This is a genomic window from Arthrobacter sp. NPDC058130 (assembly GCF_042884475.1).
Classification (GTDB): Bacteria; Actinomycetota; Actinomycetes; order Actinomycetales; family Micrococcaceae; genus Arthrobacter.
This window is the reverse complement of record NZ_JBHVTV010000003.1, coordinates 14,342-127,736: the sequence shown is the minus strand read 5'-3', so window position 1 is coordinate 127,736 and position 113,395 is coordinate 14,342. Positions and strand designations below refer to the sequence as shown.

Annotated in this window: 102 protein-coding genes and 1 tRNA gene (1 of these 103 only partly in view); 38 read left to right on the top strand and 65 right to left on the bottom strand. The window is 67.4% G+C overall.

What is annotated here, in order from left to right:
• Together ACFVTM_RS08245 and glnA are read right to left on the bottom strand one after the other, a co-directional pair.
• A protein-coding gene (locus ACFVTM_RS08245; protein WP_390202932.1) for a bifunctional [glutamine synthetase] adenylyltransferase/[glutamine synthetase]-adenylyl-L-tyrosine phosphorylase crosses the window boundary here: on the bottom strand, positions 1-2,838 show its 5' portion. The gene continues 174 nt to the left of window position 1, outside the view; only the first 2,838 of its 3,012 coding nucleotides appear in the window; its start codon is at positions 2,836-2,838; its stop codon lies beyond the left edge, outside the window.
• A gap of 9 nt (positions 2,839-2,847) precedes the next feature.
• The gene (gene glnA / locus ACFVTM_RS08240; RefSeq protein WP_390202931.1) at positions 2,848-4,188 is read right to left on the bottom strand and encodes a type I glutamate--ammonia ligase; all 1,341 of its coding nucleotides are present in this window, start codon (positions 4,186-4,188) and stop codon (positions 2,848-2,850) included.
• Positions 4,189-4,449: 261 nt separating this feature from the next.
• Here glnA and panB point away from each other — a divergent pair, with 261 nt between their 5' ends.
• The 3 genes from panB to ACFVTM_RS08225 all read left to right on the top strand — a co-directional run bounded on the left by panB (position 4,450) and on the right by ACFVTM_RS08225 (position 6,918).
• Positions 4,450-5,412 carry a 3-methyl-2-oxobutanoate hydroxymethyltransferase gene (gene panB, locus ACFVTM_RS08235; protein WP_390202930.1) on the top strand — a complete coding sequence of 321 codons (963 nt, stop codon included), beginning with the start codon at positions 4,450-4,452 and terminating at the stop codon, positions 5,410-5,412.
• A 250-nt stretch (positions 5,413-5,662) separates the two neighbouring features.
• Positions 5,663-6,052, top strand: a complete 390-nt coding sequence (locus ACFVTM_RS08230) for an SHOCT domain-containing protein (protein WP_390202929.1) — start codon at positions 5,663-5,665, stop codon at positions 6,050-6,052.
• Between the two features lie 104 nt (positions 6,053-6,156).
• Positions 6,157-6,918, top strand: coding sequence for an MBL fold metallo-hydrolase (locus ACFVTM_RS08225; protein ID WP_390202928.1), 762 nt, complete (start codon positions 6,157-6,159; stop codon positions 6,916-6,918).
• A gap of 66 nt (positions 6,919-6,984) precedes the next feature.
• On the opposite strand, the gene ACFVTM_RS08220 is transcribed toward ACFVTM_RS08225, so the two are convergent.
• Together ACFVTM_RS08220 and ACFVTM_RS08215 are read right to left on the bottom strand one after the other, a co-directional pair.
• Complete coding sequence (locus ACFVTM_RS08220; protein ID WP_390202927.1) at positions 6,985-9,093, bottom strand: alkaline phosphatase family protein; 2,109 nt, start codon at positions 9,091-9,093, stop codon at positions 6,985-6,987.
• Between the two features lie 112 nt (positions 9,094-9,205).
• Positions 9,206-9,370, bottom strand: a complete 165-nt coding sequence (locus tag ACFVTM_RS08215; RefSeq protein WP_390202926.1) for an SPOR domain-containing protein — start codon at positions 9,368-9,370, stop codon at positions 9,206-9,208.
• A 163-nt stretch (positions 9,371-9,533) separates the two neighbouring features.
• On the opposite strand from ACFVTM_RS08215, the gene map reads away from it, so the two are divergent.
• Both map and ppgK read left to right on the top strand, forming a co-directional pair.
• Entirely contained in the window at positions 9,534-10,412 is an 879-nt protein-coding gene (map, locus tag ACFVTM_RS08210; protein WP_390202925.1) for a type I methionyl aminopeptidase, read from the top strand.
• Between the two features lie 97 nt (positions 10,413-10,509).
• The gene (gene ppgK, locus ACFVTM_RS08205) at positions 10,510-11,313 is read left to right on the top strand and encodes a polyphosphate--glucose phosphotransferase (protein WP_390202924.1); all 804 of its coding nucleotides are present in this window, start codon (positions 10,510-10,512) and stop codon (positions 11,311-11,313) included.
• 202 nt (positions 11,314-11,515) lie between these two features.
• Here ppgK and nrdR read toward each other — a convergent pair whose 3' ends face one another.
• The 3 genes from nrdR to ACFVTM_RS08190 all read right to left on the bottom strand — a co-directional run bounded on the left by nrdR (position 11,516) and on the right by ACFVTM_RS08190 (position 14,263).
• Entirely contained in the window at positions 11,516-12,019 is a 504-nt protein-coding gene (nrdR, locus tag ACFVTM_RS08200) for a transcriptional regulator NrdR (protein ID WP_390202923.1), read from the bottom strand.
• A gap of 160 nt (positions 12,020-12,179) precedes the next feature.
• Positions 12,180-13,532 (bottom strand): histidinol dehydrogenase, encoded by a 1,353-nt coding sequence (hisD, locus tag ACFVTM_RS08195; protein ID WP_390203219.1) that lies wholly within the window; start codon positions 13,530-13,532, stop codon positions 12,180-12,182.
• 167 nt (positions 13,533-13,699) lie between these two features.
• Positions 13,700-14,263 (bottom strand): hypothetical protein, encoded by a 564-nt coding sequence (locus ACFVTM_RS08190; protein ID WP_390202922.1) that lies wholly within the window; start codon positions 14,261-14,263, stop codon positions 13,700-13,702.
• Between the two features lie 196 nt (positions 14,264-14,459).
• Between ACFVTM_RS08190 and ACFVTM_RS08185 the strand changes: the two genes are divergently transcribed.
• Positions 14,460-14,918, top strand: a complete 459-nt coding sequence (locus tag ACFVTM_RS08185) for a flavin reductase family protein (RefSeq protein ID WP_390203218.1) — start codon at positions 14,460-14,462, stop codon at positions 14,916-14,918.
• Here ACFVTM_RS08185 and dnaE read toward each other — a convergent pair.
• The 23 genes from dnaE to dinB all read right to left on the bottom strand — a co-directional run bounded on the left by dnaE (position 14,915) and on the right by dinB (position 42,957).
• Entirely contained in the window at positions 14,915-18,472 is a 3,558-nt protein-coding gene (dnaE, locus tag ACFVTM_RS08180; protein WP_390202921.1) for a DNA polymerase III subunit alpha, read from the bottom strand. The genes ACFVTM_RS08185 and dnaE overlap by 4 nt on opposite strands.
• A gap of 43 nt (positions 18,473-18,515) precedes the next feature.
• Complete coding sequence (locus tag ACFVTM_RS08175; protein WP_390202920.1) at positions 18,516-19,478, bottom strand: RluA family pseudouridine synthase; 963 nt, start codon at positions 19,476-19,478, stop codon at positions 18,516-18,518.
• On the bottom strand, positions 19,471-20,049 hold the full coding sequence (gene lspA / locus ACFVTM_RS08170) for a signal peptidase II (RefSeq protein WP_390202919.1): 579 nt from the start codon (positions 20,047-20,049) through the stop codon (positions 19,471-19,473). Before lspA ends, ACFVTM_RS08175 begins: the two co-directional genes overlap by 8 nt.
• 168 nt (positions 20,050-20,217) lie before the next feature.
• A complete protein-coding gene (locus tag ACFVTM_RS08165; RefSeq protein WP_390202918.1) occupies positions 20,218-20,922 on the bottom strand; it encodes a DivIVA domain-containing protein in 705 nt (234 codons plus the stop codon).
• Positions 20,923-21,082: 160 nt separating this feature from the next.
• A complete protein-coding gene (locus tag ACFVTM_RS08160; protein ID WP_390202917.1) occupies positions 21,083-21,391 on the bottom strand; it encodes a YggT family protein in 309 nt (102 codons plus the stop codon).
• Between the two features lie 137 nt (positions 21,392-21,528).
• Entirely contained in the window at positions 21,529-22,059 is a 531-nt protein-coding gene (locus ACFVTM_RS08155; RefSeq protein ID WP_390202916.1) for a cell division protein SepF, read from the bottom strand.
• Between the two features lie 87 nt (positions 22,060-22,146).
• Positions 22,147-22,908: a YggS family pyridoxal phosphate-dependent enzyme gene (locus ACFVTM_RS08150; protein WP_390202915.1), complete on the bottom strand. Its 762-nt coding sequence runs from the start codon at positions 22,906-22,908 to the stop codon at positions 22,147-22,149.
• Positions 22,901-23,698: a polyphenol oxidase family protein gene (locus ACFVTM_RS08145; RefSeq protein WP_390202914.1), complete on the bottom strand. Its 798-nt coding sequence runs from the start codon at positions 23,696-23,698 to the stop codon at positions 22,901-22,903. The genes ACFVTM_RS08150 and ACFVTM_RS08145 overlap by 8 nt, the downstream gene beginning before the upstream one ends.
• A 126-nt stretch (positions 23,699-23,824) precedes the next feature.
• The gene (gene ftsZ, locus ACFVTM_RS08140) at positions 23,825-25,042 is read right to left on the bottom strand and encodes a cell division protein FtsZ (protein ID WP_390202913.1); all 1,218 of its coding nucleotides are present in this window, start codon (positions 25,040-25,042) and stop codon (positions 23,825-23,827) included.
• Between the two features lie 275 nt (positions 25,043-25,317).
• Positions 25,318-26,265, bottom strand: a complete 948-nt coding sequence (locus ACFVTM_RS08135; RefSeq protein ID WP_390202912.1) for a cell division protein FtsQ/DivIB — start codon at positions 26,263-26,265, stop codon at positions 25,318-25,320.
• Positions 26,258-27,658: a UDP-N-acetylmuramate--L-alanine ligase gene (gene murC / locus ACFVTM_RS08130; protein ID WP_390202911.1), complete on the bottom strand. Its 1,401-nt coding sequence runs from the start codon at positions 27,656-27,658 to the stop codon at positions 26,258-26,260. Before murC ends, ACFVTM_RS08135 begins: the two co-directional genes overlap by 8 nt.
• Before the next feature lie 4 nt (positions 27,659-27,662).
• Complete coding sequence (gene murG / locus ACFVTM_RS08125; RefSeq protein ID WP_390202910.1) at positions 27,663-28,847, bottom strand: undecaprenyldiphospho-muramoylpentapeptide beta-N-acetylglucosaminyltransferase; 1,185 nt, start codon at positions 28,845-28,847, stop codon at positions 27,663-27,665.
• Positions 28,848-28,857: 10 nt separating this feature from the next.
• On the bottom strand, positions 28,858-30,366 hold the full coding sequence (ftsW, locus tag ACFVTM_RS08120) for a putative lipid II flippase FtsW (RefSeq protein WP_390202909.1): 1,509 nt from the start codon (positions 30,364-30,366) through the stop codon (positions 28,858-28,860).
• A gap of 2 nt (positions 30,367-30,368) precedes the next feature.
• Positions 30,369-31,970, bottom strand: a complete 1,602-nt coding sequence (gene murD / locus ACFVTM_RS08115; protein ID WP_390202908.1) for a UDP-N-acetylmuramoyl-L-alanine--D-glutamate ligase — start codon at positions 31,968-31,970, stop codon at positions 30,369-30,371.
• Positions 31,952-33,061, bottom strand: a complete 1,110-nt coding sequence (gene mraY / locus ACFVTM_RS08110; protein ID WP_390202907.1) for a phospho-N-acetylmuramoyl-pentapeptide-transferase — start codon at positions 33,059-33,061, stop codon at positions 31,952-31,954. The genes murD and mraY overlap by 19 nt, the downstream gene beginning before the upstream one ends.
• Complete coding sequence (murF, locus tag ACFVTM_RS08105) at positions 33,058-34,608, bottom strand: UDP-N-acetylmuramoyl-tripeptide--D-alanyl-D-alanine ligase (RefSeq protein WP_390202906.1); 1,551 nt, start codon at positions 34,606-34,608, stop codon at positions 33,058-33,060. Before murF ends, mraY begins: the two co-directional genes overlap by 4 nt.
• Positions 34,609-34,614: 6 nt before the next feature.
• Positions 34,615-36,312 carry a UDP-N-acetylmuramoyl-L-alanyl-D-glutamate--2,6-diaminopimelate ligase gene (locus ACFVTM_RS08100; RefSeq protein WP_390202904.1) on the bottom strand — a complete coding sequence of 566 codons (1,698 nt, stop codon included), beginning with the start codon at positions 36,310-36,312 and terminating at the stop codon, positions 34,615-34,617.
• Positions 36,313-36,442: 130 nt separating this feature from the next.
• On the bottom strand, positions 36,443-38,245 hold the full coding sequence (locus ACFVTM_RS08095; RefSeq protein WP_390202903.1) for a peptidoglycan D,D-transpeptidase FtsI family protein: 1,803 nt from the start codon (positions 38,243-38,245) through the stop codon (positions 36,443-36,445).
• Positions 38,246-38,286: 41 nt separating this feature from the next.
• Entirely contained in the window at positions 38,287-38,952 is a 666-nt protein-coding gene (locus ACFVTM_RS08090; protein WP_390202902.1) for a hypothetical protein, read from the bottom strand.
• Positions 38,949-39,947 (bottom strand): 16S rRNA (cytosine(1402)-N(4))-methyltransferase RsmH, encoded by a 999-nt coding sequence (gene rsmH, locus ACFVTM_RS08085; RefSeq protein ID WP_390202901.1) that lies wholly within the window; start codon positions 39,945-39,947, stop codon positions 38,949-38,951. The genes ACFVTM_RS08090 and rsmH overlap by 4 nt, the downstream gene beginning before the upstream one ends.
• Positions 39,948-40,154: 207 nt before the next feature.
• Complete coding sequence (mraZ, locus tag ACFVTM_RS08080; RefSeq protein WP_090956633.1) at positions 40,155-40,583, bottom strand: division/cell wall cluster transcriptional repressor MraZ; 429 nt, start codon at positions 40,581-40,583, stop codon at positions 40,155-40,157.
• A 424-nt stretch (positions 40,584-41,007) separates the two neighbouring features.
• Positions 41,008-41,379, bottom strand: coding sequence for a DUF3040 domain-containing protein (locus ACFVTM_RS08075; RefSeq protein ID WP_390202900.1), 372 nt, complete (start codon positions 41,377-41,379; stop codon positions 41,008-41,010).
• 285 nt (positions 41,380-41,664) lie between these two features.
• Positions 41,665-42,957, bottom strand: a complete 1,293-nt coding sequence (gene dinB / locus ACFVTM_RS08070) for a DNA polymerase IV (protein ID WP_390202899.1) — start codon at positions 42,955-42,957, stop codon at positions 41,665-41,667.
• An 84-nt stretch (positions 42,958-43,041) separates the two neighbouring features.
• Here dinB and ACFVTM_RS08065 point away from each other — a divergent pair, with 84 nt between their 5' ends.
• Both ACFVTM_RS08065 and ACFVTM_RS08060 read left to right on the top strand, forming a co-directional pair.
• Positions 43,042-43,569, top strand: coding sequence for a hypothetical protein (locus tag ACFVTM_RS08065; RefSeq protein WP_390202898.1), 528 nt, complete (start codon positions 43,042-43,044; stop codon positions 43,567-43,569).
• Complete coding sequence (locus ACFVTM_RS08060; RefSeq protein WP_390202897.1) at positions 43,566-44,660, top strand: polyprenyl synthetase family protein; 1,095 nt, start codon at positions 43,566-43,568, stop codon at positions 44,658-44,660. The genes ACFVTM_RS08065 and ACFVTM_RS08060 overlap by 4 nt, the downstream gene beginning before the upstream one ends.
• A gap of 158 nt (positions 44,661-44,818) precedes the next feature.
• Here ACFVTM_RS08060 and ACFVTM_RS08055 read toward each other — a convergent pair whose 3' ends face one another.
• Positions 44,819-45,172, bottom strand: a complete 354-nt coding sequence (locus ACFVTM_RS08055; RefSeq protein WP_390202896.1) for an Rv2175c family DNA-binding protein — start codon at positions 45,170-45,172, stop codon at positions 44,819-44,821.
• A gap of 307 nt (positions 45,173-45,479) precedes the next feature.
• On the opposite strand from ACFVTM_RS08055, the gene ACFVTM_RS08050 reads away from it, so the two are divergent.
• The gene (locus tag ACFVTM_RS08050) at positions 45,480-46,859 is read left to right on the top strand and encodes a LysM peptidoglycan-binding domain-containing protein (RefSeq protein WP_390202895.1); all 1,380 of its coding nucleotides are present in this window, start codon (positions 45,480-45,482) and stop codon (positions 46,857-46,859) included.
• A 102-nt stretch (positions 46,860-46,961) separates the two neighbouring features.
• Positions 46,962-49,127, top strand: coding sequence for a PASTA domain-containing protein (locus ACFVTM_RS08045; RefSeq protein ID WP_390202894.1), 2,166 nt, complete (start codon positions 46,962-46,964; stop codon positions 49,125-49,127).
• A 101-nt stretch (positions 49,128-49,228) separates the two neighbouring features.
• Here the strand turns inward: ACFVTM_RS08045 and ACFVTM_RS08040 are convergent, their stop codons facing one another.
• Positions 49,229-50,620 (bottom strand): class II 3-deoxy-7-phosphoheptulonate synthase, encoded by a 1,392-nt coding sequence (locus ACFVTM_RS08040; protein ID WP_390202893.1) that lies wholly within the window; start codon positions 50,618-50,620, stop codon positions 49,229-49,231.
• A gap of 89 nt (positions 50,621-50,709) precedes the next feature.
• Positions 50,710-51,561: a lysophospholipid acyltransferase family protein gene (locus ACFVTM_RS08035; protein ID WP_390202892.1), complete on the bottom strand. Its 852-nt coding sequence runs from the start codon at positions 51,559-51,561 to the stop codon at positions 50,710-50,712.
• A gap of 113 nt (positions 51,562-51,674) precedes the next feature.
• Here ACFVTM_RS08035 and ACFVTM_RS08030 point away from each other — a divergent pair, with 113 nt between their 5' ends.
• From ACFVTM_RS08030 to ACFVTM_RS08020, 3 genes are read left to right on the top strand one after another with little or no spacing between them, the layout of a single operon-like run.
• Positions 51,675-52,490 (top strand): alpha/beta hydrolase, encoded by an 816-nt coding sequence (locus tag ACFVTM_RS08030; RefSeq protein ID WP_390202891.1) that lies wholly within the window; start codon positions 51,675-51,677, stop codon positions 52,488-52,490.
• On the top strand, positions 52,487-53,290 hold the full coding sequence (locus ACFVTM_RS08025; protein ID WP_390202890.1) for an alpha/beta hydrolase: 804 nt from the start codon (positions 52,487-52,489) through the stop codon (positions 53,288-53,290). Before ACFVTM_RS08030 ends, ACFVTM_RS08025 begins: the two co-directional genes overlap by 4 nt.
• Positions 53,283-54,071: a hypothetical protein gene (locus ACFVTM_RS08020; RefSeq protein WP_390202889.1), complete on the top strand. Its 789-nt coding sequence runs from the start codon at positions 53,283-53,285 to the stop codon at positions 54,069-54,071. Before ACFVTM_RS08025 ends, ACFVTM_RS08020 begins: the two co-directional genes overlap by 8 nt.
• 82 nt (positions 54,072-54,153) lie before the next feature.
• On the opposite strand, the gene ACFVTM_RS08015 is transcribed toward ACFVTM_RS08020, so the two are convergent.
• On the bottom strand, positions 54,154-55,239 hold the full coding sequence (locus tag ACFVTM_RS08015) for an ROK family glucokinase (protein ID WP_390202888.1): 1,086 nt from the start codon (positions 55,237-55,239) through the stop codon (positions 54,154-54,156).
• A 249-nt stretch (positions 55,240-55,488) separates the two neighbouring features.
• Here ACFVTM_RS08015 and ACFVTM_RS08010 point away from each other — a divergent pair, with 249 nt between their 5' ends.
• Positions 55,489-57,309 carry an AMP-dependent synthetase/ligase gene (locus ACFVTM_RS08010; RefSeq protein ID WP_390202887.1) on the top strand — a complete coding sequence of 607 codons (1,821 nt, stop codon included), beginning with the start codon at positions 55,489-55,491 and terminating at the stop codon, positions 57,307-57,309.
• Positions 57,310-57,387: 78 nt separating this feature from the next.
• Here ACFVTM_RS08010 and ACFVTM_RS08005 read toward each other — a convergent pair whose 3' ends face one another.
• Positions 57,388-60,783 (bottom strand): pyruvate carboxylase, encoded by a 3,396-nt coding sequence (locus tag ACFVTM_RS08005; protein ID WP_390202886.1) that lies wholly within the window; start codon positions 60,781-60,783, stop codon positions 57,388-57,390.
• A gap of 318 nt (positions 60,784-61,101) precedes the next feature.
• Between ACFVTM_RS08005 and ACFVTM_RS08000 the strand changes: the two genes are divergently transcribed.
• Positions 61,102-61,974, top strand: a complete 873-nt coding sequence (locus ACFVTM_RS08000) for a ParA family protein (RefSeq protein WP_390202885.1) — start codon at positions 61,102-61,104, stop codon at positions 61,972-61,974.
• 88 nt (positions 61,975-62,062) lie between these two features.
• On the opposite strand, the gene ACFVTM_RS07995 is transcribed toward ACFVTM_RS08000, so the two are convergent.
• The 5 genes from ACFVTM_RS07995 to gcvH form a co-directional block, all read right to left on the bottom strand.
• Positions 62,063-62,659, bottom strand: a complete 597-nt coding sequence (locus ACFVTM_RS07995; RefSeq protein ID WP_390202884.1) for a MerR family transcriptional regulator — start codon at positions 62,657-62,659, stop codon at positions 62,063-62,065.
• Between the two features lie 351 nt (positions 62,660-63,010).
• Complete coding sequence (locus ACFVTM_RS07990; RefSeq protein ID WP_390202883.1) at positions 63,011-63,514, bottom strand: bifunctional nuclease family protein; 504 nt, start codon at positions 63,512-63,514, stop codon at positions 63,011-63,013.
• Positions 63,514-64,236 carry a MerR family transcriptional regulator gene (locus tag ACFVTM_RS07985; protein WP_390202881.1) on the bottom strand — a complete coding sequence of 241 codons (723 nt, stop codon included), beginning with the start codon at positions 64,234-64,236 and terminating at the stop codon, positions 63,514-63,516. The genes ACFVTM_RS07990 and ACFVTM_RS07985 overlap by 1 nt, the downstream gene beginning before the upstream one ends.
• 17 nt (positions 64,237-64,253) lie before the next feature.
• Entirely contained in the window at positions 64,254-64,730 is a 477-nt protein-coding gene (locus ACFVTM_RS07980; RefSeq protein WP_390202880.1) for an FHA domain-containing protein, read from the bottom strand.
• Between the two features lie 159 nt (positions 64,731-64,889).
• Entirely contained in the window at positions 64,890-65,276 is a 387-nt protein-coding gene (gene gcvH / locus ACFVTM_RS07975) for a glycine cleavage system protein GcvH (protein ID WP_390202879.1), read from the bottom strand.
• A 196-nt stretch (positions 65,277-65,472) separates the two neighbouring features.
• On the opposite strand from gcvH, the gene ACFVTM_RS07970 reads away from it, so the two are divergent.
• Together ACFVTM_RS07970 and ACFVTM_RS07965 are read left to right on the top strand one after the other, a co-directional pair.
• Positions 65,473-66,342 carry an Fpg/Nei family DNA glycosylase gene (locus ACFVTM_RS07970; RefSeq protein ID WP_390202878.1) on the top strand — a complete coding sequence of 290 codons (870 nt, stop codon included), beginning with the start codon at positions 65,473-65,475 and terminating at the stop codon, positions 66,340-66,342.
• 125 nt (positions 66,343-66,467) lie between these two features.
• Entirely contained in the window at positions 66,468-67,052 is a 585-nt protein-coding gene (locus ACFVTM_RS07965; protein ID WP_390202877.1) for an adenylate kinase, read from the top strand.
• A gap of 66 nt (positions 67,053-67,118) precedes the next feature.
• On the opposite strand, the gene ACFVTM_RS07960 is transcribed toward ACFVTM_RS07965, so the two are convergent.
• The 9 genes from ACFVTM_RS07960 to ACFVTM_RS07920 form a co-directional block, all read right to left on the bottom strand.
• Positions 67,119-67,195 (bottom strand) — tRNA-Pro (locus ACFVTM_RS07960).
• Positions 67,196-67,344: 149 nt separating this feature from the next.
• Entirely contained in the window at positions 67,345-68,895 is a 1,551-nt protein-coding gene (gene der / locus ACFVTM_RS07955) for a ribosome biogenesis GTPase Der (RefSeq protein WP_390202876.1), read from the bottom strand.
• Positions 68,892-69,572: a lysophospholipid acyltransferase family protein gene (locus tag ACFVTM_RS07950; protein ID WP_390202875.1), complete on the bottom strand. Its 681-nt coding sequence runs from the start codon at positions 69,570-69,572 to the stop codon at positions 68,892-68,894. Before ACFVTM_RS07950 ends, der begins: the two co-directional genes overlap by 4 nt.
• 73 nt (positions 69,573-69,645) lie before the next feature.
• Entirely contained in the window at positions 69,646-70,401 is a 756-nt protein-coding gene (gene cmk / locus ACFVTM_RS07945; protein ID WP_390202874.1) for a (d)CMP kinase, read from the bottom strand.
• On the bottom strand, positions 70,401-71,510 hold the full coding sequence (locus tag ACFVTM_RS07940) for a prephenate dehydrogenase (RefSeq protein ID WP_390202873.1): 1,110 nt from the start codon (positions 71,508-71,510) through the stop codon (positions 70,401-70,403). The genes cmk and ACFVTM_RS07940 overlap by 1 nt, the downstream gene beginning before the upstream one ends.
• A gap of 2 nt (positions 71,511-71,512) precedes the next feature.
• Positions 71,513-72,718 (bottom strand): pseudouridine synthase, encoded by a 1,206-nt coding sequence (locus tag ACFVTM_RS07935; RefSeq protein ID WP_390202872.1) that lies wholly within the window; start codon positions 72,716-72,718, stop codon positions 71,513-71,515.
• Positions 72,719-72,836: 118 nt separating this feature from the next.
• The gene (locus ACFVTM_RS07930) at positions 72,837-73,430 is read right to left on the bottom strand and encodes an SMC-Scp complex subunit ScpB (RefSeq protein WP_390203217.1); all 594 of its coding nucleotides are present in this window, start codon (positions 73,428-73,430) and stop codon (positions 72,837-72,839) included.
• A gap of 125 nt (positions 73,431-73,555) precedes the next feature.
• Positions 73,556-74,371, bottom strand: a complete 816-nt coding sequence (locus ACFVTM_RS07925) for a segregation and condensation protein A (RefSeq protein WP_390203216.1) — start codon at positions 74,369-74,371, stop codon at positions 73,556-73,558.
• Between the two features lie 107 nt (positions 74,372-74,478).
• Positions 74,479-75,378: a ParA family protein gene (locus ACFVTM_RS07920; RefSeq protein ID WP_390202871.1), complete on the bottom strand. Its 900-nt coding sequence runs from the start codon at positions 75,376-75,378 to the stop codon at positions 74,479-74,481.
• 316 nt (positions 75,379-75,694) lie between these two features.
• Here ACFVTM_RS07920 and ACFVTM_RS07915 point away from each other — a divergent pair, with 316 nt between their 5' ends.
• Genes ACFVTM_RS07915 through ACFVTM_RS07865 form a run of 11 tightly spaced genes read left to right on the top strand, consistent with a single transcriptional unit; the run spans position 75,695 to position 84,789 of the window.
• A complete protein-coding gene (locus ACFVTM_RS07915) occupies positions 75,695-76,024 on the top strand; it encodes a hydrogenase maturation nickel metallochaperone HypA (RefSeq protein WP_390202870.1) in 330 nt (109 codons plus the stop codon).
• A 2-nt stretch (positions 76,025-76,026) separates the two neighbouring features.
• Positions 76,027-76,959, top strand: a complete 933-nt coding sequence (gene hypB, locus ACFVTM_RS07910) for a hydrogenase nickel incorporation protein HypB (RefSeq protein ID WP_390202868.1) — start codon at positions 76,027-76,029, stop codon at positions 76,957-76,959.
• A gap of 56 nt (positions 76,960-77,015) precedes the next feature.
• Entirely contained in the window at positions 77,016-78,074 is a 1,059-nt protein-coding gene (locus ACFVTM_RS07905) for a hydrogenase expression protein HypE (RefSeq protein WP_390202867.1), read from the top strand.
• A 25-nt stretch (positions 78,075-78,099) separates the two neighbouring features.
• Positions 78,100-79,893 carry a nickel-dependent hydrogenase large subunit gene (locus ACFVTM_RS07900; protein ID WP_390202866.1) on the top strand — a complete coding sequence of 598 codons (1,794 nt, stop codon included), beginning with the start codon at positions 78,100-78,102 and terminating at the stop codon, positions 79,891-79,893.
• Positions 79,894-79,899: 6 nt separating this feature from the next.
• Positions 79,900-80,889, top strand: coding sequence for a NifU family protein (locus ACFVTM_RS07895; protein WP_390202865.1), 990 nt, complete (start codon positions 79,900-79,902; stop codon positions 80,887-80,889).
• Between the two features lie 10 nt (positions 80,890-80,899).
• On the top strand, positions 80,900-81,601 hold the full coding sequence (locus ACFVTM_RS07890) for a DUF5947 family protein (protein WP_390202864.1): 702 nt from the start codon (positions 80,900-80,902) through the stop codon (positions 81,599-81,601).
• A complete protein-coding gene (locus ACFVTM_RS07885; RefSeq protein ID WP_390202863.1) occupies positions 81,594-82,235 on the top strand; it encodes a DUF6084 family protein in 642 nt (213 codons plus the stop codon). Before ACFVTM_RS07890 ends, ACFVTM_RS07885 begins: the two co-directional genes overlap by 8 nt.
• The gene (locus ACFVTM_RS07880; protein ID WP_390202862.1) at positions 82,232-83,761 is read left to right on the top strand and encodes a hypothetical protein; all 1,530 of its coding nucleotides are present in this window, start codon (positions 82,232-82,234) and stop codon (positions 83,759-83,761) included. The genes ACFVTM_RS07885 and ACFVTM_RS07880 overlap by 4 nt, the downstream gene beginning before the upstream one ends.
• Complete coding sequence (locus ACFVTM_RS07875; RefSeq protein WP_390202861.1) at positions 83,758-83,877, top strand: DUF6893 family small protein; 120 nt, start codon at positions 83,758-83,760, stop codon at positions 83,875-83,877. Before ACFVTM_RS07880 ends, ACFVTM_RS07875 begins: the two co-directional genes overlap by 4 nt.
• Before the next feature lie 8 nt (positions 83,878-83,885).
• The gene (locus ACFVTM_RS07870) at positions 83,886-84,518 is read left to right on the top strand and encodes a hydrogenase maturation protease (RefSeq protein ID WP_390202860.1); all 633 of its coding nucleotides are present in this window, start codon (positions 83,886-83,888) and stop codon (positions 84,516-84,518) included.
• Positions 84,519-84,531: 13 nt separating this feature from the next.
• A complete protein-coding gene (locus ACFVTM_RS07865; RefSeq protein ID WP_390202859.1) occupies positions 84,532-84,789 on the top strand; it encodes a HypC/HybG/HupF family hydrogenase formation chaperone in 258 nt (85 codons plus the stop codon).
• A 44-nt stretch (positions 84,790-84,833) separates the two neighbouring features.
• Here ACFVTM_RS07865 and ACFVTM_RS07860 read toward each other — a convergent pair whose 3' ends face one another.
• Entirely contained in the window at positions 84,834-85,604 is a 771-nt protein-coding gene (locus ACFVTM_RS07860; protein WP_390203215.1) for a DUF6390 family protein, read from the bottom strand.
• Positions 85,605-85,811: 207 nt separating this feature from the next.
• Here ACFVTM_RS07860 and ACFVTM_RS07855 point away from each other — a divergent pair, with 207 nt between their 5' ends.
• From ACFVTM_RS07855 to ACFVTM_RS07845, 3 genes are read left to right on the top strand one after another with little or no spacing between them, the layout of a single operon-like run.
• The gene (locus ACFVTM_RS07855) at positions 85,812-86,966 is read left to right on the top strand and encodes an ABC transporter substrate-binding protein (RefSeq protein WP_390202858.1); all 1,155 of its coding nucleotides are present in this window, start codon (positions 85,812-85,814) and stop codon (positions 86,964-86,966) included.
• 58 nt (positions 86,967-87,024) lie between these two features.
• The gene (locus tag ACFVTM_RS07850; RefSeq protein WP_390202857.1) at positions 87,025-88,032 is read left to right on the top strand and encodes a FecCD family ABC transporter permease; all 1,008 of its coding nucleotides are present in this window, start codon (positions 87,025-87,027) and stop codon (positions 88,030-88,032) included.
• On the top strand, positions 88,025-88,774 hold the full coding sequence (locus tag ACFVTM_RS07845) for an ABC transporter ATP-binding protein (RefSeq protein WP_390202856.1): 750 nt from the start codon (positions 88,025-88,027) through the stop codon (positions 88,772-88,774). Before ACFVTM_RS07850 ends, ACFVTM_RS07845 begins: the two co-directional genes overlap by 8 nt.
• 109 nt (positions 88,775-88,883) lie before the next feature.
• Here the strand turns inward: ACFVTM_RS07845 and ACFVTM_RS07840 are convergent, their stop codons facing one another.
• The gene (locus ACFVTM_RS07840; RefSeq protein ID WP_390202855.1) at positions 88,884-90,251 is read right to left on the bottom strand and encodes a cation:dicarboxylate symporter family transporter; all 1,368 of its coding nucleotides are present in this window, start codon (positions 90,249-90,251) and stop codon (positions 88,884-88,886) included.
• Between the two features lie 140 nt (positions 90,252-90,391).
• On the opposite strand from ACFVTM_RS07840, the gene ACFVTM_RS07835 reads away from it, so the two are divergent.
• On the top strand, positions 90,392-92,098 hold the full coding sequence (locus ACFVTM_RS07835; protein ID WP_390202854.1) for an ATP-binding protein: 1,707 nt from the start codon (positions 90,392-90,394) through the stop codon (positions 92,096-92,098).
• A complete protein-coding gene (locus ACFVTM_RS07830) occupies positions 92,095-92,814 on the top strand; it encodes a response regulator (RefSeq protein ID WP_390202853.1) in 720 nt (239 codons plus the stop codon). Before ACFVTM_RS07835 ends, ACFVTM_RS07830 begins: the two co-directional genes overlap by 4 nt.
• Before the next feature lie 158 nt (positions 92,815-92,972).
• Here ACFVTM_RS07830 and ACFVTM_RS07825 read toward each other — a convergent pair whose 3' ends face one another.
• Positions 92,973-94,883, bottom strand: coding sequence for an AMP-binding protein (locus ACFVTM_RS07825; protein ID WP_390202852.1), 1,911 nt, complete (start codon positions 94,881-94,883; stop codon positions 92,973-92,975).
• 201 nt (positions 94,884-95,084) lie between these two features.
• Here ACFVTM_RS07825 and ACFVTM_RS07820 point away from each other — a divergent pair, with 201 nt between their 5' ends.
• Genes ACFVTM_RS07820 through ACFVTM_RS07805 form a run of 4 tightly spaced genes read left to right on the top strand, consistent with a single transcriptional unit; the run spans position 95,085 to position 99,355 of the window.
• Positions 95,085-95,741, top strand: coding sequence for a GntR family transcriptional regulator (locus ACFVTM_RS07820; protein ID WP_390203214.1), 657 nt, complete (start codon positions 95,085-95,087; stop codon positions 95,739-95,741).
• Positions 95,734-97,254 carry an MmgE/PrpD family protein gene (locus ACFVTM_RS07815; RefSeq protein WP_390202851.1) on the top strand — a complete coding sequence of 507 codons (1,521 nt, stop codon included), beginning with the start codon at positions 95,734-95,736 and terminating at the stop codon, positions 97,252-97,254. The genes ACFVTM_RS07820 and ACFVTM_RS07815 overlap by 8 nt, the downstream gene beginning before the upstream one ends.
• The gene (gene prpB / locus ACFVTM_RS07810) at positions 97,254-98,156 is read left to right on the top strand and encodes a methylisocitrate lyase (protein WP_390202850.1); all 903 of its coding nucleotides are present in this window, start codon (positions 97,254-97,256) and stop codon (positions 98,154-98,156) included. The genes ACFVTM_RS07815 and prpB overlap by 1 nt, the downstream gene beginning before the upstream one ends.
• A gap of 59 nt (positions 98,157-98,215) precedes the next feature.
• Entirely contained in the window at positions 98,216-99,355 is a 1,140-nt protein-coding gene (locus tag ACFVTM_RS07805) for a bifunctional 2-methylcitrate synthase/citrate synthase (protein WP_390202849.1), read from the top strand.
• 147 nt (positions 99,356-99,502) lie between these two features.
• Here ACFVTM_RS07805 and ACFVTM_RS07800 read toward each other — a convergent pair whose 3' ends face one another.
• From ACFVTM_RS07800 to ACFVTM_RS07740, 13 genes are all read right to left on the bottom strand, one after another.
• Positions 99,503-100,330, bottom strand: a complete 828-nt coding sequence (locus ACFVTM_RS07800) for a hypothetical protein (protein WP_390202848.1) — start codon at positions 100,328-100,330, stop codon at positions 99,503-99,505.
• A gap of 172 nt (positions 100,331-100,502) precedes the next feature.
• Positions 100,503-101,987 carry a hypothetical protein gene (locus ACFVTM_RS07795; RefSeq protein ID WP_390202847.1) on the bottom strand — a complete coding sequence of 495 codons (1,485 nt, stop codon included), beginning with the start codon at positions 101,985-101,987 and terminating at the stop codon, positions 100,503-100,505.
• Positions 101,980-102,489, bottom strand: a complete 510-nt coding sequence (locus tag ACFVTM_RS07790; RefSeq protein ID WP_390202846.1) for an RNA polymerase sigma factor — start codon at positions 102,487-102,489, stop codon at positions 101,980-101,982. Before ACFVTM_RS07790 ends, ACFVTM_RS07795 begins: the two co-directional genes overlap by 8 nt.
• A 68-nt stretch (positions 102,490-102,557) precedes the next feature.
• Entirely contained in the window at positions 102,558-103,046 is a 489-nt protein-coding gene (locus ACFVTM_RS07785) for an 8-oxo-dGTP diphosphatase (RefSeq protein ID WP_390202845.1), read from the bottom strand.
• A 67-nt stretch (positions 103,047-103,113) separates the two neighbouring features.
• On the bottom strand, positions 103,114-104,136 hold the full coding sequence (xerD, locus tag ACFVTM_RS07780) for a site-specific tyrosine recombinase XerD (protein ID WP_390202844.1): 1,023 nt from the start codon (positions 104,134-104,136) through the stop codon (positions 103,114-103,116).
• A complete protein-coding gene (locus tag ACFVTM_RS07775) occupies positions 104,133-104,798 on the bottom strand; it encodes an NUDIX domain-containing protein (RefSeq protein WP_390202843.1) in 666 nt (221 codons plus the stop codon). The genes xerD and ACFVTM_RS07775 overlap by 4 nt, the downstream gene beginning before the upstream one ends.
• 27 nt (positions 104,799-104,825) lie before the next feature.
• On the bottom strand, positions 104,826-106,634 hold the full coding sequence (locus ACFVTM_RS07770) for a CTP synthase (RefSeq protein WP_390203213.1): 1,809 nt from the start codon (positions 106,632-106,634) through the stop codon (positions 104,826-104,828).
• A 97-nt stretch (positions 106,635-106,731) separates the two neighbouring features.
• A complete protein-coding gene (gene recN / locus ACFVTM_RS07765; RefSeq protein ID WP_390202842.1) occupies positions 106,732-108,468 on the bottom strand; it encodes a DNA repair protein RecN in 1,737 nt (578 codons plus the stop codon).
• Between the two features lie 3 nt (positions 108,469-108,471).
• Positions 108,472-109,524: an NAD kinase gene (locus ACFVTM_RS07760; RefSeq protein ID WP_390202841.1), complete on the bottom strand. Its 1,053-nt coding sequence runs from the start codon at positions 109,522-109,524 to the stop codon at positions 108,472-108,474.
• 22 nt (positions 109,525-109,546) lie between these two features.
• Positions 109,547-110,359, bottom strand: a complete 813-nt coding sequence (locus ACFVTM_RS07755; RefSeq protein ID WP_390202840.1) for a TlyA family RNA methyltransferase — start codon at positions 110,357-110,359, stop codon at positions 109,547-109,549.
• A complete protein-coding gene (locus ACFVTM_RS07750; RefSeq protein WP_390202838.1) occupies positions 110,356-110,655 on the bottom strand; it encodes a hypothetical protein in 300 nt (99 codons plus the stop codon). The genes ACFVTM_RS07755 and ACFVTM_RS07750 overlap by 4 nt, the downstream gene beginning before the upstream one ends.
• Before the next feature lie 9 nt (positions 110,656-110,664).
• Entirely contained in the window at positions 110,665-111,654 is a 990-nt protein-coding gene (locus ACFVTM_RS07745) for an HAD-IIA family hydrolase (RefSeq protein ID WP_390202837.1), read from the bottom strand.
• A 4-nt stretch (positions 111,655-111,658) separates the two neighbouring features.
• Positions 111,659-112,582 (bottom strand): hypothetical protein, encoded by a 924-nt coding sequence (locus ACFVTM_RS07740; protein ID WP_390202836.1) that lies wholly within the window; start codon positions 112,580-112,582, stop codon positions 111,659-111,661.
• 33 nt (positions 112,583-112,615) lie between these two features.
• Between ACFVTM_RS07740 and ACFVTM_RS07735 the strand changes: the two genes are divergently transcribed.
• Positions 112,616-113,395: hypothetical protein (locus ACFVTM_RS07735; protein WP_390202835.1), on the top strand; the 780-nt coding region annotated here is incomplete at its 3' end.

Here is a 113,395-nt window from a genome sequence, read left to right as displayed (position 1 = left end):
GTTGGCCGAACGGATCCGGCTCGCCAGCCGCCAGGCCCGGAGGAGGATGACGGTGTCCCCCGCGTCCATCAGGTCCAGGGCAGCGGCCGCCTCAAGGGCCTCCACGGTGGATGTGGTCCGCAACTCCGGGTGCTTTCCGGCGTGCTGCAGCTGGAGCAGCTGCGCCAGCCATTCGACGTCGCTGAGGCCGCCGCGGCCAAGCTTCAGGTGCCGGGCGGGATCGGCCCCGCGCGGCAGGCGCTCGGCCTCGACCCTGGCCTTGACCCGCCGGACCTCCCGCGCGTCCTGGTCGGACAACGACTCCGGGTACCGGATCGTGTCGATCAGCGCCACAAAATCCTCTGCCAGCCCATCGTCGCCGGCCATCGGGCGCGCCCGCAGCAGCGCCTGGGCCTCCCAGACGAGGGACCACCGGCGGTAGTACTCGGCATAGGACTCCAGGGACCGCACCATGGGCCCGCTCTTGCCTTCGGGGCGCAGGTCCGCGTCCACGGCCAGCACCCGTTCGGCCAGGATTGCCGGTTTAAGCGGCTGGGTCAGCAGGCTTGAGAGCTTGCCCACGATCTGCAGAGCCTGCGCCTGCGCCTCCTCCTCCGGCACCCCCGGAAGTCCGCGGTGCACGTACATGACGTCGGCGTCCGAGCCGTAGCCGATCTCCCGGCCGCCCTGCCGCCCCATCGCGACCACCAGCACGTGCGTTTTCAGCGGTTCCTCGGCGGTAATGATGGTCTCCGCCACGCGCAGCGCCCCCAGGACTGCTGCCCGGTCGGTATCGGCGAGGGCTCCGCCCACCTGGTCCTGGTCGAGCAGCCCTTCACTGTCCGCAATGGCGATCCGGAGTATTTCCCGGCGCCGGATCAGCCGGATCAGCCGCATGGCGCTCTCGGGGTCCGAGTGCCGGGACATTTTCGAGGTGATCTCCAGCCACTGGGATTCGAAGCTGAGCGGCACCAGGTCCTTGTCCGTGCCGAGCCACGCCACGGACTCGGGCGAAACCTCCAGCAGGTCCGCGATCAGCCGGGAGTTGGTGAGCACGTGGCAGAGCCGCTCGGCCGCGGCAGTCGAATCCCGGAGCATGCCCAGGTACCAGTGCGTCGTGCCCAAGGCCTCGCTGACGCGCCGGAAGGCGAGCAGCCCGGCGTCGGGGTCAACGCCGTCGGCCAGCCAGTCCAGCAGGATCGGCAGCAGCTGGCGCTGGAGGGCCGCGCGCCGGCTGACGCCGGCGGTGAGGGCCTCGATGTGCCGCATGGCGCCGCGGGGATCGAGGTAGCCCAGGGCGGCGAGGCGGCCTTGGGCGGCCTCCGGGGTCAGGCGCGCCTCTTCGCTGCTCAAGGTGGCGACGCTATTGAGCAGCGGGCGGTAGAAAATGCGTTCGTGGAGTTCCCGGACGGAGCGCTTGGTCTTGCGCCAGGCGGCGACGAGGGCGTCCGGCTTGGGCCGCTCGGCGGAGAAGGGCCCCAGGACGGCCTTGGCGAGGGAGCGCAGCGACGCGTCCTTGACCGGCATGAGGTGTGTCCGGCGCAGCTGGAACAGCTGGATCCGGTGTTCGAGCAGCCGCAGGTAGCGGTAGTCGCGGTCAAACTCCGCGGCGTCGGAGCGGCCGATGTACCCGCCGGCGGACAGCGCTGCGATGGCCGACGTCGTGTCCCGGCAGCGCAGCGTTTCATCGGATTTGCCGTGCACGAGCTGCAGCAACTGCACGGTGAACTCGATGTCGCGCAGCCCTCCGCGGCCCAGCTTGATCTGCCGCTGTTCCTCGTCGGCCGGGATGTGCTCGGTGACCCGGCGGCGCATGGCGCGGACGGATTCGACAAAGCCTTCCCGGCCGGCCGAGGACCAGATCAGGGGCGACACGGCGGCTTCGTAGCGCGCCCCCAGGGCGGGGTCGCCGGCGATGGTCCGGGCCTTCAGGAGCGCCTGGAATTCCCAGCTCTCGGCCCAGCGCGCGTAGTAGCTTTCATGCGAGGCCAGGGTCCGGACCAGCGGCCCGGACTTTCCCTCGGGCCGGAGGTTCGCGTCCACTTCCCACAACCCCGGTTCACGGCTCGTGGACATGATCGCCCGCGAGATCCCGGTGGCCAGGACGGTGCCGATCGTAATGGCCTGCGCGTCTTCCAGCGCCCCGGCATCGATCACGTAGATGACGTCGACGTCGGAAATGTAGTTCAGTTCGCGGGCTCCGCATTTGCCCATGCCGATCACGGCGAGGCCGACGTCGGCCACCTCCGCGGCGTCGAACTTCTCCGCTGCCTCGGCCCGGGACACGGCGAGGGCCGCCTCGAGCGCGGCGCCGGCGAGGTCGGCCAGTTCGGCGCCGGCGGCCGGCATGAAGTCCAGCGGATCGGCCGCGCACAGGTCCTTGATGGCGAGTTCCACCAGCCCGCGCCGGTAGGCGGTCCGCAGGGCCGCGTAGGCCTCCTGTCCACTGAGGGCCGCCACCGGCCGGGCGGACTTCGGATCGGCCCGCACGGACTGCAGCAGCCGGGACCGCAGGTCCACGGCGTCCGCGGCCATGGGTTCCGGGCTGGCCCTGACGTCAAAGGCGTCGAGATGCTCCGGGTGGCGGATGAGGAACTCCCCCAGCGCCTCGGAGGCGCCCAGGACCCGGTACAGCGGTTCGCTGGTTTCCAAACCGGCGACGGCGAGCTTGCGCAGTTCCGGGTGCTTCTCGATCAGCCGGACCAGGGACTGCAGGGCAGTGTCCGGGTTCGCCGCCAGCTGCAGCCCGGCAAAGAGGGCATCCTGGTCGAGCCCCTCCAGTTCCCGGGCAGCCAGGAACCGCTCGCCCTTGTCGAGATCACTGAAGCCGGCGGCAATGAGGCGCCGTGCCAGGCTCATGGGGGCAGCCTACAGAATGCCGAGGTTGCGCTGCAGCTCGTAGGGCGTCACCTGGAGGCGGTAGTCCTGCCACTCCGCACGCTTGTTGCGCAGGAAGTGCTCGAACACCTGCTCGCCGAGGATCTGCGGCATGAGCTCGGAATCCTCCATGGTCCGGATGGCGTCGTGCAGGCTCGCCGGCAGCGGGTCGTGACCCATGGCGCGGCGTTCCGCGGTGCTCAGCGACCAGATGTCGTCCTCCGCCGCCGCGGGGAGCTGGTAGCCCTCCTCGATGCCCTTGAGGCCGGCGCCGAGGAGTACGGCGTAGGCAAGGTAGGGGTTGGCGGCCGAATCGATGCCACGGTATTCGATCCGTGCGGACTGGCCCTTGCCGGGCTTGTACAGCGGGACGCGGACCAGCGCGGAGCGGTTGTTGTGGCCCCAGCTCAGGTAGCTCGGCGCCTCTCCGCCGCCCCAGAGCCGCTTGTACGAGTTCACGAACTGGTTGGTGACGGCCGTGAATTCGGGTGCGTGCTTGAGGATGCCGGCGATGAACTGACGCGCCGTCTCGGACAGCTGGAACTCCGCACCGGCCTCGTAGAAGGCGTTGGTGTCACCTTCGAAGAGCGAGAAGTGTGTGTGCATGCCGGAGCCCGGGTGGGCCGTGAAGGGCTTGGGCATGAAGGTGGCGTAGGTGCCCTGCTGCAGCGCGACTTCCTTGATCACCGTCCGGAAGGTCATGATGTTGTCCGCGGTCTGCAGGGCGTCCGCGTAGCGCAGGTCGATCTCGTTCTGGCCCGGGCCGGCCTCGTGGTGGCTGAATTCCACCGAGATGCCCACAGATTCGAGCATGGTCACGGCGGTCCGGCGGAAGTCCTGGGCCACGCCGCCGGGAACGTGGTCAAAGTAGCCGCCCTCATCCACGGGGACCGGCGATCCGTCCGGGCCCGGCTCCTGGGACTTGAGCAGGTAGAACTCGATCTCGGGATGGGTGTAGCAGGTGAAGCCCATGTCCGCGGCCTTGGCCAGGGTCCGCTTGAGGACGTTGCGCGGGTCGGCGGCGGACGGTTCGCCGTCGGGCGTCAGGATGTCGCAGAACATCCGCGAGGTCGCCTCGGTCTCACCGCGCCACGGCAGGATCTGGAACGTGGCCGGATCCGGCTGGGCGAGCATGTCGGATTCAAAGACGCGGGCCAGGCCTTCGATCGATGACCCGTCGAATCCGAGCCCCTCCTCGAACGCGCCTTCCACCTCGGCCGGGGCCAGGGCCACGGACTTGAGCGATCCCACGACGTCGGTGAACCAAAGGCGCACAAACCGCACATCGCGCTCTTCGATCGTCCGCAGGACAAACTCTTGCTGGCGGTCCATTCTGGCCTCTTTCCGGTTCTTCCATCCGCCCCAGGCCCGGCCTTTCATGGGCCCCGCGGTTGCTCACCGTTCACTTTACTAATCATTGCCACCGATTGCTGAAGCCGGACCCCCGCGTAACACACCGTTAACACAAAGGCGGACGATTTCGCTGCGGAGGACGGGCTTGCCCATCCCCGCGGGCCACCGTGTGACGTGATTCACTGACCCGGGCCCGTCCCCCGGTAGCTGCGGCGCTTGATATCGCACTACGCTCTTGGCATGGCCACAAGCAACAGCTCTGATTCCAGCACGCCCGCAGAACTTGCGGCCCCCTACGGCAACGGCCCGGCGGCTTCGGCGGCCGGAGCCGCCGGAACCAACGGTGGAACCACCGGTGGAACCGCTGGCAGTGCCGCCGGCGGGGCAGCCGACGCGCCCCGGAAACCGGCGGCCAGGATCCGCACCCATCATCTTCACCAGGCCAAGGTCAACGGCGAGCATTTCGCCATGCTCACCGCCTATGACCAGTACACGGCCGAGATTTTTGACCAGGCCGGCATCGAGGTCCTCCTGGTGGGCGATTCTGCCTCCAATAACGTCTTCGGCAACGAGACCAGCCTGCCCGTGACGGTGGATGAACTCCTTCCCCTGTGCCGGGCCGTCGCCCGCTCCGCGAGGCGGGCCCTGGTGGTGGCAGACCTTCCCTTCGGCAGCTACGAGGTCTCCGCCCAGCAGGCCGTAGCAACCGGCGTGCGGTTCCTGAAGGAGGGCCTGGCGCATGCGGTCAAGATCGAAGGCGGAAAGTTCTACGCCGAGACTGTCCGGGCCATGGTCCAGGCCGGAATCCCGGTCATGGCGCACATCGGCTTCACCCCGCAGAGCGAGCACGCCCTGGGCGGCTACCGGGTCCAGGGCCGCGGCGATGACGCCGAGCGGCTGATCGCCGACGCCGTCGCCCTGGCCGACGCCGGCGCGTTCTGCGTGCTGATGGAAATGGTTCCCGCCGACACGGCGGCCGCCGTGGATGCCGCCGTCGAGGTCCCCACCGTCGGCATCGGTGCCGGCAACGCCACCACCGGGCAAGTTCTGGTGTGGCAGGACATGGCGGGCCTGCGTGGCGGAAAGATGGCGAAATTCGTCAAGCAGTACGCCGACCTGCGGACCTCGCTCAGCAACGCCGCCGCGGCCTACGGCGACGACGTGCGCTCGGGCCAATTCCCCGGCCCGGAGCACTCCTTCTAGGCCACCTCCCTGGGCCATCTCCGAGGCCTCCATCTAAGCCACCGGCGGTGCCCGCAAGGCATTCGCTCCTGATGTGTAATCCGTGACCTGCGGCGATACCTCATCCTTCCCGGAGGATGCGTTGCGCCGGGAGTCCGGGCACTCTGACATCAAAGGTCCGCAACAGGGCCTGGGCAGTTGTTCCGCCGACCCAAATTCGTGGACGAATCGAATGGGTCAGAAACCGGCGGACACTTAGAGAGGAGTAGCGATGGACACGGGTAACTTCTGGAACGTCCTCCTGTGGAGTTTCTGGTTCTTCATCTGGATCGCCGCGTTGATGGTGTGGTTCCGCTGCTTGATTGACATGTTCAGCGACGACACGCTCAGCGGCTGGGCCAAAGCCGGCTGGGTAATACTGCTCGTATTCGTGCCCTGGCTCGGCGCCCTTATCTACCTGATTGCCCGGGGCCGCAGCATGACCGAGCGCTCGATGAAGGCCGTTGCCGAGCAGCAGGCCGCCCAGCAGCAGTACATCCAGCAGGTCGCAGGCAAGTCGGCCAGTCCAGCCGCCCAGATCGCCGATGCCAAGGCTCTGCTTGATTCCGGAGCCATCAACCAGACCGAGTTTGATTCCCTTAAAACAAAGGCCCTGGCCTGACGCGGGCACAACTGACAGAGACACCTGGCAGAGATACCTGACACAGACAACGGGCCTCCGCCCGGGCCGTCACGGCCGTCGACCTGGGCGGGGCAAGGGAAGTCATGAGACTCACCTGGCTGGGTCACTCGTCGGTGGTCCTGGATGTCGACGGGGTTCGGATCCTGACTGATCCGTTGCTTCGTGCCCATGCGGGGCTGTTGCGGCGCCTGGCGCCGCGGCCGGACCCGACGGCGTGGAGCCGGCCGGACGTGGTGCTCCTCTCCCACCTGCACCACGACCACGCAGAGTTGCGCTCCCTGCGCATGCTGCACGGGACGGCGCTGATGAGCGCTCCGGCGAATGTCGTCTGGCTGCGTCGTCGGAAGCTGGTGCACGCACTTCCCTTGGGAGACGACTGGACCCCGGTAGGCACCGGGGTCCAAATTCGCTTGGTGCCGGCCGAACACCACAGCCGCCCCATGCCGCACCGCCCCAACGACGCCAACGGCCAGCTGGTCCGGGGCCCGTCGGGCATAGTCTGGATAGCTGGGGACACGGGGCTGTATCCGAAGATGGCCTCGATCCCCGCCATGGCAGGCGGGTCGATCGACGTGGCCCTGGTGCCGGTCTGGGGGTGGGGACCCAGGCTCTCGGCGGGACACCTGACTCCGGAGAGCGCCGCCCGGGCTGTCGCGATGAGCGGCGCACGATTCGCCGTGCCGGTGCATTGGGGAACGCTGCACCCTCCGTTGGTCACACGCTTCGCCCGGAGCTGGCTCGAGGAGCCCGGGCGCCGGTTTGCTGATGCCGTGGCGGAGCAGGCCCCTGGCTGCACGGCGGTGGTCCTCGCACCCGGCGAATCGTGGGTACTGCCGCCCCCGTGAGCCGACCGCCTGGCATCTACCGGAGCAGAAACTGGCCCCGCCGCGCGGGGTCGACCCCGCGCCTGATCAACCCCGGAACGCCGTCGTGGCGCGCTGGCCACAGGACTCGAGCATCCCCACCAGCACCCGGTGAAGCTCATCGGCGCCTTCTATCCGCTCGGGCAGGCCCGCCATGAGATCGGCCGGGCCAAGCAGCATGGCGCGGTCCTGCCACCCGCCCAGGCCGCCGTGGGATCCGACGAGGCCTTCAAACGCTGCGACGTCGTCGGTCACCGGGTCAACCGTGCTGTTGACGTACAGATCCGGCGCTTCGGGGTGCATCAGCGCGCGGCGGAGCACCCGCGCCGCGTGGGACCCGAAGGGGGCCAACGGGTCGATGCCCTCCACGGCACCGCTTGCGATGTTGATGCGCCCCTGGCTCCCGATCGCCCACTCTTCGCCGTCTTCATCGATGCCGGCGACGAACCCTACGCCGGGATGGCCCGCCAGTCCGGGAACCAGGGCCGGCCACTCCCGCTCCAGGGCTTGGAGGGTCCAGCGCCGGTCACCCCGCACGTAGACCAGGCCCAAATTGCCCGAGCCCAACACGACAACCGGGTCCTCCTCCGTGCCGCCTGACGGCGAAGCCCGCTCCGCCGGCGTCTGCTGTTTCGAGGTCTGCTGTTCCGAGGTCTGCTGTTCCGAGGTCTGCTGTTCCGAGGTCTGCTGTGCCCTGGTCAGCATCTCGTCGGCACGGAGGGCGAGTTTCCCGGTCATCCCGCCAGCCGCGATGTCACCGGCGATCGAGTCCGCGCGCCCGAGCCCTTCGACGGATGCGTCAATGTTCTGAACGTGCTCGTGCATGAGTTCCTCGCACAGATCGCCGAGCGACTGGCCGTATCGGTCGGCGAAGGGGGCGCCCTGGGACTGGCCGTGGTCCGAGAGCACTACCAGCCGATAGCGGCGGGGAGCGGACCCGGCGAGCTGGGCCAGGGATCCCAGGGTGCGGTCCAGGCCATCCAGTGCGGCGAGCGACTCGGGCCGGAACACGCCTGCGTGGTGGGCGATCTCGTCATAGTCCACGTAGTCGACATAGATGCACTTCGTCCCCCGACGCATTTCCTCTGCCACCAGGGCCGTGTTCAGGTCCCGCAGGAGGGCGTTCGTGACCGCCCGCAGCAGGGCGAAGGTCCAGTCCCGGTGAACACGCGGGTCGAGGTTGCGTTTGACCTGCCGTCGGGCCTGCCAACGCTCCTTGAGGATCTCCCCGACGGTCCTGGTAAAGCTGCGCATGAACCCGTTCGGCGAGGCAAAGAACCAGGCGAACGCGCGGCGGGTTTGGGTGGAGCCGCGGCGGACTTCCACCCGGCTCATGGTCAGCAGCGATCGTGAGGCGTCACCGGTGAACAGGTTCGAAATCGAAACGCCGTCCTCGCAAAGCAGGCCCTGGCCGGTACTGTGCCTTTCCTCTATCACCCGGGCGTCTGCCGGACGGTTGGCCACCAGGACCCGGCCGAGCTCACGGTCATACCACCGGAAGGCGGGGATCCCGTCGACGGTGCCGTGCAGAATGCCCAGCTGGCTGGCGGGCGTGGTGCAGGGCAACTGGGGCGTCCATTCGCGGAACTTGTAATCCCCCGATGTCAGCCAGCGCCGGATATGCGGTACTGCCCCGGACTGGACGGCCCACTGCAGCACCGGGAAGGGGACGCCGTCGAGCTGGACAAACAGGACGCCGTCAACCTCCGGATCGCCCACCGTTTCCGGCCGCCGCGCCCGTCCGGCCAGCGAGGTGATCAGCCCGTCATCAGTGCCGGCCGTCGTGGCCCACGAAATGAGGGTACCCACGACGGCGCTGACCCAGGTTGCGGCAATGGCGGTCCATACCGTCGACTCGATACCGGGCACCAGACGGATGGCGAGGTACATGATCAGGGCCTGCCCGATCAGGGCGGTGAGAATCACTCCAGTCCAGCCCACCCTGGCCGAGATCTCCACCAGTGCGGGCCGGAGGACCAGGCCGACGAGTCCGGCCGCCGCTGCCACGGCGGCGTAGGCCCACCAACTGCTTGCCGAGAAACCAGGAAGCAGTGCACCGGTGATAATAAGGGCTACGGTCGAGGCAGCCCAGGCAACGCCGAGTCTCGCCAGGTCGGTGAATCGGACACCGCGGTTGCGGGTAACGCTCGTCGGCATTTTCTCAGTATGGCTGGAGGCAAACGGCTGGCACTCACCCTCACAGGGTGAAAATCACGGGCCGGGAAGTATCAGCCCGGCGGTATCAGCCCGGCTGAACGGGGGGAACCCGCTAGTCGTCATCGTCCTTTTCCCACGCCTCATTGCGGGCCTTGACCTTTTCCAAGGCGTGTTCGGCTTCCTCACGGGTCTTGTACGGTCCGATCAACTGACTCCAGTCGGACATCGCGTCTTCCTCGATCTCGTGCGTGTTGACGTTGTACCAGTATTCGGGCATCGGTGCTCCTTCGCTGATTTCCCGCAGATTCTCCGGCAGTTTTTCCAGCTGTTTTCCAGCTGTTTTTGCGGCTGTTTGCGGCCATATTTTCCGGCTCTGTTTTCCGGGCTCTTTTTCCGGCCCAGTTTTCCGGGCGGGGCCCGGGGGCTTATATGATCAATCTATGCCTTCTCTAGCCTCAACTGCACCCATCGGCACGCTTGTCCCGGGGACATTGAGCCCGCAGCTTCCGGTGCCGCCGTCCATCCCGCGCCCGGAATATGTGGGCAAGCCGGGTCCGGCAAAGTTCACAGGGTCAGAGGTCAAGTCGGCAGAGACCATCGAGAAGATCCGGATCGCCGCCAGGATCGCGGCCCAGGCCATCGTGGAGGTCGGCAAGCACATCGAGCCCGGTGTCACCACCGACCACCTGGACCGGGTGGGCCACGAGTTCCTGCTGGACCACAACGCGTACCCGTCCACTCTCGGCTACCGGGGCTTTCCGAAGTCGCTTTGCTCCTCGCTCAATGAGGTCATCTGCCACGGGATCCCGGACAGCACGGTGGTCCAGGACGGCGACATCCTCAACATTGACATCACGGCCTTCATCGGCGGTGTGCATGGCGATACCAATTACACCTTCCTGGTCGGCGATGTCGATGAAGAATCGCGCCTCCTGGTCGAGCGCACGCAGGAGTCACTGAACCGCGCCATCCGGGCCGTAGCGCCGGGACGCGAAATCAACGTGATCGGCCGCGCCATCGAGTCCTACGCAAAGCGCTTCGGCTATGGCGTGGTCCGCGACTTTACCGGCCACGGCGTCGGTGAAGCCTTCCACACCGGCCTGATCATCCCTCACTATGACGCCGCGCCGGCATACAACACCGTCATGGAAACCGGTATGGTGTTCACGATCGAGCCGATGCTGACCCTGGGCACTGTTGACTGGGACATGTGGGCCGATGACTGGACGGTCGTGACCCGCGACCACAAGCGCACAGCCCAGTTCGAGCACACCCTGCTCGTCACAGAGACCGGCGCTGAGGTCCTCACGCTTCCCTGATCCCCCGCACCACCCGGTATTTCACTGCATTATCCTGCTCTTCCCCGCCGGCCCCGTCCGGCTCCTACCGCCCGCCCCTGCCACGAACGGAACGACATTGGCCAAGAAGGACGAGAAGTCGAAGAAGAACGCCCCTCTGATCGGCATTGACATCGGCGGTACCGGTATCAAGGGCGGGATCGTGGACCTGAAGAAGGGGAAGCTGATCGGCGACCGCGTGCGCTTTCCCACGCCGCAGCCCTCCACCCCCGAATCCGTGGCCGAAGTCGTTGCGCAGGTTGTCGCCGAGCTCTCCGCCCGTCCCGACGCCCCCGACGCGAACAGCCCCGTGGGCGTCACCTTCCCGGGCATCATCCAGCACGGTGTGGTCCACTCGGCCGCCAATGTGGACAAGTCATGGCTGGAAGCCGACATCGATGGCATGCTCACGGCACGCCTTGGCCGTCCCGTGGAGGTCATCAACGACGCCGACGCCGCCGGCCTCGCCGAGGCCCGCTTTGGTGCCGGCGAAGGGATCGATGGCACCGTTCTGGTGATCACATTGGGCACCGGCATTGGCTCGGCCTTCATCTTTGACGGCAAGCTGGTTCCCAACGCCGAACTCGGCCACCTGGAGATCGACGGCTTCGACGCCGAGACCAAGGCCTCGGCCGTGGCCCGTGAACGTGACGGCCTCAGCTGGGAACAGTACAGCGTGCTGCTGCAGCGCTACTTCTCCCACGTGGAGTTCCTGTTCTCCCCCGAACTCTTCATCGTGGGCGGCGGCATCTCCAAGCGTGCCGACGAGTACCTGCCGCACATGAAGCTGCGCACGCCGATCGTCCCGGCCAAACTGAAGAACGACGCCGGGATCGTTGGCGCGGCCATCGAGATCGCGCTGAAGCACAAGCTGGCCAAGTAGAACCCTAAAGCGCCGATTGAGCTATCACTCCTGGTTGTTCTGAACGCTCAGAACCACCAGGAGTGATAGCTCAATTTTTTTGTGGAGCGGTGAGGTTGGAGCCGGTGGTGGCCGCGGCTTCCCCTCCGCTGCCACCACCGGAGTCTGTGGTGGTTCCTGGTACCTGGTACCTAGTACCTAGGACCTAGTCAAACCAGGAATATCACGACGGCGCCTGAAGCGGACTCTTGTCCGGGTTCTTGCCGTCCCGCCGCTTGGTCTCGGCCTCATGGCGAAGCAGGGATATCGCCGCCTCAAAGTCTTCCAGCGATTCGAAGGCCTGGTAGACGCTGGCGAAGCGCAGGTAGGCAACCTCGTCGAGCCGCTGGAGCGGCTCGAGGATCGCCAGGCCGACTTCATGGGCTTCGATCTCGGCGGCGCCGGAGCCCCGGATCGCCTCCTCGACTTCCTGCGCCAGCAGGGCGAGATCGTCTTCCGTCACGGGACGGCCCTGGCAGGCCTTGCGGACGCCGTTGATGACCTTGCTGCGGCTGAACGGCTCGCCGACACCCGAGCGTTTGATGACGGTCAGGCTGGTCGTTTCCACCGTGGTGAAGCGGCGGCCGCATTCGGGGCACTGGCGACGACGCCGAATGGCGGAGCCGTCGTCGGCGATCCGGCTGTCCACGACGCGCGAATCAGGGTTCCGGCAGAACGGGCAATACACGTCGTTTCCTCCCCTGTCGCAATCCCTGAAAAGTCGCAATCCGCGAAAGGCCCTCATCCCTGAAAAGGGAGCTTACCCTGCCGCTCTGTGACCCCAGTTTACGACTAGATGTAGCTGAATAACAAGCCTGTAATTACTACATGTAGTGGTCTGGTACCTGCTACCGGGCGGCGAACCGCACCGTGACGGCCTCGCCGTGCGCCGGCAGATCCTCCGCCCCGGAGAGGCTGACGATGTGGCCGCTGACCTGCTCCAGCGCGGAACGGCTGTAGTTGATCACCTGGATGGCCCGCAGGAACGTGGTCACGTTCAGTCCGGAGGAAAAGGCGGCCGTGCCGCTGGTCGGCAACACGTGGTTGGACCCGGCGCAGTAGTCGCCCAGGCTCACGGGGCTGTAGTCCCCCACGAAGATCGCACCGGCACTGCGGATCCTCGCTGCCACCCCGGCGGCATCGGCGGTCATGATTTCAAGGTGCTCCGCGGCGTATGCGTCGCAGGCGGCGATGCCCTGCTCGAGGTCATCGACCAGCACCACGCCGGACTGCGGGCCGGAGAGGGCCTCCCGGACGCGGCTGGAGTGCTTGGTGGCAGCAGCCTGCCGCTCAAGCTCCACCCGGACGTCGGCGGCCAGGGCCTCGGAGTCGGTGAACAAAACCGATGCCGCCTTGGGGTCGTGCTCCGCCTGGCTGATGAGGTCGGCGGCCACGAGGGCGGGGCTGGCGGTGGAGTCGGCGAGGATGGCGATCTCGGTGGTGCCGGCCTCGGAGTCGATCCCGACAACGCCCTTGACCAGCCGCTTGGCGGTGGCCACGAAGATGTTCCCCGGACCGGTCACGACATCCACGGGGTCGATCCCGGGGAGGTTGCCGCCGTCGGAGGCGTCGGCCGGGATGCCGTAGGCGAAGGCGGCGATGGCCTGCGCCCCGCCGATCGCATAGACCTCTTCGATGCCCAGGAGGCAGGCCGCCGCCAGGATGGTGGGGTGCGGAAGGCCGCCGAAGTTCTTTTGCGGCGGCGATGCCAGCGCAATCGACTCGACGCCTGCGGCCAGGGCCGGGACCACGTTCATGATCACCGAGGACGGGTAGACGGCCAGGCCGCCGGGTACGTAGAGCCCGACGCGCGCCACCGGCACCCAGTTCTGGCTGACCACGGCGCCGTCGCCGAGTTCGACGTCGATGTTGGCCGGGCGCTGGGCGTCCGCGAAGCTGCGGGCCCGGCGGATGGACTCCTCGAGTGCCGCGCGAACGGCGGGATCCAGGCCTTCAAGGGCCGCACGCAGCGCCTCGGCCGGGACGCGGGGGTGCCTCTGTTCGACGCCGTCGAAAGCCAGGGCCAGCTCCCGGAGGGCGCCGATGCCCCGCGCGCGGACGGCGGAGATGATGTCCAGGACCTTGTCCTCGGCGTCGGCCATGGTGCCCGACTGTGCCCGGGGCACGGCCGCGCGGAGTCCGGCGAGGGACAGATGCTGGCCGCGCACGTCCACCGTGCGGAAGTTGAGGGCGGCGGTCATCGGGGTCAGGGGGCTGTCAGGAGTTAGGCTCACCCGATCATTTTACGTGCCCCGCCGCGGCGGGCCGACGCTGTGACGCGGGTCGACGCTGCGGTCGGGCCGACGCTTTGACGCGGGTCGACGCTGCGGTCGGGCCGACGCTTTGCAGCCGCTGGGCAACGCGCGGGTCAGCGGCGGGGCTTGCCGCCGGAGCCCGGGAAGAGGCTGTTCAGGAAGATGGCCAGCGCGATCGCCGCCGGCCAGATGGCGAGGACCGCGTAGGAGCGCAGTGAGAAGGCGACACTTGCGCTGGCTGATGTATCCGCCGGCGCTCCCCACCATTGGGCGCTGAGCACGCCGGTTCCCCACGCGATGAGCGCGCCGGCGGCACCGGCGAGGACCACCAGGATGACGGTGCCGGGGCCGGGCTGGTAGTGCTTGGAACCGGCAACGAACGAGCCGGCGATGCACCCGGCGAGCAGGCACAGTCCGGCCAGCACCAGGTCCCTGGGCAGCCAGGTTGCGGTGTTCGTGCCGGCGGCGAGGTCCGGGTTTCCCGTGAGGAGATTCAAGCCCGACGGCGCCAGAAGCCACCAGAGCAGCCCCACCGGGACGCCTGCGGCCGCGATGGCCGCGGCCTTCCGCCAGGGGCGGCCGCCGGGTCCTGGCTGCTGCCCGGGATCCGCGACCAGTACCGGCTGCGCGGGCTCCCCGTCGTGGTGGACGGGGCCGTCTACTGCGGGCTGTGTCATGCAACAAACGGTAACAAGGATTTCGCCGGCCAATGACGCCTCCCGGCAGCACATGACGGCAAAAGTAAAGAAAATGCCGTAGTCGATTCCCTTGCGCAATACGCTGGAGGGGTAGGAAGTATCACGCGCACGTGCAGCAGGGAGTTGGATCGCAGTGGCCACAGATGAAGGAATCTTCGAGGGAACGTTCAAGGAAATGTTCCGCCGGCACGCCGCGGGCGTGGCCATCATCACCGCCAACCACAACGACGTCCCGTTCGGTTTCACTGCAACGTCCGTGGCCTCGCTGTCCGCCAAGCCGCCGCGCTTCACGTTCAACATGGCCCGGACCTCCAGTTCCTGGCCGGCCGTGGCCAACACGACCTACATTGGCGTCCATATGCTCGGGCTGGACAACCAGGAGCTCGCTGACCGCTTCGCCCGCGCCGGCAACCGGTTCGACGGCGACCACTGGGAACACGGACCCCATGACGTGCCTGTGCTCAAAGGCGTCGCCGGCTGGCTGATCGGCAAAGTCCAGATGCGGCTCTCGTTCGAGAACAACGCCGTCGTGGTGGTCGAGGTGGTGGAGGGCCAGGTCGGCGACGACGGCGCTCCCCTGCTCTACCACTCCGGGGCGTATGGCCAGCCCGTTCCGCTCGACTACGAAATCTAATTATCCAGGCACGTCGGGCCGAGCAGCACTTTCAGGTCGCCGAACAGGGACGGGCTCGGGTTGACCCGCAGATGCACCGGCAGGCCCATGACCTCCACCCGGGTGTCGCCTTGCAGGTGCAGCCTGACCTCGGAATTTCCGCGGTGGGTGCGCAGCACGTCGCCGAGCTCCGTCACCACGGCCTCGGTCGCCTTGTGCGTGGCCATGGTGATGACCACGGGCCCGTTCTGGCTGTCGCTGAGGTCCGGGACGGATAGTTCCATGCAGTTCAAGGTGACGGCCCCGTCGTCGCGCCGTTGCAGGCGGCCCTTGACCACCACGATCAGGTCCTCCGCCAGTACAGAGGCAATGGGGCCGTAGACCTGGCCGAAGAACATGACCTCCATGGAACCGGCGAGGTCCTCGATTTCGGCGCGGGCGTAGGCGTTGCCGCTGGCCTTGGCGATCCGTCGGCTCAGCGAGGTGATCATGCCCGCGATGGTCACGATCGAGCCGTCCGGCGGGCCGTCTTCGGCAATGATCGAGGTGATGGACCGGTCGGCGTGCTGGCTCAGGAGACCTTCCAGTCCCTGCAGCGGGTGGTCTGAGACGTACAGGCCGAGCATGTCGCGCTCGAACGCCAGTTTGTCCTTCTTCTCCCATTCCGGCAGGTCGGGGATTTCCGTGCTGAGCGAGGCCTCGGGTTCCTGGTCCTCAAAGCCGGCAAAGAGGTCGAACTGGCCGATCGCCTCATTGCGCTTGAGCGTGATGACGGAGTCGATCGCCTCTTCATGGATCATGGCCAGGGCGCGCCGGTGGTGGCCCAGCGAGTCGAAGGCGCCGGCCTTGATCAGGGATTCGATGGTGCGCTTGTTGCAGACCACCGCGGGGACCTTCATGAGGTAGTCCTTGAAGGACGTGTAGGAGCCTTCCTTTTCGCGCGCCGCCACCATGGCTTCGACGGCGTTCACGCCGACGTTGCGGATGGCGCCCATGCCGAAGCGGATGTCGTTGCCAACAGGGGTGAAGTTCAGGGCCGACTCATTGACGTCCGGCGGCAGCACCGTGATGCCCATGCGGCGGCATTCGTTGAGGTAGATCGCCGACTTGTCCTTGTCGTCGCCGACGCTGGTGAGCAGGGCCGCCATGTACTCCGGCGCGTAGTGCGCCTTCAGGTACGCGGTCCAGTAGGAGATGACGCCGTACGCGGCTGAGTGCGCTTTGTTGAAGGCGTAGTCGGAGAACGGCAGCAGGATGTCCCACAGGGTCTTGACGGCCTCCATGGAGTAGCCGTTGTCCTGCATGCCCTGGGAGAAGCCGGCGAACTGTTTGTCCAGCTCGGATTTCTTCTTCTTGCCCATGGCGCGGCGCAGGATGTCGGCCTGGCCCAGGGTGTAGCCGGCGAGCTTCTGCGCCACCGCCATAACCTGCTCCTGGTACACGATCAGCCCGTAGGTGCCGCCGAGGATTTCGGCGAGCGGTTCCTCGAGTTCCGGGTGGATCGGGATGACGTCCTGGATCTTGTTCTTGCGCAGCGCGTAGTCGGTGTGCGCGTTGGCGCCCATGGGTCCGGGCCGGTACAGGGCCAGCACGGCGGAGATGTCTTCGAAGTTGTCGGGCTTCATCAGCTTGAGCAGCGACCGCATGGGGCCGCCGTCGAGCTGGAAAACGCCCAGGGTATCGCCGCGGGCCAGCAGCTCGTAGGACGCCGTGTCATCCAACTCGAGGGTTTCGAGGTCCAGGTCGACGCCGCGGTTCATTTTGATGTTTTCCAGGGCATCGGAAATGATCGTCAGGTTTCGCAGCCCGAGGAAGTCCATCTTGATCAGGCCGAGGCCTTCGGACGTCGGATAGTCGAACTGGGTGATGACCTGGCCGTCCTGGAAGCGGCGCATGATCGGAATCACGTCGATGATGGGGTCCGAGGACATGATGACGCCGGCGGCGTGCACGCCCCATTGCCGCTTCAGGCCTTCGATGCCCAGCGCGGTTTCGAAGACCTTGGCAGCCTCCGGGTCCGTGCTGATCAGCTGCCGGAAGTCCCCTGCCTCGCTGTAACGCTTGGATTGCGGGTTCTGGATGTCGGCCAGCGGAATGTCCTTGGCCATCACGGCCGGGGGCAGCGCCTTGGTCAGCGTCTCGCCCATGCTGAACGGGTAGCCCAGCACGCGCGAAGAGTCCTTGAGGGCCTGCTTGGTCTTGATGGTGCCGTAGGTGACGATCATGGCCACGCGCTCGTCGCCGTACTTGCGCGTGACGTAGTCGATCACTTCGGAGCGGCGCCGGTCATCGAAGTCGACGTCGAAGTCAGGCATGGAGACGCGGTCGGGGTTGAGGAAGCGCTCGAAGATCAGGCCGTGGTGCAGCGGATCGAGGTCGGTGATGCGCATGGCGTACGCCACCATGGAGCCTGCACCGGAGCCACGTCCGGGGCCCACCCGGATGCCGTTGTTCTTGGCCCAGTTGATGAAGTCGGCCACCACCAGGAAGTAGCCCGGGAAGCCCATGGAGGTGATGACTTCCAGCTCATAGTCGGCTTGCTTGCGGACGTTGTCCGGGATGCCCTTGGGATAGCGGTACTGGAGACCCTTGTCGACCTCCTTGACCAGCCAGGACGTTTCGTCCTCCCCCTCCGGGCAGGGGAACCGTGGCATGTAGTTGGCGCCGGTGTTGAACGACACTTCGCAGCGCTCGGCGATCAGCAGCGTGTTGTCGCACGCCTCGGGGTGGTCGCGGAACAGCTCCCGCATTTCCTGCGGTGACTTCAGGTAGTAGCCGCTGCCGGAGAAGGCAAAGCGCGAGCCGCCGTTGTCGTAGGTCGGTTCCAGGAGCGTGGAACCGGACTGGATGGCCAGCAGGGCCTCGTGCGCCTTCGCGTCGTGCTCGTGCGTGTAGTGCAGGTCATTGGTGGCCACCAGGGGCAGGTTCAGGTCCTTGGCCAGGCGCAGGAGGTCGCCGGTGACGCGCCGCTCGATATCCAGGCCGTGGTCCATGAGTTCGCAGAAGTAGTTCTCCGCGCCAAAGATGTCGCGGAACTCTGCAGCAGCCTCGACCGCTTCACGGTACTGGCCGAGCCGCAGGCGGGTCTGGACCTCACCGGAAGGGCAGCCGGTGGTGGCGATGAGCCCTTCCGAGTACGTGTTCAGCAGTTCGCGGTCCAGCCGGGGCCATTTGCCGAAGACCGAGTCCAGCGAGGCGATCGATGAGGCCCGGAAGAGGTTCCGCATGCCCGCGTTGTTGTAGCTGAGCAGGGTCATGTGGGTGTACGAGCCACCGCCGGAGATGTCATCCTTGCGCTGGTGCTCCTCGCCCCACCGCACGCGGGTCTTGTCCGTGCGGGCGGTCCCGGGAGTCACATAGGCTTCGACGCCGATGATGGGCCTGATGCCCTGGTCGGTGGCCCGCTTCCAGAAGTCGAAGGCGCCGAACAGGTAGCCGTGGTCCGTCGTGGCGAGGGCCGGCATCCCGAGCCGCTGGGTTTCGTCGAACAGCTCACCGAGCCGGGCGGCACCGTCCAGCATCGAGTACTCGGTGTGGTTGTGGAGATGGACAAACGAGTCGTTGCTGGAAGTCACCGCACCATTCTAGTGCCGAGCTACGACGGCGGCGTGCAACGGCTCAGGCGTTCCCTGACTCCAGGACCTCAAGCGCGTACTGCAGGTCCTGCGGGTACTCGCTCGTGACGGTGACGCGCTCCCCCGTCCGCGGATGGTCGAAGGACAGTTCCCGGGCGTGCAGCCATTGCCGGGTCAGTCCGAGGGTGGCAGCCAGCCGCGGGTCGGCCCCGTAGGTGAGGTCGCCGGCGCAGGGGTGCCGCAGGGCGGCAAAGTGCACGCGGATCTGGTGCGTGCGGCCAGTTTCCAGGTGTACCTCGACCAGGGAGGCCTTGCCGAAGGCTTCCAGGACCTCGTAGTGCGTCACCGACTCACGGCCGTCCTCGATCACGGCGAACCGCCAGTCGTGGCCCGGGTGGCGGCCGATCGGCGCGTCGATGGTGCCCGCCAGCGGATCGGGAAGGCCCTGGACGACGGCGTGGTAGACCTTGTCCACGGTGCGTTCCTTGAAGGCCCGCTTGAGCACGGTGTAGGCGTTTTCGGTCTTGGCGACCACCATGACGCCGGAGGTACCGACGTCGAGCCGGTGGACGATGCCGGCGCGCTCCGGTGCGCCCGACGTCGAAATCCGGTAACCGAGACCGGCGAGGCCACCGACCACGGTGGGTCCTACCCAGCCGGGTGAGGGGTGGGCTGCCACGCCGACCGGTTTGTCGATGACGACGAATTCGTCATCGTCCAGCAGGATCAACAGGTCGTCCACTACTTCCTCCACGATTTCCAGGGGGTCCCTGCGGTCCGGCACCACGACGTCGAGCACGGCGCCGGGGGCGAGCTTGAGCGACTTCCCCACGGGCTTGGCATCGCTGGTGACGTTGCCCTCGGCGATCAGGGTGGCTGCCTGGGAGCGGGAGATGTCCATCAGTCTGGCCAGGCCTGCGTCCACGCGGGAGCCCGCCAGGTCCTCCGGGACGGTGAAGCGCCGGTGCCCGGCGGGGGCGGCCCTGCCCGAGGTAGTTTCAGACATCCTTGGCCACCGTATCCTTCGAGTGGCGAGAGCCGTCCAGGGAGATCCCCCGGAGCGTCAGTAGGCAGATGATCACGACGGCGGAGACGACCGCCGAGTCGGCGATGTTGAAGATCGCGAAGTTTGGAAGCTGGATGAAGTCCACCACGTGGCCCATCGCGAAGGACGGCTCGCGGAAGAGCCGGTCCGTCAGATTGCCGAGTGCGCCGCCGAGCAGCAGCCCGAGCGCCAGCGCCCACCAGAGCGAGCCGAGCTTGCGCAGCTGCAGCAGGATCGCGACGGACACGGCCGCCATGATGATCGTGAACACCCAGGTGACGTTTTCACCGATCGAGAACGCAGCCCCGGAGTTGCGGATGTAGTACCAGTGCAGCAGCGGCGGAATGACGGGGATCCGCTCGCCCTCGGTCATGGTGCTCGTGACCCAGAGCTTGGTCAGCTGGTCGAACACGTAGGCGAACACGGCGAAGCCAGCGAACAGGACAAGCAGCTTTGCCCGGCGCGGCCGGGTGTGCACAGGCTGTGCCGCCTCGACGGGCAGCAGGGGCTCTGGTGATGGTGCGTCAGTCATAGGGCTTTCGTTCGGGAGCCAGTGCGGAGACTGGGGTGGGGTGCCCGGCTGGTGCCGGCCGGCGGACCCGGTGGCGGCATAGTGCGGGAAAATACAGTGAGGGAAAACGAAAAAGCCGGCGGCCGAGGAGTCCCCAGCCACCGGCTTTCAGAATACTTGGTTAATTCCCTAGCTGGCTTCGCCAACTTCAGGGGCCGCGACGGAGCCGCGGGCATCCAGGTCACGGAGCTGGCCTTCGATGTAGGCCTTCAGGCGCGACCGGTAGTCACGCTCGAAGCCGCGAAGCTGCTCAACCTTGCGTTCCAGGACGGAGCGCTGCTGCTCGAGGGCACCGAGGATCTTGCGGGACTTCTCCTGCGCGTCGTTGACCAGGCTGCTGGCCTCGATCTGGGCTTCGGCGATGATCTTGTCGCGCTGCTGCTCGCCGTCGGCGACGTGCTTGTCGTGCATCTGCTGCGCCATGGCCAGCAGGCCGGCGGCGGACTCGGAGGCCGGGGTGGCGGCGTTGCGTGCCGGTTCGACTGCCTGTGCAGCCTGAGCAGCCTTGGCGGCCTGCTCGGCTTCCTTCTTCTTGGCAGCTTCTGCTGCCGCCTTTGCCTTGGCCTCGGCCTCGGCCTTGGCGGTGTCTTCCTTCTCGGCCTTGACGGGCGCCGGGACCTTTTCCACCACGGGTGCGGCGGCTGCGGAGCTGGCAGGCGTGCCGGCGCCGGATTCGGCGAGCTTCTTGCGCAGCTCGTCGTTCTCCTGGTTCAGGCGCCGAAGTTCGACGACGATCTCGTCCAGGAAGTCGTCAACCTCGTCCTGGTCGTAGCCCTCGCGGAACTTGGTCGGCTGAAAGCGCTTGTTGACAACGTCTTCTGGCGTCAAAGCCATCTGGTCACCTCGTTGGTCTAGTTAGTCAGGAGGCCTTCCGGCCGTCAAAACTACGGTACCTAAATATGGTCTGGTTCCTCTAATTCAACACCGCAGTGTCAAACCGGAGTTTTCTTTCAGTTCGGGCCCAGGCCCAGGTCGCCTGCTGTTCGGCGGCAGCTTACGCCGCGATCGGCTGGGCGTACACCAGGCCCTTGACGATCCACATCGCCACGCTGACGGCCACGAACAGCAGCAGGAAACCGATGTCCAATGAGATTCCACCCAGACGCAGCGGCGGGATGAGCCGGCGGAGCAGCTTGAGGGGCTTGTCCGTGACCGAATACACAGCATGGGCGGCCACGAGTGCCATCCCGCGCGGCCGCCAGCTTCGGGCAAACATCTGCACCCAGTCGAAGACCAGGCGGATGATCAATGCCACGAAAAAAAGCAACAGAGCGATATAGACGAGCCCGAAAACAATTCCCATGAGCTAACTCATATCTCCATGTTCATTCCGGATACCGAAGTGTCCTAAGGAAAGTGTCACTTCTATTTCAACACGGATAATTCCGCACGGATGCCAGGCAGGTCTCCCCGCCTGGCATCCGTACCGAATATTCGGGCCTAGCTTTGGTTGAAGAAACTTGCCGTCGTCTCGCTGGCCTTCTTGTCATCGCCAATGACTTCGATGTACGACGGCGAGAGCAGGAAAACCTTGTTCGTCACCCGTTCGATGCTGCCACGGAGGCCGAAAACAAGCCCGGCGGAGAAGTCCACGAGGCGCTTGGCGTCAGCCTCGCCCATGTCGGTGACATTCATGATGACGGGGATGCCGTCGCGAAAGCTTTCGCCGATGAGTTTGGCGTCGTTGTAGGACCGCGGGTGGATGGTGGTGATCTGCCGCAGTCCGGTGGTCTCTTCGCGGCTCGACGCCGCACGCTTGATGGGTGTCACAGGTGCGCGATATTCCTCTTCAGCGGCTTGAGGCTCTTCCCGGGGGACCTCGCGGACGGGCGCCGGCGCACGGCGTTCCTCGCGGTCGTGCTCCATGGATTCGTCCTCATCCTTGTGCGGTGTGGGGTGCTCAGACTCGTAATGTTCGTCGCCGTCGGCGAGCCCAAGATAGATCATTGTCTTGCGCAGAGCGCCAGCCATGGTCGACTCCTAATCTTGTCCGTAAGCGGGCCGCTTAATGACTAGACAGCCTTGGAACCCCCGCCATTACATTCCAATACGTCGAACTTACCGCAGGGCCGGACGGGGACCGAGAATATCGGAGCCAATGCGCAGGTGTGTCGCCCCAAAGCGGACGGCCTCCTCGAGGTCCTGGCTCATGCCGGCGGATATTCCCGTGGCGTCCGGATACTGTTCGCTCAGCCGCCCGGAAATGGCCGCCAGCTTCTCGAAGGCGGCCGCAGGATCGGCGCCCAGTGGGGCAACCGCCATGACGCCCGCGAGCCGCAGTCCGGCGGCTCCGGCCAGCTCTTCGGCCAGCTCGGGAACCTCGCCTGGGGCCGCGCCACCGCGGTGCGCCCCGGCGTCCTCGTCCAGGCTGACCTGGATGAAGCAGTCCAGGGGCGGACGCCCGGTGCGTTCACTTTCGACTGCCATCGCTTTGGCGAGTGCGGCAACCAGTGCCCCGCGGTCCACCGAATGCACGGCGTGCGCGTACTTCACCACGGACTTGGCCTTCTTGCTTTGGAGCTGGCCGATGAAATGCCAGCTCAGGCCCAGGTCCTCGAGCTGGGCCGCTTTCTCCGCCGCCTCCTGATCCCGGTTTTCCCCGACATCGGCGACGCCGAGCGACGCCAGCCGCCGAATGTCCTGCGCCGGGTGGAACTTGGTGACGACGATCAGGCGCGGCGGTGTCTCCTGCCGGCCGGCGGCGGCCACGGCGGCGTCGATCCTGCGGCGGACGGCCGAGAGATTCACCTCCAGCTGGGTCAGCCGGGGGCCCTCCAGTGCGTCCTGCCGGCTGTCGGGTCCCGCCACGGGCTCAGTCATCGCCATGCGCCAGATCCGCGTGCGTCGAGTCCGTCCACGCCAGGCCGGCGAACCGGCCGGTGTGGCTGTTGCGACGGTAGGAGAACAGGGTCTCGTCCTCAAGGGTGCAGCCCCCGGAGTATTCGACTCCGACGCCCGCTGCTTCCAGCTGGCTCCGGACGCCTGCCGGCAGGTCCAGCCCCGGGGTGCCGGTGGACGTCGTGCACCACGCTGCGGGCACGGCCGCGGCAACGTCGGCGCGCAGCCCTTCGGGGACCTCGTAGCAGCGACCGCAGACCGAGGGCCCCACCCAGGCGCTGATGCGGTCCGCGCCAAGCTCCCGCAGGCGTGCCACCGCGGCCGGCACCACTTCGTTGGCCACACCGGGCCGCCCGGCGTGCACGACGCCGAGGACAGGCGTCCCGGCCGGGTCCTCGCCGACCAGCACCACCGGCACGCAGTCCGCCACCAGGACGGCCAGCGGCTCGGTCCGGGAGACCAGGGCGTCGGCCGTGGGGGCAGCCGGAACATCCCCCGCCGTGCGCAAAGTCACTGTGCCTAAAGCCGCAGTGTCTAAAGCCGCAGTGTCCAAAGCCGCAGTGTTCCCACCAATGGTGGCGACGTCGTTGCCGTGGACCTGGTTCATGTACCGGAACGTCCGGCCGTCAAGCCCGGCAGCCGCGTCGAGCTCCGCGCGCCGGCGGTGGACCGCGTCGGGGTCATCGCCAACATGCAGCGCCAGGTTCCCGGCTCCGACGTCGGTGAAAGCCACCCACACGCCCGGCCGGACTTCAGCCCGCCAAAAAAACAATCACAACACCGCCATCAACATGTCCGGAATCTCTACGTTCATACAATCCACCGTAACCCGGCGCAAAGCAGCATGGCACCGCCGGACGGCGGTGCCATGCTGAAGCCGGGCGGATTGCCGGAGGGTTTACTTGAGGAAGTCCGGGACATCCAGGTCATCGGAGTGCCGGCCGGAGAGGTCCGGTTCCACGACGGCCGGCAGGTCGACGTCGAAGCCAGAGTCGGCCGGTACTGCGGAGGGGCGCTGCTGGCCCCAGCCGCCGTAGCCGGCGGCACCCACCGTGGCGTGCAGCGGCTGGACCGGTGCGGAGGCCGGAGCCTGCGCCGGAGCGGGCGCGGCGGACGCGGGCCGCGGCGGCGCAGCCGGCAGGGACTGGTCCATGGACGGCGAGGTGGCCTTGACGTCGTCGAAGCCGGCGGCGATGACGGTGACGCGGGCCTCGTCGCCAAGGGCGTCATCGATCACGGCGCCGAAGATGATGTTGGCCTCCGGGTGGGCGACTTCCTGGACCAGGCGGGCCGCCTCGTTGATTTCGAACAGGCCCAGGTCCGAGCCGCCCTGGATGGACAGCAGGACACCGTGGGCGCCGTCGATCGATGCTTCCAGCAGCGGGGAGGCGATGGCCAGTTCCGCGGCCTTGACGGCCCGGTCCTCGCCGCGGGCAGAACCGATGCCCATCAGCGCGGAACCGGCACCCTGCATGACGGACTTGACGTCGGCGAAGTCGAGGTTGATCAGGCCGGGGGTCGTGATGAGGTCCGTGATGCCCTGCACACCGGAGAGCAGGACCTGGTCGGCGGAACGGAAGGCATCCAGGACCGAAACGTTGCGGTCGCTGATGGAGAGCAGGCGGTCGTTAGGGATCACGATCAGGGTGTCGACTTCATCGCGCAGGGCGTCGATGCCGGCCTCGGCGGACCCGGCCCGGCGGCGGCCTTCGAAGGTGAAGGGACGCGTCACGACGCCGATGGTCAGGGCGCCAAGGGAACGGGCAATGCGGGCCACGACGGGAGCGCCGCCGGTACCGGTTCCGCCACCCTCGCCGGCGGTGACGAAGACCATGTCTGCGCCGCGGATGACCTCTTCGATTTCATCGGCGTGGTCCTCTGCAGCCTGCCGGCCGACCTCGGGGTTCGCGCCAGCACCGAGTCCACGGGTCAGCTCACGCCCGACGTCGAGCTTGACGTCGGCATCGCTCATCAGCAACGCCTGCGCGTCGGTATTGATGGCGATGAATTCGACGCCGCGAAGACCGACCTCGATCATGCGGTTGACTGCGTTCACGCCACCGCCGCCGATGCCGACGACCTTGATGACGGCCAAGTAATTCTGCGGAGCTGCCACGTTACGTGTCCCTTGTTCGTGTACTAATGCGAAAACATTTCGAGTCCTGCTTGAAGCTGGAACCTTAACCTTCGACTTGAAGGTTATAGTTATGTCAAGTAACTCATGTCTGTGACGGTATTTCCTATGCCGGGGACATTCAATAACCGGCGCCGCGTGTCGCGCGAATACCGGGCAAATAGCCCCAGTATGTAGTCCCGCGGGCCGCCCTGCCGGATCGGTGCCCCGGCGGCCGCAACGCCCGGTGTTCCGGAACGCCGCGGAAGTGCCGCCGGCTAGCGCGTGACAGGGTGCCGCGGCACGCTGACGTCGTAGACCTTCACCGGGTTCTTGGGATCGGCCGGGACCTTCAGGAGGGCCGAAAGGACGCGTGCCTTGAGCTCCTTCTCCCCCGCGTTGCCCCAGACGATCGTCTGCCCGTCGACGAGCTTGAGCTCGACGGCGTCGGCGGAGGCGGCGGAGGCGTTGGAGAGCCGGGCCAGCACATCCGCCGGCAGTGCTCCCAGCACCGCCGTGATGGCCTGGAACAAGTCCTTCGGCAGCGTCCCGCTGCCGCCGTCGATCACCGGGAGCGCAACGGAGGCGGCATCCGTTGTGGTGCTGAGCTGGACGCCGTCGACGTCCACGAGCTGGAAGGTTTCGCCCTGCTTGACCAGCGCCACCGGAATACGCTCGGTGACGCGCACCTGCAGCGTCGAGGGCGGGAGCGCCGTCACGCTGACGTCCTTGACCTGGACCAGCGGCTTCAACAGGGCGGTAACCTCCTCCTCGCTGACCTGGGGCAGGGGTTTTCCCTGAAGGGGCGCGAGGGCGGCCTGCACCTGATCCGGGTTGAGCAGCTTGGTGCCCGCCACGGAGACGGTCCGCAGGGCCAACACGGGCGAGTAAATGGCGGCAGCGACGATCCCCGCCATCAGTACGGCCACAATGCCTATGGTGCTGAGGACAATGCGCCTGCGGCGCTTGCCCTTGGGCTCGGGGAAGGACAGCACGTTGCCGGAGACGCTGTCCGGTGTGCCCTGCAGGTGCTGCGCGTGCTTCGCGTTGCCGCCCGCCGGGTCCGTGGCGTTCTTGGATGCTGAAATGACATCCGTGCCTGCTCCCCCGGACGGCGGCCGGGAGCTTCCTCCGGAGGAGTCGGAACCGGAGGATTTCGAGCCGGAGGAGTTCGAGCCGGAGGCGCTTGATCCGCCCCGGTAGGTGGGGCGCCTGGTGCTAGGCACCGGCGGCCTCGACGGTCAGGGCGTCGACGATCAGCGGCCCGTAAGCCGTGACGTCGCCGGCGCCGGCGGTGAGCACGATGTCCCCGGGTCCGGCGGCCGCCAGCAGTGCCTGCACGGCTTCCCCCCCGGGTCCGACGAGGCTGCCGCCGGAGCCCAGGTGCTCGGCGATCAGCGCGCTGGTGACGCCGGGAATGGGGTCTTCCCGGGCAGGGTAGATATCCAGGACCAGGGCCGTGTCAGCCGTGTTGAGGGCCTCGGCGAACTCGCGGGCGAATTCGCGGGTCCGGGAAAACAGGTGGGGCTGGAAGAGTACGTGCACTTTGTGCTGCCCGGCGACCGCCCTGGCCGCGGACAAGGCGGCGCGGACTTCCGTGGGGTGGTGGGCATAGTCGTCGTAGACGCGGACGCCGCGTCCTTCCCCCTTGAACTCGAAACGGCGCGAGGCACCGGAGAAGTGGGCCAGTGCCCCTGCTGCGGTGTCCGGCGCGACGCCGAGTTCGAGCGCCACGGCGAAGGCCGCGGCGGCGTTCAGCGCGTTATGCCGGCCGGGAACCTGGAGTTCGACGCCGAACGTGCCCGCCGCCGTCGAGATCCCCAGCTGGCCAGGTCCGGCGTCGTGCAGCCGGATGTCGGCGTCGGCAGCCGTCCCGTACAGGACCACGCGGGTGTTGCCGCGGTCCTGTGTGCGCTCGGCGAGGTCCCGCGCTCCGGGGTCGTCCGCGCAGGCCACCAGGACGCCGTCCGCCGGGAGCAGTGCCGTGAAGCTGTCGAAGGAGGCGTAGACGGCGTCTGCGGTGCCGTAGAAGTCCAGGTGGTCCGGCTCGACGTTGGTCACGACGGCGATTGTGGGGCGGTAGTTCAGGAAGGAGCCGTCGGACTCGTCCGCCTCCGCGACGAAGATCCCGGAGGCGCCGTGCGCCGCGTTGACGCCCAGGGCCGGGACGTTCGCTCCGATGGCGAAGGACGGGTCAAGTCCGGCGCCCTGGAGCAGCACCGTGATCATCGAGGTCGTGGTGGACTTGCCGTGCGTTCCGGCGACTGCCACCACGGTGTCGTCCGCCATCGTGGCGGCCAGCGCCTCGGAGCGGTGCAGCACCGGGAGCCCGGCGGCGCGGGCGGCAGCGAGCTCGGGATTGTCGGGCCGGATCGCTGAGCCGGCCACCACGGTCTGGGCGTCGCCGAGGTTGCCGGGTCCATAGCCCACGGCGATCCGTGCGCCGGCGGCTGCGAGGTCCGCCATGACGGGCAGGTCCTTGGCGTCCGAGCCGCTGACCGGAATGCCGCGAGCCACCATGATGCGGGCGACGGCGGACATGCCGACGCCGCCGATGCCGATGAAGTGAATGCGGCCCAGGGACTCCAGGGATCGTGTGCCTTGTTGGGGCTGGGTCATGGCTCTACTGCTTCCTGCCGTCCGGGTTCGTGCCGTGCTGTGTCGGGCGCTGCTGTGTCGGGCGCTGCTGGTTGGTGCTGGGCTGCTTCGAGGCCGCGACGTCGAGGATGAGATCGGCCATGCGCCGGTCCGCGTTCCGGATGCCGAGCTGTTCGGAGCTGGCGGCCATCCGGGCCAGCCTGTCCGTGTCCAGCAGGAGGGGAATGATGTTCTCGCGGATCCAGTCGGCGGAGAAGGCCTTGTCGTCGACGATCAGGGCACCGCCTGCGGCGACAAGGCCGGCGGCGTTCAGCGCCTGCTCGCCGTTGCCGATCGGGAGGGGTACAAAGACGGTGGGCACGCCGACGGCGGCCACCTCGCAGACAGTGGCGGCGCCGGCGCGCGCCAGCAGCAGGTCCGCCGCGGCGTACACGGTCTCCATGCCGTCCACGTACTCCACCTGCCGGTAGCCCTGCGCGGCGAGCGGCTTGCCGTCGGCGTCCTGCACGGACTTGCCGCGGCCGGTGATGTGCAGCGTCTGCACGCCGGCGTCGGCGAGGACCCCCACGGCTGCGGCGAGGGACAGGTTGATGCTCTGGGCGCCCGAGGATCCGCCGGTGACGATCAGCGTTGGCTTCTCCGGGTCCAGTCCGAGTGCCTGCCGTGCGCCTGCCCGGGCGGCCGCGCGGTCAAGGCCGGAAATCTCGGGGCGCATCGGCATGCCCACGTGCCGCGCCCGGCCGAGTTTGGTCGCGGCGAAGGCGACGGCGACGTGAGCGCCGAGGCGGGCGCCCACACGGTTGGCCAGGCCGGGGCGGGTGTTGGCCTCGTGGATCACGATCGGGATTTTCCGGCGCCGGGCCGCGAGGTACATCGGCGTGCACACATAGCCGCCCACTCCTACCAGGACGTCGGCTCCTGCCTCGTCCAGGATGGAGCCCGCCTGCTTCACGGCACCGGCCATCCGGCCGGGAAGCCGGAGCAGGTCCGCGGAAGGCTTGCGCGGGAGCGGGACCCGGCTGATGGTGGCCAGCTCCAGCCCGGCGGCCGGGACCAGGCGCGTTTCCATCCCTCCGGGGGTTCCGACAGCCAGGAGCTGCACTGCGGGGCGGGACTGGCGAAGGGCGCCGGCAATGGCCAGCAGCGGGCTGATGTGACCGGCGGTTCCGCCACCGGCAAGGACCACGGACAAAGGCGACTCGGTGTTCATGAAGGGCTGTTTACGCTTTCGTACGGTTCTTGGCGGGGTTCTTGCTTGGGGGGTTTTTGGCCGGGTTCGCTGGTGATTTCCTGGCCGGGTTCGGAGCGGAGTTCTTCGAACGCGTGCGGTCGGCGGACTGGCTGGACGCCTTGGCGGCCGCCCGGGCAGCGCGGGTTCTCCGGACGGAATTCGCGAAAGCGGCGGGCCCAAACCTGAACATCTTCTTCGGCTGCATGCCCGGGTCCATCTGGGCCCGGGCAAGGGACAGGACCACGCCGATTGCACACAGTGACATCAGCAGGGCCGAGCCGCCATAGGAGATGAAGGGCAGCGGGACGCCCACCACTGGTGCCAGCCCGGTGACCACGGCCATGTTGACGCTGGCCTGTCCCAGCAGCCAGACCATGATGGCCCCGGCCAGGACGCGGTGGAAGACATCGTGCTGCGCGACCACGACGCGGTAGATGGCGGTGCCGAGAATGGCGAAGAGGACCAGGACAACCAGCGTCCCGACCAGGCCGAGTTCCTCGCCGATGATCGCGAAGATGAAGTCGTTGTGGGCCTCGGGGATCCAGCTGTACTTTTGCCGGCTCTGGCCCAGTCCCACGCCGAACCAGCCGCCGGACGCGAGCCCGTACAAACCGTTGGTGGACTGGTAGTTCAGGTCGGAGCCGTCGGCGCAGGTCTGGCCGGTCCAGGACAGGATGCGGCACATCCGGTTCGGGCTCGTGACGGCAAGGATCATGGTGCCGACCGCCAGGGCGGCGCCGGCAATGCCGAACAAGTACAGCCTGACGCCGGCGAAGAACAGCGCGGCGGCGACGATGATCATCACGATCATCGCCGTGCCAAGGTCGTTGCCGGCGAGGATGAGGCCCAGCACTGCCAAGGCTCCCGGGAACACCACGGGAATGAACGCGTGGCGCCATTCGTGGAGCAGCTTGGCCTTGCGGTCAAGCACCGTGGCCATCCAGAGCGCCAGGGCAAGCTTGGCAGCTTCGGAGGGCTGGAAGGTGAACGGGCCGACGTCGATCCAGTTCTGGTTGCCCAGGGTGCTGCGCCCGACAAGGAGGACCAGGCCCAGCAGCGCGATCGCCAGGAGCATGACCCCCCAGGCGATTCGCCGCAGCCAGACGACATTGACGCGGGAGAGGACAAACATGGCGAAAACGCCGATCGCGGCGAATAGACCCTGTTTGAGCGCGGCGGAATACGGCGACTCGCCGGCTGCGATGGCTTCCACGCTCGAGGCGGAGAGAACCATCATGATGCCGATCGCCGTCAGGGCCAGCGTGGAGCCCAGGATCAGGTAGTAGGTGGATCCGTTGCGGGACTTGCCGGTGCCCTCCAGCGCGGACCAGAATCTGCGGATCCACGCACGCACGCGTGCCGCGGGGGTGACGGCAGGCCTGCGCGCCGACGGCGCGGCGGTCCTGCCCCCGGCGGACTTGGCACTGGAGGCCCCGCCGCTGGTGGCACCGCCTGCGGCGGCTCGTGCCGCCGTCGTACGTGTGGGCGTGCTGACCATTGTTACTCCTCGCTGGTCTGAGCCTGCCCTTCCACGAGCTCGCGGACAGCTTCGATGAAGGCATCGCCACGGTGAGCATAGGAAGAGAACTGATCCATGGAAGCAGCCGCCGGAGCCAGCAGCACAGTGTCCCCGGAGGCGGCCAGCTGCGCCGCCGAGGCTACGGCCTGTGCCATCACAGTCTCGCCGAAAATTGGCGAGGGGCCTGCGTCGGCTTGGGCCGTTCCGGCAGTCTGCACGTCTTCAGTCTCGCCCTTGGCCGCCTCGATCACGGGGACATCCGGTGCGTGTCGCTTCAGCGCGGCCTGCAGATCGCTGGAGTCCGTGCCGATCAGCACCACGGCCTTGAGCCGGTTGCCGTGTTCCTGGATCAGGGAGTCGTAATTCACACCCTTGGACAAGCCGCCGGCGATCCACACCACGTCCTGGAACGCGGACAAAGCGGCGGCGGCGGCATGCGGGTTGGTGGCCTTGGAATCGTTGACCCAGAGGACCCCCCCATGCCGGGCCACGGGCTGGATCCGGTGGTCTCCGGGGAGGTAGTTCAGCAGGCCCTGGCGGACCGCCGACGCTTCCAGGCCGTAGGCCCGGACCAGGGCTGCCGCCGCCAGCGCATTCGCCACCATGTGGCGTGGAGCCGTCGACCCCAGATCGGCAATCGAGGCGAGTTCGGCCGCGCTGTCCTTGCGTTCGGCGATGAACGCGCGGTCCACGAGCAGCCCTTCCACGACGCCGAGCATGCTGATGGCCGGCGTCAGCGTGGTGAAGCCCACTGCCCGGCAGCCTTCCACGACGTCGGCGTCCTCGACCATGCGTTCGGTCTCGATCTGCTCGGCGTTGTAGATGCAGGCCTTCTGCGTGTTCGCGTAGACCTTGGCTTTGTCGGCCAGGTAGGAGGCATAGGAACCATGCCAGTCCACGTGGTCCTCAGCGACGTTCAGGCACACGCTGGCCACCGGTGAGACCGAGTGGCTCCAGTGCAGCTGGAAACTGGAGAGTTCCACTGCGAAAGCGTCGTACTCCACGGGGTCGCGCAGGGCGTCCAGGATGGGGGTCCCGACGTTGCCCACCGCGATCGCCTTCAGCCCGGCGGCCTGGAGCATGGACTCGGTCAGGCCCACGGTGGTGGTCTTGCCGTTGGTGCCGGTAATGGTCAGCCAGTCCGCGGTCTTGCGGCCCTTGCGTTCGCGGACCCGCCAGGCGAGCTCGACGTCGCCCCACACCGGAATGTGCGCCCGCGCCGCGGCGGCGAGCAGGGCCTGGTCCGGGCGCCAGCCCGGGGACGTTACCACCAGGTCGGGCTTGTGGCCGTCGACCTTCGGAACGGACTCCACGGCGTCCTCGCCCAGCAGGACGTCCGCCGCGCCGACGATCCGGAGCGTGTCCGCCTGGGCGAGTGCCTTGGCGCTGGTGGCGGCGTCAACCACCACCACGCGGGCACCGAGTTCAATGAGGGTATCGGCGGCGGCGAAGCCCGAGACGCCGATGCCGGTGACCACGACGCGCAGGCCGGACCAGTCGGAGTCCCATGTGGTGAGATTCTGGAGCCGGGGTGAGGTGGAGAGCGGGGCGGGGATTGGTCCGGTCACAGGAGCACCACCCATTCGGCGTAGAAGATACCCAGGCCGGCGGCAACGAACAATCCGCACAGTATCCAGAAGCGGACCACCACCGTGACTTCGGCCCAGCCTTTGAGTTCGAAATGGTGCTGCAGCGGTGCCATCTTGAAGAACCGTTTGCCCTTAGTGAGTTTGAAGTAGCCCACCTGGATGATGACGGAGAGCGTGATGAGGACGAAGAGGCCGCCGATGAAGGCCAGCAGCAGTTCGGTGCGGGACAAGATGGCGAAGGCAGCGACGGCCCCGCCGATGGCCAGGGACCCGGTGTCGCCCATGAAGATCTTCGCGGGCGAGGTGTTCCACCACAGGAACCCGACCAGGGCGGCGCTGAGGATGGCGGCCAGCAGGGCCAGGTCCAGCGGGTCGCGGACCAGGTAGCAGCCGCCGCCGGCCTGCCGCGGGGACCCGCAGGACTGGTTGTTTTGCCAGATGCCCATCAGTGTGTACGCCCCGAACACCATGACGGAGGCGCCGGCAGCGAGGCCGTCGAGGCCGTCGGTGAGGTTCACGCCGTTGGTCGCGGCGGTGATGATCAGATTGGACCAGAGCACGAAGAGGATGGCGCCAAGTACGGTCCCGGCGAAGGCCAGGTTGAGCCACGGGATATCGCGCACCAGCGAGATCTGGGTGGAAGCCGGGGTGACGCCGTCCTCGTTGGGAAACCGCAGCGCCAGCACGGCGAAAATGATGCCCACGGCGGCCTGGAGGATCAGCTTGGCCTTGGCGTCCAGGCCCAGGCTGCGCTGTTTGGAAATCTTGATGAAGTCGTCGAGGAATCCCACCAGTCCCATACCCACCATGAGGAACAGCAAGAGCAGGCCGGAGGCGCTCGGTCCCGGGGAATGCGGATTCATCATCCACATGACCAGGTGCGTGAGCCCATAGCTGACAAGGACCGCCAAGACCACAACGGTGCCGCCCATGGTGGGCGTGCCGCGCTTGGTGTGGTGGGAGGTGGGCCCATCATCCCGGATGAATTGCCCGTAACCCTTACGGACCAGGAACCGGATGAAAAGGGGCGTGCCCACGAATGCGAGGAACAGGGCCATTCCAGCGCCCATCAGTAGTGCAATCACAGCTGTGCACTCCCTTCGGTGGCTGTTGCGGCATTTCCCTCAGCAGGTCGCTCGGGAGAGTCTTGGGGGGCTTGTGGAGGTAATGCTATCCGATCCCCCAGATGGCGCAGCCCGATGCCGTTCGATGACTTGAACAGGACCAGGTCGCCGGGCTGGAGCTCGGCCTGGAGAAGCTCGTAGGCCTCGTCCGCGGTCTCCGCGAAAACACATTCGTCGCCCCAGGAGCCCTCGTTGACGGCGGAGACATACAGCGACCGGGCTTCCCGGCCCACCACCACCAGTCGGGAGATGTTGAGCCGCACCACCTGGGTGCCGACGGCCATGTGCTCGCGGATGGAATCCGGGCCCAGCTCCAGCATGGCGCCCAGGACCGCCCACGTGCGGCGGCCGCGGCCCAGCTCGGCCAGTGTCCGCAGCGCGGCCCGCATGGACTCCGGGTTGGCGTTGTAGGCATCGTTGATGACCGTCACGCCGTCGGGACGCTCCGTGCGCTCCATCCGCCAGCGGCTGGCGGCGGTCTGCGCGCTGAGCGAGGCCGCGATCTGCGCGCCAGGGATGCCGGCCGCGTGTGCCGCGGCCGCAGCCGCGAGGAGGTTGGCAATGTGGTGGGCACCGATCAGCTTGGCGCTGATATGGTGCCCGGCGGTCTCACCCGGCAGGTAGAGCTCAAATTCCGGGTGGCCTGCGGCGTTCAGTTCCACGTCCACGGCCCTCACCACGTTGGCTTGGGCCACATCCGTCCGGCCGTCGTTGTCCTGGCCTGGGCCGGCGGGGCGGGAGGTGTAGCCGAGCACGCGGGCCCGGGTCCTGGCGGCCATCGCGGCGACGCGGGAGTCGTCCAGGTTCAGCACGGCGGTGCCGCCGGCCGGGAGGGCCTCCACGAGTTCGCCCTTGGCGACGGCGATGTTCTCGACGCCGCCGAATTCTCCGGCATGGGCGGTGCCGACGCCGAGGACCACGCCGATCTCCGGCCGGACCATGTCCGCAAGGTACCGGATGTGGCCGATGCCCGTGGCGCCCATCTCGATGACGAGGTAGCGAGTGTCGAAATCGGCTTTGAAAACGGTGAGCGGGACGCCGATCTCGCCGTTGTAGGACCCCTGCGGCGCAACCGTGGCGCCCTCGGCGTCGGCGGCGCTGAAGATGCCGGCCAGCAGGTCCTTCGTGGTGGTCTTCCCGGCGGAGCCGGTAATGCCGATCACCGTGAATGCGGAGCCGGCAGCCTCACGGTTTGCCCGGATCCGGCGGACGGCTTCGGCGGCCAGCGCGCCCATGGCGAGGACAGCGTCCTCAACGACGACGGCGGGATAGTTCGTCCCGGCGTCGTCCGCGACTTCGCGCTCGACCAGTGCCAGGACGGCGCCCCGGTCAAAGGCTGCGGCCACGAAGTCGTGGCCGTCAGCGTTCTCCCCCGGTTTGGCCACATAGAGGGAACCCGCCGTGGCCTCGCGGGAGTCGGTCACCACGGAGGCGGGCGTAATTCCCGGTTCCGCGGCGAGCCGGCCGTTGGTTATGTCGGCGATTTCCGCCGCTGTAAGTGCAATCATCTCGGTTTAGGACTCTATCCGGTGGTCTTCGAGAACGGTGAATCCCCGTGCTGTCAAGGCGTTCCGGAGTTCCACCCGGTCATCCAGTGCCAGGTTGACTCCCTTGACCTCTTGCCACACCTCGTGGCCCCGGCCGGCCACCAGGATGGTGTCCCCTGCTCCGGCAAGCTCTGCGGCCTTCAGGATGGCGGCCTCGCGCGGGAAGACCTCCAGGACCGTGCAGTCCAGGCCTTCGTCGTCCTTGGCCGCCAGGGCCCCGGCAAGGACGTCCGCGCGGATGGCCGCCGCATCCTCGTCGTGGGGGTCGTCGTCGCTGATGATCACGGTGTCCGCCAGCCGGGCCGCAATGGCCCCCATGGCGGGGCGCTTGCCCTGGTCGCGCTGTCCGGTGGCGCCGAAAACGACGATCACCTTGGACCCGGGTTCCGGGGACCGGACGGCTTCGAGGGCACGTTCCAGGGCGTCGGGGTTGTGCGCGAAGTCCACCACGGCCGCCGGGGCCGTGGACACCAGCTGCATCCGGCCAGGCACGGCAACGGTGAAGGGGTCTGCCGCGTCGAGGGCGGCCTGCACGGCGGCAGGCTCGTGGCCGCCGGCGAGCACCATCACCGTGGCCAGCGCAGCGTTGGCCACATTGAAGCTTCCCGGCAGGCCGGTATGGACGCGCAGCTCGGCGCCGTCGCGGTGCCGGAGCACGAAGTCGGAGCCGAGCCCGCGTGGAGTCGTCGTGGCCACGATCCAGTCGGCGGCCTGGTCGGCAGTTCCGGCGGCGGTTCCGTCGGCGGGCCGGCCGGCGTCACCGTTCCCGCTGCTTGGGTGTCCGGCCGTGGCGAGGGTTGTAACGGGGATTTCGGCGGCGGTCGCGAGCTTCCGGCCCCAGGCATCATCGACGGTCACCACGGCGGCGCGGGCGCGTTCCGGCGTGAACAGCCGGGCTTTGGTCTGGAAGTATTCCTCCATGGTCCCGTGCAGGTCCAGATGGTCCTGGGTGAGGTTGGTGAACCCGGCGACGTCAAACACGACGGCGTCCACGCGGTGGAAGGACACCGCGTGGGAGGAGACCTCCATGGAGGCGGCATCGAGCCCGCGTTCGCGCATGAGCGCGAGCAGGGCGTGCACATCGGTGGATTCGGGGGTGGTCAGCAGGCTCGGGATCGGCTCGCCGCCGGCAAGGATCTCAATGGTCCCGATCAGCCCGGTCCGCTTGCCGAGCGCCTGCAGGAGGGCATTGATGAAGTAGGTGGTGGTGGTCTTGCCGTTGGTGCCTGTGACGCCGAAGAGCGCCGGCGCCGCGGCGCCGGCGGGCCGGCTCTGGTAGATGAGGGCGGACAGCCGGCCGACGACGCTGCGCGGCTCCCCGGCCAGGAGAACGGGGACCGGGATGTCATTGGCGAGGGCCAGCAGGCGCGCCCCGGCGTCGTCCGTCAGGACGGCGACGGCGCCCGCCTCGATGGCCTGGGACGCGTAGTCGGCTCCGTGCCTGGTGGCACCCGGCAGGGCCACGTAGAGGTCTCCCGGGCGGATCGACCGGGAGTTCAGGGAGATCCCGGTGACGGTAACGGAGCTGGAGGCCCCGGGAACGGCGACGCCGATCGCCTCGCCGATGGCTGCCAGCGGCACCGCGGCAACCGCAGTGGGCCGGAAGCCCGGGGTGGAGTCGTGGCCGGACGGCGCGGAAGCATCGGGGTCGGTGAGCTCTGACAAGTGGATCTCCGTTGTGGTGCTAGTGGATCGGGCCTATTGGATTGGAGCACGCACGAAGGCGTGCTCCGGCGCAAAGGGCACTGGGGGGTGGCGCCGGCTGGTGACTTCCGGGCGCCGGGTGGAACAGACGCTATTTCGCGTACTGCGGCAGCCGGGCGGGTTCGCCGGTGGAGGGCTGGACGTTGAACGTGCGCAGCGTCTGGCTCATCACCGAACGGAACACCGGTCCGTTGGTGATTCCGTAGATGCTTCCCTTGGGCCGTTGCAGGACCACCTCAACAATAAACCGCGGATCGTCCATGGGCGCCATTCCGATGATCGAAGCGGTGTAGCCGCAGAAGCCGGATTTGCCGTCGTCGCATGGGGACTCGGACGTGCCTGTCTTGGCGCCTACCCGGTACCCGTCGATCGCAGCTTCCTTGATCTCGCCCTCGGTGACGGCGCTCTCCAGGATGTCGCGGACCTGCTGGGCGGTCTCCTTGGAAACGATCTGCTGCGGGTCCTTGGCGGGGACTTTTTCCTCGGTTCCGTCCGGGCTGATGTAGCTGTCGATCAGCCGCGGCTGCAGCATCACGCCATTGTTGGCGATGCTCTGGTACGCCCGGACGGTCTGGAGGGTGGATTGCGCGACGCCCTGGCCGAAGAGGACGGTGTACTGCTGCCGGCCGTCCCATTGGTCGGCTGGGGTCAGGATGCCCTTTGATTCGGCCGGGAGTCCGATGTCGGGGGCCTCGCCGATGCCGAATTTCCGCAGCCAGTTGTAGCGCTGGTCCTTGCTCAGGCGCTGGCCCACCATGACAGTGCCGGTATTCATGGAGTAGCCGACGATTCCGGCCAGCGTCCGGTGCTCGGTGCCGTGCTCGAACGCGTCGCTGAAGGTCTGCCCGTCGACGCTGTACGTCGGTGGGATGGTGAAGGTGTCCAGCGCGCTGGACTTGCCCTCCTGGATCACGGCAGCGGCCGTGATCATCTTCTCCACCGACCCGGGCTCGTAGGAGGCGGTGACGGCCCGGACTCCGCGGTCTTCGGCGGGAACCTTACCGGGATCATTGGGATCCGGGGCGTCGGTGTCCGCCATGGCGATGATGTTGCCGGTCTTGGCGTCCGAGACCACGATCACGCCCCATTCGGCGCCGAGCTTGTCCTTCTGGCTTTGGATGGCCTGCTGGGAAAAATACTGCAGGTCCGAGTTCAGCGTGAGCTTGATGTCCTTGCCGTTGATCGCCGGCGTCAACTCATCCACGCCGACCGGGATTCGCAGCCCGTCCGCGCCGATCTCGAACACCCGTTTGCCCGGCGTTCCCTTGAGGATCTCGTCCTGGGTCTGCTCGAGGCCCGCCTGCCCGGTGGTGCCGTCCTGGAGGAACCCGACGATGCCGCCGGCCACGGAACCGTTGGGGTAGACGCGTTTGCTGGTGCCTTCGGTGACAATGCCTGGAATCTGCAGCTTCGACACCTGGTCCTCGACGTCCGGCTTCAGGTTCTTCGCCACGATGTAGTACCGCTGGGTTCCGGTCAGGGCCTGGCGCAGCGCGTCGCGGTCCATGCCGAGCACGCCGGCCAGTTCGGAGATGCCCTGGTCCCGGGTGACCTTGACCAGCTCGTCCTTGCCGTTGACGGTTTCGAGCCGGCGGAAGGTATCCGTCTTGGTGTTCACGGTCTGGTCCACTACCACGTTGTAGCGGATGACGCTGCTGGCCAGGACCGTGCCGGACGAATCGAGGATGCTGCCGCGCTCGGCGGGCAACACAGTGGGCGTGAGCCGGTTGTTGAGCGCGGCCTCCGCCATGCCCCCGACGTCCAGCCCCTGGACCATGAACAGCTTGCCGCCGACCACCAGCAGGAGTGTCAGCATGATGCCGAGTCCCCAGCGGAGCCGCCGGGTGGCGTTTGGGGCTTTCGCCTTGCTTGCCTTGCCGGAGTTCTTCGCCACGGTGAGTCCTTGCTGCTTGCCTTGCTGGTGGTCAGTGAACGTTACTGCCCGGGAGTCTTCTGTGCGGGGGCCGGAACCGATCCTCCGTGGAGCTCCACGGCCGGGACCTTGGGGGTTTTAGGGGACGCCGCGGGTGCGGGCTCTGCAGCCGCCTGCGGGGTGTCCGTTTCCGTCGTTTTGCGCTGGGCGAGCGGTTCATTCTCCGACGCCGGCGGGACGACGTTGAGCGCTCCGGCGAGGGCCGGCGCGGCGATGACGGCACCGGGCGCGTCGCCCTTGACGGCCGGCTTGGCCTTGCCGGTCACGCTGAGGGTCGAGAGGTCGATCTGGCCCTTGGCGAGGGAAGCCACCATGCCCAGTTCCGTCGCCTTGGCCGCGAGGTTCTGCGGGGCGTCGAAATTCTGGACCTGCTGGGTGAGGTCCTGGTTCTGCTTGGTCAGGGTGGTCTGTTCGCTGCGGAGCTGGACCAGCTGGTACTGGGCGGAGGAGACGGAAATGTTCAGGACCAGAACAGCCATGAGGGCGATCGCCAGGAGACCGAAGCAGAGGACCACGAACGGTGCGCGGCGCTTGCGGGGCACCGAGCGGACCACGGACAGCGGAGTGCGTGCCTTCCGGGTCTGTTCGATGCCGGGACGGACGCCTGGCAGGGCACGGGCAGTGGCGCCCTGGGCAACGGGGTAGCTGTTGACGGCTGCGGTGCTCATGCTGCTCTCCTGGCTTTGATGCGTTCGACGGCGCGCAGCCGGGCGGAAGCTGCGCGGGGGTTTTCGGCGATTTCAGCGGCGGTGGGTACCTCGGTGCCCTTCGTCAGGGTTTTGAGTTCGGCTTTGTGCTCCTCGAGCTCGACCGGGAAGCCAAGCGGGGCCGAGGACTTCGATCCGGCCTGGAAGAAGCCCTTGACGATCTTGTCTTCCAGGGAGTGGTAGGACATGACCACCACGCGGCCGCCGAGGGCGATGGCCTCAATGGCTGCCGGGATGGCCCGCTCCAGGACGTCCAGTTCCTCGTTGACCTCAATCCGGAGCGCCTGGAAGGTGCGCTTCGCGGGGTGGCCACCGGATTTGGCGGCGCCGGCGGGCACCACGGACCGGATCTGTTCGACGAGTTCGCCGGTGGTCGTGAAGGGCTTTTCGGCCCGCGCGGCCACGATCCTGTTCGCGATGCGGCCGGCGAATTTCTCTTCGCCCCATTTCCGGATGATCCGGACGAGTTCTTCTTCGCTGTAGTTATTGACGACGTCGGCTGCCGTCTGTCCGCGGCTGGTGTCCATCCGCATGTCCAGGGGTGCGTCAAAGGAGTAGGCGAAGCCGCGTTCCCGCTCGTCCAGCTGGAGGGAGGAAACGCCGAGGTCCATGAGCACGCCGTGGACTTCAGTGAAGCCCAGGTCCGCGAGCACGTCCGGGATTTCGTCGTAGACGGCGTGAACGAGGTCGGTCCGGTTCGCGAAGGGCCCCAGCCGCTCCCCCGCCAGCGCCAGGGCTTCCTCGTCGCGGTCGATGCCGATGAGGTGAAGATCGGGAAAGCGCTGGAGGAGGGCCTCGGAGTGGCCGCCCATGCCGAGGGTCGCGTCGATCACCACGGGGGTTTCACCGCGGCTCCGGGCTGCTTCAAATCCAGGGGCCAACAAATTGATGCACCGGTCCTTGAGGACCGGTACATGGCGTTCGGACGTAGGCTTCGCCGGGTCGGGATCAGTCATGCCTTCGTCCTTTCGTTGACCTTGCTAATTGCGCTTTGCCAGGTGCGTTGCTGGTTGTGGCTCTTAAGCAACGTTCCTTGGTCCAGATCCCCATCCGCGCCTACCCTGCGCCGGCCTGACTCCGGGGAAGTGAGCCAGGACAGCAGCCGGATGGGCGGCTGGAGATCTCGATCAAGGAACGTTGTGTGCTGGTGGTTCAGCGGGGGTTCAGAGAATCCCCGGGATGGCGTCGTCGGTTTCCGAGAAGGCGGTTTCCTTTTCGGCCAGGTACTCACTCCAAGCCTGGGCGTCCCAGATCTCCGCACGGGATCCTGCGCCAATAACGGCGAGTTCCCGGCCAAGACCTGCGTATTCCCGGAGCGCCGGCGGAATCGTCACGCGCCCCTGCTTGTCAGGTACCTCGTCCGAGGCTCCAGAGAGGAAAACACGGATGTAGTCACGTGCTTGCTTGGAGGAAATTGGAGCCTCCCGCATCTGCTCGTGAACCCGGCCGAATTCCGCCTCACTGAAGACGTAGATGCAACGTTCCTGGCCCCTTGTGAGAACCAGCCCGCTGGCAAGTTCCTCGCGGAACTTTGCGGGGAGGATAATTCGACCTTTTTCGTCCAGACGTGGCGAATGTGTGCCGAGAAACACGGCCCACCGCCTGTCTGTTCTAGTTAGCCCAACGTCCCCTGTGTTGCCACTACCCTCTTACGCCCTCCACATTACTCCACATCGCTCCACAGTCAACGACACGCCCGGGATGTTTAGACAAATCTGCGGATGTTTATCCCCTTTCTTCCCTGCATTTGCAGGCAAACGGGATTGGTGGGGGAAAGTGGAGCGTTTTTGGCTGCTTGCCTCGCACGCCGTCGTCGATGCACGCGGCAGGGCGGCGCCGGCGGGCTGGAATTCGCCGGCGTAGCGTTTTTCCTGCCCCGTTTCGTGTTCCGGTGGTGTGCCGTTGCCAGGAAATTGCCGTTTAAATGGCGAAAGACCCGCCGAAGCGGGTCTCGCGCCGTCCCCCGGCGAACCGGTGGCGGGAAGTGGAGTGCCTAGGGAGCCGTGACGGAGCGGTTCAGGATTCGCCCCCGTGCCGCTCGTCCCAGCGCTGCTCGAGGTTGCTCATGAACGAGCTCCTGGGTTTGCCCTGCTTGCGGCCTCCGGCTGCCCGGGCCTTGCCGACGGCGGAACTGCGCATTGTGGCGAAGTAGACACCGGCGCCCATCACCACAAAACCGAGGACTCCAACGAAGATGTTCTGCATCGACACCCCGATTAACAACAGCAGCACGCCCGCGAGAGTCGCGAGTACGCCGATGACGAGGTGGCGGGTGGACCAAGAACGCCCGGGGACGGATCCCATCGAGCTTGCAAACTTCGGGTCGTCCTCATGCAGCTGCTTCTCAAGTTGCTCCAGCAACTTCTGTTCGTGCTCCGAGAGCGGCATCACGACCTCCTCATCTCTGCCAACGTCCGGGCGTGACGTGGCCATTGCCCTAATCCCCTAACGCCCGGGATTCCGAAGTGGTTCCCATTCACCGCCGTTGGTGAAAAGGGGCAATTCAGAAGTCCCGTGCCGGTCTTCAGCCGGCGGGGTCGCCCGAATGGTCGACCCAGCAGTCCTAAACCTAGGTATTAATAAGGATAGATTGTTGCGGCCTGTTCTGAAAGACAGTCTTAAGGCCCTGTCGCGTGCCCGGATGCCCGGGACGTCACGGCTTTCTCCAAAGCCCTATCCGGGCTCGTTCGAGGGCGCCCCGGGATCCAGGAGCCGGGCCGGCAAAACCGACTTATTGCCGAATTTCCGGGTGACCGCATCGAGGGCTTGTTCAGCGGCCCGCCAGTTGTCGTCACGGCGGTCCAGGCTGAGCTGAAGCGGGGCGTCCGCAGCCTCTTCCAGCTGTTCGGCCCGGATGCCCACAAGCCGGACCGTCATGGGCCGATCCCCCACCGATTCCAGGAGCTGGACGGCCACCGCGTAAAGGAGCTGGGCGCTGTCGATCGGGGTGCTCACAGTGCGGCTGCGGGTGATGGTGGAAAAGTCGGCGTAGCGCAGCTTGAGCGCCACGGTGCGGGCATGCAGGCCGGCGCTGCGGAGGCGTTCCGCCGTCCGGTGCGAAAGACGCAGCAGCTCACGGTGCAGCAGTGCGTCATCCGCAGTGTCAGTGGCGAATGTCTCCTCGGCTCCAATGCTCTTTTCCAGCCGGACCGGCGTCACAGGCCGCGGATCGATCCCCCAGGAAAGCCGGTAGACATGCTCCCCCGAGGCCCCCAGCAGCTTCCGCAGCGAGGGCAGGGGCGAGGCGGCGACGTCCGCCACTGTCCGGATGCCCCGCCTGGCAAGCACTTCCACGGTCTTGCCGCCCACTCCCCACAGCGCACTGACGGGCAGGCTGTGCAGGTACGGAACGGTTTCCTCCGGGGTGATCAGCAGCAACCCATCCGGCTTGCACCGGGTGGAAGCGATCTTGGCCACAAACTTGCTGGCGGCAATGCCCACCGACGCCGTGATTCCCAGTTCCCGGACGACGCGGGCCCGGATGAGTTCACCAATCTCACGGGGCGGACCGAGTCGACGGATGGCTCCCCCAACGTCCAGGAACGCCTCGTCCACGCTGAGCGGCTCGACGAGATCGGTGATGGAGCCGAAGATTTCCATGATCTGGCCGGACACGTCGTAGTAGAGCTTGTGGCGGGGCTCGATGATCACCGCCTGGGGGCACATGCGTGCCGCGACAACCATGGGCATCGCCGATCTGACGCCGAAAGCCCGGGCCTCGTAGGAGGCGGAGAGCACCACGGAGCGGTCCGCCGGATAGCCCACAATCACGGGCCTGCCCTTCAGTTCGGGGCGGCTGCGCAATTCGACCGAGACAAAGAACGCGTCCATATCAACGTGCATGATGCTGCTGCGCCGGAGTTCCAGCAGGGCCTCCCCGCTCAGCCGCGCAACGGGCTGGAGAGGCGGCGGATAGACGTGCGCATTCGTCTGTGCTCCCTGCTGATTGTCTGCGTCCGGCCCCACGTCTTCAATCCTATGCCCGGGGACTGACTAAACTGGAGGCTGATTCCGCGTCAACACCGTGTCAACACCAGGAGGAAAATCCCTGTGAAGGTATTTGGACAGCGCAAACGTGCCGCAGCGGCCATTGCGGCGGCGGGCACGTTATTGGCCTTGGCGGCCTGCACGCCGGCCGGCAGCGGGAGCCCGGCCACGTCGTCGGCGTCGGGCTCGGCCGCATCTCCGCAGTCCTCCACCACGGCGCCTCCCAGCCCTTCCGCGGAGCCCGGCACCTCGGCCACGGTCGGCGCCCTGGTTCCCGGCTTCCCGCAGGCACTCCTGCCGCTCATGCCCGGAGCCAAGGTGGTGTCCAGCAGCTTTGACAAGACCACCGTGCCGGCAACCGTGGCACTGGTCGGCAGCATCACGGCACCTGCCGCGGATGTGCTGGCCTTCTATACCAAGGGACTGGAGGCACAGGGGTTCAAGGCCGTGCCCGGTGAATCCGTGGGCGCCGTGCCCTCCAAGGACTTCCTTCGCGGGGACAACGAGACCGTGAACATCTCCGTCATGGCGACTGCAGGCGTGTCCACCTTCACCATTGGTGCGAACGTGGCTGCCGAGTCCGTCAAGTGAGCCTCAGCGAACAGCTGCGGCTCGAGCAGGCGGCCTTCGTGGCCGCCGTCGCCGGCAAGCTCACCGATTTCCTGACCAGCCGCCAGGTCGTCATGTCCTCGATCTCCCAGGACATCGATCCGCTCATGGGCTCGATCTCAAACCTGGTCACGGGCGGAAAGCGCCTGCGGGCCCTCATGTGCTACTGGGGCTGGCGGGGCGCCGGCGGCGAGGCCGGCGCGGCCGAGGTGGTCACGGCGGGCTCGGCCCTGGAGCTGTTCCAGGCCGCGGCCCTGATCCACGACGACATCATTGACCGCTCGGATACGCGGCGGGGCGGTCCCAGCGTCCACCGCCGGTTCATCGAACTGCACGAGGCACAGGGCTGGGCGCTGGACAGCGAGCGGTTCGGCCACGCGGCGGCCATCCTGACCGGCGATCTCTGCCTGTCCTTCAGCGAGGAATCCTTCACCGAGATCGGGCACCGCGCCGCCTCCGGCAGCCCGGCCCGGCTCATCTTCAACCTCATGCGGGCCGAAGTGATGGCCGGGCAGTACCTGGACATCCTGGAAGAGGTCGCCGGGCCCAGGCGGGACCGCGCCGGGGCAGTCAGCCGGGCCCAGTCCATCATCCGGTTCAAGTCGGCCAAGTACTCCACCGAACATCCGCTCGCCCTGGGCGGCGCGCTGGCCGGCGCGGGCGACGAGCTGCTGCGCGGCTATTCCGCCTTTGCGCTGCCGCTCGGCGAGGCATTCCAGCTGCGGGACGATGTCCTTGGCGTCTTCGGCGATCCCGTCACCACCGGCAAACCTGCCGGGGACGATCTCCGTGAGGGCAAGCGCACTGTCCTGGTGGCCTTCGCCCTGGACCAGGCATCGGCGGCCGAATCGGAATTCATCGACGCCAAGTTGGGCAGCCCCGATCTCAGCGATGGGGACATCGAGGAGATCCGGCGGATCATCGTGGACTGCGGTGCGCTCAACGCCACCGAAGTACTCATCGAGGAATTCGGCAAAGCGGCCTTCGCCGCCCTGGACCTGCTGCCGCTGGAGGAGCTGCCAAAGACCGCGCTCCGCAGGCTGGCAGAGGCCACGGTCAGTCGCGCCGCCTAGCCCGGACCAGGCCAGGCCCGGGGGCCAAACCCGGACCGCACGCGGGCCAACCAGCACATTAAAACGCAGCGGGCCGTGCACAGCGATAAGCGCTGTACACGGCCCGCAATGGCACGCCATAGGGATGCTGCCGGCTTATTGACGCCGCCGGCGTGCTCCTACCAGGCCAGCGACTGCGCCCTGCGGCGGATTTCGGTCTTACGCCCTTCCCGGAGGGCGTCGATCGGCCGGCCGCGGAGCGACTCGTCCGGGGTAAAGAGCCAGTTGATCAGTTCTTCGTCCGAGTATCCGGCGTCCGAGAGGACAACGATGGTGCCCTTGAGGCTTTCCACTGCGTGCCCGTCCTGGATGAAAGCCGCAGGCACGGACCGGATGCGCCGGTCGCCGATTCTCAAAGCCGCCAGCGCACGCTCGTCCAGAAGTGCATGGACCTTGGTAATAGATACATTCATAAGCTGTGCGACATCGGGCAGGGGCAGCCATTCGCCCACGAGGCTTTCTACATTACTCACGGATAAAGATTGCCACGGCCGATGCCCCGCCGCCTAGTCGGCAGCCGCGGCAAAGACGGCCGCGGCCATGGCCCGCCCCGCCCGGCCGGAATCCCGCCCGGGCCCAAACCGGACTCCGCCGGAGGACTTTTTGGCGACACTCCGCCGGAGACTGGTTTACAGAATGTCAAAGGGTTCTTGTGCTAATTGCCAATTCATGAGACATTCACATAGATCACATTTGTAACAGAAATAACTTTTGTCACACTGGTAACACCAGTTCTACCGGCCTGACCGCAGCGTTGCCGCTGAGAAGAGGATCTTTCCAATGACAACCTCACGTTCGCCACAGCTCCGTCCGGGGCGCAGCCTGCCGCTGATCGCAGCGACGTCGGCGGCGCTTCCCGCCGTCGTGCTTTCCTCCCTGGCGATCGCCCAGCCTGCCGCGGCCGAATCGCGCACGCGTTCGGTGCCGGCCACGCTCGCGGCCGCCATGCGCGCCCAGGCAAAGGCGGACACGGCAACGTCGCTCAAGGCGGCGGTGATCCCCGCGGCCTCCGTCCCGGCAACCCTGCCGAGCGCCATGCGGCCCGCGCAGTCTGCTGTTCCCGCCGTGTACACGATTGCCCGCGGCGATACCATCAGTGCCGTTGCCGGCCGCTACGGCCTGGACACCTTCGCCGTGCTCAAGCTGAACAATCTGCAGGCGAACACCATCATCTACCCGGGGCAGAAGATCAAGCTCACGGGTTCGACGCCGGCACCGGCAGCCACTCCGGCCACGTCCGCCCCCGTTACTGTTGCCTCTGCCGGCGGCAAGGTCTACGTCGTGAAGCCGGGTGACACGCTGAGCGGCATCGCCGCCCGCCACGGCGTCGGGCTCTCCGAGGTCTTCAAGTGGAACGGGCTTGGCATGGGCTCGGTGATCTATCCCGGCCAGAAGGTCAAGGTCGGCGGCGGTTCCAGCACCCCGGTTCCCTCCGCCCCCGTTGCCACGGCACCGGCGTCGTCGGCGCCCAAGCCGGCAAGCTCGGGTTCGTACACCATCAAGGCAGGCGACACCCTCTCCGGCATTGCGGCCCGCAACAACGTCAGGCTCTCGGACGTCCTGTCGGCCAACCGGCTGACCATGTCGAGCATCATCTACCCGGGCCAGAAGCTCGTCATCCCCGGTGCGTCGACGATCGCACCGGCGTCGAGCACGCCGACCGCAACGGCGCCCCTCGTGCCCAGCACATTCCTCGGGTTCAGCTACCCGGCCGCGGTGGTCAGCTCGGCGAACCAGAACAAGGCACTGCTCAACGCCTCTCCGGTCCCCAGCCGCCAACAGATGAAGTCGATCGTGGCAGACACGGCGCGCCGCATGGGCGTGGACGCCAGCCTCGCCCTGGCCTTTGCCTTCCAGGAGTCCGGTTTCGACCAGCGCGCGGTGTCACCGGCCAATGCGATCGGCACCATGCAGGTCATTCCGTCCTCCGGCGAGTGGGCCTCGGACCTCGTGGGCCGCAAGCTGAACCTCCTGGACCCGTACGACAACGCCACGGCAGGCATCGCGATCATCCGCCAGCTGGTCCGTTCGAGCCCTGACCTGGACTCGGCGATCGCCGGCTACTACCAGGGCCAGTACTCGGTCAGCCAGAATGGCATGTTCGAGGACACCAAGGGCTACGTCGCCGCCATCAAGGCCAACCGGACACTGTTCCGCTAAGTTGCACAGCCACACCACGTTCCAGCACGGCGGAGCGTGACGTTTCGGGCCCGGATCGCATGGTGATCCGGGCCCGTTCCGTTCAGCGACTACGATTGTAAGGTGCAAGAATACGTGTCGGACGCTCTCGTCGGGAACCTGGTGGACAACCGCTACCGGGTTCAATCCAGGCTCGCCCGCGGTGGGATGTCCACCGTGTACCTTGCCACGGACCAGCGGCTTGAGCGCGATGTCGCGCTCAAAGTGCTGCATCCGCACCTGGCCGACGACCCGCAGTTCCTCGACCGGCTGGGGCGCGAGGCCAAAGCCGCCGCCCGGCTCTCCCACCCCCATGTGGTGGGTGTCCTGGACCAGGGCGAGGACGGCCGGCTCGCCTATCTGGTTATGGAATTCATCAAGGGCCACACGCTGCGGGACGTCCTCAATGACAAGGGTGCCCTGTCGCCGCGGCTGGCCCTGGCGCTGATCGATCCGGTTGTCGAAGGACTGGGCGCCGCGCACGCCGCCGGGATGATCCACCGGGACATCAAGCCGGAGAACGTCCTGATCGCCGACGACGGGCGGATCAAGCTCGGCGACTTCGGCCTGGCCCGCGCCATCTCGACGTCCACGAGCACCGGGGCCCTGATCGGTACGGTCGCCTACCTCTCCCCCGAACTTGTCCTGGGCAAACAGGCGGACGCCCGCAGCGACATCTATTCGGTCGGCATCATGCTTTACGAAATGATCACCGGCCGGCAGCCGTTCGACGGCGAGGTGCCCATCCAGGTGGCCTACCAGCACGTCAATGCCACCGTGGAGCCGCCCTCCCTGGCGGTGCCCGGGCTGGCCTCGGAGATCGACGAACTCGTCCAGTGGTGCACGGACAGGGACCCGGACAAGCGCCCTGTCGACGGAAGCGCCCTGCTGTCAGAACTCCGGCACATCAGGACCAACCTCAGCGACGCCGAGCTCGACCTCCAGCCTCCGGCGGCTGTCCGCAGCCCGCTGCCCGCGGTGGCGGCAGCAGCGCCGGGCCGGCCGCCCGGCGGCGCCGTCCCGGCGTCGGACGCGCAGGAGACTGCCCAGGACACTGCCTTCGTTCAGCCGCCCACGGAAATGCCCACAGAGATGTACGGCAGCCTCGCCCAGCCCACCGAGATGATCTCCCGCGCCAGCGGCAACCCGACCACCGTGATGTCCAACGCCCCGCGGCGCCCGGCCTACGGGCCGTTGTCCACTCCGGAGGAGACGGCCTACGACGGTGCCGCCGGGTATGGGGATCCGGCGGAAGTCGCGGTCCCGCCCAGCAAGCGCACGCAGCGCAAGCTGGACCGGGACGAGGAGAAGGCGCGCCAGCGCGCCGCGGCAACGCCCACCAAGACCCTGCGCGAGGGGAACCCCCGACGCCGCGGGCTGCTGTGGATCGTCCTGCTCGTCACCGCGGCGCTGCTCGCCGCCGTCGCCGGCTGGTTCTTCGGCATGGGTCCGGGCTCGCCCGGGACCATTCCCCCGGTGGCCAACAAGACCGTTGCCGAGGCCCAGGATTTGCTCCGCACCGCCGGTTTCCAGTCCACCGTCAAGGATGTCTTTGACGACGACGTCTCGCCGGGCCTGGTGGTCGGCTCGGAACCGAACGCCGGCGAGGTCATCCGCAAGTTCCAGCCCGTGTCCCTTGCCGTGTCCAAGGGCCCGGAGCTGTTCCCGCTGCCGGACCTCACCGGCAAGACCCTGGACGAGGCCAAGACAGCCCTCAACGGCGCCCAGATGGCGCTGGGCCCGATTACCGAGACGTTCGATGAATCGGCCCCTGCCGGGACCGTCCTGGCCCAGGCGCCCCGCAGCGGCAACCCGGTCAAGCACGGGACGCCCGTGGGCCTCACGGTCTCCAAGGGCCCGCAGCCCATTCCGGTTCCCGATGTCCGCGGCCAGGACCAGGGCGCCGCTGTAAAGGCCCTCGAAGCCGCCGGTCTGAAGGCCGTGGTGGCCCCCGAGCCCGTCAATGACAAGAATGTGCCCAAGGGCGCCGTGGTGGCGCAGGACCCGGCCTCCGGCAACCTGACCAAGGGCGGCACCGTCACCCTGACCATCTCGAAGGGCCCGAAGCTCGTGGAGGTACCCAGTTTCATCGGGAAGCAGGCCAAGGAAGCCAAGCAGGCCCTCGAGGAGCTCGGATTCGAGGTCAAGATCGATGAGATCCTGGGCGGATTCTTCGGAACAGTCCGCGCCCAGGATCCGGTTAACACCAGCGTGCCGGAAGGCTCGCTGATCACGCTGACCGTGGTCTGACCGGAGACAGTACCCGCTCAAGTCCGACCCACTGAACAGAAAAGCTCCGCCCGGCTGAATCCAGCCGGGCGGAGCTTTTCTGTTGCTGTGGGGGCTAATCCCTAGCGCTTGGCGAGGGCACCGGCCACAAGGAACGCCATTTCGAGCGACTGCATGTGGTTCAGGCGCGGATCGCAGACCGACTCGTAGCGGTCCAGGAAGGCTTCCTGGTCGATCGGGTCTGCTCCGCCGAGGCACTCGGCGACGTCGTCGCCGGTCATCTCCACGTGCAGGCCGCCGGGAACGGTGCCGAGCGCGTGGTGGACTTCGAAGAATCCGCGGACCTCGTCGATGACGTCGTCGAAGTTGCGGGTCTTGTAGCCGTTGGGCGAGGTGACCGTGTTGCCGTGCATGGGGTCGGTGACCCACAGGACCTGTGCCCCGGAGGCGGTGACGCGCTCCACGATCGCGGGCAGTTTCTCGCGGATGTTACCGGCGCCCATGCGGGTGATGAAGGTGAGCCGGCCGGGTTCCCGTTCCGGATCCAGCTTGTCGATCAGGCGCAGCGCGTCGTCGCCGCTGGTCGACGGGCCGAGCTTCACGCCGATGGGGTTGCGGACGCGGGAGAGGAAATCAACGTGCGCGTGGTCCAGCTCGCGGGTGCGCTCACCGATCCACAGGAAGTGCGCCGAGGTGTCGTAGGGCAGTCCGGTGCGCGAATCGATGCGGGTCAGGGCGCGCTCGTAGTCCAGCAGCAGGGCCTCGTGGCTGGCGTAGAACTCCACGCGCTTGAGTGCCTCGAAGTCGGCGCCGCAGGAGGACATGAACTTGATGGCGCGGTCGATGTCCCGGGCCAGGGACTCGTAGCGGGCGTGGGCGGGGTTTTCGGTGAAGCCCTTGTTCCACTGGTGCACCAGGCGCAGGTCCGCGAAGCCGCCCTGGGTGAAGGCGCGGATCAGGTTCAGGGTCGAGGCGGAGGTGTGGTACGCCTTCAGCATCCGGCCGGCGTCGTGGGCGCGGGATTCGGGCGTGAAGTCGTAGCCGTTGACGATGTCGCCGCGGTAGGCCGGCAGGGTGACGCCGTCGCGCGTTTCATCGTTGGACGAGCGGGGCTTGGCGAACTGGCCGGCCATGCGGCCCATCTTGATGACGGGCATGGCGGCACCGTAAGTGAGGACGACGGCCATCTGCAGGATGGTCCGGACGCGGGCGCTGATTTTGTCCGCCGTCGCGGCCTCGAAGGTCTCGGCGCAGTCGCCGCCTTGGAGCAGGAACGCCTTGCCCTGTGCAGCGGCGGCGAGCCGTTCACGCAGGATGTCCACCTCGCCGGCGAACACGAGCGGCGGGAGGACGGAAAGTTCCTTGACGGACGCCTCGAAAACTGAGGGATCCGTCCATGTGGGCTGCTGCGAGGCCTGGAGTTCCCGCCAGTTGTCCAGTCCAGGATAGTTGGCGGCTCCGCTCTGGGCGGTGCTGGTCAGCGGGGAAACTGGTTTCTCAGATAGCTCGGTCACCCTCTAAGGATAGTTGCCCCATCGAGGTTCGGCGGCCCGGCGATGTCATTGACACCTCCGTTGCCGTCATATGGAAGCTGTGGCGCCGGTCAGGCGGTCCCGGGAACCTCCGGGCTGTCCTCCCCGGCCGCCGTCGGGGCGTCCGGGCTGGCGGCAACGCCGGGGGCAATGTCGGGTCTTATTTCGGGAGCTGCTGCCTGCGCCGCATCAGGGCCGGCGGGGGCCTTGTCGGATGTTAACTCCGGGGCCGCTTCCTGTGCCTTGCCGGCCATGCGGAGCTTCACGACGGCGGCGTACTCGTCCACGTATTCCTGGCCGGAGAGCCGCATGAGTTCATACATGATCTCGTCGGTCACCGAACGCTGGACCAGCCGGTCATCCTCCAGCCCGTAGTAGCGGCTGAAGTCGAGCGGTTCGCCAAAGATCATGCCGATGCGGCGGATGTTGGGCACGCGCTTGCCGATCGGCTGGACTTTGTCCGTTCCGATCATTGCCACCGGGATGACCGGGACCCGGGCCTGCAGCGCAAGGCGGGCAACGCCGACCTTGCCGCGGTAAAGGCGGGCGTCGGGGCTGCGTGTCCCCTCGGGATAGATGCCAAGGAGCGAGCCGCTCTTGAGCACGTCCATGCCCGCGTTCAGGGACTGCGCGGACGCGGCTCCCCCGGACCTGTCCATGGGGAGCTGGTTGGTAAGCCGGAAGAAGGCCGCGGTCAGCCTGCCCTTGATCCCGGTGCCGGTGAAGTATTCGGATTTCGCCAGGAAGACCACCGGACGCGGCACCATGACCGGCATGAAGATGGAATCCGAAAAGGAGAGGTGGTTCGAGGCCAGGATCGCGGCACCCTGGGCCGGGACGTTGTCGAGGCCCTTGACCCAGGGCCGGAACAGCAGCTTCAGCACTGGTCCCAGGACAAACGTCTTCATGAACCAATAAAACACTCGGTGACCTCTCCGGAAGGCGTCTGGCCGGCCGTCCAAATCGGGTCCGGCCAGGACTTCAATGGAAACCTTACTCTAGTGAGTTTTGCCGCCAAGGGTGACACGATGGGCTCATGACTGAAAGCAGCACTTCCCCGGCGCCCGCCGCTTTCAGCTACCCCGGCCACGGCCCCAACGCCCGGACCGGCGTGGCCATCTGCCACGGCTTCACGGGCAGCCCGCTCAGCATCCTGCCTTGGGCCCGGCATCTTGCCGACCAGGGCTTCGCGGTATCGGTGCCACTCCTGCCCGGGCACGGCACCCACTGGCGGGACCTCGCCCGGCACGGCTGGCAGGACTGGTACACGGGCTTTGAGACGGCCTACCTGGACCTGTCCGCCCGAACCAGCACCTGCTATGTCGCCGGACTGTCCATGGGCGGCACCATCGCCCTGCGCACGGCGGCCCGCCACAGCGTGGCCGGCGTGGCCGCAGTCAACCCCGGCCTGAGCTTCTATGACCGCAGGGTCAGGGTGGTGGGACTGCTCAAATACTTCCAGCGCACCACCACTCCGATTCAGGAAGAGAATTCGACGGCGGCCATCACCGACGACGGCGACTACTCCCTCACGCCGCTGGCCGCCGTCCACCAGCTGCGCCGGCTGTTCTCCGCGACATTGCGGGAGCTGCCGGCCGTCCAGGCCCCCGCACTGGTCTTCAAGTCCGCCACGGACGTCGTGGTCCCGCCGTCGTCCCTGGCCCTGTTGCGCAGGCGGCTCGGATCCCGGGACCTCACGGTGGTTCCCCTGCCGAACAGCGGGCACGTTGCCACCCTGGATGCCGACGCGCCACTACTCTTTGAAGAATCGGTGCGCTTCTTCCTTCAACATGCCCACGCCACCCACACACGATCCACCATGCCGCCCCCCGCCCCCTCGGAGACCCCATGAGCATCCTCCCGGACCACACGCCGTTCAGCAGCCCGTTCACGGGAACCGGTCCCCGGACCGGCGTCGTGGTGTCCCACGGCTTCACAGGCAGCCCGCACGGTGTGCGGGACTGGGCGTTGTCACTGGCCGCTGCCGGGTTCGCCGTCCGGCTGCCCCTGCTGCCGGGCCACGGAACAAGCTGGCAGGAACTGGCCAGGACCCGCTGGCAGGACTGGCACGCGGCCCTGGATGCGGCCTACCTCGAGCTTGCCGAAGAATGCGACGTCGTGGTTGTGGCCGGACTGTCCATGGGCGGTGCCCTGGCCTTGCGGATCGCGGCCACCCGGCCCGTGGCGGGAGTTGTGGTGGTCAACCCCGGCCTGGTTATCGATGATCCGCGCGCCCCGCTGGCCGGCGTCTTGAAGTTCGTCCTCAAGAGCACCCCCGCGATCGCCAATGACATCCTCAAACCGGGCATGGACGAGGGCGCATACCCGCGGACGCCGGTGGCCGCCGCGCACGAGCTCCACAAGATGTTCAAGGACACCGTTCGGCTGCTGCCCACCATTACGGCACCCGTCCGGGTCTACCGTTCCACGGTGGATCACGTGGTGTCCGAGTCCAGCATGGTGGCCCTGCGCCGCGGGTTGACCAACGCCCCGCTCGAGGTGGTCCGGCTGGAAAACAGCTACCACGTGGCTACCATGGACAACGACGCGCCCGAGATCTTCCGTGGCACGGCCGACTTTGTCCGGTCCGTGGCATCCCCGGCCAGCCCGGACGCCGCCCGCGCCAGCCGGAAGGACACGGCCAATGACTAAACCGGATCCCAACATCCCGGACCCCGAGACCCCCGATCCGGAGACCCCGAAGCCGGACCCCGCCGATTCCCGGCACCCCGCCCCGGACGCTTCAGGCGTTCAGCCCTCCGGTGAATCCGCGCCCCCGGACTCCCATGGCAATGAGTCCCCGGCCCACGAGTTCCAGACAGGCGCGTCGCCGGATTCCACCGCCGCGGACGCACAATCCGCAGATGCCCTGTCCGCCGATGCCTTGTCCGCAGACGCCCTGTCCGCCGATGACAACGCCGTCTGGCTGGATCTCGTCGCCAGGCTGGAAGGCATGGGGGCAGGCGCCGACGAGACAACAGACAGAACGGCCGGGGGAACGGGCAGCTCCGGCGCTCCAGCTGCCAGGACCTTCCGCGATTTTGACCCGCTGGGTCTCGCCGGCACAGCGCCGATCGAGCTCTCCGCCAAGGAGCGGCTTGCCCCTGCCCCGGGGAAGCCTGCGGCTGCCGGCAGCAACGAGGTTTCGGATACCGCGCCCGGTCCCCGCGACTATGAGGCCGACTACGACGGCGACGGTGCGTTCGTCCCGGAGGAGCCGCCCAGCCTGGCGGGGGCGGATCCGCTGACTGTCCTGGCGTGGATTGGCGCGGTGGGCGGCCCGATTGCGCTGGTGCTCGCAGCTATGTTCTGGCGGTCGGCCCCGCTGCTGGCGATCCTTGGCATCGTGACCGTGTTTGCGGCGTCGGTGGTGTTCCTGATCATGAAGCTCCCGGGCGAGAAGGACGAGCACGACGACGGGGCGCGCGTGTAGTCCACGCTGTCACAGTGTCCACGTGTCACGGGGTCCACGGGTTTCCGGCTGCCGCAGCCGGGCGCCTGCCTTTGCTGCCGACCTACGTGTGCATGCGGCTGCTGACCCGGGAGAGGTCGGCGGCGCCGATCAGCCCGGCGTTGGGTCCGAGGGCCGCCAGTTCTATCTCGGCGGCGGGCCTGAAGCCGCGGCCGGTGAGGTTCCGGGCGAAGGCTTTCCGGGCCGGGGCGACGAGCAGCTCGCCGGCATCGCAGAGTCCGCCGCCGATCACGAACTTTCCCGGGTCCAGGGCCGCCGCCAGGTTTGCCAGGCCAAGGCCCAGCCATTCCCCGACGTCCTCGAGGAGCTCGCGGGACGTCGGGTCCCCGGCCTTGGCCAGCTCCGTCACGATCACGCCCGTGATGCGTCCCACGTCGCCGTCCACGGCCTTGAGCAGTTCCTGGGCCACTGGGGAATTCGCGGCGGCCAGTTCCCGGGCCTCACGGCCGAGGGCATTGCCGGACGCGTACTGTTCCCAGCAGCCCCGGTTGCCACATTCGCAGCGGTGGCCGCCGGGCATGATGATCTGGTGGCCGAACTCCCCCGCCACCCCGAAGCGGCCGCGTTCCACCCGTCCGTCCAACACCATGGCGCCGCCAATCCCGGTGCCCAGGGTGATGCAGACCAGCCGGTCCTGCCCCTGCCCGGCGCCGAAGCGCCATTCCGCCCAGGCGGCGGCGTCGGCGTCGTTGGTCAGCAGGACGGGGCGGCGCAGCAGCCGCTGCAGATTATCGCGCAAGGGTTCATTGCGCCAGGCCAGGTGCGGACTGAAGAGGACTGTCGCGCCGTCGAGGTCCATCCAGCCCGCGGCGCCGATTCCGACCGACCAGATCCGGTGCCCCGCGCCCAGTTCTTCGACCAGTTCGACAATGACCTGCTCCACGGCGCGCGGGTCGTTGCCCGGCGTGGAGCGTTTCGCCTGGCTGAGGATCCGGCCCTCGGCATCGACCACTCCGGCGGCAACCTTGGTTCCACCGATGTCGACGCCGATCGCCAGGCCCTTGCGGCCCAGCCGCAGCGGCGAACGAAGGTCGTGCCCGGCGGCGGCCGCCCCGGCCAGGGTCCGGCTCCGCCAGGCAGCGGTCCGGCCGCGCAGGCCGGGCTGCCGGCCGGGTGTTGGTGTCTGCATGGTGCCCCATTCTATTAGCCGGGCCCGCACAGTCGCGCCGGTGAAGCAGCATGAAGTCGGTGCATGACGCCACGGCGTGAGGCGACGGCTTGGCCCGGCCGCCGGTGTCCCCGGCACTCCTGACTGGCGGAACGGCGGCCCCGACCGTAAAGTTACTGGCCAGTAGGTGTCGCAGAACACGCCATCCCGGGGCTGCATACTAGGCTTAGCGGTACCCGTTGCGGGCCTATGGATACCAAAGGAGCTCTCGTGCGAGAAAAGATTGTCCCGCCCCTGGTGAATGTCGATCCGGACACCAACGTCACCGACCTCGTGGTTCGCCAGGCGGCCAAGGCCTCCAACCCTTCACTGTTCTCGCGGCTCGACGCAGCAGGCCAGTGGCAGGACGTCCGTGCCACGGATTTCCTGGCCGACGTCACGGCCCTCGCCAAGGGCCTGATGGCCAGCGGCGTGGGCGCCGGTGACCGCGTGGGCATCATGTCCCGCACCCGTTACGAATGGGCCCTGATCGACTTCGCCATCTGGTTCGCCGGCGCCGTCTCAGTCCCGATCTATGAAACGTCCTCCCCCTCGCAGGTGGCCTGGAACCTCGGCGATTCCGGCGCCGTGGCCGCGTTCGGCGAGTCCGCGCACCACGAGGACATCATCCGGCAGGCGGCCACCTCCGAAGGGCTCACGGCCCTGCGGCATGTGTGGCAGCTCGAGGGCGACAGCCTGGACGAGGTCCGTGCGGCGGGAGCCGGCATCAGCGACGCCGAGCTCGAGGCCCGGCGCAGCCTGGCGTCCCTGTCCGATGTCGCGACGATCATCTACACCTCCGGAACCACCGGCCGGCCGAAGGGCTGCGAGCTGACCCACGGCAACTTCGTGGAACTATCCGAGAACGCCCTGGCCACGTCGCTTGGCACGATCGTGCACGAGCAGGCCAGGACCATCATGTTCCTGCCATTGGCGCACGTCTTCGCGCGCTTTATCTCGGTGCTGGCTGTGGCCGCCGGCGTCACTGTGGCGCACACACCGGACATCAAAAACCTGCTGCCGGACCTGCAGAGCTACAAACCGACCTTCATCCTGGCCGTCCCGCGCGTCTTCGAGAAGGTCTACAACTCCGCCCTGACCAAGGCCGAGGACGGCGGCAAGGGCGCCATCTTCCACCGCGCCGCGGACACCGCCATCGAATTCTCCCGGGCGCGGCAGGCGGGCAAGGTGGGGCTCGTGCTGAAGCTCAAGCACACCTTGTTCGACAAGCTCGTGTACAGCAAGCTGCGGGCCGCCATGGGCGGGCACGTCTCCCACGCCGTCTCCGGCGGCGGCCCGCTCGGTGAACGCCTGGGCCACTTCTTCCAGGGCATCGGCCTGCAGATCCTGGAAGGCTACGGGCTGACCGAAACCACGGCGCCGGTCACCGTGAACACCCCGGACCTGATCAGGATCGGTACCGTCGGCGCCCCGATTCCCGGCAACTCCGTCAGGATCGCGGACGACGGCGAGATCCTCGCCAAGGGCATGTGCGTCATGCGCGGCTACTACAAGCGCGATGACCTGTCCGCCGCGACGTTCGACGACGGCTGGTTCCGCACGGGGGACATCGGCCAGCTGGACGAGCAGGGGTTCCTGACCATCACCGGGCGCAAGAAGGAAATCATCGTCACGGCCGGTGGCAAGAACGTGGTCCCTGCCCTGCTGGAAGACCAGATCCGGGCGGACGCGCTCGTCTCGCAGGTCCTCGTGGTGGGCGACAACCGCCCGTTCATCGGCGCCCTTGTGACGCTGGACGAAGAAGCCCTCCCCGGCTGGCTGGGCCGCCACGGCCTGCCGGCGTCGACCCCGCTTGTCGAGGCTGCCGAGAACCCGGCGGTGAAGGCCGCCGTCCAGGAGCTCATCAACCACGCCAACCAGTCGGTGTCCCAGGCCGAGGCGATCAAGTCCTTCCGGATCGTGCCTGCCGACTTCACCGAGGCCTCCGGCCACCTGACCCCCTCCATGAAGGTCAAGCGCGCGCAGGTGCTCAAGGACTTCGAGGACGTGATCGAGGAAATGTACAGCGCCAAACGCACCACGCCCGCCTAAATCCCCCGCTTAAAACCAAAGCCAAGGGCTCCTCCAGCAATAGCCGGAGGAGCCCTTCGTGTTTCGCTTTGACTGTGTCTATTCGACGACCAGCAGCAGGTCCCCGCCCTGGACTTGTTCGATCGCGCCGACGGCGAGGCGCGCCACGGTGCCGGCCACCGGCGTCGTGATGGACGCCTCCATCTTCATGGCCTCGATCGTGGCAACGGTGTCACCGGCCTTGACGGCGTCCCCGGTCTTGACCGTCAGCGTGACGGCGCCGGCGAACGGCGCGGCCACCTGGCCCGGCTGGGAGGTATCGGCACGTTCGGCGGCCTTGACGTTGCTGACCACCGAGCGGTCGCGGACCACCACGGGCCGGGACTGGCCATTGAGCGTGCACATGACGGTGCGCATGCCCTTCTCGTCCGGCTCGGAGACGGCCTCAAGCGAGGCGATGAGCCGGACACCCTTCTCGAGCTCGATCTCGTGCTCCGCGCCGCGCTGCAGCCCGAAGAGGTAGTCGCGCGTGTCCAGGACCGAGAGGTTGCCGTAGGTCTCGACGCTCTTCTGGTAGTCCTTGGTGGGTCCGGCGAAGAGCAGTCGGTTGAGGGTGCGCTGGCGGGTCTTGGAGTCGCCCTTCAGCGCGGCGCTGTCCTCGTCGCTGAGTTCGACGTCGCGGACCTTGACGGTGCGGCCCTGGAGGGCCTTGGTCCGGAAGGGTTCGGGCCAGCCGCCGGGCGGGTCGCCGAGCTCGCCGGAGAGGAAGCCGATCACGGAGTCCGGGACGTCGTACTTCTGCGGGTTCTCATTGAAGTCCGCGGGATCGGCGTTGAGGCCCACGAGGTGCAGGGCAAGGTCGCCCACCACCTTGGACGACGGCGTCACCTTGACCAGGCGGCCGAGGATGCGGTCCGCCGCGGTGTACATGTCCTCGATCGCCTCGAAACGCTCGCCCAGGCCCAGCGCCATCGCCTGCTGGCGCAGGTTGGAGAGCTGGCCGCCGGGGATCTCGTGCTGGTAGACCCGGCCCGTGGGGCCCGGCAGTCCGGACTCGAACGGCGCGTAGACCCGGCGGACGGCTTCCCAGTACGGCTCGAGGGAACAGACATTCGCGAGGTTGAGCCCGGTGTCGCGCGGCGTGTGGGCCAGCGCCGCGACGAGCGCCGAGGCCGAGACCTGGCTGGTGGTTCCGGCCAGGGAGGCCGAGGCCACATCCACGGCGTCGACGCCGGCCTCCACGGCCGCGAGCAGCGTGGCCAGCTGGCCGCCGGCGGTGTCGTGGGTGTGCAGGTGGACGGGCAGGTCGAAGCGCTCACGCAGGGCACTCACCAGGCGCGCCGCGGCAGCGGGACGCAGCAGCCCGGCCATGTCCTTGATCGCGAGGATGTGCGCCCCGGCGTCGACGATCTTCTGCGCCAGCTCCAGGTAGTAGTCCAGCGTGTAGAGCGTCTCCTCCGGATCCAGCATGTCCGCGGTGTAACAGAGGGCGACCTCGGCGACGGCGGTCCCGGTCTCGCGGACGGCCCGGATGGCGGGGGCCATCTGGTTGACGTCGTTGAGGGCGTCGAAGATGCGGAAGATGTCGATGCCCGTGGCGGCGGCCTCGTTGACGAACGCCACCGTGACTTCTTCCGGGTAGGGCGTGTAGCCGACGGTGTTGCGGCCGCGGAGCAGCATCTGCAGGCACAGGTTCGGCAGGGCCTTGCGCAGGGCGGCAAGCCGGTCCCACGGGTCCTCGCCGAGGAAGCGGAGGGCGACGTCGTAGGTCGCCCCGCCCCAGGCCTCGACCGACAGCAGCTCCGGGAGCAGTTTGGATACGGCCGGGCCGGCCGCCACGAGGTCACGGGTGCGCACACGGGTGGCGAGCAGCGACTGGTGCGCGTCGCGGAAGGTGGTGTCCGTGACGGCGACGGCGTTCTGCGCGCGCAGGGCCCGCGCGAAGCCTTCCGGGCCGAGCTCCTGGAGCCGCTGGCGGGAGCCCGGCCGGGCCGTGGCGCCATCGAGGGACGGGAGCTTGTCCGCGGGGTCCGTGTGGACCTTGAGTTCGCCGTTGGGCTTGTTGACCGTGACGTCGGCGAGCCAGGTCAGGAGCTTGGTGCCGCGGTCCGCCGAGACCCGCGCCTTCAGCAGCTCCGGCCGTTCGTCGATGAACGAGGTGGCCACATCCCCGGCGACGAAGTCGGGGTCGTCCAGGACCGCCTGCAGGAAGGAGATGTTGGTGGACACGCCGCGGATGCGGAATTCAGCCAGGGAACGGCGGGCCCTGGCCACCGCAGTCGGGTAGTCCCGGCCGCGGCAGGTCAGTTTGACCAGCATGGAGTCGAAGTGCGGGCTGATCTCCGCGCCCGAGTAGACGGTGCCGCCGTCGAGCCGGACACCGGCGCCGCCGGCGGAGCGGTAGCCGGTGATCTTGCCGACGTCGGGCCGGAAGCCGTTGGCCGGGTCCTCCGTGGTGATGCGGCACTGCAGGGCAGCGCCCTTGAGCTGGACGGTCTCCTGCGAGAGGCCCAGGTCGGCGAGCGTCTCACCGGAGGCGATGCGCAGCTGCGCCTGGACGAGGTCGACGTCGGTCACTTCCTCGGTGACCGTGTGCTCGACCTGGATGCGCGGGTTCATTTCAATGAAGACGTGCTGGCCGGCGCGCTCACCCACCGTGTCAACGAGGAATTCGACCGTCCCGGCGTTGACGTAGTTCAGCGCCTTGGCGAACTTCACGGCGTCGCGGTACAGGGCCTGCCGGATGCCTTCGTCGAGGTTCGGGGCCGGTGCGATCTCGACGACTTTCTGGTGGCGGCGCTGGATGGAGCAGTCGCGCTCGAAGAGGTGCATGATGTTGCCCTCGGCGTCGGCCAGGATCTGGACCTCGATGTGGCGCGGGCGCAGGACGGCCTGCTCCAGGAACATCGTGGGGTCACCGAAGGCGGCGTCGGCTTCGCGCATGGCGGCCTGCAGGGCCTCCGGCAGCGCCTCGCGGGTATCGACGCGGCGCATGCCGCGCCCGCCGCCGCCGGCGACCGCCTTGGCGAAGATCGGGAAGCCGATTTCATCCGCGGCGGCGATCAGTTCGTCCAGGTCCTTTGACGGCCGGCTGGACTTCAGCACCGGGACACCGGCCTTGCGGGCGGCCTCGAGGGCCGCAACCTTGTTGCCCGCGAGTTCCAGGACCTCGGCCGGAGGGCCGACGAATGTAATGCCGGCCTCTTTGGCGGCGCGCGCCAGGCGCGGATTCTCGGAGAGGAAGCCGTAGCCGGGGTAAATGGCGTCCGCCCCGGCCTCCTTGGCTACGCGCACCACCTCGTCAACGTCCAGGTACGCCCGGACCGGGTGCCCCTCCTCGCCGATCAGATACGCCTCATCGGCCTTCTGGCGGTGAATTGAGTTACGGTCCTCGTGGGGAAACACAGCGACAGTCTTGGCACCCAGCTCATAGCCCGCGCGGAAAGCACGGATCGCGATTTCGCCGCGGTTGGCCACCAGAATCTTAGAAAACATACTTCTCCTGCATCATCGCGGGCGTATCGGTAAGTGCTCACAGTGTCTAGGACCTGTGCGGGCAAACACAAATCATTGTGGCCACCGTCACAGCATTATCCGTCACGGACGCCGCGATGGGCAGGGCCCCGGCCTTGGAGCTTTCCCGCCTGTCCGGTTCCATGATGTTCTGGCGCCCCGGGGGCGGATGAAACGGGTTTCGCCGGAGCATCAACATATGATGAGTGGGTGGGTGGCGCATGCACGCCCCGGCTCCGAAGAACGCAGGAGCCGGCACGACCCCGTCTCGGCAACCGGCGTTAGGTATTGGTTTTTCAAGTGCAAGTAGTGAGCATCAGCAGCCTCAAAGGCGGTGTCGGCAAGACATCCGTGACCACCGGACTGGCGTCGGCGGCATTGGCCGCCGGCATCCCCACACTCGTCGTCGACCTTGACCCGCACGCTGACGCCAGCACCGCCCTGGGCGTGAGCCCGGACGATCAGCTCGATATCGGCAGGATGCTGAGGTCGCCCCGGCGGGCACATCTGGCGGACAACGTGGTTCCCAGCGGCTGGGTGGAACACGCCCGAACTAACGGCGCCAACGGCCGCGCCAACAGCACAGCGCTCTCCGGCGCGCCGACCTCAGTCCTGGACGTGGCGGTGGGCTCTGCCTACACCGGCATCTACGACCGGCCCGACCTGGGCCGCCGCGACCTCCGCCGGCTCTCGGCCGTCCTGGCCGGTGCCCAGGACTATGACCTGATCCTGGTCGATTGCCCCCCGTCGCTGAACGGCCTGACCCGGATGGCGTGGTCCGCAAGCGACAAGGTGACCCTGGTGGCCGAGCCCGGGCTCTTCTCGGTGGCCGGCACGGAGCGCACCATGCGCGCCATCCAGCTGTTCCGCCAGGAATTCGCCCCCAATCTCTCCCCCGCCGGCATTGTGGCCAACCGGGTGCGCAGCGGCTCAGCCGAGCACGCGTTCCGGCTCTCGGAGATGGAGTCCATGTTCGGCGATCTGCTCCTGAGCCCGCACATCCCGGAGCAGGCCAACTGGCAGCAGATCCAGGGCGCCGCCCACTCCATCCACCACTGGCCCGGGGACTCGGCCAAGAATGCCGCCGCCCTGTTCGACGCCCTGCTGCAGAACCTGCTCCACCCCCACGGGCTGGCCCAGACCGGCACCGTCCGCAACCGCAGCCTGCGCTAACTGGAACTGCTGAGTCCGCACCGGCGCAACGGCTGAGGCCGCCTTCCCTGTTTGGGAGGCGGCCTCAGTCTGTTCTGTATGGGTGGCGCTAGCCGATCTTGCGGGCTGCGCGGCGCTTGCTCAGTTCGTCGTCGGGAAAGGACTGGTCCGCGGCGTGTTCGCTGGGAAGAGCGGCGAGGCTTCCTTCCACCTCGCGCCAAACACGGCCTACGGCGATGCCGAACACCCCCTGGCCGCCCTGGACGAGATCGATCACTTCATCCGCCGACGTGCATTCGTAGACGCTCGCACCGTCGCTCATGAGCGTGATCTGGGCGAGGTCCTCGACGCCGCGCTCCCGCAGGTGCTCCACGGCGGTGCGGATCTGCTGCAGTGAGACGCCGGTATCCAGGAGCCGTTTGACCACCTTGAGGACCAGGATGTCGCGGAAGCCGTAGAGCCGCTGAGAGCCGGAGCCGGCCGCGCCGCGGACGGCAGGCTCAACGAGTCCGGTGCGCGCCCAGTAGTCGAGCTGGCGGTAAGTGATGCCGGCCGCCTTGCAGGCGGTGGGGCCGCGGTAGCCCGCGTCTTCGTCCAGAACGGGAAGATCCTCGGTGAACAGCAGGCCTTGGGCACCGCTGGCGGGCACAGCAATGCCGGCCGTTGCGGCCTGCTTCAGCTCGCCTGCTTCGCCTTTCGGACTCACGTGGACCCTCCTTGTCGTGAGTTCCCTGAGTAAGTTGCATCGGCAGCAATGTATGTAAACAGCTGCATGACACAGGACGATGATTCCACCCGTGTAATTCAGCCGAGGCTGCACTTTCCAGTGTGACTTGCGCGGCTACCGTATGCAATGGGAACTTGTACCTCCGACGTTAGGCCTGCCGGGGCCCAAGGTCAAAGACGTTGGGGCTATTGTGCGGGCGTGTCGAAACTTTCATCCTCGGCTTTAACCTTTGGCGCTGCCACAGCGGTCCCGGGAGTATCAGAAACCACTGCTGTCACAGGCGCACCAGCAATGCCGGCAACCGTCCCGGTTCCAGTGGCGGGCGGCAGTTTAGCCGCCGAAGTCTTCGGGTTCGACGTCGTCGAGGAACTCGCGGAAGCGGCGCAGTTCGCCTTCCTCGTCCACGGCGGGACCGGGGTGCGTGTCCTCGCCCTCGTCGTGTTCGGTGATCCGGACGCCGGCCTCGTCCATGACGGCGTCGGCACACCAGATCCGGCACTTGGCGCGCAGGGCAAGGGCCAGGGCATCCGAGGCCCGGGAGCTCACGGTGGTTCCGTTTTCGAACTGCAGCTGCCCGTAGAAGATGTTGTCCTCCACCGCCACGATGTTGACGCTGACGATCGTGTGGCCGAGGGCCTCCACCACGTCCACCAGGAGGTCGTGGGTCATCGGCCGGGGCGGGATGACTCCCTGCTGGGCCAGGGCGATTGCACTGGCTTCCGGCGTCCCGATCCAGATCGGCACGTGGCGCTCACCATGGATCTCCTTGAGCAGGACAAGCGGCTGGTTGGACGGCAACTCAATCCGCACGCCGACAATCTCCACCTCAATCATCAGATGTCCATCCTCGAGATGCGGTCGTGGACCAGGGCCTGGTGCAGGGACAGGCAGAGGTCGCTGATTTCCCGGGCGGCCTCGGCGGCGCGGGCGTGGGAGGCGGCGTCCTTGCGGGAGGTCAGGGTGGCCACGGCGCGTTCCACGAGTCCGAATTCGCGGTCGGCGGCCGCCTGGAACGGCCGCAGGTGGCGGGGTTCCAGGCCATGGCTCTCCAGCTGGACGCAGGCGCGCGCCACCTGCAGGGCATGTTCGTCGAACTTGCCGTTGACATGCCCGATCAGGCCGTAACTCAGCAGTGATTCCAGCAGCGGGACGCTTGCCCCGGATTCAGCGCGGAGCTGCTCTTCGCTGAGCCGGCGCGTGCGGCCCTGCAGCTCGGTGGCGAGCTGGTCGGAGACGATCCGCGGCGAGACCGTGACGCCGGCCGGCAGGTTCTCCGGCCGTTCGCCCCGGTCGATCGCGTCAAGGTAGTCCTTGATGACCTTCAAGGGCAGGTATTGGTCACGCTGGAGGGCCAGGACGAAGCGCAGCCGTTCGACGTCGTTCTCCGAATACTGCCGGTAGCCCGCAGGCGTCCGCTTCGGGTTGATGAGTCCCTTTTCCTCAAGGAACCGGATTTTTGACGCCGTCATGCTGGGGAAGTCGTCGCTCAGTTGAGCCAGGACTTCCCCGATGTTCAGAACCTGGGGTCCGCGCCGATCCGCTTGTGCCGTGGCCACAGGCAACTACCCCGGAATCAGACGTTGCCTGCTGCGCGGGCAGGGCTGAGGTAGAAGGTGAGGCGGAACTTGCCAATCTGGACCTCGTTGCCGGACTTCAGTTCCACGGCGTCCACGCGGTCGTGGTTGACGTAGGTGCCGTTCAGGCTCCCGGTGTCCACTACCTCGAAGCTGCGCGCCGTGCGGCGGAATTCAACGTGCCTGCGGGAGACGGTGACGTCGTCGAGGAAGATGTCGGCGTCCGGGTGGCGGCCCGCCGTCGTGACGTCCGAATCCAGCAGGAACCGCGCACCGGCGTTGGGGCCGCTGTGCGCCACGAGCAGGGCCGAGCCGAAGGGAAGGGCCTCGACGGCCGCCCGCTCCTCGGTCGAAAGCTTCGGCGTGAAGTTAGGTTCGTCGCGCACCGGAGTGAGGTTGATCGACGTGGTCTCCGAAGCCTTCACTCCACCCGTGCCGTAACCGTCACCGGTGTCGTTCCGTTCGTGCCCAAACATTGAGTCCTCCTCATTCGTTGCAGGTGTCCCCCCTGCAAACAACGCATGCCGTCCGGGAAAGCCTCGCAGTCCCGGTATGGAGGCCCTTCGGCGGGGTGCGGCTTTGTTTTGTTATCCCAACAACACTTCCGGCGACCCCGGCCCGAACGACCTTTGTCTTTAGCCTACCTGCTGTTCATACTCGGATGCACTGAGCAAGGACTCGACCGCGTCGGCTTCCGCGAGCCTGATTTCGATCAGCCAGCCGTCACCGTACGGATCGGAGTTAATAAGGGCAGAATCGGTGTCCAGGGCCTCATTCCGGGCCACGACCTCGCCCGTCACGGGGGCATAGATGTCGCTGACGCTCTTGGTGGATTCGACCTCGCCGACCACATCGTTGGCCTTGATGGTTGTCCCCACCTCGGGCATCTGGGCGTAGACGACATCCCCGAGGGCGTCCTGGGCAAAATCGGTGATGCCCACGCGCACAACCCCGTCGGCATTGGGGGCCGAAACCCATTCGTGTTCTGCGGTGTAGGACAGGTCTTCGGGAATGATGCTCATGACGGGCCTTTCATCGGGTCAATCACCTATGCGGCGGCAGTCGTTTGTTCTAACCGCCGCTGAAAGTATAGGCATATCGGGCAGAGGCCGGGGAGGGATCTGAGAAGATGGTGCGATGGCAGAACATGCACCGCCGGTGACTGTCGGGAATCCCGACCGGGGCGCCGGGATCCTCCGGACGCTCAAGGGCTAGGCCATGCCTGAGCTTCCGGAGGTTGCAGCCCTGGCGGACTTTTTGGACCAACACCTGCGCGGAGCAGTGCTGGCGAAGATCCAGCCGGTCTCGTTCGCCGTGCTCAAGACGGCAGATCCTCCCTACTCAGCCCTTGAGGGCAGGGCGGTCACGGGAGTGAGCCGGTTCGGCAAGTTCGTCAGCATGGAAGCCGGCGGGCTGTTCTTTGTCTTCCATTTGGCGAGGGCCGGCTGGCTCCGCTTCACCGACGCCCCCACGGACACACAACTGAGAATGGGCAAAGGCCACATCGCGGCCCGGCTGACATTTTCCGGCGCTTCCGGCCCGGTCGGCATGGACCTGACCGAGGCCGGCACCAAAAAGAGCCTGGCGATTTACGTCGTCCGCGATCCGCACGACGTTCCCGGCATCGCGGCGCTCGGCCCGGATCCGTTCAGTCCCGGCTTCGACGTCGACACTTTCGCGGCGATCCTCGCGTCCAGTTCCCAGCAGATCAAGGGCGTCCTGAGGAGCCAGGGCGTGATCGCCGGCATCGGGAATGCCTACAGCGACGAGATCCTGCATGCGGCCAGGACCTCGCCGTTCGCCATCGCCAAGTCCCTGGACCCGGCGGAAGTCCAGCGGCTCTACGACGCCATCCACAGCATTCTGGGAACGGCCATGGAAGAAGCGACGGGCAAGCCGCCCAACGAACTCAAAGACACCAAGCGGAGCCACATGAGGGTCCACGGCCGGACCGGCGAAGCGTGCCCGGTGTGCGGCGACACGGTCCGGGAGGTCTCCTTTGCCGACTCCGCCCTGCAGTATTGCCCGACGTGCCAGACGAAGGGAAAGATCCTGGCCGACCGCCGGACATCACGCTTCCTGAAATAGTCGCTTCCTGAAATAGGGCGTAACCAGTCGCCGGCGTCTCCGCCCCTTGCGCCGGCGCCTTCCGGCGAACACGATTACAAGAACACCTTTCAACGCCGCCCGAGGGAGTGGTCTCAAAGATGCGAATGCTGATTATGGGTCCCCCGGGGTGCGGCAAGGGCACCCAGGCCGAACGTTTGTCCCGGCACCTCGGCATTACCGTGGTGTCCACCGGAGAGGTTTTCCGCGACCACGTGAAAAACCGGACGCCGCTGGGCCGGGAGGTCATTGTGCATCTGGACGCGGGCGACCTGGTGCCCGACACCCTGACGAACCGCGTGGTGCGTGAGCGCCTGGATCAGGATGACGTCAGGGGCGGGTTCCTCCTGGACGGGTATCCCCGAAACACGGCGCAACTGGCTGAACTCGACGTCATCCTTGCTGCCAACGGGCACGGGCTGGACGCTGCCCTCGAGCTGAGCGTTGACGACGCCGAACTAGTCCGCCGCTTGCTCCACCGCGCCACTCTGGCCGGACGCAGCGACGACACCGAGGACGTCATCCGGCACCGCTTGGAGCTCTACCACCACGAGACTGAGCCGGTGGCCGCAGCATGCTCACGGCGCGGGATCCTCCTGAGCGTCGACGGCATGGGAAGCGAGGATCAGATCTTCGACCGACTCCTTGCGGCACTCCGGGCGTCCTTCCCCGATGCCGCCGCTGCCACCTAGCCGCCGTTAAACAGCAAAGGCCGCCTCCGGATTTCTCCGGAAACGGCCTCTGACCTGCTGTTTCTATGGTCGGGCTGACAGGATTTGAACCTGCGACCCCTTGACCCCCAGTCAAGTGCGCTACCAAGCTGCGCTACAGCCCGCTGGTTCCGCCGTTCTCCGCTGGGAAGTCGTCCTGGTTTCTCTCCAGATTTTCTTCCAAGCAGTCCGGCCGAACCACCTTGAAAAGCTTACACGATCCCGGAGGGTGCCTGTGACAATTTCATGCTGTCACGGGCTAGGTGTGTCGGAATTAACGTTTCTTGCCACGCTTTTCGCGCACACGCATGTTGACCTCGATCGGCGTGCCCTCGAAACCGAAGGTCTCGCGGAGGCGCCGGGTGATGAAGCGACGGTACCCCGGGTCCAGGAAACCGGTGGTGAAGAGCACGAACTTCGGCGGCCGGCTCGACGCCTGGGTGCCGAACAGGATGCGGGGCTGCTTGCCGCCGCGGACCGGGTGCGGGTGTGCCGCCACCAGTTCGCCCAGGAACGCGTTGAGCCGTCCGGTGGGGATGCGCTTGTCCCAGTTTTCCAGGGCAACGTCCAGGGCCGGAACCAGCCGGTCCTTGTGCCAGCCGGTCTTTGCCGAGATGTTCACGCGGGGGGCCCACGCCACGTGGGCCAGGTCCTGCTCGATTTCGCGTTCCAGGTAGCGGCGGCGTTCGTCGTCGAGGAGGTCCCACTTGTTGAAGGCGAGCACCAGGGCGCGGCCGGATTCGACGGCGAGCTGCAGGATGCGCACATCCTGCTCGCTGAGCACTTCATCCACGGCCAGGAGTACGACGGCGACTTCCGCCTTTTCGAGCGCGCTCTGGGTCCGCAGGGACGCATAGAAGTCCGCGCCCTGGGCCATGTGCTGGCGGCGCCGGATGCCGGCGGTGTCCACGAAGCGCCACGTGCGTCCGCCGAGTTCGATGAATTCATCGACCGGGTCGCGGGTGGTGCCGGCGGTGTTGTCCACAACCACGCGCTCGGAACCGGCGAGCTTGTTCAGCAGCGAGGACTTGCCGACGTTCGGGCGGCCAATGAGGGCCACGCGGCGGGGTCCGCCGGAGCGCTCGAGGCCTTCGATCGTGGAGAACTCCGGGAGCGTGTCCATGACGTGGTCCAGGAGGTCGGCCACGCCGCGGCCGTGAAGGGCCGAGACCGGGTACGGCTCACCGAAGCCCAGGCCCCACAGGGTTGCGGAGTCGGCTTCCTGCGCGAAGTCGTCCACCTTGTTGGCCACCATGATGACCGGCTTCTTGGACTTGCGCAGCATCTTCATGACGCCCTCGTCGGTGGCGGTTGCGCCTACGGCGGAGTCGACGACGAACAGGACGGCGTCGGCGAGTTCCACTGCCATCTCGGCCTGCTCCGCCACCCGGGCGTGGATGCCGCGGGCATCGTGCTCCCACCCGCCGGTGTCCACCACCGTGAAGTTGCGGCCGTTCCAGTGCGCCGAGTACATGACGCGGTCGCGGGTGACGCCGGGGGTGTCCTCGACCACTGCCTCGCGGCGGCCCAGGATCCTGTTGACCAGGGTGGACTTGCCCACGTTGGGCCGGCCGATGATGGCCAGGACGGGGTCCAGTTTGACCGGACCGTCAAAGTCTTCGTCGTCGAAGTGGCCGCTCAGCAGGGCGGCGTCGTCTTCGTCCAGCTCATAGTCGTCCAGGCCGGCGCGAAGGGACGCCGCGCGGAGCTCCGCCTCCTCGTCGTCCAGGGCGGCGAGGTTTTCAGCCACCTGGTCGGTGCCGGTGGGCGTGTATTCGTCTTCGCCGGCGCCAAAATTGCCGGAGGTTTGAGTCGTATCGCTCATTGCACTTTCCTTAGGTGGTGATCTGCCGGCGTCCCGGCTACTGCTACATGACGTTCGTGCGGGGATTCCGCGAGGGGCAGACGCTGCCCGGTTCTTTGGATCGAGTCCTGGACGTGACGGGCCAGCGCGGCCCGGATTTCGGTTCCCGCCCTGTCCATTGAAACACGGCCGGTCTCACCGGGCCTGCGGCTGACGTTGATGGCCCCGCCGAAGCTGACATGCAGCCGGCGGCGGGGTGCGGGGACCGTGTCCAGGGGTTCGCCGCCAATTCTGGTGCCCAGGATGGCGACGGGGACCACGGTGGCGCCGGAGTTCAGTGCCAGCCAGGCGACGCCGTTGTTGATCGCGGCGGCCTCACCGCTCCCCCGCGTGCCTTCGGGCAGAATCCCGACGCACCGTCCGGCGTCGAGCAGGCTCTTGGCCGCAGTAAGCCCCGCGCGGCCGCCGCGGCGGTCCACGGGCAGCTGGCCCGACGCCGCCAGGACGCGGCCGAGGAGCCCGGCGAACATCTCCTGCTTGACCAGGATGTGCATGGGCCGCGGCGACGCGCCGAACATGACAGGGCCGTCAAGAAAGCTGATGTGGTTGCCTGCGAAGATCACGGGGCCGGCGGCCGGGACGTTGGAGCGTCCCGTGACCGAGGTGCGGTAGACGATGTAGTCCAGGAGCCAACCCACTGGACGGCTCCACGCCGTCGTCCACCGGCCCGGCAGGGAGGACTGCACGCTAACCGGCGCTGCGGAGCGCCCGTCAGTCACCGGGGACGGCTCGGTGCCGGGCGGCGCTCTGCTTGACCACGGGGTTGATCACAGTGTCCACGATGTCCAGGGCGGCCTGAACCGTCTCGTCAAAGTCCAGCTCCGAAGAGTCCAGGGTGACCACCCCGTCGGCTGCCGTGGTGAAGTTCACCACGGTGGAGTCCTTGGCATCGCGGTGCGTGACCTGGGCTGCCAGTTGCTCGGCGTTCTGGCTCCCGCCCAGCTGGATCCCGCGGCGGCGCAGCCGGGCTTCCTCGCTGGCGGTCAGCAGCATCCGGACCTCGGCCCCGGGCGCGACGACGGTGGTGATGTCCCGGCCCTCCACCACCATGCGGCGGTGGTGCTTTTCGATCAGTTCACGCTGCCGGCGGATCAGCTCGGTCCGTGCACCCAGGGTGGTGGCAACAGCGCTGACCGCAGCGGAAATGGTCGGCTCACGGATGGCGAGAGTGACGTCGTACCCGCCGACGCGGACGTACTCTTCCAGCGGGCTCGTGCTGATTTCCAGCGGGAGGGTCTCGGCGGCGGTCTCGACAGCCGACGCGTCGGCCAGGTCCGTGCCGTTCTCCAGGCAGAACCAGGTCAGGGCACGGTACATTGCGCCGGTGTCGAGGTAGGCCAGTTTGAGCCGGCGGGCCACCTCTTTGCTGACGCTGGATTTACCGGAGCCGGAGGGGCCGTCGATGGCGACCACAAGGCTTTTTCCGGGGCGGACTATGTCCACTGTCTCGATGAGTTCTTGAGTCATTACTGAAGTACCCGCCATCCGCGGTCGTTGAGGGCTTCGATCAAAAGGTCGTGCTTGTTGGGCAGGACGGAAATTTCCACCATGCCCACGTTCTGTCCCGAAGAGTGGTCGAGGCGCAGGTCCTCCACGTTGACGCCGATCTCGCCGATCTCGGTCAGCAGCTTCGCGATCTGTCCGGGCGTGTCATCCACCAGGACCGTCAGCCACGAATAGGCCTGCGGCGGTCCGCCGTGCTTGCCCGGAATCCGGGACTGGCCGGCGTTGCCCTCGCTGATCAGCTGGGCAAGGTCCAGCCGGGCACCGGGAGCGGTGGGGGCCTCCAGGGTGCCGATCAGCCGGTTGAGGTCCTCGCGGACTCCGTGCAGGATCCCCACCACCTTGTCCGCGTTCGCGCCCAGGATCTGGACCCAGAGCGTGGGATCGCTCGCGGCGATCCGGGTGACGTCCCGGAGCCCGTTTCCGGCCAGGGACAGCGCGTGCAGGGGTGTGCCCTGCAGGCGGCTGGCCACGAGCGAGGACATCACCTGCGGCAGGTGGGACACGAGCGCCACAGCTTCGTCGTGTTCGTCGGCGCCGAACTCGGACACGACGGCGCCCAGATCGCCGGCCAGCGCACGCGCCACCCGCAGGGACTCCGGCAGGGTCTCTTCCGCCGGGCACACCACCCACGGCATGGACGTGAACAGCTCGCCCCGGGCGGCGACCGGGCCGGATTTCTCCCGCCCGGCCATGGGGTGGGTGCCCACGTAGCGGCCCAGGTCAGCGCCGCGGCCGCGGAGATCGGCGAGGACGCCCGCCTTCACACTCGCGATGTCCACCACGACGGAATCGGGGTAGTCCTGCAGGGCTTTGGCCACGACGTCCGCCGTGACATCCGGCGGCGCCGCCACCACGACGAGCTCCGGCTGGTCCCGATCGAGGCGCGCCAATGGCAGGCCGGCGCCGATGTCGACGGCGACGGCCTGGTTGGTCGGCGAGGGATCCGAGAGGAACACGGCGACCCCGCGCCCCCGCAGCCCCAGCCCGATGCTGGTGCCCAGGAGCCCGGAGCCCACAACGACCACCGGGCCGTTCAGGTGGCCGCGGCCTTGGGTGCGAAAGGCGGACATGCTTACAGCCCCACGGATGCCAGCAGGTGGCCGACTTCCTGCTTACCCAGGTTGCGGATGCTGCCCTGGCGCTGGTCGCCCAACCCGATGGGGCCAACCTTGACCCGAACCAGGCGCAGCACGGGGAAGCCGACGGCATCGAACAAGCGGCGCACGATCCGGTTCTTGCCCGAGTGCAGCACGACCTCGATCAGCACGTGTCCGGGGGTGGAGTCCACGAGCTTGAAGGAGTCCACCGAGGCGATGCCGTCCTCGAGCTCGACGCCGGCTTTCAGTTCGGCGCCCACGCCCTGCGGGAACGGCCCGCGGACCTGCACGAGGTAGGTCTTGGGCACTTCGTAGGACGGGTGCGTCAGGCGGTTGGCGAGCTCGCCGTCGTTTGTCAGGAGCAGCAGACCCTCGGTGGCGACGTCGAGCCGGCCCACGTGGAACAGGCGTTCGCCGTGGTGGTGGCGGACGAAGTCGCTGATGCACGGCCGGCCGTCCGGGTCCTCCATGGTGGAGACAACGCCCTTGGGCTTGTTGAAGACCATGTAGACCATGTTCTCGTCCAGCTGGATGCGCAGGCCGTCAACGTGGATCACGGCCGTCTTGGGGTCGACGCGGACGCCGAGCTCGGTGACCACCTGGCCGTCGACCTCGACGCGGCCTTCGGCGATCATTTCCTCGCACACGCGCCGTGAGGCGACGCCGGCGGAGGCCATGACCTTCTGGAGGCGGATGCCGTCGGCGTCGTGCAGCTCGGACTGCGGCACTTCGCGGCGCGGTCCGCGGTTGCGGCCGGGCTTGCGTACCGGTCCGAGGTTCTGGCCGAAGCGTTCGCTGCCGAACGCGCGGGGACCGGCGGACTTGGCGGCGCCGGTGCGCGGCTTGGGCTTGAGGGCGCCGGGGGTGCCGGGAGCCTTGCCGAAGCCGGGCTTGCGCGCGGCGGCCTTGCGGGCTGCTTCCTTGCCCGATGGGGCCTTGGACTTCCAGTCAGAACCCTTGCGGGCCGCCGACGGCGCGCCGTCCTGTCCCTGCAGGTCCGGATCGATGAAGGCCTCTTCGCGAGGCTTGGGGTGCTTGAAGGAGCGGTCTCCGCCGCCCTTGTATCCGGCGCCGCCGCGGCCAGAGCCGCCCTGCGCCGGGTTTTTTCCGAAGCTGTTTTGTCCGGCGCTGTTGCGTCCCGAACTGTTACGTGGTGAACCCTGGCGTCCCGCCTGTGTCATGACCCGTCCTTACGTTGTTGGCCTGCGGCCGCTGTCTCCCGACAACACCCGCCGGCCGGGCAAATTGTTCTGCCCGGTGGATACTGTTGCGCAGACGTTGTGCCTGCACCAATACTGCCTACATTCTTCCTGCGTCGTAGTATTCCTCGATCCCTTCCAGACCGGGAAGGTGGGGGGAAAGCTGCGGCAATTCAGCCACGGAGCCAATTCCCATCCGCTCAAGGAAATACGATGTCGTGCGGTACAGGATTGCTCCGGACTCGGGATCAGTTCCCGAGTCCTCGATCAGCCCCCGCTGCGTCAGCGTCCGTACGACGGAGTCAACATTGACTCCTCGAATTGCAGACACCCGCGCCCTTGATACGGGCTGGCGGTAAGCGATGACGGCGAGCGTTTCGAGCGCCGCCTGCGTCAGCCTGGCTGTTTGTCCCTCCAGCACGAATTCGCCAACAATCTCGGCAAACTCCGCGCGGGAATAGATCCGCCAGCCTCCGGCGATATTCCGCAATTCAAAACCCCGGGGGGCGGCATTGTTGCCGACTTTCTTGCCGACTATTTCGCCGGCCAGGCTGGCGACGTCCGCATCCGGGGCATTAACAGTATAGCCGTTATACTCACGCTGCAGTTCAGCGAGGAGGGACTCGACGACGTCGACCGTCAGGTTCAGTCCGGCGGCCAGCGCCGTGGCCGTGGCCGGCTCGTCGATCACCATCAGGACGGCCTCGAGGGCAGCGCGGGCGCCGCCGGGCAAGCTGGCGACGTCCGGTCCGGTGTGCTGCGCGGGGTCCTGCGCAGTGTCCTGCGCAGCGTCCTGCTGCGCGTCAGGCAATCGTTCGTTCACGGCTGGTCCTCGTATTCTTCACTCAGGTTTTCGCTGCTCCACTCCTGGGTATCAGCCGTCCAGTGCACGGTCAGGTCGCCCAGCGGCAGGAGCTGGTCGAAGCCGACGGCCCGGTCGCGGAAGAGCTCCAGCAGCGCCAGGAACCGCGCCACCACCACCAAGGTGGATTCGGCGTCGGCGATCAGCGTCCGGAACGTCAGCGGTGTGCCCAGCCGCAGCCGGTTCCCCAGCAGCTCGGCCTGTTCCTTGACGCTCACGGGCGCACCGTGCAGGTGCGCGAGGCCCACTTCCGTGGGGGCTGCTTCCTTGGGCTTGAGGGCCGCCTCGGCCAGGCCGGCGAACTGCTCCGGGGTGTGCCGCCACAGCAGTTCCGGAAGCAGGGCGGCGAAGTGTCCCTCCAAGGCAACCTGCCGGGGATACCGCCGTGCCTCGAGTTCGAGGGTCGATCCCATCATGCCGGCCACCTGCTTGAAGGCCTTGTACTGCAGGAGCCGGGCGAACAGGAGGTCCCGGGCTTCCAGCAGGGCGATGTCCTCGTCGTCCTCGACCTCGCCTGCCGGCAGCAGCCGGGCCGCCTTGAGGTCCAGGAGCGTGGCCGCGATGACCAGGAATTCGCTGGCTTCATCCAGCGCCCATTCCTCCCCCAGCTTCTGCAGGCCCCTGATGTATTTGATGAACTCGTCAGTGACCGAGGACAGCGCCACCTCGGTGATGTCCAGTTGGTGCTTTGAGATCAGGCCGAGCAGGAGGTCGAACGGGCCGGTGAAGTTCGCCAGCCGCACTTCGAATCCGGGTTTCTTCCCGGCCGGCACTAAGGGGACGTCCGGCGCCGCGGATTGTGCGGAATCAGCGGGCGTGTCGAGCTCCACGGGCACACCGGGATTTGCTGGCGGAGCGGCGGCGCCTGCCACGATCGTGGCTAGGGCGCGCCGCCGCGCGAGATCAGCTCTTTGGCCAGGCGGCGGTAGGCGTCGGCACCGACGTGGTTGCCCGCGTAGGTTGTGATGGGTTCGGCCGCCACCGTGGCGTCGGCGAACTTGATGGAGCGCTTGATGACGGTTTCGAAGACCTTGTCGCCGAAGGCCTCCACCAGGCGGGCGATCACCTCGCGGCCATGCAGGGTCCGGGCGTCGTACATCGTGGCGAGCACGCCGTCGACCTGCAGGCGCGGATTGAGGCGGTCCTGGACTTTGTCGATTGTTTCCACGAGCAGCGCCACGGCGCGCAGGGCGAAGAATTCGCAGATCAGCGGGATGATGACGCCGTGGGCAGCGGTCAGCGCGTTGACGGTGAGCAGGCCGAGGGAGGGCTGGCAGTCGATCAGGACGACGTCGTAGTCGTCCTCGACCTTTTTCAGCGCCCGGTCCAGGACCTGCTCGCGGGCCACCTCGTTGACCAGCTGCACCTCGGCGGCGGAGAGGTCGATGTTGGCCGGGAGCAGATCCACGTTTTCCACGCCGGTCTTCTGGATGGCGTCGCGGATGTCCACTTTGCGGTCCATCAGCACGTTGTACACAGTGAGGTCGAGTTCGTGCGGATTCGTGCCGAGACCCGCGGACAGGGCGCCCTGCGGATCGAAGTCGACCAGGAGCACGCGGCGGCCGTATTCGGCCAGGGCCGCGGCGAGGTTGATGGTGGACGTGGTTTTGCCCACCCCGCCCTTCTGGTTGACCATGGCGATGACCCGCGCAGGACCGTGGGAGGACAGCGGTGCGGGCTCCGGAAAGTCGCGTTGGGGCCGCCCGGTGGGGCCCATGACGGCGTCTTCCAGCTCGAGTTCGATGCCTTCCAGAGTTGCTGAACCCTGTTCGCTGCTCACGTATCTATCCACACTTTCGATGACGGTGATTGTCGTGCTTCATATTCCTGCCACCGGACTCAGAGCCCAGCGCGTTCCTCCCAAGGTTACAGCGCCCGGCAAGGTATTCGACGGACGTTGACATCGGCGGCGGGCTTTGAGCCTTGACGTTCCGGCTGAGGTCGAAGGTTGGCTCCGGGCAGGCACGGCGCCCACGAAGCCCGGCCCGGCGAAGGGAGGCTGCCGCCGCGCTGACCTGCGGCGCCGGGCACGGTGGCGGCGTATTGAAGTTTGTACCCCACAGGCCTACATTGAAACGACGAGGTGGCAACGGCTCATGCACGAACTTGCGATTACTCAAGGTCTTGTTGAGGCGGTCCTGAACCGGACCGGCGACCGCCACGTCACGGGCGTTAACCTGCGGATTGGCCCACTGAGCGGTGTCCTGCCGGACGCCGTGCGCTTTTGCTTCGAAGTCGTTTCAGCTGACACGCCGCTCGCCGGCGCAGCCCTCACCATCGATGAGTCCGAGGGCCGGGCCAGGTGCCGAAGCTGCCACGACGAATTCGTCCTTGAGGACATGTTTCTGCTCTGTCCGTGCGGCAGTGCCGATGTCGAAATCGTCAGCGGCCGGGAACTCCTGGTCACCTCCGTGGAGGTTGCGTAGACATGTGTGCGACGTGCGGATGCGGCGACGACGCCGGGACCAGGGTTTCCGACCTCGACGGAACGGTGTACCCCCTTGCCGCCCCGCACGAGCACCCGCATCCCCACGATCACGAACACCCGCATCCCCATGATCATGGCCATGAGCATCCACACGATCACGCACACGGGCACGGCTACGAGCACCCCGAGCGTCCCGGAACCCCGGACGGTTTGCACACCCACACGCCGGACGGACGGACCCGCATTTCCCTGGAGGAGAATCTTCTCGCCAAGAACGACCTCCTGGCCGCACGAAACCGGGGATGGCTGGAAGGCCGCGGCATCCGGGCCTTCAATGTCATGAGTTCCCCGGGGGCCGGCAAGACCACGCTCCTGGTCCGGACTATCCGGGAACTGGCCGGAGAGCTGGCCATCGGTGTCATCGAAGGGGACCAGGAGACCTCACTGGACGCCGACCGGATCCGGTCTACCGGACGGCCCGTGATCCAGGTCAACACCGGAGCCGGCTGCCATCTGGATGCCGGAATGCTGCAGCGGGCGCTGGACGCGCTGGACCCGATGACCGGCTCAACAGTCTTCATCGAAAACGTGGGCAACCTGGTGTGCCCGGCATTGTTCGACCTCGGCGAATCCGCCCGGGTGGTCGTGATTTCAGTTACGGAGGGCGATGATAAGCCGCAAAAATACCCCCACATGTTCCTGGCTGCCGACCTGGTGATCATCAACAAAGCAGACCTGCTCCCCTATGTGGAGTTCGACGTCGACTCCTGCGTGCGCCAGGCGCGCCAGCTCAATCCCGGCGTCGATGTCCTGACCCTGTCGGCCACCACCGGCGAGGGCATGGATGGCTGGCTGGACTGGATCCGGAAGAACACCCATCTGGCGACGGCCGCCGCCGAAAGCGCGCCGCGCTCCGGCGGGCTACGCGTTTGACCTGCTGACGCAACATTCGAGCCGCAGCCGCAGGGCCGGCTCCGAAGGAGGCAACGATGCCTACAGCTACTGCATTGAAAGCGGAAGAAACTTTGATCCATGTCCTGTGGATCAACGCCGGACTCAGCTGCGACGGTGACTCCGTGGCCCTGACAGCGGCAACCCAGCCAAGCGTCGAGGAGATTGCCCTCGGGGCACTTCCCGGGCTACCCAAGATCGCCATGCACTGGCCTCTGATCGACTTCGAATGCGGCCCGCAGCAGGGGGCCGACGACTTCCTCGAGTGGTTCCGCAAGGCCGATCGCGGCGAGCTGGAACCGTTCGTGCTGGTGGTCGAAGGGTCCATCCCAAATGAGAAGCTGCACGCGGCGGGCGGCTACTGGGCGGCGTTCGGCAACAACCTCGACACTGGACAGCCGATCACCACCAGCGAGTGGTTGGACCGGCTCGCCCCGAAGGCGACGGCGATCATCGCGGCGGGGACCTGTGCGACCTACGGCGGCATCCATGCCATGGCCGGGAACCCGACCGGGGCCATGGGCGTGCCCGACTACCTCGGGTATGACTGGCGGTCCAAGGCCGGCATCCCGATCGTGTGCGTCCCGGGATGCCCCATCCAGCCGGACAATCTGTCAGAGACCATGACGTACCTGCTGTACCAGGCCACCGGACAGGCCCCGATGATTCCCCTGGACGAGGCGCTCCGGCCAAAATGGCTCTTCGGCCAGACGGTGCACGAGGGGTGCGACCGCGCGGGGTACTACGAGCAGGGCGATTTCGCCACTGAATACGGATCCCCCAAGTGCATCGTCAAACTCGGCTGCTGGGGACCCGTCGTCAAGTGCAACGTCCCGAAGCGTGGCTGGATGAACGGGATCGGCGGCTGCCCGAATGTGGGCGGCATCTGCATCGGCTGCACAATGCCCGGATTCCCGGACAAATTCATGCCGTTCATGGACGAGCCCCCGGGCGGCAAGCTCTCGACGGCGTCGGTCATGCCCTACGCCAAGACCATCAGGACACTGCGGAACATCACCAAGCACACGCTGGACCAGGAACCACGGTGGCGCAAGCCCGGCAATGATCTGCTGACCGGCGCCAAGCGGACCTGGTAGGGACGCCAAGCAGAGAGGCAATGCAATGACTTCGACGATTCCGATGCCTTCGGCGGGCGGTTCCGCCGGTGACAACCTGGTGGAGATGGCCTGGGACCCGATCACAAGGATCGTCGGCAGCCTCGGCATTTACACCAAGGTCGATTTCAAGAACAACCAAGTGGTCGAATGCCACAGCACGTCATCGATTTTCCGCGGCTATTCGATCTTCATGCGCGGCAAGGACCCCCGGGACGCCCATTTCATCACGAGCCGGATCTGCGGGATCTGCGGCGACAACCACGCCACCTGCTCCTGCTACGCGCAGAACATGGCCTACGGGGTGAAGCCCCCGCGCCTCGGTGAATGGATCGTCAACCTGGGCGAGGCCGCGGAGTACATGTTCGACCACAACATCTTCCAGGAGAACCTGGTCGGCGTTGACTACTGCGAGAAAATGGTCTCCGAAACCAACCCGTCCGTTCTGGCCAAAGCCGAGAACACACCGGCCCCTCACGCGTCCGAGCACGGCTACCGCACCATCGCGGACATCATGCGCTCGTTGAACCCCTTCACCGGCGAGTTCTACCGCGAGGCACTGCAGGTGAGCCGGATGACCCGGGAGATGTTCTGCCTGATGGAGGGCCGGCATGTCCATCCCTCCACACTCTACCCAGGCGGCGTGGGCACCGTGGCCACAATCCAGCTGATGACGGACTACATCACCCGGCTCATGCGGTACGTGGAGTTCATGAAGAAGGTTGTGCCGATGCACGACGACCTCTTCGATTTCTTCTATGAGGCCTTGCCCGGCTACGAGCAGGTGGGGCTCCGGCGGACCCTCCTGGGCTGCTGGGGGTCCTTCCAGGATCCGGAGTTCTGCAATTTCGCCTACAAGGACATGACGGAGTGGGGCCGGAAGATGTTCGTCACCCCCGGCGTCGTGGTGGACGGCAAACTAGTGACCACGGACCTGGTCCGGATCAACCTGGGGATCCGGATCATGTTGGGCTCCTCGTATTACGAGGACTGGGGTGACCAGGAAATGTTCGTCACCCGCGATCCGCTGGGCAACCCGGTGGACCGCCGCCACCCCTGGAACCAGCACACGAACCCGCGGCCGCAGAAGCGCGACCTGGAGGACAAGTACAGCTGGGTGATGTCGCCGCGCTGGTCTGACGGCCAAAACAATCTCGCGCTGGATACCGGCGGCGGCCCGCTCGCCCGGCTCTGGTCGACCGCCCTGGCCGGACTGGTCGATACCGGCTACCTCAAGTCCACGGGCACCAGCGTCCAGATCGAGCTGCCCAAGACTGCGCTGAAGGGCCCTGTGACCCTGGAGTGGAAGATCCCGCAGTGGAGCAACACAATCGAGCGGAACCGTGCGCGGACCTACTTCCAGGCCTACGCGGCCGCCGCTGCACTGCACTTCGCCGAGAAAGCCCTCGAAGAGATCCGGGCGGGCCGGACCAAGACGTGGGAGTCCTTTGAGGTGCCGGACGAAGCCATCAGTTGCGGCTTCACCGAGGCCGTCCGCGGCGTGCTTTCCCACCACATGGTGATCCGCGACGGCAAGATCGCCAACTATCACCCCTATCCGCCGACTCCCTGGAACGCCAGCCCCCGGGACTCCGAGGGAACACCGGGACCGTACGAGGACGCGGTGCAGGGCCAGCCAATCTTCGAGGAGAACGACCGCGACCATTTCAAGGGCATCGACATCATGCGCACCGTCCGGAGCTTTGACCCCTGCCTGCCGTGCGGCGTCCACATGTACCTGGGAAACGGGCAGACGCTGGATCTGCTGCACTCCCCCACGCAGTCGCTGACCGGGGAATAGCCCGCCATGGACCGGGAGAATCTGTTGGGCTCGGCAGGTGAACGGATCAGTTCACTCCTGGATGCGCTGGGTTCCGGCGGTCCTGTGGCCCGGGACCGGGCCGAGGAACTGGTCCGGCAGGTAACGGAACTGTACGGAGCCGGACTGGAGCGAATCCTGCAGCTGCTGGACCGGCAGGGTGTGCTCAGTCCCGCAACGGTGTCGTCCCTGGCGTCCGATCCGCTGGTCTCGGGCCTGCTCCTGATCCACGGGCTGCACCCCGTGGACCTGCCCGGGAGGGTCGCCGGCGCCCTCGACTCCGTCCGGCCCTATCTCGGCTCGCACGGCGGGGATGTGGAACTGCTGGGCATCAGCGAGGAAGGCGTCGTCCGGCTGCGGCTGCTGGGCAGCTGCCAGGGCTGCCCGTCGTCGTCGGTCACGCTCAAGCTCGCCGTCGAGGACGCGATTGAAACCGCGGCGCCCGAGGTGACCGCCATCGAAGTGGAGGAGGCCTCCCCCGCCGCCGTTCCTGCCCTCATCCCGGTTGGCGCCCTGCGCTCGCGGCTGGACGGGCTGGGCGGCCACGACGGCGGCTCCTCCGACGGCGGCTCCTCCGACGGCGGCGCACCGGACTGGGTGGCGCATGAAGGCGCCTCGCCGGCCTCCGGCACGTGGCAGGCGGTTCCGGCCCTGGCCGATTTGGAGTCCGGCGGTGTTGCCGGCTTCCTGGTGGCGGGCGTGGAGGTGCTCACGTGCCGGATCGGCCCGGACGTCTACGCGTTCGTCGACCGCTGTCCCCGCTGCACGCACTCCATGCCGGGCGCCACCTTGCAGCGGGCGCTGGCGGCGCCGGCTGGCGGCGGGCTGTTGCGATGCCCGCACTGCCGCAGCCACTACGACGTCCGGAAGGCCGGGGCCTGCCTCGAGGACAAGGCCCTGCATCTGGATCCCCTGCCGCTGCTGCTCCGCGACGGGATTCCTTCCGTGGCGGTTCCCACCACCGCGGACCCGCTGTGAGGCGGTGCCAATGAACAACAGCGCCGGGATCAACAGCGCGTCAGCGCTGTCCGTGCTCCGCCGGATAGCCTCCACCCGCCCGTCCCAGCCGGCCGGCGAGCGCTGCGAGATGTGTGCGGAGCCCATTGCGGAGGCCCACCAGCACGTGGTGGACCTGGAGAGCCGGTCGCTGCTGTGCACCTGCCGGCCCTGCTACCTGCTGTTCACGGACTCATCGGCCCACCTGCGCTACCGCTCCGTCCCAGACCGCTACCTCTCCTTCGAGCCTTTCGAACTCGGACAGGCGCAATGGGACGAGTTGGAAATCCCGGTGGGGCTGGCATTCTTCTTCTTCAACTCGGCCCTCGGGCGGACCGCCGCTTTCTATCCGAGTCCGGCTGGCGCCACGGAATCGGAACTCCCCCTGGACGCCTGGGCATCGGTCGAGGCAGCCAATCCGGCCATCAGCGTCCTCGCCCCGGACACGGAGGCCCTGCTCATCCGCTCCCCCGGTCCCGACCGGGACCGGGCGGACTGCCATCTGGTCCCCATCGATGCGTGCTACGAACTGGTGGGCCGCCTGCGGCGCGTGTGGAAAGGCTTCGACGGCGGCCAGGAGTCCCGCCAGGAACTCGCCGGTTTCTTCGACCGGATCAGCAGCCGCAGCAGGCCTGCCCCCGCCGCCGCCCCTGCCCCCGCCGCCGCGGCAGAGACTGAGGGCCGCCATGGTTGACCTCGACTTCAGCGTGCTGGACGTCGCGCCGGAGCTCTATGCGGCCGCACCCCAGCTGACAGCGCGGCTGCGGATCCAGGAGGGAAGCGGCGCCGCCATCCATGCCATGGCGCTGCGCTGCCAGGTGCGGATCCTGGCCCAGCGCCGCGGTTACGACGCCGGGGAGGAAGCCGGCCTGCTGGAACTCTTCGGCAGCCGCGGGCGGTGGCCCACCACGCTCAAGCCCTTCATGTGGATGCACAGCAGCGTCCTGGTCCAGGGGTTTGCCGACACGGTGGACGTTGACCTGCCGTTGCCGTGCACCTTCGATTTCGAGGTCTCCGCGGCGAAGTACCTGAACTCCCTGCGGGACGGGAGCATTCCGTTGGAGTTCCTGTTCTCCGGGACGGTGTTCACGCGCGGCGCCGCGGGCTTCGGCGTCGAGCAGATTCCCTGGGACCGGGAATCGCACTACGCCCTGCCCGTGGCGGTCTGGCGCTCATTGATGGACGCCTTCTTCCCGAACCAGGGATGGATCCGCCTGGACCGCGACGTCCTGGCGGCCCTGGCCAGGTACAAGGCGGCCCGCGGCCTCACTTCCTGGGAGACGGCAATCGAGGGCCTGCTGGCCGGGGCGGGTGACCCGGTACCGTGAACACCGGCCTCAGCCTGGCACGCGCCGTCGCCGATGCCGTCCTCTACGAGGGGTACCTTCTGTACCCGTACCGCGCCTCGTCCGCCAAGAACCAGGCCCGCTGGCAGTTCGGCGTGCTCGGGCCGCCAGGCGCGGCAGCATCGGGCGCCGGCGAGGAACCGGACATGGCGGCGGACTGCCTCTTCGAGCCCGGACCAGCAGCCACGGTTGAGGTCCATCTGCGCTTCCTGCACCTCCAGACAAGATCCGCCGAGCGGGCGGATGACGGCCGCTTCACCCCTGTCGAGGAACTGACCGCCGGCCCGGCCCGCTGGCTCAGCTGGGACGAGGCAACCGAACAGGAAATCACGCTCGGGCCGTTCAGCCTCGGCGAACTTGCCGCGGGCGTGGCCGCGCCCATCAACGTGCCCGCCAACGAGGACATCGAAACCGTGCTGGATCCGGCGAGCGCCACGGCCGGCGCCACGGCCGGCCGGCTCGTGCGCCGGCGCCGGGAGCTCCGCGGCGAGCTGCGGCTGCAGGCCACCCAAGTAGCGGCGCAGGGGGCGGCACAGGGGGCGGAAGCCGATGCCGGCGGTGCGGACGTGCCAGCCAATGGTCCGCTCTGGCGGCTCAGGGTCGCGGTGGAGAACTCCGCGGCCGCGACCACTGACAAGCGTGCCGCCATCGAGGCCTCGTTCATCGGAGCCCATGTCCTGCTCGCTGTCCGCGACGCCGACTTCCTGTCGGTGATCGATCCGCCCGAGTGGGCATCCGCGGCCGCGGCTTCGTGCCACCAGCACCGCTGCTGGCCCGTGCTGGCCGGCCCCGAGGGGCAGCGCGATGTCCTGCTCCTGTCCCCGATCATCCTGTACGACCATCCCGCCGTGGCTCCGGAGAGCACCGTGGAACTGTTCGATGCCACCGAGATCGATGAAATCCTGACCCTGCGGGTGCTCACGCTGACCGATGAGGAAAAGGCCGAGGCCCGGTCCACCGATGCCCGGGCGGCGGCGATCATCGAACGCTGCGAAAACATGACCGCAGAGGAGCTCCAGCAGTTGCACGGCATCCTGCGGAACCCGCGTGCAGGATTGCCGCCTGGATCCGGGGCCTCCGGATACGGCGACTTCGCTGAATTTTCTGTCCCCGAATATTCCGTCCCGGGCGACGGCGCCGATGCGGAACCCGCCGCGGAAACGGGCGCGGGTACGCCCTGGTGGGATCCGGGCCGGGACGCCGCCGTGGATCCGGAATCCGACACCGTCTTCATCGACGGCATCCCGGTCTCACGCGGTAGCCGGGTCCGCGTTGTTCCGATGCGCCGCGCCGACGCCCAGGACCTCTTCTTCGCCGGGAAAGCCGGGCGGGTCACGGGAGTCCATTTCGACGTCGACGGCGGAACGCACGTCGCGGTGGTCCTCGAGGCCGACCCGGCGTCCGACCTGCAGGAATGGTACGGCCGGTATCTGTATTTCGCCCCCGAGGAACTCGTGCCGCTCGCCGCGGCACCGGCCCCGGATAACGGAAAGGAACCATCACCATGAAGAGTCTGGGCATTACGACTTTCGTGCTCCTGCTGGCCGTGGGCCTGGCCGCAGCCGTCGTCGGACTGCGTTCAATTCCGGACATCAAGCGTTACGTGCAAATGCGCAGGATGTGAGGCACGGCGTGAGCCGGGTTCTCGTGGCGGGCGTGGGGAACGTGTTCCTCCGCGACGACGGGTTTGGGCCAGCTGTCGCCCACCGCCTGGCGGAGGAGGTTTCCGGCCTGCCCGGCTGGACCCCGGAAGAAGTGCAGGTAGAGGACTACGGGGTCCGCGGGCTGCACCTCGCCTACGATCTCCTGGACGGAGTGGATGCGCTGGTGCTCGTGGATGTTCTGCCGGCACCGGCGGACGGGAGCCTGGACGCCGGGACCCTCCGGATCCTGAAGATCCGGGCCGAGGACCTGGACAGCGGCGGCCCGGTGACGCCGGCCGGCCTGCCGGTCAACCCGGCGTTCGATCCGCATGGCATGGATCCGCTGGCTGTCCTGCGCCGTCTCCGCATCCTGGGCGGATCGCTGCCGGAGACCTACCTGGTGGGGTGCATCGCCGGGCGAACGGACGACGGCATGGAACTGTCCGAGGACGTGTCCCGCGCTGTCCCGGCAGCCGTGGAGGCAGTCCGCACCCTGGTCACGTCCCGCCTGGCGTCCCGCGGCACAGACACGGGAAGCACAGCGGCCGGAAACACAGAGACGGGAAACACAGAGACGGGAAACACAGAGACGGCGAGCGCGGGTTCGGATGGAGCAGGCTGAGGAGGAAGCGCGGATGTGCTTGGGAATACCGGGCCGGATCATCGAAGTGATCGACGGCTATAACGGGCAGCTGGCCCTGGTGGACGTGGCCGGCGTGCAGCGCAAGATCAACATCGGGCTTCTCGACGACGGCCCCCTGGAGAGCGGCACATGGGTGCTGATCCACATGGGCTTCGCCCTGGAGCGCGTGGACGAGGATGGCGCCGACCGTGCAATGACGGGACTTGAGCTCCTGGGACGCGGCCCGGACCCCACGGATACCGTCCCCTAGGCCCTGCCCCGGACCGGCTGCCCCGGCCTGCAGGCCAGGGCCCGCTATTCGAGCGCAATTGCGGCGCCGCGGTGCTCCACGCCGGAGTTGGCGATCTTGAGGTGGCGCGCAAAGTAGTGCTGGAGCCTGTGCAGCTGCCCGGGCGTCAAGCGGTCGCACACCCAGTCCCAGTGGAGGGACACCATGTCTCCGGCGGCGAGGTCGGCGATGAACCCGGTCCCGGCCACGGCGTACTTGGCTGTCTCGATCACCGGTTCGCCGAGTGACAGCGCTATCCCGTCCCAGGCCAGGGGCCGCGAGCGCACGAGGGCATTGTCCCCTTCGACGGCCACCACTTCGCCCCATCGGATCCGGCACTGGTCAAGGACGTTCAGTGCGGTGGATGAGCGGCGGTCATCGCGCAGGAGTCCCAGCCACGGATAGATTTCCAGCACATGGAAGCTGTGGTGCGGTACGCCGCCGGCAATGACCCCTTCCATCAGGTGCGGAAACTGATGGCCCGTCCGGGCGCGGAACCGGTCCTCCATGGAATTGCCGATGCTGCGCACCCCCACGGAATCCAGCAGCGCATTTCCCACCCAGTACGCCTCGACCACGCCGTAGTCGAGCGGATCCGGGTTGCCCGTGGCGCCGGCGATCAGCTCCAGGTACGGCCAGGCGCCGGCGAACCCTTTGGCAAGTTCCCGGAGGCCCGCATCGGTCACCCCGGACTGGCCGTACTGCAACAGCGCATCGCTGTCAGGCGGCCCGCAACTGCCCCGCGAATTCGGCGGATATGCGTACCGGACAAACAGTTGTGCCCCGTTGACTTGCATCCCGTTGACTTGCATCCCGTGGCCTCGTTTCACAGGGGATAAATGCGAGGCTAGCACCGCCGCCCGTCGGCAAACAATGCCCCGTGGCCGGCATTGACACCCCTGTGCATTCGGCGGATGCTGTGAGGAAATGCCGTACCGGGACAATGCTGTTGCCGGCGCGGAGCGGACGGCCGTTGCATGCGGTCCTTCCCGGGAGGTAGGCCGATGAGCAGCCCCGAAGCCAACCGACGATCAGTACTGGCAGCGGCCCTCTACGGCGGAGGGGCGCTGTTTCTTGCTTCCTGCGCCCAGGGCAGCACGACGCCGCAGTCAACCCCGCAGCCAGGAACGTCGGGAACCGCCTCGGGCCCCGTCCAGGTCACGGACCAGCGCGGGACTGTCCTGAGTTTCGACCGCCCGGTCACCCGCGTGGTGACCATTCCCATGCCGACCGCGTCCCTGCTCGCCGCTGTCGACCAGGGCACCAGCCATCTCGCCGGGATGCACAACGCCTCCTGGGTCGCCATGCGCGACGGTGTCATGGGCACCATGTACCCGGACGCCCTGAACATCCCGCACGACATCGCCACCACCGACTTCACGCCCAATGTCGAAAGCATCAGGGCGCTGAACCCCGACGTCGTCGTCCAGTGGAGCGATGCGCACCTGACAGCTCCGCTGGAACAAGCCGGAATGAAAGTCCTGGGCATCACGAACACCGGCACGCAGGAGGATGTTGATACCTGGACCTCGCTCTTCGCGACACTGCTGGGGAGGCCGGACCGGGCTGTGCAGATCAAGGCCCGCAGCGACGAGAAACTGAAATCCATCCAGGCCGAGGCCGCCGCCCGAGGCACCGGCGGCCCGGGCATCATCTACTTCAACAGGTTCAGCGGCGGGCTCAAGGTCGCCGGGAACGGCAGCTACAACGACTTCTACATCAAGCTCGTCGGCGGCCACAATCCGGCCACCGGCCCGCAGGGCCTCCAGGGCAAGGGCATGGTGGGGGTGGACGTCGAACAGGTCCTGGCCTGGGATCCGGAGGTCATCCTGCTCGGGAATTTCGACGAGGCGATGCCCGCGGACCTCTACGGCAACCCGGTGTGGCAGAGCGTGTCCGCCGTGCGTTCCCACCGGGTTTACAAGGTCCCGCTGGGCGGATACCGCTGGGATCCTCCCGGCCAGGAGTCGCAGCTGATGTGGCGCTGGCTCAGCGATATCAGTTTCCCGTCCGGGGACCGGTCCGCGCTGAGGGACGAGACCACCGACTGCTTCGATTTCCTGTACCGCTACCGGCTGTCAGCCCCGGAAATGGACAAGATCCTGTGGACCGAAGCCAACGGCGCCTCGGCCAACTACCGGCAGTTCGATGCTTCGTGAGGCCCAGCCACTGACCACGGGATACCCTGGCGGCCGCCGGGGGCCGGGGCTGCGCCAGGTGCTCGGACCCTGCCTGCTCGCGTTGGCCGTCCTCGCGGCCGTGTCGGCGCTTGCACTCGCCAGCGGCCGCTACAACGTGCCCCTCGCCCATGTCGCTCAAATCCTGGCCTCCCGGATCGTGCCCTTCGGTTCGGGCATTCCCGCGGCCGAAGAAAACGTGGTGCTGCTGGTCCGGTTGCCCAGGGTCCTGCTGGCCATGCTGGTCGGTGGCGGCCTCGCGATCGGCGGGGCAGCGCTGCAGGCTGTGTTCCGCAATCCCCTCGTCAGTCCGGAGGTCATCGGCGTGTCATCGGGTGCTTCGTTCGGTGGTGCCCTGGCCCTGCTGCTGGGCCTGGGTCCGGTGGCGCTCATCGGCGGATCGTTCGGCTTCGGGCTGCTGGCACTGGCCATCGTCTTCCTCATCACCTCCGGCCGGGGCGGCGCCCACATCCTCATGGTGGTACTCGGCGGAATCGTCACGGCCTCGTTCTTTTCCGCCTTGGTGGCCCTTGTGACGTATCTGGCGGACCCGTTCACCACCCTGCCGGCAATCGTCTTCTGGCTGCTGGGAAGTGTCTCCACCGCAACCTGGGCAAAGGTGGTCGTGGCCCTCATTCCGATTGCCGCCGGCTGCGTCGTCCTGCTGGCGCTGCGGTGGCGGGTCAACGTGCTCTCCCTCGGCGACGACGACGCCGCCGCCCTGGGGCTCCGGCCGCGGCCCCTGCGCTGGACGATCCTCGCCGCGGTGGCCCTCATGGTGGCCGGGGCCGTGGCCGTCAGCGGCGTCATCAGTTGGGTGGGTCTGGTCATTCCGCACCTCACCCGGATGTGGGTGGGCCCGGACCACCGTGTCCTGCTGCCGGTCTCCTTCCTGCTCGGCGGGGCCTACCTGATCGCCATCGACACCATTGCGCGGACCGCCACCGCCGGGGAAATCCCGCTGGGAGTCCTCACCGCCCTGATCGGGGCACCGGTCTTCTTCGTGCTGTTGCGCCGAAACCGGGAGAGGATCTGGGACGGTGCTTGAGCTGCGCGGGGCCGGGTTTGGCTATACACCGCAGACCTGGGTGTTCAAGGACCTCAGCTTCTCGGTGCCCCCGGGCACTGTGACTGCGGTCCTGGGACCGAACGGCAGCGGCAAGACGACACTGGTGCGCTGCGCGGCCGGGCTGCTGGCCGTCCGGGAGGGTGCGGTGGAAAGGTCTGAGACCGCCGGCTATGTTCCCCAGGCGCGCAGCAGCACGTTTGGCTATCGGGCCCTGGACATGGTGGTCATGGGCAGGGCCCGCCACATCGGCGTCTTCCGCTCCCCCGGCACCCGGGACCGGGCCGCCGCCCTGCAAGCCATGGACCGGGTGGGGATCGCCGCCCTGGCCGACCGGCTCTTTCCGACCCTGAGCGGAGGCGAGCAGCAACTCGTCCTCATCGCACGGGCCGTCGCAGGCGGTTCGCGGCTCCTTGTCCTGGATGAGCCGTCCACCGGCCTGGACCTGAAGAACCAGGTCCGGGTCCTGCAGCTCCTGAGGGAACTCATGCGGACCGGAATGTCATTGCTGGTAAGCACCCATCACCCGGACCATGCGCTGTTCCTCGCAGACTCGGTGGTCCTCATGGGACCAGAGGGTGTGGTGACTGGTCCGGCCGGGCCGCTCCTCGCCGACGCGCAGCTCTCCGCACTGTACGGCGTACGCGTCAGCACGCTGGACTACGACGACGCCGGGACGCCGCGCCGGACGGTGGTCACCCGGTTCGGGACCGAGACGGGCTGACCCGGACGCCGGCGCCCGCACGCCGAAGCGCCCGGCAGCTTGGCTGCCGGGCGCTTTGCGCGTCATCGGACGTTGTGGTGTCCGGTCAGGCCGGATTCAGGGCTGGAGTTCAGGCGTTCGCCAGGACCGGCTGCGCCGGCTGTTCGGGCTTTTCGGCGGCGTCCTGCACACCGGTGTGGCCGGCGAGCATGGTCTCTTCGTCGAACGGCTCGGACCCGGCGAGGACACGGTCCACGCGGCCGCCGTCGATCTCCTTGACCCAGGTGCCGATCAGCACCGTGGCCACGGCGTTGCCGGTGAAGTTGGTCAGGGCGCGGGCCTCGGACATGAACCGGTCGATGCCGACGATCATGCCCACGCCGCCGAGCAACTGGGGCGCATGCGCCTGGAGTCCGGCGGCCAGCGTGGCCAGGCCGGCACCGGTGACGCCGGCGGCACCCTTGGAGGCGATGATCATGAAGACCAGCAGGGAAATCTGGGCGCCCAGGTCCAGGGGCGTGCCCATGGCGTTGGCGACGAACAGGGCGGCCATGGTCAGGTAGATGGCGGTGCCGTCCAGGTTGAAGGAGTAGCCGGTGGGGACCGTGACGCCGACGACCGGCTTGGACACACCGAGGTGTTCCATCTTCGCGATCAGGCGGGGCAGTGCGGCCTCGGAGGAAGAGGTGGAGAAGATCAGCAGGTATTCGCGGCCCAGGTACTTCATGAGCTTGAAGATGCTGACGCCGGCCACCACCTTGAGCAGGCCGCCGAGGATCACGACGATGAACAGGGCGCAGGTGACGTAGAAGGCGGCCATCAGCGTGAACATGCTGAAGATGGCCTGGACACCGGTGGCACCGACGACGGCGGCGATCGCGCCGAACGCGCCGACCGGGGCGAGCCACATGATCATGATGAGGATGCGGAACACCAGGGCCTGTCCGTAGCCTACTGCCTTGAGGATCGGGGCGCCCTGCGGGCCCATCTTCTGGAGCGCGAAGCCGACCAGGATCGCGGCGAGGAGGGTCGGCAACACGGGAATGTCGCCCGGGATGATGCCTAGCAGGAAGTCAACGGTGCTGTCGACGGCCGCCTTCTTGTTCGGATCGTACGGGGCGAGGTTGAGGCCCTCGCCCGGGTGGATCAGGTTGCCCACCGCGAGGCCGATCGCCAGCGCGAAGGTGGACATGACCACGAAGTAGCCGAGCGCCAGGCCGCCGACCTTGCCGACCGTGGCGGCCTTGGCGATGGAGCCGATGCCCAGCACGATCGTGCAGAAGATCACGGGCGCGATCATCATCTTGATGAGCTTGATGAAGCCGTCGCCCAGCGGCTTGAGGGATTTGCCGACCTCGGGGAAGAGCAGACCAACAACGGCGCCTGCAACCACGGCGACGATGACTGCAATGTAGAGGTAGTGGGACTTATCCAGTCCCTTGCGCTTCTTGGCCGGGGTTGCGGCCAGTGCTGCTGACTCTCCTCGTTGAGAGGCCATGGTGTTTCTCCTTGGATAGGCTGGACTTCCGTGAGCTTCACGCTGTGGTCAGCTCGCGTCCGTTCTTGCGTGTACCCCCATCATTGATGACAAGGTGACGCGCATCACCCTTGCGTTCATATTGGTCATGGAAGGTGTTGATGATCCACCGCTGGAGCATCGCCCGCAGGCTGTTTGTGTCCCATCTGCTGTTCATGGTGGCCCTGACGGCCATCGTCGGCACGGCCACTTTCGTCGATGCACGCGATCACGCTTACGATGAGGCCGGCCGCCGGATGGCCGGCATTGCCACCACCGTGGCCGACGCACCGTTTGTCCTGGAGGCTGCGGGCACCGCCAACCCCACGGCCGTACTCCAGCCGTATGCCCTGAAGATCATGAAGGATGCCGACGCGGATTTCGTCACCATCATGGCCCCGGACCGCACGCGGTGGACCCATCCGCGGGATGAGGAGCTGGGCAAGCCGTATATCGGTTCGATCGATGCCGCCCTCAACGGCCAGGTGTTCACGGAGGTCATGGCCGGCACCCTCGGCCCGTCGGTGCGCACCATCGCCCCCGTCAAGGATGCCGACGGCAAGGTTCGGGCGCTCGTGGCCGCGGGCGTGACGGTCCGGACAGTGGACATCGCGCTCTCCGGCAGGCTGCCGGCGCTGCTGGCCATCGCCCTGGCACTGCTGGCCGGCGGCGCCGCGGCGTCCTGGCTGCTCGGGCGCTACCTGCGCCGCGTGACGCGCGGCTGGGGCCCGGAGCAGCTGGGCCAGCTCTTCGCCTACTACGAATCGGTGCTGCATTCCGTGCGTGAAGGCGTGATCCTCATCGATCCCAAAGGCAACGTGGTGATGTACAACGATCAGGCCGCCGACCTGCTCGGGCTGACGAAACAGACCTCCGACGGCGTACGAGCCGGAGGCGCTGCTGATGGCTCTGCTGGAGGCGGCCGCCATGTGGCACCCTCCCTCGCCGACCTTCCGCTGGCACCCAGCCTCAAGGAGCTCTTCGAATCGGGGCGGACGGCGTTGGATGAGATCCACCTGACCGGCTCCCGGATCCTCGTCGTCAACCAGGGCCCCGCGGTGGGACCGGCGTCGGACGGAGCCCGCCACCGGGGAACGGACACCGGCGCTGCCGTCTATGGAACAGTGGCCACCATCCGGGACCGCACCGAAATCGAGTCCCTGGGCAGCGAACTCGAAACCATGCGCACGCTCTCGGACGCCCTTCGCGCCCAGACACACGAGCACGCCAACCGGCTGCACACCATCGTCTCGCTGATGGAACTGGGCCGGGCCCCCGAGGCGCTGGACTTCGCCACCAAGGACCTGGAACTCAGCCAGCGGCTGACGGATGACATTGTGAGCTCCATCGAGGAACCAGTGCTTGGCGCCCTGATCATGGGCAAGGCAGCCGAGGCGCATGAGCGCGGTGTCGAACTGATCCTCAGCGCCGGCGGCTCCACGGCCGTGACCGGGCTGGCCGTGCAGGACCTCGTGGCCATCCTGGGCAACCTGCTGGACAACGCCATCGACGCCGCAGCCGAATCTCCGGCGCCGCGGCTGGTGGAGCTGAGCGTGGAGACCACCGGCTCCGCCGTGGAGATCACGGTGGAAGACAGCGGCCCCGGGATCGACCCCGCGGCCGTGGAGGATGTCTTCCGGCACGGCTTCAGCACCAAGACCCCGGGACCCTTCGGACGGGGCCTTGGGCTGGCCCTGGTCCGCCAGGCCGTGCAGCGACTGGGCGGTACCATGACAATCACCAGCCCGGCCGGGGCGTTGTTCCGCGTCACCCTGCCGGTCACATCACTGCCGGTCACAACACCGGTCACAAAAGAGGAACAGCCATGAGCGACATCCGGGTGCTCGTCGTCGAAGACGAGCCCATTGCCGCCGCGGCGCACGCTGCCTACATCGAAAGGCTGGACGGTTTCACCCTGGCGGGCTCCGCCCCGGACGGGCAGTCCGCCCTGCGCCTGCTCACGGACTTCGCGGCGGCAGGCAACCCGGTGGAACTGGTGCTGCTGGACATGAACCTGCCGGACCTGCACGGGCTGGACATCGCACGCCGGATGCGGGCGGCCGGGCTGTTCGCGGACATCATAGCCATCACCGCCGTGCGCGAACTGAATATCGTCCGCAGCGCGGTGGCCACCGGCGTCGTCCAATACCTGATCAAGCCGTTCACCTACGCAACGTTCGCGGACAAACTCGCCAGCTACCGGCTGTTCCGCGAACAGCTGGCATCGCCCCTGACCGGCACCGCGGGGGCCCGGGCGTCCCAAAGCGATGTGGACCAGGCCTTCGCCAGCCTGCGCGCCCCGTCCGAAGTGTCGCTGCCCAAGGGCCTGGCCCCCTCCACGCTCGAATCGGTCCAGGACTACATCAAGCAGCAGGACGGGGCCGTGTCAGCCAGTGAAGTCATGGAGGCCCTCGGCATGTCCCGGGTCACCGCCCGGCGCTACCTCGAATACCTCGCCGACGCCGGAACAGTCTCCCGCGCCGCACGCTACGGCGCCCCCGGCCGGCCGGAGAACGAATACCGCTGGACCCGGCCGCGGCCCTAAACTGCGCCGGCTGCGGGGCCGGGCTCCCCGTCTGGCGTCACGCAGCGCAGAGTTTCGGCGTGGCTATTTCGGCACGACGGCGGATTCCCGTCGTCGTGGATCCCGGAGGAGCCCAAAAGCCTGCCCTGCGTGACGCGGGACTGGGGCCGCGGGCCTTGCTACTCGGAACCGGCGGGGCGCAGGGTTTCGAGCAGCCGGTCAATCACGCCGGCGTCCTCGATGGTGGACGGCACCACGTAGTCGTCTCCGTCGGCGATCTGGCGCATGGTCTTGCGCAGGATCTTCCCGGATCGGGTCTTGGGCAGGGCCTCCACTACGGTGACGTGCTTGAAGTCCGCCACGGCCCCGATGTCGCGCCGGACCAGGGCGATCAGGTCCCTGGCCAGCACGTCCTCGGAAACGTCCACACCGGATTTGAGGACCACGTAGCCGCTGGGGCGCTGGCCCTTGAGCGGGTCGGCGAGGCCCACCACCGCGCATTCGGCGACCGCCGGGTGCTGGCTGATCACCTGTTCCATGGCACCGGTGGAGAGCCGGTGTCCGGCGACGTTGATGATGTCGTCGGTGCGGCCCATGACGAAGACGTAGCCGTCCGCGTCCCGGTAGCCGGAGTCGCCGGTGGCGTAGTAGCCCTCGAATGCCTGCAGGTAGGAGGAGATGTAGCGGTCGTCGTTGCGCCAGAGCGTGGTCAGGGTGCCGGGCGGCAACGGCAGGCCCAGGACAATGTTGCCTTCCGTGCCGGCTTCGACGTCAGCGCCCGCGCCGTCGACGATGGTGAGCCGGAACCCGGGCATCGGGACGCTAGGCGAGCCTGCCTTGATCGGCAGCTCGGCCAGGCCGCGCGGATTGGCGCAGATGGCCCAGCCGGTCTCCGTCTGCCACCAGTGGTCGACCACCGGGACACCGAGCACACGGGAGGCCCAGTGGAAGGTGTCGGTGTCCAGCCGCTCGCCGGCCGCGAACAGGGTCCGCAGGCTGGAAATGTCGTACTTGCCGACAAGCTGCCCCTCAGGGTCCGCTTTCCGGATGGCCCGCAGCGCGGTAGGGGCGGTGAACAGCACGTTGACCTTGTGGTCCTGGATCACCCGCCAGAACGCGCCGGCGTCGGGGGTTCCCACCGGCTTTCCTTCATACAGCACCGTGGTGGCGCCGGCCAGCAGCGGCCCGTACACGATGTAGGAGTGGCCCACCACCCAGCCGACGTCTGAGGCCGTCCACATGACGTCCCCGGGGCCGACGTCGTAGACGTTTTCCATCGTCCACGACAGGGCCACGGCATGGCCGCCGTTGTCCCGCACCACGCCCTTCGGCGCCCCGGTGGTGCCCGAGGTGTAGAGGATGTACAGCGGATCCGTCGCGCTGACGTCCACCGGCGCGGCGGGCTCGGCGGAGGCCATCTCGGCGTCCCAGTCGAGCCACTCGGGGTGTTCGGCCGCCATGGAGTCCACCGTGGAGGTGAAGCCTTCCCGGGCCTTGACCAGCACCGGGGTCCCGGGGGCTCCTGCCATGTCGAGGGCCTCGGCGACCGCGGGCAGGTATTCGATCCGGCGCGAAGGTTCGATGCCACCGGACGCCGTCACCACCGCGGCGGGGGCGGCGTCCCGGATCCGGGCGGCGAGCTCCTTGGGGGCGAAGCCGCCGAAGACCACCGAGTGCACTGCGCCGAGCCGAGCGGTGGCCAGCATCGCGATCGCGGCCTCGGGGATCATCGGCATGTAGATCACCACGCGGTCGCCCTTGCCGACCCCGCTGCGGCGCAGCACACCGGCGAACCGGGCCACGAGCTCCGTCAGTTCCGCATAGGTGTAGCTCTGCCGCGTGCCCAGCATGGCGGAGTCGTAGATCAGGGCGTCCTGCCCACCCCGGCCGTCGGCGACGTGCCGGTCCAGGGCGTTGTAAGACGTGTTCAGGACACCGTCGGGAAACCAGTCGTACAGCGGCGCCCGGCCGGGGTCGAGGGCCTGCCGCGGCGGCGTCGACCAGGAGATCCCGCGCGCGGCCTCCAGCCAGAACTCGTCGGGTTGATCCAGGCTGCGTTCGTAGGCGGCCCGGTAGCTCTTGGTGACCATGACATTCATCCTGTCCACGACGTTGTGTTGCAGCCCATGGTAGACCGAGGCTGGCCGGCCGGACAAGGGTTATGTATACACAGATGCCCAATTTCTGATCCTGAAGGGGATTTTGCTGGGCAAAACGGCTCTCCGTGTATACACTGTTGATGTTCCAGCATGACTGTTCCACCATGGCAAGCCATCACCGAAGGAGGCAGGATGCGCGCCAGCGACAAGGCCTACGAGGCCCTGCGCGACGACATCATCGAGTGGCGCCTCCTGCCCGGAACAGTGCTCGCGGAGGTGGAACAGTCCGAGCGGCTGGGCGTCTCACGCACTCCGCTGCGGGAGGCCCTGAGCCGGCTCACCGCCGAGGGACTGACGACGACGGGCGGCCGCGGCGTCGTCGTGACCGACATCTCCCTGGACGACATCGACGAACTGTTCGAACTGCGCGAAACCCTCGAAGGCAAGGCGGCCGCCCTCGCCGCCGAGCGCGGCGACCCCGAAACCTTCGATGCGCTTCGGCGCGAACTGCTCCGGGCACCGGAACTGATTGGCGGGCAGGATCCGGCCCTGCACGACTACTACGGGCTGGTGGGCCGGCTGGACGCGGCCATCGACGCCGCCATCTCCAATGCCTACCTCGCCCAGGCCATGCGCAGCCTCCGCGTCCACCTCGTGCGCGTCCGGCGCCTGGCCGCCGACGACGCCGCCCGGCTCACCGCCGCGGCCGCCGAGCACGCCGCGATCGCCGAGGCGATCGCCGCCGGCAACCCGCGGCTGGCGGAGGCCGCCACCACGCTTCACCTGCACCGCAGCCTTTCCCACGTCAAAGCCACGCATACACCTCAGCAAAAGGAGCACCATGGTTAAGGAACACCACGTCCGCGTCTACAAGAGCGAGGAAAACCTGGGCCGCGAGGACCAGCTCGCCTACAAGATCGCCAAGGTCGCCGCCGATCCCGTGCCGGTCACCGACGAGGTCACCGACATGGTGATCAACCGAATCATCGACAACGCCTCGGTGGCGATCGCGTCGCTGAACCGTGCCCCGATCATCGCGGCCCGGGCGCAGGCCCTCACCCACGGCCCCAGCACCGGCGGCAAGGGCGCCAAGGTCTTCGGCATCGAGGAACGCGTCTCCCCCGAATGGGCGGCCTGGGCCAACGGCGTCGCGGTCCGCGAACTCGACTACCACGACACCTTCCTCGCCGCGGACTACTCCCACCCGGGAGACAACATCCCGCCCATCCTGGCCGTGGCCCAGCACGTCGGCTCCAGCGGCCAGGACCTGATCCGCGGCATCGCCACCGGCTACGAGATCCAGGTCAACCTGGTCAAGGCCATCTGCCTGCACAAGCACAAGATCGACCACGTGGCCCACCTCGGCCCCTCCGCCGCCGCCGGCATCGGCACCCTGCTGGGCCTCGACGTCGAGACCATCTTCCAGTCCGTCGGCCAGGCCCTGCACACCACCACCGCCACCCGGCAGTCCCGCAAGGGCGAGATCTCCACCTGGAAGGCCCACGCCCCTGCTTTCGCCGGCAAGATGGCCGTCGAATCCGCGGACCGTGCCATGCGCGGCCAGACCTCCCCGGTACCGATCTACGAAGGCGAAGACGGCGTAATCGCCTGGATGCTGGACGGCCCGGACGCCTCCTACGAGGTGCCGCTGCCGACGCCCGGCGAAGCCAAGCGGGCCATCCTGGACACCTACACCAAGGAACACTCGGCCGAATACCAGGCGCAGGCCTGGATCGACCTCGCCCGCAAGCTCCACGGCGAACACCCCGAGGTCACGGACCCGGCCAACGTCGACTCCGTGCTGATCAAGACCAGCCACCACACCCACTACGTGATCGGCTCCGGCGCCAACGACCCGCAGAAGTACGATCCCACGGCCAGCCGGGAAACCCTGGACCACTCCATCCCGTACATCTTCACCGTCGCCCTGCAGGACGGCACCTGGCACCACGTGGACTCCTACGCCCCGGAACGCGCCGGCCGTGCGGACACCGTGGAACTCTGGCACAAGGTCACCACGGTGGAGGACCCGGAATGGACCCGGCGCTACCACTCCCTGGACATCGCCGAGAAGGCTTTCGGCGGCACCGTGGAGATCACGCTCAAGGACGGCACCGTCATCACCGACGAGATCGCCGTGGCCGACGCCCATCCGCTCGGCGCCCGGCCGTTCGCGCGGGAGCAGTACGTCAACAAGTTCCGCACCCTCGCGGCCGGCCTTGTTGACGACGAGGAGATCGAGCGCTTCCTCGCCACGGCCGCGCGGCTGCCCGAGCTCGGCGCCGGCGAGCTGGACCAGCTGAACATCAAGGCGGCCGACGGCGTGATCGACCTCGCCGCCGCACCGAAGGGACTCTTCTGATGCTGTACTCGAAGGTCACGCCGGAACAGAAGCGGATCCGGTTCCGGGAGCTCCTGGCCTCCGGCACGATCCAGCAGTTCCCCGGCGCGTTCAACCCGCTCTCGGCCCGGCTGATCGAGGAGAAAGGCTTCGCCGGGGTGTACATCTCCGGCGCCGTCCTCGCCAACGACCTCGGCCTGCCGGACATCGGACTGACCACGCTCACCGAGGTCGCCACCCGCGCCGGACAGATCGCCCGGATGACGGACCTGCCGGCAATCGTCGACGCCGACACCGGCTTCGGCGAGCCCATGAACGTGGCCCGTTCGGTCCAGGAACTCGAGAACGCAGGCCTGGCCGGCTGCCACATCGAGGACCAGTTCAACCCCAAGCGCTGCGGCCACCTCGACGGCAAAAACGTGGTGGACCTGGACACCGCCACCAAACGGATCCGGGCCGCGGCCGATGCCCGGCGCGACCCGAACTTCCTGATCATGGCCCGGACCGACATCCGGGCCACCGACGGGCTGCAGGCCACGCAGGACCGTGCCAGGGCCCTGGTCGAGGCCGGCGCGGACGCGATTTTCCCCGAGGCGATGAAGGACCTGAGCGAGTTCCAGGCCATCCGCGACGCCGTCGACGTCCCGATCCTGGCCAACATGACCGAATTTGGCCAGAGCGCCCTGTTCACCGTGGAGGATCTGGCCGGCGTCGGCGTCAATATGGTGATTTATCCGGTGACGTTGCTCCGTAGTGCCATGGGCGCTGCGGAGCGTACTCTGGAATCGATTAAGGCCGACGGAACCCAGGAGGCACAGGTTGGGAGCATGCTGACCCGTGCGCGTTTGTACGATCTTGTTGACTATGAGGCTTACAACCGTTTTGACACCGGGGTGTTCAATTTCCAGATCCCAGGTAAGTAAGCCCGCACAGAACCACCGGCTCGTGCCGGTACAGGAGTCAGGAACGAAGGAGTTTCAGCATGGCTGATCAGGACATCAAAAAGGGCCTCGCCGGCGTCGTGGTTGACTACACCGCGGTCTCCAAGGTCAACCCGGACACCAATTCGCTGTTGTACCGGGGCTATCCCGTGCAGGAGCTGGCCGCCAAGTGCAGCTTCGAAGAGGTCGCCTACCTTTTGTGGAACGGCGAGCTGCCCACCGAGGATCAGCTGGCCGAGTTCAATGCCAGGGAACGTGCCGGCCGGGCGCTGGATCCGGTGGTCAAACAGGTGATCGATGCGCTGCCCACCACCGCGCACCCCATGGATGTCTGCCGGACAGCCACGTCCGTCATGGGGGCCCGGCACGCGTTGGCAGAGGATTCCTCGCGCGAAGCCAACCTGGCCAAGGCCGTTGACCTGTTCGCCGCGATGCCCGCCGTCGTGGCCTACGACCAGCGCCGCCGACACGGCCTGGACCTCGTGGAGCCTCGCGAGGATCTCGGTTACGACGCGAACTTCCTCTGGATGACCTTCGGCGAGGAAGCCGTCCCCGAGGTAGTCGACGCATTCAATGTCTCAATGATTTTGTACGCCGAGCACTCCTTCAACGCCTCCACCTTCACTGCCCGCGTGATCACCTCAACGCTGGCGGATCTGCACTCCGCCGTGACCGGGGCCATCGGCGCCCTCAAGGGTGCGCTCCACGGTGGCGCGAACGAGGCCGTGATGCACACGTTCGATGAGATCGGCATCCGGCCGGAGGAGTCATTGGAGGACGCCCATGTCCGGGCGAAGGCCTGGATGGAGAACGCCCTGGCCCAGAAGAAGAAGGTCATGGGCTTCGGCCACCGCGTCTACAAGCACGGCGACTCCCGGGTGCCCACCATGAAGTCGGCCCTGGACAAGATGATCGCCCACTACGGCCGGCCGGAGCTGCTGGGACTCTACAACGGGCTCGAGACCGCGATGGACGAGGCCAAGGGGATCAAGCCGAACCTCGACTATCCGACCGGCCCCACGTACCACCTGATGGGCTTCGACACCGCCACGTTCACTCCCCTGTTCGTTGCCAGCCGCATCACCGGCTGGACGGCGCACATCATGGAGCAGCTGGATTCGAACTCCCTGATCCGTCCGTTGAGCGAGTACAACGGCGTCGAGGAACGGCACCTGGCCTAGTCCCGGTACTGCGGTAGAAGCGGCACTAGACAACCGGCGCCAGGCAAACGGCACGACGCAAAGAAAATGCGGACCGGTCACCCCCAAAGGTGACCGGTCCGCGTTGGTCTGTTGGCGTTTCCGCGGTTTCGGCCGGCGGCGTGGCGGCTAGCTGGCGCTGATTTTCAGCGAGGTGATCATGCGCTTCGCGTTCACGTACTCCGGGGTCTGCATGTACGCCTTCGCCGCTTCCAGCGAGGGGAAGGTTTTGGCGCCCTTGCGGTTTCCGTTCTGCTCCGAACCGCCGGTGTTGACCTGGACGGTGTCGGCAAAGGAATAGACGGGCGACTCCGCAGGACCACTGACCACGTTGTAGAACATGCAGGACTTTCCGTCCTTGCCGGCCAGACTGCCCGTGATCCCGTACGAGGCGGTGACGCGGTCCGCCTCCAGGAGGGCGCGGAAGGCAAAGCGGGGCGTAATGGTGTCGGCCGCGGCAGCGTTGTACGGCAATGCCAGCTCCACCGCGTCCAGAACGCTGTACGGTACGGGGTTCTGGCAGGCGCCTCCCAGCCCGGTGCCGGACGGACCGTAGTGCAGGGACGCCACCACCATGCCAGCGGCGTCCGACACGTCGACGTCGACGTTCGGTGGCGCGCCAGCGCCGGCCGGGGTTGCCACCGTCCATCCCTCCGGATAATCGAAGCTGACCTTCCCGACGGCGCTCGTGTAGGTCTGCCACTTTTCCTGCGCCGGCGCCGCTGGTGTCGTGGCGGCGGCTGCCGACGCCTGGCCCGCCGTCGTGGATGCCGTCGCAGACGGCGTCGAAGTGGCCGTTGCGGTGGCAGAGGGCGCCGCTGCGGTGCCCTGCCCGGCGGCCGGTGATCCCGCACCGGAGGGGCCGCAGGCTGTGGCGCCGAGCAACAGGGCCGTTGCCAGGGCCGCCGTGGCAGCCTTCCGGACCCCACCTGTGATGTTGCGCTTGATCGAATTCATGTCAGTCCCCCAGTGTGCTGTTGGTAATTGAAGTTGTGAGCGCGGGTAGTACCCCCGGCAGGCTACGGGTGAGCCCGATGCATTGCTTGTCATATGGTTTTGTCCAGGGTGATCGGGTGACGGCGGGCTGGTCCCCTGCATGTGGGGGCCACCCCGCCGCTTCTCGAAAGCCTTATGCCGGCATCCTGAGGCTGACTATCATGCTCTTGAGCTTCTTGTACTCGGGTGTCCCCATGTAGGCCTTAGCCTCCGCGAGGCTCTTGAACACTGGCTCGCCAGGACCCTTGGAATCCCTGTCGGCGAAGGTCAGCGAGCCCCTGGGCGCGCCGCTCACCACGGAATACATGAGGCAACTGTCCGTCAGTTGGCCGCTGGACTTATCCACCAGACCAACCTGGTAGCTGAAGCCCTTCCCGATCGACGTCTGGTCAAGCACCCGGTAGGAGAATCGGACTCCAGCATCGAAGGCCCATTGTTCAGTCAGCAGGGACGTCGACTCTGTGTCCAGTTCGGTCGCCTTGTACTTCTCCGGACCGCAAGCCCCTCCGAGGCCAGCGCCCGCACCGTAGTAGAAGCTCGCTACCTTCTTGCCGGTCTCGTCTGAGACCTGGATTCCCGAGGCGGGGACGTCCGGAGTGCCTGCGGGCACCTCCTTTGCGGTCCATCCGACGGGCAGATTGAACGAGGCATCTGCCGCTGCGCTCGTGAAACGCGTCGATGTTGGCGTCAACGAAAGCGAAACGAGCATTCGCTTGGTGTCCTGGTACTCCTGTGTCTGCATGTAGGCCTTGGCCTCGGCAACGGAGGCAAAGGTCAGGGGAGCATCCTCACCGTCAGCGGTGAGCCACAGGGCATCCCCGAACTGTGCGAAAGGCACATCGTCCGGGCCCAAGATGCTGTTGTACAACGCGCACGTGGTGGTATTCGGAGCCAGATCCAGGTCAGTCAGGGCCACGGATCCATAGACTTTGTCACTTTGGATGATCCGAAAAACAAAGGCAGACGGGCCCCTGGGACTTTCCTTGAGCTTGTTCGCCTTTTGCGGGATATCGAGAACAACCGAGTCGAGGGTGGAAAACGGCTTGGGAACCGGGCACACGGGTCCTCCCGCTCCGTCGTAAACCAGGGCCAGGGTTGATATCTTCTTGCCGCCGGAATTCCTCACCTCAACGGTGTTATAGAAGCCACCATCAATTGTTTTCGGCGTCTGGGAGACGGTCCAACTGGCGGGGAGTTCGAACGTGGCCTGTCCGGTCGCGTCAGTGAAGGTAGTCCAGGCGGCCGGAGCGGATGTTGCCGTTGGTGTCGGCGACGGCGTCACGCTCGCCTGGGCCGTCGCCGAGGGCGTCTGTGAAGTAACCGCGGTGGGACTAATGGTGCTCGCCGGAGCCGGAGCCGTGGTGAGGGAACCGAGGTTTGTTGCCACGAGCACGCCGGCCGTGACGGCCGCCGCGGCAAGCGTCAGCACGCCGGCCAGCCTGGCCCGGCGGTGCTTTCGGTCCGCCAGGGAGAAGACATTGTGGGGCAGGCTGTCGCTGAACTCGCCGGGCTCGGCGAACATCCGGCGCAGCGCTGCCTCGCCGTCGGGCACGGACGGATCGTTGTGCGCGGGGTCCACCGCGGAAATCATGTTCTTGATCGGATCCATCTCAGGCACCCATCTTCTGTGTCATCGTTTCAGCACTGACCGCCATTTGCTTGCGAAAAGCGGCCCGGGCCCGGTGCAGCCGGACCTTGGCGGCGGACTCGCTGCACTGCAGCACGCCCGCGATGTCAGCGATGCTCAATTCATCCCAGTAGGCGAGCTGGAGGATGTCCCGGTCCTTTTCTCGCAAACCGGCCAAGGCATCCTGGACCGCCACGTTCTCCGATTCGTCACCGAACCGCACGACGGCGGCGAAACGCAGCTTGTCCTGCAACGCCTGCTGCCGGTCCCGGCTGCGGTACGCGTTTCCGATCAGGTTGCGGGCCACCGTCAAAAGCCAGGCGGTATCCGTCCGCGGTGCATCATCCCATTTCTGCCACACCACCCGGAAAACATCCGCAGCTAGTTCCTCCGCCAGTTCGGCCGATTCCACCCGCCGGCGCACAAATTTGTAGACCAGCGGGTAGCTGTCTTTGTGAATGGCGATAAATGCCAGTTCGCGCTCCGAAAGCACGCATCCCCCAAGTAAGTTGTGTCCGAAACTGCTGGATAACTGTATTGTTTCCGGCTCCCGGTTCGGGGTTACACGCCCCGCAAAGAATATTCCGCAGAGGCCACGGTTTCGTTGTCATCGTTCAAAGTGATGACGGCCTCCACGGTTCCCTCCCCCAATGCCAGCGGCAACCAGTGCTCGGCGTCCTGCCACATGCGCTCCAGCGGCAGGGCAGCCACCTGGAACCATTCCGGGATCATTTCGTGGCTTTCGACGGGGTCGCCGGCCCAGCGGCGCGTGGTGAAAAGGCTCGTGGACATGTTCCATTCCGGCCGGGCGGGAAAGACGAATTGGATCAGCCCGGCGACCCGGAGATCGTCCTCCACGACCACAATTCCGGATTCCTCAAAGACTTCGCGGCAGGCAGCCTCGGCATCGGACTCCCCCGGCTCCACGTGTCCGCCCAGCCCCACGATCTTTCCGACGCCGAACCCGGTCTTCTTCGTACCGAGGAGGACCTGCGGGCCGGCCGCTCCGTCGCGTAGCAGGAAGCACAGGGTGACAGCTGTCGAGTTCATGGATCCACCCTAGCCCCGGGACCCGGGGGCCATTGGTGCCGGGCAGCAGGCGCGCCGCGGCGCGGATTCAGCCCAGGGCGCGTGGGTGCGCGGCTGCGTAGATCTCCCGCAGCGTATCGGCCGTCACCTGGGTGTAGACCTGTGTGGTGGTCACCGAGGCATGCCCCAGCAGTTCCTGGACCACGCGGACGTCGGCGCCGCCTTCCAGCAGGTGGGTGGCGAAGGAGTGCCTCAGGGTGTGCGGTGACACGTCTTTGGTGATGTTGGCCTTGTCCGCCGCCGCCTTCAGGATGGTCCAGGCACTTTGCCGGCTGATCCTGCCGCCGCGGGCGTTCAGGAACAGCGCCGGAGTGCCCTTGCCCTTGGCAGCCAGATGGGGCCTGCCGCGGACCAGGTAGGCGTCCAGGGCGCGTGCCCCGTAGGACCCCAGCGGGACGAGGCGTTCCTTGGAGCCCTTGCCGAAGAGCCGGACGATTGCCGGGCCACCGCCTTCGCCTGCCTCGCGGGAGGTCTGCAGGGAGATGTCGTCAACATCCAGGCCCACGGCTTCGCTGATGCGGGCACCGGTGGAATAGAGGAACTCGAGCAGCGCACGGTCGCGCAGGCCGGTTGCCGTGTCCGTGCCGGCCGCCTCGAGGATGCTGATGACCTCGCCGACGCTGATGGCCTTGGGCAGCCGTTTGCCGGGCATGGGCGGGTGGACATCGCTGGCGGGGTCGGTGGGCGTGACGCCTTCGAGCGCCCAGAATTTGTGGAGGCCGCGCACTGCCACGACGGTGCGCGCCGCGGACCGGACGCCCAGGGAGGAGCCGCCGTCGGACCCGTCGGAGAGCGCTTGGACGAATCCGGTGACATCATGCCGTGTGATGTCCGCAGGGCGCTGGCGCCCCGACCGGGCGAGGTGGCTCGCGTACCGGGCAAGGTCGCGCCGGTAGGCGGCGAGAGTGTTTGCCGCCAGTCCGCGTTCCACACTCATGTGCTGCAGGTAGTCAGTTACTGCGCGGTCGATCGCTGAGAGCGGCCGCGCGGGCGGGCGTTCGGGAGCTGCCGGCTCCAGCCCCTGCGGACCGGCGATCAGCGCGTCGGTCATCGGCGCTGGCTGGGATGGGCGGGCCAAGGCGCGTCGGCCGGGCGGAGGCTTTCGAAGCCGTCGGCACGGGCGGCGGCCGCGGCCAGCACACCGACGACGGCGGACGGGTTGTGCAGGCGGCCGTCCAGCACCGCCTGGACGGCCTCGTCCAGCGGCGTCCAGTGCAGTTCGATCTCGGCTTCCTCGTCGGTGCGGACGTGACGCTCATGTCCGGGCACCTCGCTCAGGCCGCGGGCCAGATAAATGCGGATGGCTTCGCTGGAGGATCCCGGGGAGTTGAAGAAGTCCGCCAGCACGTTCCAGCGGTCCGCCACGAGGTCCGCTTCCTCGGCCAGCTCGCGGGCGGCGCCGATGACGAAGTCCTCGCCTTCGACGTCGAGCAGCCCGGCGGGGATCTCCCAGAGGTCCATGCCGACGGGGTGCCGGTACTGCCGGAGCAGCAAAACGTCGCCGGCGTCGTTCATCGGGAGAACGGCCACCGCTCCGGGGTGGTCGATGTAGTCCCGGACCAGCGTGTCGCCGTCGTCGTTGAGCTGGAAACTGTCGCTCACGACGTCCCAGATCCTGCCTTCGTAGACTTTCCGGGAGGACAAAAGACGGCGCGGGCTCGGCTCATCCGAAACCTGCCGTGCAGCATTGGGGGTCTCAGACATACCGGGCATCGCGCCGTCCTTTGATTCAGTTGGAAATTACTTGGACACTGCTGCCGACGAGGGCTTGGGCGCAGCGGCCGGGGCATCGGCCTTCGCATCGGCCGTCGTTTCACTGGTGCTGACACTTGCAGCAGGCGCTGCATCGGCAGCCTGCTGGTGGCCCAGGGCGGCCTTGATCAGGCCAGCGAACAGCGGGTGCGGGCGCGTGGGCCGCGAGCTGAGCTCGGGGTGCGCCTGCGTGGCCACGTAGTACGGGTGGACGTCGCGGGGAAGTTCCACGAACTCGACCAGCTTGCCGTCGGGCGAGGTTCCGGAGAAGCTCAGGCCCTTGGCGGCAATCTGCTCGCGGTACTTGTTGTTGACCTCGTAGCGGTGCCGGTGCCGTTCGCTGACGTTCGTGGCGCCGTAGGTTTCGGCAACGACGGATCCTTCGTCGAGCTTGGCCTCGTACAGGCCCAGGCGCATGGTGCCGCCGAGGTCGCCCTTGCCGTCAACGATGTCCAGCTGCTCTTCCATCGTTGCGATGACCGGGTACTTGGAATCCGGCTCGAACTCGGACGAGGATGCGCCGTCGAGACCCACCACGTTGCGGGCGTACTCGATCACCATGCACTGCAGGCCCAGGCACAGGCCCAGGACCGGGAGCTTGGTTTCGCGGGCATACTTCAGGGCGCCGAGTTTGCCTTCGAGACCGCGGATGCCGAAGCCGCCCGGAACGCAGATGGCGTCGACGCCGGCCAGGGACTGCACGGCACCCTCGCGGGTTTCGCATTCGTCCGAGGGGACCCAGCGGATCTTGACCTTGGTGTCGTTGGCGAAGCCGCCGGCGCGCAGGGCCTCGGTGACGGACAGGTAGGCGTCCGGCAGGTCGATGTACTTGCCCACGAGCGCGATCTCAACCTCATGCTTCGGGTTGTGGACGGCGTCGAGCAGCTTGTCCCAGCTGGTCCAGTCGACGTCCTTGAACGGCAGGTCCAGGGCGCGGACGATGTACGAATCCAGGCCCTGGGTGTGCAGCGTCTTCGGGATGTCGTAGATGCTCGGGGCGTCGGGGCAGCCGATCACGGCGTCGATGTCGACGTCGCACATGCGGCCGATCTTCTCGCGCATGGGCTGGGGCACATCACGGTCCGAGCGGATCACGATTGCCTCGGGCTGGATGCCGATGGAGCGGAGCGCGGCAACGGAGTGCTGCGTCGGCTTGGTCTTCAGCTCCTGCGAGGGGCCGATGTACGGCACCAGCGAGACGTGGAGGAAGAAGACGTTTCCGCGGCCGATGTCCTGGCGGACCTGGCGGGCGGATTCAAGGAACGGCTGGGACTCGATGTCGCCCACCGTGCCGCCGATTTCGGTGATGATGACATCCGGGGCGTTCTTGCCCTCGGAGGGAAGCCGCATGCGCCGCTTGATCTCATCGGTGATGTGCGGGATGACCTGGACGGTGTCGCCGAGGTATTCGCCACGGCGTTCCTTGGCGATGACAGTCGAGTAGACCTGGCCGGTTGTGACGTTGGCCGATCCTTCGAGGTTTTCATCGAGGAAGCGCTCATAGTGGCCGATATCCAGGTCCGTCTCGGCGCCGTCGTCGGTGACGAAGACTTCGCCGTGCTGGAAGGGATTCATCGTGCCCGGATCCACGTTCAGGTAGGGATCGAGCTTTTGCATTGTTACAGACAGACCACGTGCCCGCAGGAGGTGGCCGAGGCTCGAAGCCGTCAGTCCCTTACCGAGCGAGGACGCTACACCACCGGTGACGAAGATGTGTTTGGTCGTCTTGGACGAGCCCGGGAACCGGGAATTTACACGAGAGTTTGATCGCTGCACCACGGGGTTTGAGCTTATCATCAATTCGGCCTTCCACGGGTTCCTTGGCGGGATCCCGATGTGATTGTTGTCCTAGCAGCACCTGCGGAACTCCGTGTGGAAGTCCCGGCGGCTCCGCCTAGATTTGCGGCAGGAGTTTGGCGTCGTCCAGCAGCTCCTGGGCGTGGGCCTGCGCCGATTCCGAGTCCTCCTGGCCCGCGAGCATGCGGGCCAGCTCGCGGACCCGCTCGGCCTCGTCCAGCAGCTGCACGTCGCTGGAGGTGAATCCCGTGGCGGTGGCGCCGTCAGCGCCCCGCACGGACGTCTTGGTGACCCTGATGTGCTGGTCCGCGAACGCGGCCACCTGCGGCAGGTGGGTCACCACGAGGACCTGGACGTGCCGGGCCAGCATTGCCAGCCGGCGCCCGATCTCGACGGCGGCACGCCCGCCCACGCCGGCGTCGACCTCGTCGAAGACGAACGTCGGGACGGGGTCGACGGCGGCAAGGACCACTTCGATGGCGAGCATGACGCGGGAGAGTTCACCACCCGAGGCGCCTTTGCCCAGCGGCCGGGCCGGAGCACCGGAGTGCGGCTGCAGCAGGAACGAGATCTCGTCCGCCCCGAACGGTCCCAGCTGGCCGGCGGGCTCGAGGTTGATGACCAGGGTGGCGTCGGCCATGGCCAGCGCCGTCAGCTCCGCGCTGACCCGTGCGGAGAGGTCCTTCGCGGCCTTGGTGCGCGCCTTGGTGATCGTGGCGGCCTTCTTCCGAAGCTCGGCTTCGGCCCGGGCAACCTCCGCGTCCAGCGATTCGATCCGCGTGGAGTCGTCCTGCAGTTCCTCGTACCGGGCCCGGGCTTCCTCGGCCCAGACCAGCACCTCGTCGATGCTCGGCGCGTACTTGCGCACAAGCTTGGCCAGCGCGGCCCGGCGGTCCTCGATCTCTGCCAGCCGTTCCGGGCCCTCCGTGTCAAGGGCGGCCTGGTAGCTGGCGAGCTCCGCGGCGATGTCGTTGAGCAGGAAGCCGACCTCGGCCAGGCGCGCCGCGGCTGACCCCAGCTCCTCGTCGTGTTCGGCGACGTGCTCCACGGTGCGCTTGGCGACGTCCACCAGGGTGGTGGCGTCGGCTTCTTCGCCGAAGTCCTCGGCGATGAGCGCCTGGTGGGCGGTGCTGGCCGCGATCCGCAGTTCTTCGACGTTGGCCAGCTTCACGGCCTCGGCCTTGAGGGCGTCGTCCTCCCCCGGCTGCGGGTCCACGGCGTCGATCTCGGCCAGTGCCACCTGCAGCGACTCCGCCTCGCGGAGGCGTTCGCGGGCGGCGCTGCGCAGGGCGTCCAGCTCGCCCTGGCTGGCATGCCAGTGGGCGTAGAGGTCCTGGTAGGCGGAAAGTGTGCCCGCGAGGCTCTCGCCGGCGAATTTGTCCAGGGCGCCGCGTTGCGCCACCGGGCTCTTGAGCCGGATCTGGTCCGACTGGCCATGCACCACCACGAGGGTTTCGCCGATTTCGGCCAGCACGCCGACGGGCGCGGCCCGTCCGCCCAGATAGGCGCGGCTGCGGCCGTCGGCTCCGACGCTGCGGGCAAGCAGCAGTTCCGCGCCGCCGTCGAACTCCTCAACGTCGGCCCCGGCCTCCCGGGAGCGGGCAACGGCGGTGTGTCCGGCGTCGAGTTTCAGCACGGCCTCCGCCGAGGCGCTCTTCGCGCCGCTGCGGACGGCGCCGGCGTCGGACCTGGCGCCGAGGAGCAGTCCGACGGCGGTGACCACCATGGTCTTGCCGGCGCCGGTTTCACCGGTCACGACGCTGAGGCCCGGGCCCAGCGGCAGGGTGGCGTCGGTGATGACACCGAGGTCGCGGATACGCAGTTCTTCAAGCATGGTTCACTTCCCGGTTGAGGGATCTGGCGATGGATCAGGCCCGTCACCGGGTCCTGCGTCGTCGGGTCCTGCGTCGTGCGGCGAGGGCAGCGGCGGCATGGGGCGGGGCGTGCGGATGATCGGGATGGGCCCGGTGTGGATGGCCTTGGCCTGCGGCATGGGGCCCCGCCAGCCTTGGATGGGGAGCTGGAACTTGCGCACCAGCCTGCCGGAGAAGGGGGTCTGGTGCGTCCTGGCCAGCCGCACGGGCGTCGCGGAGCGGGTCACTTCCACGCGCGCGCCGGGCGGCAGATCCACCGAGCGGCGGCCGTCGCACCAGAGGACGCCCTGGGCGTCGGTCCGGTTCAGGATCTCGACGGCGAGCCGGGACCGGGGCGAGACCACTAGAGGTTTGGCGAAGAGGGCATGGGCGCTGATCGGCACGATCAGGAGGGCCTCGACCTCGGGCCACACCACGGGGCCGCCGGCTGAGAACGCGTAGGCCGTGGAACCGGTGGGCGTGGCGAGGACCACGCCGTCGCAACCGAATGAGGTCAGGGGGCGTTCGTCGACTTCCGTGACCACCTCCAGCATCCGTTCCCGGTTGGCCTTTTCGATCGCGGCCTCGTTGAGGGCCCAGGTGTGCCAGATCTTCTGTCCGCGGACCCAGACCTGGACGTCGATCGTCATGCGCTCTTCCACCGTGTAGTCACGGCTGGCGATCCACTCGACGGTCTGGGCGAGGTCGGCCCGCTCGCTTTCGGCCAGGAACCCCACGTGGCCGAGGTTCACGCCGAGCAGCGGCACGTCGACTTCCCGGACGAGCTCGGCGGCGCGGAGGATGGTGCCGTCCCCACCCAGCACCATGACGAGTTCCACCTCGGGCAGCTTCACGTGGTCGTGAAGGACCTCGACGGGGTGGTCCAGCCGGCCGAAGAACCGGACCATGTCCCCGAGCTCGTTCTCTTGCAGCACGGGGACCAGACCGGATTCGTGCAGCAGGGCGCACGCCTCCCAGGCAGCCTTGAGGGACTCCTCGCGCCCTGTGTGGGCAAGGATGAGGACACGCCTGCTCATCGGGTTCCGCCTTCTGGTGGTACTAGTGGTTCGGCCAGATTGTTCCGAGCAACGCAGCAACGGCTGCGTCCCGCTCCTCGATCTTAGGCGGGACTTCCGACATCGCGCGTTTTATCCACAGGAAGTATTCGACATTGCCGTCCTGGCCGGGCAACGGGCTCTGGGCGAGGCCCTTCAATACGAGGCCCGCATCCACGGCGGCAGCAGCCACCTTGCCCACGGCGAGCCGGCGTTCCCGCTCCGAGGTGACCACGCCGGTCCGGCCCAGCCGGTCCTTGCCGATCTCGAACTGCGGTTTGACCATGAGGACAAGGTCACCACCGGGCACCGTGCAGGCGGCAAGCGGCGCCAGTACCAGGGTCAGCGAGATGAAGGACAGGTCGGCCACCGTCAACTCGGCGGGTCCGCTGATCTCCCCTGGCGTCATGTACCGGACGTTGAGGCCCTCGTGGACGGCAATGCGGGGGTCGTGCCGGATTTCCGGGACCAGCTGGCCGTGCCCAACGTCTACGGCCACCACGTGGGCGGCTCCGCGCCGGAGCAGCACATCCGTGAACCCGCCGGTGGAGGCGCCGGCGTCGAGGCATCGTTTGCCCGCGACGTCGACGCCGGGAAAGGCATCCAGCGCCCCTGCCAGCTTGTGCCCGGCGCGGCTGACGTACCCGTCCTCGGCCGAGGCCGTGACGTCCAGCGCAGCGTCATCCGGGATTTGCAGTGAGGCCTTGGCGAGGATCTCGCCGCCGGAGCTCACCTTGCCCTCCGAGATCAGCCGGGCAGCGTGCGTCCGGGACCGTGCCAGCCCACGGCTGACAAGCGCCTGGTCCAGCCGGCTCACGATCCCCCGTCCCCGGCAGCATGGATGCGGCGCGCCAAGCCCGAGGGGGCGGCCACGTCCTCGTTCAGGGCCTCCAGCAGGGCATCGTGCATGCCCGCATAGACTTCGCCGTGTCCGGAGACCGGCGCCTGCTGTACGGCCGCGAGCCGGTTCAGCACGGCGCTGACGGCCGGGTCCTGGACCTGCTGTGGCTCCGGCTCGGGCCAGGCGACTTCGGCCACGCTCGGGGCGTCAGCCTCAGCCGCCTCGTGAGGCTGGTTTGGCTCTGGGTTCAGCTCTGGGTTCAGCTCGGTCATAGGTCCAGCCTAGTGATCGAGCCACTCGAGGGCCGGAGCCAGCGCGCTGGTGGTTTCGGGGTTCGCGGCCCACCACGCCGAACAGGCGGCACGCCATGAATCGAGGTCGGCGGGGTCGCCGCTGATGTGGACGGACTGTCCCCGCACGATTGCCGAGGCCGTGCCGCTGCTGTACCGCCCGGCGTCGTGCTCAACGGCAGGGTACGGCGCGTACAGGCCGGTCAGATCGTTGATGAGGAAATCCGGGCGTTCCATGGACCGGGCGGCGAGGATCGATTCCCGGGTGTCCACGCCGGTCAGCACGGCCACCGTGGCGAAGCCGGCGTTGTTGCCGCCAAGGATGTCGGTGTCAAGGCGGTCGCCGACGACGAGCGGCCGGTCGGCGGACAACCGCTTGGCGGCGGTATGGAACAGCGGGGCTTCGGGCTTGCCGGCCACGATCGGGGTCTTGCCGGTCGCGGCGGCCACGGCCGCCACCAGCGTCCCGTTACCCGGGGCAATGCCGCGGCCCTGGGGAATGGACCAGTCCGTGTTGGTTGCGACCCAGAGGGCGCCGCCGGCCACGACGTACGAGGCCTCGGCGAGGTCTTTCCACCCGATGTCCGGGCTGAAGCCCTGCACGACGGCGACGGGGTTATCCTCCTCGCCGCGGACGGGAACCAGGCCTACCAGCTCAATTTCCTGGGCCAGCGCGGCGCTGCCCGTGATCAGCACGCGTGACCCGGCAGGCAGCATCGAGGCCAGCAGCGCTGCCGCCGCCTGCGAGGAACTCACCACCTGGTGGTCCTCGGCGGGGGCGCCCAGGTCGCGAAGGTGCTGCGCTACCTGCGCCGGGGAACGGGATGCGTTGTTGGTGACGTAGCCCAGCCCGACGCCGACGCCGGCAAGCCGCCGCAGCGATTCCACGGCCCCGGGAATGGCGTGGGGGCCGGCGTAGACTACGCCGTCGAGGTCGGAGAGCAGGGCATCAAACGTGGAGATCAGGGCGGTATCGCTCATGCGACTAGTCCTCCACCCGGTCACGCCGGGCAGCCTCGGAGTCGACGGGTTCGTGGTCCGCTTCGGCTTCCGGTTCCTCTTCGTTTTCTCCGTCGGCTTCATCGAGCACGTCGGCTTCCACCGAGTCGTGGTCGGACTCGGCGTCGTCGGACTCGAAGTAGTCACTTTCGGCGTCGTCGGCGCTGCCGTCGATCTCGGTCAGGGCGGTCGCCGCTGCTGCGGCGCCGGTGGCTTCGGCCGCGGCAGCAGCACCGGCGGCACGCGGCGCGCCCGCTTCGGTTCCCGCGTGCGTGTCGGCATTCTCCTGCTCGCGGAGCCGGCGCTGCCGGCTCTCCTCACGGGCCTCTTCTTCCTCATCCCAGCCGAGGTCGATGATGTCAGGGTCCTCGTCAGCCCCGAGGCCCAGCGCGTTTTCGGCCACGACGGCCTGCCGCTGCCACTTGTCGGCGTCGGCCTCGCGGCCGGCTGCCGTCAGCGCATCAGCGTAGGCGCGGAACAACCGGGGGCTGTAGGAGAAGGCGCGGTTGATGTCCAGCAGCGGGATCTCCAGTTCGGAAACCGCGGCGTCGAACTGTCCCAGGTCGGTGCGGGCACCGGCTGCCACGATCGCCAATTCCACCTTGCCCGGAGCGTCGAGATCCTTGGCTTCCTCGGATCGGGCCATATCCAAGGCACGGTCCGGTCGGCCGAGACCCCGCTCGCAGTCAGCCATAACCGGCAGGTGCATGTTGGATCCGCTGATCCGGCGGTAGGTGCGGAATTCCCGGAGGGCTTCACCATAGTGGCCGGCCGCGTAGGCGGTCAGGCCGACAGCTTCGCGGACGGACGCCAGGCGTCCACCGCGGCGGCTGGCTGCCAGGGCATGCTGGAAGGCAAGCTCCGGTTCTTCGTCCAGGAGCCGGCCTGCCATGACAAGGTGGCGTGCCACCCATTCGGCGCTGGTGCCTTCGAGGGTCTTGATTTGGTGCTGCGTGGCGCGGTCGAGTTCCTTGCCGGTGACGTCCTCGTCGATCTGGGGCGAACGCTCCCGGTCGGGACGGTTTGCGCTGCGGAGATCGCGGGCATTCGGCACGCGCACCGGACGGTCCTCGGGGCGGTCGCGCCCGTACTGACGCGGGCCCGAGTCGCCACGGTCGAAGCCGCGAGCAGGACGCTCCTCGCGGCTGCCGAACGGCTTGCGGTTGTCGCCGCCACCGTAGGGCTTACGGTCACGGTCGCCGGTGCCAAAGCTGCGCTGGCCCCCACCCTCACGCGGGGCGCGGTCGCCGTAGGGCTTACGGTCGCCATAGGACTGGCGGCTGTCGCCGCCGTAGCTGCGCTGGCCCCCACCTTCACGCGGGGCTCGGTCGCCATAGGACTGGCGGCTGTCGCCGCCGTAGCTGCGCTGGCCCCCACCTTCACGCGGGGCGCGGTCGCCGTAGGGCTTACGGTCGCCACCGCTGTACGGCTTACGATCACGGTCGCCACCGCCGAAGCCACGCTGGTCTCCACCTTCACGCGGACCACGATCACCATAAGGCTTACGGTCACCACCGCTGTACGGCTTACGATCACGGTCGCCACCGCCGAAGCCACGCTGGTCTCCACCCTCACGCGGACCACGATCACCGTAAGGCTTACGGTCACCACCGCTGTACGGCTTACGATCACCACCGCTGTACGGCTTACGATCACGGTCGCCACCGCCGAAGCCACGCTGGTCTCCACCCTCACGCGGACCACGATCACCGTAAGGCTTACG

What these genes read in the sequence shown, in the direction of transcription:
- ACFVTM_RS07770 (WP_390203213.1), bottom strand. Translation starts at nt 106,634, where the DNA reads ATGATAAGCTCAAACCCCGTGGTGCAGCGATCAAACTCTCGTGTAAAT.
- ACFVTM_RS07905 (WP_390202867.1), top strand. Translation starts at nt 77,016, where the DNA reads ATGCCTACAGCTACTGCATTGAAAGCGGAAGAAACTTTGATCCATGTC.
- ACFVTM_RS07990 (WP_390202883.1), bottom strand. Translation starts at nt 63,514, where the DNA reads ATGATTGAGGTGGAGATTGTCGGCGTGCGGATTGAGTTGCCGTCCAAC.
- xerD (WP_390202844.1), bottom strand. Translation starts at nt 104,136, where the DNA reads ATGACCGACGCGCTGATCGCCGGTCCGCAGGGGCTGGAGCCGGCAGCT.
- ACFVTM_RS08155 (WP_390202916.1), bottom strand. Translation starts at nt 22,059, where the DNA reads ATGGCTGGCGCTCTGCGCAAGACAATGATCTATCTTGGGCTCGCCGAC.
- ACFVTM_RS07895 (WP_390202865.1), top strand. Translation starts at nt 79,900, where the DNA reads ATGGACCGGGAGAATCTGTTGGGCTCGGCAGGTGAACGGATCAGTTCA.
- ACFVTM_RS07820 (WP_390203214.1), top strand. Translation starts at nt 95,085, where the DNA reads ATGCGCGCCAGCGACAAGGCCTACGAGGCCCTGCGCGACGACATCATC.
- cmk (WP_390202874.1), bottom strand. Translation starts at nt 70,401, where the DNA reads ATGACTCAAGAACTCATCGAGACAGTGGACATAGTCCGCCCCGGAAAA.
- ACFVTM_RS08025 (WP_390202890.1), top strand. Translation starts at nt 52,487, where the DNA reads ATGAGCATCCTCCCGGACCACACGCCGTTCAGCAGCCCGTTCACGGGA.
- ACFVTM_RS08215 (WP_390202926.1), bottom strand. Translation starts at nt 9,370, where the DNA reads ATGCCCGAATACTGGTACAACGTCAACACGCACGAGATCGAGGAAGAC.
- ACFVTM_RS07930 (WP_390203217.1), bottom strand. Translation starts at nt 73,430, where the DNA reads ATGGTGATCGACGAGCCGGCCACGGCCACGGCGCTGGCCGCCGGACTG.
- ACFVTM_RS07900 (WP_390202866.1), top strand. Translation starts at nt 78,100, where the DNA reads ATGACTTCGACGATTCCGATGCCTTCGGCGGGCGGTTCCGCCGGTGAC.
- prpB (WP_390202850.1), top strand. Translation starts at nt 97,254, where the DNA reads ATGCTGTACTCGAAGGTCACGCCGGAACAGAAGCGGATCCGGTTCCGG.
- ACFVTM_RS07825 (WP_390202852.1), bottom strand. Translation starts at nt 94,883, where the DNA reads ATGGTCACCAAGAGCTACCGGGCCGCCTACGAACGCAGCCTGGATCAA.
- ACFVTM_RS07750 (WP_390202838.1), bottom strand. Translation starts at nt 110,655, where the DNA reads ATGACCGAGCTGAACCCAGAGCTGAACCCAGAGCCAAACCAGCCTCAC.
- gcvH (WP_390202879.1), bottom strand. Translation starts at nt 65,276, where the DNA reads ATGAGCATCATTCCCGAAGACCTGTCCTACACCGCAGAACACGAATGG.
- ftsW (WP_390202909.1), bottom strand. Translation starts at nt 30,366, where the DNA reads ATGGTCAGCACGCCCACACGTACGACGGCGGCACGAGCCGCCGCAGGC.
- ACFVTM_RS07785 (WP_390202845.1), bottom strand. Translation starts at nt 103,046, where the DNA reads ATGAACTCGACAGCTGTCACCCTGTGCTTCCTGCTACGCGACGGAGCG.
- ACFVTM_RS08150 (WP_390202915.1), bottom strand. Translation starts at nt 22,908, where the DNA reads ATGACTGAGCCCGTGGCGGGACCCGACAGCCGGCAGGACGCACTGGAG.
- ACFVTM_RS07980 (WP_390202880.1), bottom strand. Translation starts at nt 64,730, where the DNA reads ATGTTTGGGCACGAACGGAACGACACCGGTGACGGTTACGGCACGGGT.
- ACFVTM_RS08030 (WP_390202891.1), top strand. Translation starts at nt 51,675, where the DNA reads ATGACTGAAAGCAGCACTTCCCCGGCGCCCGCCGCTTTCAGCTACCCC.
- der (WP_390202876.1), bottom strand. Translation starts at nt 68,895, where the DNA reads ATGAGCGATACGACTCAAACCTCCGGCAATTTTGGCGCCGGCGAAGAC.
- ACFVTM_RS07940 (WP_390202873.1), bottom strand. Translation starts at nt 71,510, where the DNA reads ATGTCCGCCTTTCGCACCCAAGGCCGCGGCCACCTGAACGGCCCGGTG.
- ACFVTM_RS07890 (WP_390202864.1), top strand. Translation starts at nt 80,900, where the DNA reads ATGAACAACAGCGCCGGGATCAACAGCGCGTCAGCGCTGTCCGTGCTC.
- rsmH (WP_390202901.1), bottom strand. Translation starts at nt 39,947, where the DNA reads ATGACTGATCCCGACCCGGCGAAGCCTACGTCCGAACGCCATGTACCG.
- ACFVTM_RS08160 (WP_390202917.1), bottom strand. Translation starts at nt 21,391, where the DNA reads ATGGGAATTGTTTTCGGGCTCGTCTATATCGCTCTGTTGCTTTTTTTC.
- ACFVTM_RS08190 (WP_390202922.1), bottom strand. Translation starts at nt 14,263, where the DNA reads ATGACACAGCCCGCAGTAGACGGCCCCGTCCACCACGACGGGGAGCCC.
- murD (WP_390202908.1), bottom strand. Translation starts at nt 31,970, where the DNA reads ATGGGTGGTGCTCCTGTGACCGGACCAATCCCCGCCCCGCTCTCCACC.
- ACFVTM_RS07860 (WP_390203215.1), bottom strand. Translation starts at nt 85,604, where the DNA reads ATGCAAGTCAACGGGGCACAACTGTTTGTCCGGTACGCATATCCGCCG.
- ACFVTM_RS07805 (WP_390202849.1), top strand. Translation starts at nt 98,216, where the DNA reads ATGGCTGATCAGGACATCAAAAAGGGCCTCGCCGGCGTCGTGGTTGAC.
- ACFVTM_RS08005 (WP_390202886.1), bottom strand. Translation starts at nt 60,783, where the DNA reads ATGTTTTCTAAGATTCTGGTGGCCAACCGCGGCGAAATCGCGATCCGT.
- ACFVTM_RS07830 (WP_390202853.1), top strand. Translation starts at nt 92,095, where the DNA reads ATGAGCGACATCCGGGTGCTCGTCGTCGAAGACGAGCCCATTGCCGCC.
- ACFVTM_RS08050 (WP_390202895.1), top strand. Translation starts at nt 45,480, where the DNA reads ATGACAACCTCACGTTCGCCACAGCTCCGTCCGGGGCGCAGCCTGCCG.
- ACFVTM_RS07775 (WP_390202843.1), bottom strand. Translation starts at nt 104,798, where the DNA reads ATGCCCGGTATGTCTGAGACCCCCAATGCTGCACGGCAGGTTTCGGAT.
- murC (WP_390202911.1), bottom strand. Translation starts at nt 27,658, where the DNA reads ATGACCCAGCCCCAACAAGGCACACGATCCCTGGAGTCCCTGGGCCGC.
- ACFVTM_RS07885 (WP_390202863.1), top strand. Translation starts at nt 81,594, where the DNA reads ATGGTTGACCTCGACTTCAGCGTGCTGGACGTCGCGCCGGAGCTCTAT.
- ACFVTM_RS08185 (WP_390203218.1), top strand. Translation starts at nt 14,460, where the DNA reads ATGTTCCGCCGGCACGCCGCGGGCGTGGCCATCATCACCGCCAACCAC.
- ACFVTM_RS08225 (WP_390202928.1), top strand. Translation starts at nt 6,157, where the DNA reads ATGAGACTCACCTGGCTGGGTCACTCGTCGGTGGTCCTGGATGTCGAC.
- ACFVTM_RS08075 (WP_390202900.1), bottom strand. Translation starts at nt 41,379, where the DNA reads ATGCCGCTCTCGGAGCACGAACAGAAGTTGCTGGAGCAACTTGAGAAG.
- ACFVTM_RS08165 (WP_390202918.1), bottom strand. Translation starts at nt 20,922, where the DNA reads ATGGCTTTGACGCCAGAAGACGTTGTCAACAAGCGCTTTCAGCCGACC.
- ACFVTM_RS07745 (WP_390202837.1), bottom strand. Translation starts at nt 111,654, where the DNA reads ATGAGCGATACCGCCCTGATCTCCACGTTTGATGCCCTGCTCTCCGAC.
- ACFVTM_RS07935 (WP_390202872.1), bottom strand. Translation starts at nt 72,718, where the DNA reads ATGACACAGGCGGGACGCCAGGGTTCACCACGTAACAGTTCGGGACGC.
- ACFVTM_RS07865 (WP_390202859.1), top strand. Translation starts at nt 84,532, where the DNA reads ATGTGCTTGGGAATACCGGGCCGGATCATCGAAGTGATCGACGGCTAT.
- ACFVTM_RS08175 (WP_390202920.1), bottom strand. Translation starts at nt 19,478, where the DNA reads ATGTCTGAAACTACCTCGGGCAGGGCCGCCCCCGCCGGGCACCGGCGC.
- hisD (WP_390203219.1), bottom strand. Translation starts at nt 13,532, where the DNA reads ATGACCGCCGCCCTCAACTTCCGCACGGTGGACGTGCGCGGCCAGCAT.
- ACFVTM_RS08220 (WP_390202927.1), bottom strand. Translation starts at nt 9,093, where the DNA reads ATGCCGACGAGCGTTACCCGCAACCGCGGTGTCCGATTCACCGACCTG.
- panB (WP_390202930.1), top strand. Translation starts at nt 4,450, where the DNA reads ATGGCCACAAGCAACAGCTCTGATTCCAGCACGCCCGCAGAACTTGCG.
- ACFVTM_RS08015 (WP_390202888.1), bottom strand. Translation starts at nt 55,239, where the DNA reads ATGCAGACACCAACACCCGGCCGGCAGCCCGGCCTGCGCGGCCGGACC.
- ACFVTM_RS07840 (WP_390202855.1), bottom strand. Translation starts at nt 90,251, where the DNA reads ATGGCCTCTCAACGAGGAGAGTCAGCAGCACTGGCCGCAACCCCGGCC.
- glnA (WP_390202931.1), bottom strand. Translation starts at nt 4,188, where the DNA reads ATGGACCGCCAGCAAGAGTTTGTCCTGCGGACGATCGAAGAGCGCGAT.
- ACFVTM_RS08020 (WP_390202889.1), top strand. Translation starts at nt 53,283, where the DNA reads ATGACTAAACCGGATCCCAACATCCCGGACCCCGAGACCCCCGATCCG.
- ACFVTM_RS07915 (WP_390202870.1), top strand. Translation starts at nt 75,695, where the DNA reads ATGCACGAACTTGCGATTACTCAAGGTCTTGTTGAGGCGGTCCTGAAC.
- murG (WP_390202910.1), bottom strand. Translation starts at nt 28,847, where the DNA reads ATGAACACCGAGTCGCCTTTGTCCGTGGTCCTTGCCGGTGGCGGAACC.
- murF (WP_390202906.1), bottom strand. Translation starts at nt 34,608, where the DNA reads ATGATTGCACTTACAGCGGCGGAAATCGCCGACATAACCAACGGCCGG.
- ACFVTM_RS08230 (WP_390202929.1), top strand. Translation starts at nt 5,663, where the DNA reads ATGGACACGGGTAACTTCTGGAACGTCCTCCTGTGGAGTTTCTGGTTC.
- ACFVTM_RS07855 (WP_390202858.1), top strand. Translation starts at nt 85,812, where the DNA reads ATGAGCAGCCCCGAAGCCAACCGACGATCAGTACTGGCAGCGGCCCTC.
- ACFVTM_RS07875 (WP_390202861.1), top strand. Translation starts at nt 83,758, where the DNA reads ATGAAGAGTCTGGGCATTACGACTTTCGTGCTCCTGCTGGCCGTGGGC.
- ACFVTM_RS07970 (WP_390202878.1), top strand. Translation starts at nt 65,473, where the DNA reads ATGCCTGAGCTTCCGGAGGTTGCAGCCCTGGCGGACTTTTTGGACCAA.
- hypB (WP_390202868.1), top strand. Translation starts at nt 76,027, where the DNA reads ATGTGTGCGACGTGCGGATGCGGCGACGACGCCGGGACCAGGGTTTCC.
- ACFVTM_RS07760 (WP_390202841.1), bottom strand. Translation starts at nt 109,524, where the DNA reads ATGAGCAGGCGTGTCCTCATCCTTGCCCACACAGGGCGCGAGGAGTCC.
- lspA (WP_390202919.1), bottom strand. Translation starts at nt 20,049, where the DNA reads ATGACTGACGCACCATCACCAGAGCCCCTGCTGCCCGTCGAGGCGGCA.
- ACFVTM_RS07800 (WP_390202848.1), bottom strand. Translation starts at nt 100,330, where the DNA reads ATGAATTCGATCAAGCGCAACATCACAGGTGGGGTCCGGAAGGCTGCC.
- ACFVTM_RS07835 (WP_390202854.1), top strand. Translation starts at nt 90,392, where the DNA reads ATGATCCACCGCTGGAGCATCGCCCGCAGGCTGTTTGTGTCCCATCTG.
- map (WP_390202925.1), top strand. Translation starts at nt 9,534, where the DNA reads ATGCCTTCTCTAGCCTCAACTGCACCCATCGGCACGCTTGTCCCGGGG.
- ACFVTM_RS07965 (WP_390202877.1), top strand. Translation starts at nt 66,468, where the DNA reads ATGCTGATTATGGGTCCCCCGGGGTGCGGCAAGGGCACCCAGGCCGAA.
- ACFVTM_RS08090 (WP_390202902.1), bottom strand. Translation starts at nt 38,952, where the DNA reads ATGAGCACCGCAGCCGTCAACAGCTACCCCGTTGCCCAGGGCGCCACT.
- ACFVTM_RS07815 (WP_390202851.1), top strand. Translation starts at nt 95,734, where the DNA reads ATGGTTAAGGAACACCACGTCCGCGTCTACAAGAGCGAGGAAAACCTG.
- recN (WP_390202842.1), bottom strand. Translation starts at nt 108,468, where the DNA reads ATGCTTGAAGAACTGCGTATCCGCGACCTCGGTGTCATCACCGACGCC.